Origin of the sequence: Alteromonas aquimaris (genome assembly GCF_026183695.1) — a bacterium.
Classification (GTDB): domain Bacteria; phylum Pseudomonadota; class Gammaproteobacteria; order Enterobacterales; family Alteromonadaceae; genus Alteromonas; species Alteromonas aquimaris.
In genome coordinates, this window is record NZ_JAPFRD010000013.1 from 57,672 (window position 1) to 173,014 (window position 115,343).

Consider the following 115,343-nt stretch of genomic DNA (forward strand, 5'->3'; position numbering starts at 1 on the left):
CACATCAGCCATCGAGGCTTCGCTGTATACTCCTCGTCTGGCGACGGCCAAGGCATCGGTATCTACATCGGTGGCAAAAATCTGATGGTCGCTTTCTGCCAGCCGGTCACTGCCGCCTAACATTTCTGCCAACATAATAGATAAACTATATGCCTCTTCGCCGGTGGCACAACCCACTACCCACAAACGAATTGGTTCGCCTTCCGCTTTCGTTTTACCAATATCTTCGAGCACGGATTCAAGCTGTTTGAAGGTGGCTGGATCGCGAAAAAAATTGGTCACTGAAATTAGAATATCTTTATAGAGCAAACGTACTTCATCATCGTCCTCTTGCAAACGCTCAACATAGACATCAAAGTCCGATATGCCTGTAGCTAACATGCGTCTTTCGATACGTCTTTGCAGCGTCGCTTTCTTATACTGCTTAAAGGAAACTCCACACTTTTTTCTCACTAATGAGAACAGTTCTGACAGCCCGTCCTGGGCCTCTTCATTTTGCAAAGCGGCGCGTATTTTTTGGGGTAGCTGGGAGCTCAAATTAGATAAATGAGCACCTATCTCCTGAGGGGATAAAATGAAATCTACACAGTCAGTATCGGTGGCTGCTCTAGGCATTCCATCATAAGCGGCGCTATCAGCGTCTTGCGCATACGTTATTCCGCCAGAGGCGCGGATCATTTTAATGCCATGAGCACCATCCGTTCCCGTGCCGGACAGGATAACGCCAATCGCGCTTTCTTTTTTCTCTTCAGCCAGTGAGACAAATAAATTATTAACAGAGGGTTTTGGAATCGTGGGATCGTCAGCCGGTGCGAGGCGGATTCTATCCCCCTCAATATACACATCATATTGCGGGGGGGTGATATAAACGATATTAGGTTTAGCCACCGTATTGTCCACGATGGTTTCTACCTTTAACTCGGTATCCCTTTGAATGAGTTCAGTAAGTTTGCTCTCGTGTTTGGGGGATAAATGTTGTGCAACAATGTAAAACATGTTGGCATTTTGCGGTAGACCGCTACAAAAAGTCTTTAAGGCATCTAGTCCGCCAGCGGATGCGCCTATTCCAACCCAGAAATAATGTTGGTCAGCCATGCTAAATGACATCTAATCAATCCAAAATCAATCCCAATTAATGCGCCGGATAGTAAGCTGAAATGCCCTTAAATGCCATATCACTGCACGTTAACTACATTTAATAATATGAGTTAATAATACTTTTTTGCCGATTTAGATCGATTAGGAATACTCTACAGCGCGGATGGAGTTTGTTACACTTAGCGCGACTTTCACCTACAACGTTTTTTGCGAGTATTCCATGGCCGATTTTACGGGCAACCATATTCTTAGCGTTAACCAATTTGACCGTGAGGCGATTGATAAAATCTTTACCGTCGCTGACAGCATGGCACCTTATGCAAAACGCCAAAAGCGTACTGAGGTGTTAAACGGCGCCATTCTTGGCAATCTTTTTTTTGAGCCCAGTACGCGGACCCGGGTAAGTTTTGGGACGGCGTTTAACTTATTAGGTGGGGAAGTTCGCGAGACCACGGGTATGGATAATTCGGCCTTGGCCAAAGGCGAATCGCTTTACGATACTGCAAGGGTGTTAAGCGGGTATTCGGATATTATCGCCATGCGTCACCCGTTTGCCGGCTCGGTTGCCGAGTTCGCTGAAGGAAGCAGGGTACCCGTTATCAATGGGGGTGATGGCGCTAATGAGCATCCGACCCAAGCCTTACTTGACCTGTTTACCATCAAACGCGAATTAGAATATCACGGTAAGGGGATAGATGGATTACATATCGCAATGATTGGTGATTTACGCTACGGGCGCACGGTTCACTCGTTATGCAAATTGTTGTGTTTATATAAAGATATCCATTTTACGCTTATTTCACCGAATGAATTAGGGATGCCCCAACCAATTATCGATACCGTAGCCAATGCTGGCCATAAGCTTACCATCACTGAACAACTGGAAGGCAATATGGATGCGGATATCTGTTATCAGACACGCATTCAGGAGGAGCGCTTTCCTTCTCAGGATGAAGCCAACAAGTATCGCGGAAAATTCCGTTTGAATCAGGATATTTATACTAAACACTTCCAGTCGAAAACGGTCATCATGCATCCGCTGCCACGGGACTCCCGCGTAGAGGCGAATGAACTGGATAACGATCTTAACCTTAATCCTAAACTGGCTATTTTTAGACAAACCGATAATGGCGTACTGGTAAGAATGGCGTTATTTGCCCTTACCCTTGGCGTAGACCATCTGGTCAGTAAATACGAACGTGATGTCATCTGGCACAGTAATAAGAGAAGCTAACATTTATGCATCCAAACAATATTGAAAAATCCGAACAGTTATTTTCTCGTGCACAACGCACCATTCCCGGTGGCGTAAACTCGCCGGTGAGGGCATTTAAAGCCGTCGGCGGCACTCCTCGCTTTATCAGTAAAGCCGATGGCCCGTTTATCTGGGATGCAGATGGTAAACGTTACATTGATTATGTGCAGTCCTGGGGCCCGATGGTATTAGGCCATAATCACAGTGCTATCCGTCAGGCAGTGATCAAGGCCGCAGAAAATGGGCTAAGTTTTGGTGCTCCCACCGAAGCAGAAGTGATCATGGCAGAAAAGGTCAATTCACTGGTGCCTTCCATGGAAATGGTGCGCATGGTGAACTCAGGTACGGAAGCCACCATGTCTGCTATTCGTCTGGCGCGAGGCTATACAGGGCGTAACAAGCTCATCAAATTTGAGGGCTGTTATCACGGTCATGCCGATTCACTGTTGGTAAAAGCGGGTTCTGGCGCACTCACGCTAGGCGTACCGAGTTCGCCAGGGGTACCAGCAGATGTGGCGCAACATACCCTTACCGCTGAGTTTAATAATTTGGATAGTGTCAAACAGATGTTTGCCGAATATCCTGATGACATTGCCTGCATCATTGTGGAGCCAGTAGCAGGTAATATGAATTGCATCCCTCCGGTAGAGGGATTTCTGGAAGGGTTACGCGCCCTATGTGATGATAACGGCAGCGTGTTAATTTTTGACGAAGTGATGACGGGTTTTCGTGTATCCCGTGGCGGTGCACAGGAACGTTACGCGGTGGTTCCCGACTTAACCTGTCTGGGTAAAGTGATCGGCGGCGGCATGCCTGTCGGCGCGTTTGGTGGTAAACGTGAAATTCTCACTCATATAGCGCCCACTGGCCCGGTTTATCAGGCTGGGACATTGTCAGGCAATCCTGTGGCGATGGCGGCAGGTTTGGCGGCGCTGGGAGAGTTAGAAAATGCTTCACTCTATCCGCACATCTTCAATCTGACAGAAAAGTTAGTCAATGGCTTTCAAGCGGCTGCGGATAAGCACGGTATCCCCCTGACCACCAATCATGCGGGTAGTATGTTCGGTATTTTCTTCACCGATCTAATAAAAGTCACCAATTATCAGCAAGCGATTAACTGCAATAATGAACAGTTCAAGCAGTTTTATCATGGCATGTTAGAGGCGGGAATTTATATGGCACCAGCCTCATATGAAGCAGGGTTTATGTCGTATGCGCATACGGATGAATTAATTGATGAGACTGTTCAGGCAGCAGAGCACATATTTCGTAAATTATAGAATAGCGAGACGAATTAAGTTTGGCCTTGCTGTCGGATAAACGTAACTGAGGGCGCGAAGAATGCCGCGCCCGTTTCAGCACTCGTGTAGTCCAGCCACCTGTCATACTCACCTTCTTCCATTCCAAATATCTGACTATGTAGCATTGATTTGAAATATTTGGCGCTGGCAGAACAGCTAACAAAAAACAGTCCCTGTATACTCATATCACCGTAAGGCATACCCTGTTTTAATAGCCCGGGTAAATCCGATTCCGGGTCTTTAGCACTTGCTCGCACACAGTGGGAGGACGCGTTTTGCTCCGGACTCGCCAGATTGTGTTCCCGGGTCATGCCCATAATCTGTTCCTGCTGTCGTTCAGATAAGCTGAACCAGCGGCGCAGATCATGACGATATCGTTGCACATGCACGTAACTGCCCCCCGTAAAATCGGGATCACTGTCATCTACAATAGCGATATCTCGTCTTTTCATGCCTCTGGGATTATCGTAAGCATACATGAAACCATTTAAATCACGTCCGTCCAGATAACGAAATCCTCTGACTTGTTCCACCATTTCAACGTGAATTCGCAATAGCTCGACTATTTCGACGCCAATGGCGTGACAAATATCCAGCCGGTCAGCGCGGATCTGGATAAATAAGTCGCACGGCATCACTGGGGCACTACGATCATCGCACTGCATATCCGGAAACGGCGTTAATTCGGTAGGAATGAGGCCCGGATAGAGCTCTGGCCAGTAATTCGTTCCTACTGCAATCATGCCGGTTACCATTGCTTCGTAGTGCTCGTTTTCATAATGATCGAAAATGTCCAGCACCCGCGAAAGCTTTGCCCGCACGGCCTGACTATCGTCATCGACCACGTTTAATAACAAGTACTGAGCATGCAGATTGGGTTCAGCGCACACGCCCTTTTGAGGTTGAGTCATGCTAGGTCCGCTTGCCTTATGGCTATTATTGTTAGCGCGAATATGTCTAGTGTGGCTCAGAACCCTGCTGCTTGTCCATCTTTTCGGCTTTCTGACGCCCCAATATACAGTTTTCGGCGAGGATCGTAACCAATGGCCTGATATCCCCCATAAGCCCCTGTGACAGGTTGTAATGTGTGACCCCAACGCATGAGTGTGCGTTGGACCTGCTCATCAATACCTGACTCAAGACTGACCACGCCCCCATCGGTCATTAATTCACCTGTAGGGCTGCTGGATCCACTATGCAAGATCCTTGGCGCATCGCCCGCTTCCTGTAGGTTCATACCAAAGTCAATCATGTTAACCAGCACCTGCGCGTGCATTTGCGGTTGTGCGCCCCCGCCCATTACCCCAAAGCTCAACCAAGGCTGGTTATTGCGGGTTACAAACGCGGGGATGATGGTGTGGAACGGACGTTTACCTGGTTCATACTCGTTGAAATGCCCTTCTTGCAAGGTAAACAATTCACCGCGATTTTGCAGAATAAAGCCCAAACCCGTGGGCGTCATGCCTGACCCCATGCCACGGTAATTACTTTGAATGAGCGATACCATATTTCCTTTGGCATCGGCTACGGTCAGGTAAATCGTATCACCTTGGTTAATGCCTGCGTCATAACGTTCGGCCGCTTTTCTGGGTTTTATTAGCTGGCGCCGCTCTTGTGCATATTCTTTTGAAATTAACCAATCTACGGGAATTTCATTAAAAGCAGGATCCGCGTAGTACTTTGCGCGATCCTCAAATGCCAGTTTTTTGGCTTCGACAAATGTATGAATATATTCCGCCGAGCCAAATCCCATGCCTTCTATATCATATTGCTCAAGAATATTAAGTATCTGCAGTGCAGCGATACCCTGACCATTTGGGGGTAGCTCCCACACATCATAACCCCGATAATTAGTGGAAACCGGAGTAACCCATTCAGATTTGTGTGAGGCTAAATCTTCGTAGGTCAAAAAGCCTCCTTGTTCTTTCATATAGGCAGCGATGGTGTGTGCGATATCACCTTTGTAAAAAGCATCACGCCCCCCACTGGCTAACTTTTCGTAGGTTGCTGCCAAAGCTGGATTTTTAAAGATATCCCCTTTACGCGGAGCTTTGCCGTTAGGAAGATATGTTTCAGCGAAACCTTCATACTCACCAATGCGCTTCGCGTTAACTTTCCAGTAATAAGAGATGAGTTCTGACACAGGAAAGCCATTTTTTGCATATCGAATGGCTGGCGTTAGCAACTTGCTCATTGTCAGCTTGCCGTACTTTTTATGTAGCATAAACCAGCCGTCTACTGCACCGGGAACGGAGACAGGAAGTGGGCCATATGCTGGGATCTGGGTTAACCCCTGTTCCGCAAAATGCTCTTTGGTAAGACCTTTAGGTGAACGCCCTGAAGCGTTGAGTCCCACCAGCTTTTTTTCCTCTGCATCCCACACAATGGCAAACAAGTCCCCCCCAATTCCACAACCGGTTGGTTCCACCAAGCCTAACATCGCATTTGCTGCAATGGCAGCATCGACAGCCGAACCGCCTTTTTGCAAAATATCTAAGGCAACCTGCGTCGCTAGCGGCTGGCTGGTTGCCGCCATTCCATGTTGCGCCAACACTTCAGAGCGACTGGCGTGCATCTCACCGGTCACCCTGTCATAGGCCATCGTCGCCGCTGAATTGAGCATAAGAAGAAGAATCAGTAGTAAACGCATAGCACACCTTTTGTTATTTTATTCCGTGACATTATGTCATCGACTGACAAAGATTTTCCAGCCCGTCTATCGCCCAGAATGGTGCAATCATGCCTTATCAGTGGACGTTGGCTTTTATGGAGAAAGTTTAATGAACAGTGTAGTAGCTGATTACGTAAAAAGTCGCTCCTGAGCACAAAAAGTATTCTATGCACCACGCTTATTGCTTTGTCGGCATGAAAATTTGCTTCAATTTTTTGCTAAGCAGCCACTTTTGCGCATTCTGGCACCTTTCTTTCTTAGCAGGATGGAACGAATTGAAATTACCACCATTAGGAAAGGGTGTTTGTATGATGCCAAAGACTATGCGTGTTTTTCTTTCACTTATTCCGTTTGATGCATATCGCACGTATCATTTCAGGAGGACAACACATGCACAATGACTTTAGTATCGTCACCATTGTTAAAGGGCGTTTACGTCAGTTATCCAACCTAATCGGCAGTATTGAGAATGCCCATCTTCATCCCAAAGAACTCATTGTCGTGTGGATGGCCCCTCCTTGCAGTGAATCACTTATGACAAGCGAGCATTTTGCTATTCAGCATAAGTTTGTTGCCAACGAACCCTTACCCATCGCCAAGGCGCGTAATAAAGGTTTTCAGGCTTGTACAACTGACAACATAATCTACATGGATGTTGATTGCATCTGTTCACCAGATTTATTCGACGGCATGCTGTCCTCACTGCAGCGTCAACGCGTCGTCATGCCACAGGTACGTTACCTAAATAGCATCCCCGACAACTGTGATTTTCACGCGTTATCGATGCAGGCTACAGGCGATCCGTCCAATGAGTGGTTGCCGCTCAATCATGATATCGCGTTTGACAAGTTCCGCACTCTTGCCTTTGCGATCACTAAAACTGATTTTGAAACGGTGGGTGGGTTCGACGAAGCCTTTCATGGTTATGGCGTAGGCGATCTGGATTTTGCCAGTCGTTGCGAAACCGCGGGCCTGAGCCTTTTTCTGGTGCCAGGAGAAGTGTTGCATCAATACCATCCCACCTTCGATCCGCCCATTAACCATCTGTTTGATATTGTTAATAATGCCTCTGTATTTAAGCAAAAATGGGGGCGCTATCCCCTTGAGCACTGTCTTCAGAAATTTGCCGATGAAGGGCTTATCAACGCCGACTATCATGAAACCGGGTTACGCGTTAGACGCATGCCTAGTCAGGAAGAGATCCATGCTCACTTATCCGATAAACCTTTTTAAGAAAGAGGGATTATGTCCCTCACCTTTTAATCGCGTATTGCGATGCACTTAAATAGATTTAATCATTAAACTTTTCCTATTTTCTTTATGTAGAACGTTTAGCACTTCTAGGAGTTGGTGCATTAGCCAAACATCTTCAAAGGAAAATATTTATGGCAGAATCATTTAAGTACGGCGGCAATAAAGGCTCTGGCGGGGAATTGCATCAAAAGCCCGAAGCAGACAATCAAGTGATGACCACGGCTCAAGGATGTCCGGTAAGTGATGATCAGAATTCACTTAAAGCGGGCGAACGCGGTCCTACCCTCATTGAAGATCATATCTTACGAGAAAAACTCTTTCATTTCGATCATGAGCGTATTCCCGAAAGAGTGGTGCACGCCAGAGGCTATGGAGCACATGGTCATTTTGAAAGTTATGGTAATGTGTCCGAGGTAACCTGCGCAGATTTATTTCAGAAAAAAGGACAAAAGACCCCTGTGTTTGTGCGCTTTTCCACGGTGGCGGGGAACAAAGGTTCACCTGACCTGGCGCGTGACGTGAGGGGGTTCGCAGTAAAATTTTATACCAATGAAGGCAATTGGGACCTGGTGGGAAATAACATACCGGTGTTCTTCATCCAGGATGCTATTAAGTTTCCCGATCTCATTCACTCCGCTAAACAAGAACCAGATCGTGGTTTTCCTCAGGCACAAACGGCCCATGATAACTTTTGGGACTTCATCAGCCTGACACCTGAATCGATGCATATGGTAATGTGGGCCATGTCGGACAGAGCTATTCCACGATCATTACGCTTCATGGAAGGATTTGGCGTGCATACCTTCAAACTGGTCAACGCTAAGGGAGAAGAAAAGTTCGTTAAGTTCCATTGGAAGCCTAAATTGGGCATGCAATCAGTGGTGTGGAACGAAGCGCTGAAGATAAACGGCGCCGACCCCGATTTCCATCGTAGAGATTTATGGAACGCCATTGAGGCGGGTGACTACCCGGAATGGGAGTTGGGCGTGCAAATATTCGATCGTGAGTTTGCAGATAAGTTTGCGTTTGATGTGTTGGACGCCACTAAGCTTATCCCGGAAGAAGAGGTGCCAGTTAAATTAATAGGAAAAATGGTGTTGGACCGGGTAGTCGATAACTTCTTTGCCGAGACCGAACAGGTGGCATTTTGCACCCAAAATATTGTGCCGGGGATAGACTTCACAGAAGATCCTCTGTTACAGGGCAGAAACTTTTCCTACCTGGATACCCAATTAAAACGTTTAGGTAGCCCTAACTTTACCCACCTCCCTATCAATGCACCAAAATGCCCTTTCAGACACTTGCAACAAGATGGACATATGGCCATGCACAACCCGAAAGGGAGGGTGAATTACGAGCCAAACTCCTGGCAGCAAGACCAATATAATCCCAGGGCGTGTCCTGACACTGGCTTTAAGAGCACGGCCGAACCCATATCTGGGAGTAAGTTGCGCTATCGTTCTGAGACGTTTGCTGACCATTACAGTCAAGCTGCTCAATTTTATCGAAGTCAAACAGAGATTGAACAAATACATATTCAAGATGCATTAACCTTTGAACTCTCCAAGGTGGAAACGTTAGCGATACGCGAACGAATGGTATCGCATTTACTTAATATTGATAAAAAACTGGCCCACACTGTTGCTGAAAAACTGGGTTTACAGGAAATGCCGGCCGCCGCTGAAACTGCGATAAAACCCAACAGCAAACTCAACGTATCCGATGCGCTTAGTATGTTGAAAAATCCACCCAATACGTTTAAAGGACGAAAACTCGGCATTCTTGCCACTGATGATATGGATGAAAGCATCTTCAACACTCTTATCCAGGCCCTCGAAAAAGAAGGCGCCATGTATGAAGTGATTGCGCCAACAGTCAATGGGGTGAAGACAGACCAAGGGACCCATATCAAGGGTGACCAGTTAGTCAACGGCGGCCCGTCGGTACTGTATGATGCGGTTGCCATTGTCGTATCAGAAAAAGGTGCTGAAAAACTAGCGGATATCCCAGAAGCAAAAGATTTTTTAATGGACGCTTTTGCGCATAAAAAGTTTATCGGCTATACCCAGTCTGCTATGCCACTGTTTGCAGAAACCAATCTTAAAGGAAAAATTGATAATGGCTGCATCGAGCTGACCAGCTCCAATGGAAAAGAGTTTACCAAAGAGGTTAGAGCGCTAAGATTTTGGCAGCGATAAACTCCACCAGGGTTAAAAGGTTAAAAGCGCTTCAATGAAGCGCTTTTTTTATTGTTAAGCACGGCCCCCAGTGAAATCAGGATAAGCTTCTAATCCACATTCACTCATATCTACGCCGGCGTATTCCTCTTCTTCACTTACCCTCACCCCAAGCAGCAGTTTAATGGCAAACCAGGTCACCAGACTGACCGCAAAAACCCATATAAAAATGGTAAGTGCGCCAATGATCTGACCGCTCAAACTGACCTCAGTATTGGACACGGGCACGAGCAGTAGCCCTAACAAGCCTACGGTACCGTGTACCGAGATCGCTCCAACAGGGTCATCTATTTTCAATTTATCTAAGTAAACGATACTTAACACCACCAGCACGCCACCGGCAGCACCAAATACGGTAGCCAATAATGGGGTCGGGGTTGATGGTTCAGCCGTAATCGCAACCAACCCAGCCAGGGCTCCGTTTAATGCCATAGTTAAATCGGCTTTGCCAAACATCAGTCTTGCTAAAACCAGAGCGGCTACAGTCCCTCCTGCTGCTGCTGCATTGGTGTTCATAAATACGACAGCCACTGAGTTAGCACTTTCAACGGTGGCGGTAGCCAGTACTGAACCGCCATTAAAACCGAACCAGCCCATCCACAAGATGAACGTACCCAGCGTTGCTAACGGTAAATTGGCGCCAGGAATAGCTACTGCTTTCCCGTCTGCGGTATATTTTCCTTTCCGCGGACCAAGTATAAGTACGCCAGCCAAAGCGGCGGCTGCACCCGCCATATGTACAATGCCGGAACCCGCAAAATCTGAGAACCCTAATTCGGATAAAGTATACAGGCCGAAGACAGCTTCGCCCCCCCAGGTCCAAGACCCTTCAAGCGGGTAAATCAAACCTGTCATCACCACAGCGAAAGTTAAAAAAGCCCACAGTTTCATACGTTCTGCCACCGCGCCCGAGACAATTGACATCGCCGTGGCCACGAACACAACCTGGAAGAAAAAATCTGCTGAAGGCGCGTAAGTAGCTGGTTCCCCCGCCACCCCTGTGACACCGTCGCCCACAATGCCGTTAAGAAATAAACTCCAGTCGCTACCACCATACATGAGGCCGTATCCGCAAATCATATACATGGTGCAGGCAATCGCAAAGAGTGCGATATTTTTGGTTAAAATTTCTGTGGTGTTTTTTGCTCTGACCAAGCCCGCTTCCAGCATCGCGAAACCCGCTGCCATCCACATTACTAAAGCTCCGCATACCAAGAAATAAAAGGTATCCAGCGCATATCCAAGTTCAAATGTTATTTCCATTATTTATTCCCCAACTGATATTTTGCCGAATCTTAAATTGCTTCGTGGTCTGACTCACCGGTACGGATGCGTACCGCATGTTCAAGATCGTAGACAAACACCTTACCGTCTCCGATTTTGCCTGTTTTTGCAGCGGTTACTATCGCTTCAACTAAGCGTTCCACCTGTTCATTTTGAACCGCTATTTCGAGTTTTACTTTGGGCAAAAAATCAACCTGATATTCTGCGCCACGGTAAAGTTCAGTGTGACCTTTCTGGCGTCCGAAACCTTTCACTTCAGTAACGGTTAAACCGTCAATACCGATTTCAGAAATGGCTTCGCGAACATCATCAAGCTTGAATGGCTTAACGATCGCAGTGACTAGTTTCATGGTGTGCTCCGCAATTGACTAATGAATGTTGTTGTTCGTAAAGCAGTCTTTTCAAGAGCTGTACCAAAAAACAAACTTCAGTAGTTACAGATAGTTATTCATTTTTTTCACATATTCAGGCATAATTGACGCACAGGTATGGTGCAGTCGTGCCTATAGGCACCACAATAAGGCATTTAAATAACGGAACTATTTGTCGTGTCTGGCGTCTCTAATTGCACAGAGATAGCAGGTGTTGGTATGGATACGGCAGTTTTTACACCAGATTGGTATACCCCCCAAGCACGACAGCCCAAAAAGAAAGCGCAGCAAAGCTGGTTCTGGTTAGGCTCTTTGCTACTGCACGGTATTTTTCTGGTGCCGGTAATTCTGTTTCAGCGAAGCCATGCTCCTGACCTTCCTACTGCCACAGAGACAATAAAAGCAAGGTTAGTGTTTGCACCAATCAGCAAGAAACAAGCAGAACCTGAATTACTCCCACCCAACGAGACTTCCCTGTTAACCGCACCGGTAAGCCAACCAGCTAACCCACGTCAGGTGAACGCAAATACAGAACAGCAAAGGCCGCACCCAGATACAAGGGAAATCAGGCCATCCACCTTCGATGATCGCCACCCGGATATACCTGAAGCTAAGCTTAATCTGTCGCCAAGCGTTGCGCTGCAAACTCTCCAGTCTAGACGACGCCAAGCCCTGGTAGAAAACGCCGGTCGACAACGCAGGCGCTTGCTTACCTCACCGCAACTTCATGATCCCCACAAAGGAAAGGAAGAAGCTGATTCATCGTTTCAAACTCATAAGATAAATTGTGATAAGGGCGTAAACAATGTAATTGGCTTGCTCAGCGGCCTAACGGGGGGCTCTTTGGAGTGTTCCAATCGTGGCGCGGATATTGAAAGCTTCATCAATAAACACAAGAAGTAGAACGTCAGAGTCAGTATTTAACTTTCAATGTTTATATAAGCTGTTTATGCTAAACAAAATTTTCGAAGGACTTCACTCGTGGCCGCTGCAAACTTACTCACATTATTAGATGATATCGCCGCGCTCTTAGATGATGTGGCAGCTATGTCCAAAGTGGCAGCGAAAAAAACGGCCGGTGTACTTGGGGACGATTTGGCGTTAAATGCCAACCAGGTTAGCGGGGTAAAGCCTGAAAGAGAAATCCCCGTTGTTTGGGCGGTTGCCAAAGGCTCATTTCTAAATAAACTAATTTTAGTGCCCGCTGCGTTGCTGATAAGCGCATTTTTGCCGGTGCTTATCACCGTTTTGTTGGTTATAGGTGGCCTATATTTATGCTATGAAGGCGCAGAAAAAGTCATTCATCGGTTCTTTTTTAAACACGACGACGCCGAACGTGAAAAACGGCTAAAAGCGCTTGCAGATAGTGATATTGATTTGGTCGCGATGGAAAAAGATAAAATTAAAGGTGCAATTCGTACCGACTTTATTCTCTCAGCGGAAATTATTGTGATAGCGTTGGGTGCCGTCCAGCAAGCAGATTTTATAACCCAGGTAGGGGTACTTAGTGCGCTAAGCATTGCTATCACAATCGGTGTTTACGGGTTGGTCGCAGGCATAGTTAAAATGGACGATGCGGGTCTTTATATGCTGCGTAAAGCCGTGAGTGGCGGTTGGAACAGCTTCCAGCGCTTTATTGGCCGTACGTTGTTAATTGCAGCTCCGCTATTAATGAAGTTTCTCGCGATTGTCGGTACCCTTGCTATGTTTTTAGTGGGCGGCGGTATTCTTACTCACAATATCGAATTCGTTCACCATAGCGCACAAATAATGCTTACATGGATGCCGCATTTTAATTTGTTGGTATCTTTAGTGTATGACGCATTGGTCGGATTTATTGCTGGTTGTGGTGTGATGATGCTGGTCGTCTTCATTAAGAAAGTCACAGGTAAATAGCAAGCTAAATCTCATTTTTAAATAGGGTAAAAGTAGCCGCCCTTTTCCTTCTGCCCTACTCTGCTCTGCTCTGCTCTGCTCTGCTCTGCTCTGCATCCATGATGGTCAATTTAGCTAACATACAAAAAATTTTTAACTATTTATTAGCCATCCTCACACAACGCAAAATTCAAAAACTTGCTAATCGAAACAAAAACTCTTACAAAACAACAAATTAATAAATTTTTTCGCTCTGGCACAACTATCGCTATAGATACTGCGACTTAATCAATAACTGCCACGGTGTAATCTTAGTCAGTAAAAGGTTTGAAGCAGTTAATTTATCAATGAAAAAGGAGAAATCAATGAAATCTGTAACCCAAATTCTAACTGCTCTAATGGTTGTTTCTGCCTCTGGTGCCGCGATAGCTAAGCCACAAAGCAACGAAGTACTAAACCAGGTCATCAATTCCGAGCTACAGCAACATGTGGCCTTAACCAGTCAAGAAATCAACACCGATGTGCGTAACGATGTGCTAAATACCAGTTATCAGTTCTCGCCAAAAGTGAGCAAGCAACAAATGGTAGCAAAGGTAACCGTTCGTCAACTTAAAGAAGTTGATTTACGCAAAGATACTGACGCGTAGATTTTAGCATGATTAGCGCAATCGCAATGTTCGGTTTAGTGCTAGCGCCTGTGGCAGCCTATTTGGCCAGTGTAATCATTTTCAACGGCGTACAAGCCATTGTGCGCCGTGTTAATACCAATCCGCATTAGTGTGGTGAAAGTAAGGCTCATGCTAATGCGAATTGGTGTACGTAGTAAATCTCCATCCCGTAGGACCATTACCTTAGGTTAATGGGTAATATTCAGCCCAACCAGTCACGCAGGGCGTAACGTTCTTCACTGAATATTGACCCATTTTCCTGAGGATTTTTTTAGCGTACCTAGCTAACCTCCAAACACTTTTTCCCACCAGGTTTTATTCTTCTTTATAACAGGCTTACCGGCACAATCCTGAGCAGGCGGCGGTAATGCATCCAATATGGCGGGCACACTCATACTGTTTGGGCAGCCTGCCACTGTTACCGCGCCCGAGTGGGCATTAAAGTGAGCAATGCCTAATCCTTTAGGAAGTCGGCGGGACAGGGACTTTGGCTGTTGCATTTTCTGATAATTGATAAATACCGGTAATGCACCACCCGCGCCAGTGAGATTGATAGGCTGGTTGTTATCATTGCCCACCCACACTGTTACGACGTTATTACGATCGAAGCCGGAAAACCAACTGTCACGGAAATCATCGGTGGTACCGGTTTTACCCGCCATATTAATGTTCGGAAACGTTTGCCCTACTCGCTTCGCCGTCCCCTCCTGAGTGACTTTATATAACGCGTAATTCAGCAGATATGTAGCCCCTTCGTCCACCCGCTGCGAGTAGAACTGGGCTTTTTTCCAAAGCATTCGATTATTTGCGCTTACTACTGCGGTGACCGTATGTAAGGGGATGTAACGGCCGGTATTCGATAGCGTCTGATACATCTGATGGGTTTCAAATGGGGTAAGGGCCATGGCGCCCAGGGTCATTGCTGGCACTTTGCGAAATGAGGAAGTCACCCCTAATTGGTTAACCGTGTGCGCAATATTGTTCAATCCCACCTGCATACCTAAATTTACGGTGGGTACATTCAAAGATTGCGTAAGGGCCTGGATTAATGGCACTTGGCCACGAAACTGTTTATCTTCGTTTTGTGGTGACCACATTTTGCCACCCGTACTTTTCAAGGTGATGGGTTTATCTTCCAGCGGTGATGCCAGATTAAACGCAACCGGATCTTCTAACGCAGTTAAATACACAGCCGGCTTGATCAGCGAGCCAATTTGCCTGCGCGCCTCCAGTGCTCGGTTAAACCCTTTAAATTCGGTATCTTTACCCCCAACTATGGCGCGCACTTCGCCACTGCTGATATCTGTTACTAGCATGGCGGCCTGTAAAGCGGCTTTGCGATCCCGTTGTAAACCTTCCAGCGTTTGTTTGACCGCTTTTTCGGCTCGTCGCTGAGCGTAAATATCCAGCGTGGTAAAGACTTTTACACCAGAGTCTCGTAAAGAGGGATCAGCAAGAATATCAGTAAGTTCCCGTCGTACTTTATCCATGAAAGCCGGATGTTTTCCCTTCGCCAGACTATCTCCTGAAGCCAGGCCGATGGGCGAATTAATATAGCGTTTGTAGTCATCCCGATTGAGTTTATTCGCTTCAAAAAGTATCCTCAGGACTAAGTTTCGACGCTCAATCACGCGTTCAGGATAACGACGAGGATTATAATATGAGGGCCCTTTAACCATTGCGACGAGGGTAGCGATTTCAGCGGGATTTAATTCATTGGCTGGGCGATCAAAGTAAAAATAGCTGGCAAGTCCCACTCCATGCACCGCCATTTCCCCATTTTGAGCAAGAAACACCTCATTAAGATAGGCCTGTAAAATATCATCCTTGCTGTAGCGTGCGTCGATTAATAACGCCATTAACGCTTCTTTTGCTTTACGTACCAGAGAACGTTCGCGGGTAAGAAATAAATTTTTAACCAGTTGTTGAGTAAGTGTGCTCCCCCCTTGTACCGTCCGTCCCGCTTTGATGTTGACGATCAGCGCGCGTAAAATGGAAAGGGGAGCTACACCGTGATGCTGGTAAAAGTCTTTATCTTCAACCAGTGTCAACGCGGTAGGCAGTAGGTCAGGCACGGTATCTAAAGTTACCAACATGCGATCTTCCTGGCTGCTACTTACCAGTCGTGTCACCAGCCATGGTTCCAGACGCACGCTACCAACATTCCGTCCGGCGGTAAGATCGGTAATCGAAGTAATACGGTTTTTACGCCAGCTTATTTGCAAATGTCGCAAGCCTTCGTAAGTATCAGCAAAATGAAAGGCGCGACGCTGAATGACCAGGTTATTGCCAGAAAAACGGTACTCGCCACTTGAATCAGGCGAGCTCACATTGCGATAACCGAGCAATTTGAGCTCTTCCAGCACTTCTTTTGGCGTAATTTCCAATTCTTTTTCAAGCACCAGTGGACGGGCAAATATCTGTGCTGGCACTTCCCACTTATTGCCGGAGAAAGTGTGCTTTATCTGTGCATCCAGATAAACCAGGTAGGCGGCGAAAACTACCAGTCCGATAAACAACAATTTGAAAAAAAATCCTCGCCAGCGGCGAGACTTCGATGAGTTTTGCTTTTGCTTTTTAGCCACGCACCCTTCCTAACCTCTAAAGAGGGGGTTGATTCTGCTACCTAAGGAGAAGAATTTCCAGCCCTGATGAATAAAATAATTTGACAAAATAGATTACATGCGTAATCTTTATGCTTACAATTGTAATCTTGTTTGGAGGTAGCGATGGAAATCAGTAATGCAGAGCTTGACGTCATGCAGGTTATCTGGGGGGCACACCCTGCCACATCTGCTGAAGTGGTGGCTCGACTTGATAATAAGCAGTGGCATGAAAAAACCGTTAAAACCTTTTTAAGCAGGCTGGTGAAAAAAGGTGCGCTCACCTATGAAAAGAACGGACGAACTTACCTTTATAGCCCTGCCATTTCTGAACACGATTATCAGCTTAAAGAAAGCCGTTCAATTATCTCCCGTTTGTTTAAGGGCCGTGTTTCACCACTAGTAGCTGGTTTTGCCAAGCAATCAGATCTGACCAAAGAAGACATCGACGATTTGAAGCAAATCATCCAGGATTGGGAGAATAAACATGATTGAATGGCTGTGGCAGCAGGCGCTTGTCAGTTGTTTACTCATCTGCGCTATCTTATTGCTCAAACCCATGATGGTTAAGCACATTGGGGCCGTAGGCTATTATCTGACGTGGGCATTTATTCCTGTCTATTTACTCTTCAGCATTGCTATACCCACCCTTTATTCGCTTGATGCAGACCAGGTAACCTCATACTTAGTCACAGCAAAATCGCAACAACAAATCATTAACTACTCACTTACCCCTCATACGACTTCATTGTTGGTTTGCTGGGGAGGTGGGTTTACTGTGCTTACTGTTTGGATGATACTTTCTCATTGGCGTATGCTTAGGTCGCTTAAATTACCTAATGCTCCTACGGCATCACTCAGTTACAAAAAGAACTCGGTAAACGTTTTCTTATCAAAGAAGGTGTCAGCTCCCTTCATCACGTTAGCCCCACACTACACTATTGTGGTACCACAGCACTTCTCATGTTTAGACCCTCTCGCACGTAAACTGGTCATTCGTCATGAGCTGGTTCATATGGCCAGAGGGGATCTGTGGTGGAACATTTTAGCTATCGGATGCGCATTAGTATTCTGGTTTAATCCGTTAAGCTGGATTGGCTACCGCGAATTCAGGCACGCACAGGAATTATCCTGTGATGCAATCGTGCTTAAATCTCACCGCCCTCAATACCAGGTTCACTACGCAAACACGTTGTTAAAGTTTGCTGCTACACCCTCCCACTCTATGTTAACTAGCTTACCTTACAGCAGTAAGGAGCAACTTAAGGAACGTATTATGAACTTAAAAACCTCGATTAACCGTCCTGGCATCGTAGCAACGATAGCCGTTACCTTACTGTCAATAACTGGTGCGTTACAGGCACTGGAATTGAACAAAGATCATGGCGTCCACAATGAGCCTGTGTATCGAGCCACTCCCGTGTACCCAGCTAAGGCAGTGGAACAAAATATTGAAGGTGCTGTTACCCTGAAGTTCGATATTGAACAAGATGGTTCGGTAAGTGATGTCAAAGTGGTCGGCGCAGAGCCCGCAGGGTTATTTGACCAGGCCGCTCAGGATGCGGTGAATCAATGGCAGTACCAAAAAGGCGCACCAAAGGATGATGTGCTGGTAGAAATTGCATTTGCTCTGGGTGGCGACACGGTAAAGGTGGATGCAGCAAAGCACGAAGTAGTACAAGTGCAAAACAAAAAGTAGGATAAAAAAACATTTTATTTTGTATCACGCTTTGTGACGTCATTGATAATTTGCGGCACAAAGCGCTCTGAAAATCCCGCCACGAAAGACCAGAAAATGAGTTTCGCGATGTCAGCGCCCTGCGCCGGATAGGTAGTGGTTAAAAACGCTACTACGTTCTGAGTGGTAGGCGGAGTATCAAATTCAGGCACATAAAACGCCGGAAATAAGTGCCCCTGTACCAGCCCGGCTAGAAACAAAATATATAACACCAGTGCGAATATGCCGCCGTAAACTGGAATCATTAAAATACTGAACCAGGACTGCGACAAAAGCTGCATCTCCTCAATATCAATGTATTTTAAACGCTGCTGTATGCTGACGAAGCCTCCAATTATACCGCATTCAAACACTAGCCACGACAGCATCAGTCGCTGCTGAAAAACAAATGAAAGTGCAAACAGGATTGTAGTTAAGACAAGCGAAAGAATAGCGAAAATGATGAGTCGCCGTGAGATGACTAACATCATCTTGGTTTCGTTAAGGTCCATCGTTCACGCTCATTTATTAAACGCTATAATTATAGATGGAAAGACCGAGTTTCGGAGTGTAATCGGTTTAATTAATTACCCCATCTCAGCAAATTTAATAATGTCGATTTAATTAGTAAAAATAACAGGAGAACGAGAATGGGCATTGAAAACTATATTGCAACCGCAGAGCCCACCCGCGCAGCTCGTCTCACCGCTATTATACATACAATTCAAACGCTCTATCCCGATGCCGCCGTTACAATGGACTATAAAATGCCCACGTTTAAGAGAGAACAAGGTTGGGTAGCTGTGGCCAATCAAAAAAACTATATTTCTTTTTACACCTGCGCGGCTGAGCATATAGCTAAATTTAAACATCTCTACCCGCAAATTAAGTCAGGTAAAGGCTGCATTAATTTCAAAGATTCTGATGAGATAGATTTGCTCGCACTTGAAGTGGTCATCCACAGTGCACTAAATTAAGTCACTTCACGCTGATATTATATTTGCACCAATTATTATAAATATTTATCGCCACACGTGGCTAAGTTGCGTTAGCATGAAGGCCAGCTAATAACAGGTGGATTTTATGAATCGCATGCTACTGGCAATCAAAGTAGTCGCAATGACTACCGTTGCTTTTTCTTTTTCTTCTTTGGCCACGCCTGAATTCGATGAATGTAAACTAGAACTTCGCGACCAGGCTAAACAGTCTGGGGTCAGCCACGAAGTGGCAGATAAGGTTTTTGATAAGCTCGTTTATCAGCCGCGGGTTATTGAGCTTGATCGCAGCCAGCCTGAATTTGTACAAACCTTTCCAAACTACTTTAGCAAACGTGTGACCGACTGGCGGGTAGAAAAAGGCCGGCAGATGTACGCGGAGCACAAATCTCTACTGGATGCATTGAACAACAAATATGGTGTCCCGCCTCACTACCTAATTGCCTTTTGGGGCCTGGAAACTAATTTTGGCTCGTATAAAGGTAAAATGCCGGTTTTAGATTCATTGGCAACACTAGCCTGTGACCCCAGACGCAGTAAGTTTTTCACGCAGGAGTTGATTACAGCAGTGAAATTACTTGAACGCGAATCACTGGAACAGGACAAAATGGTAGGTTCGTGGGCAGGAGCCATGGGACATACTCAATTTATGCCCTCCGCATACGCACGTTATGCCATCGATGGTGACAATGATGGTCGGGTGGATTTATGGGAGAGTGAGCAAGATGCACTCACTTCTGCAGCAAATTTTCTGGCCGAACTCGGCTGGCAACCCGGCTTTCGGTGGGGCCGGGAAATTCAGCTTCCGGAAAATTTTGATTATGATTTAGCGGGTTATAGCAACCGTCGCACCTTGTCCGAGTGGCAAGAGTTAGGGATCAAGCAGGCCGATGGCAAACCATTGGGTGAAGGTGACGTGCCCGCCTATATTGTGGTGCCGGCGGGTTACAAGGGGCCTGCGTTTATTGCCTATCCCAATTTTCGGGTGATCATGCGCTGGAATAATTCAGAATTTTACGCCATTGCCGTTGGGCATCTGGCAGACCGCATCATCCAGGGCGAAAGGTTAGCGACAGCTTTACCTGAACTGCCGACTTATTCACGTGACGATATTATCGCCTTGCAAACAGCGTTGAATAACGCCGGTTTTGATGTGGGCAAACCTGATGGAATTATCGGCCCGGCAACGCGCAAAGGTATCCGAGCTTTTCAACGTCAACATAAACTCATTGCTGACGGCTTTCCTGGTTTGGAAGTGATGAAAAAAGCCGGCGTCTCCATAGCTAAAAAAGCCAAATCATAACGTAACCAGAGTCACGGTGGTTACGTTGGACAATCTGCAAGCCCTTCCGGCTTACGCCATCGCCGCCTCATTAAGCGAGGCAGTGGAAACCCACAATGCAATTGTGTCTGCGCCTCCGGGCGCGGGCAAATCCACTGTATTGCCACTTGTATTGTTAAACCAGCACTTCCCCGGGCGTATTTTACTGATGCAACCCCGGCGGGTGGTGGTTCGTAGTCTGGCAAATTACTTAGCCTCCTTGTTAAATGAGCCGGTAGGTAAAACAGTGGGCTACCGCATCCGCGGAGAAAGTAAAATCAGCGCGGATACACGCCTGGAAATCATCACCGAGGGGATTCTCGCACGCCGTATACAAAGCGATCCCGAACTGTCGGGCGTTAGCGTCATTATTTTTGACGAATTTCATGAGCGCAGTATTCACAGTGATTTTGGTTTGGCTTTAGCGCTAGAAGTACAGCAGAGCTTAAGAGATGACCTGCGCTTGATTGTAATGTCTGCCACTCTGGATGAACAACGTTTACAGACACTGATGCCCGATGCCGTAAGTTTACGCTCAGAGGGGAAAATGTATCCGGTGGAAGTGCATTATTGCGGACAGACTAAGCCTGAAAACCTTGTTCCCGTTATGGTTGCGACCATCGAACAAGCCTGTGACGAAGTAACCGGCGATGTGCTCGCTTTTTTACCTGGCGCGGGGGCCATCCGCAAAGTAAGACAACAACTGGAAAATAAGCAGATATGTAAAGGTGTAGCAATACACGAGCTGTATGGCGCCCTGGGCAAATCTGCTCAGATGGCAGCGTTAGCGCCTGATCCGACCGGCAAGCAAAAAATTATCCTTGCTACGAATATTGCCGAAACCAGCTTAACGATCGCTAATATAGAAGCGGTGGTGGACTCAGGCTTAGAGAACGTTGCCAGCTATCAACTTGATGGCGGCTTCACGCAGCTTAATCAATACATGATTTCGCAGGCTTCGGCAACCCAGCGTATGGGGCGAGCGGGCCGCTTACGTAAAGGTAAATGTTACCGGCTGTGGGCCAGGGAGCAGCACGATCGTTTGTCAAAACAGGCTACCCCGCAGATTTTACTAGAGGATATCGCGCCATTATTGTTAGAGTCGTTGGCCTGGGGCAGCCAGCTTAACGAAATGGCTCTTTTGGATGTACCCAGTGCTGCGCAGCAAGCGGCAGCGACGGATGTCTTAGACCGTATAGGCGCTATCGACAGCCAGCAGATCACTTCTTACGGCAGGCGTCTTGCGACCTTTCCTTGTCACCCGAGTATCGCGCACATGCTAGTTTGTGCCCGAGACCTCGGCGAGCAAGAGGCTGCCGCCGCAGCGATTATCGCCGCTTTGTATGAAGAGAGCGCTTTGTTCAGGGATCAGATATTGGTATCTGAGATTATTCGCTATCTTGATCCCGCCAGTCGCAGGCGCGTGGAAAAACAGGCGGGACGATATCAGCGGTTGCTATCTGATCGTCCGTTGCCGGCTCCCCATACCTTGCCAGAGGAAAAATATGCTATTGCGATCGCGCTGGCATTTCCGCACCATCTTGCGTTTAAGTCTAGCCAGAACACATTTAAATTGGCTAATGGCAGAGGTGCGCTGATACCTTCAGGTATTATCGAAAACTCCGACTGGTTAGCAGTGCTAAACGCCCAATCGCTCGGAGGCGAGTTGATCATTCGCCAATATCAACCGATATCACAGACGCAAATTAATCAACTTTATCCGGATGCGATTACTATCGAAGAACAGGTATGTTACAACAGTGATAAAAAGCACATGCAGGCAAGGCAGATCCGCCGGTTTGGCGAGATAATACTGGACAGTCAGCCACTTTCAGACATCCCGCGCTCGCAATTTTCCCGAGCGTGGTTATTACATCTGCAAACCTTGCCACCACAACAGTGGCCCTTTGATGAAGCTACATGGCAATGGTGGTATCGCGTAAAGCTGGCCCAGAAGCTGGTATTACGTCAACCCCAGGCCTTTGACACACCTACCCCATGGCCGGTACTGGACAATCCATTTATTGATTTTCCCGAGTCATTTTGGCTGGACAAACTCGCTCCATGTAAAAAATGGGAGCAGGTTGAAAAATTACCCTGGAAGTCTCTTCTCAAGCAGGTGCTGGATTGGCCGCAACAACATGCGCTGGATACCTATCTACCTGAAACCCTCAGTATTCCTTCTAAGCGAGACATTCCTATCAAATACAGTGATACCGGTAGTGCCTGCGTCGCCGTAAAAATGCAGGAAATGTACGGTGAAACACAGCGTATAGTGGTGGCGGACGGAAAATTGCCGGTAACGTTCTCGCTGCTTTCGCCGGCCGGCCGTCCACTTCAGACCACCCAGGACTTAGGCGCATTTTGGCAAGGCAGTTACCGTGACATTCAGAAAGAAATGAAGGGACGTTATCCAAAACATTTCTGGCCTGATGATCCTTCACTAGCCTTGCCCACCACCCGTACAAAAAGGTTCATGAAATAATGGGGTAAACCTGATCAATCCTATTCGCTTCTTCATATAAGATTTCACTAATGCCACGAGGAGAATAGAATGGAAATTCAACGATTCAAAGCCAAGGGGTTAGCCCAACTCTCTTATTTAGTGTCAAGTAAAAATGAAGCTTTTGTGGTCGATCCACAACTGGATTGTGAGCAGTATTTGCAAGCGGCTGCGGAGCAGAATGTCACCATAAAATTTGTAGTAGAAACCCACCGTAACGAAGATTTCATCTCAGGGGCAGCGGTTTTAGGCAGCCAGTTAAATATTCCTGTCTATCATGGTCAACACAGTGATGCACCTATCGAATACGCCGAATCGGTTAAAGACGGTGATACTTTCGATGTGGGCGAACTCAAGCTCACTATTATTGAAACTCCGGGACATACCAAGGACAGCATTTGTATCGCCGTTGCCGATACCAGTATCAGTGACGAAGTAGTGGCTATCTTTACGGGGGATACTCTTTTTGTAAACGATGTCGGTCGAACTGACTTCTATCCCGAAGAAAAAGAGCACATTACCGCCACCCTCTACGAGAGTCTGCAAAAGTTAAATGAACTACCAGGTGAAACCGTGGTGTACCCAGCCCATGGCGCTGGTTCTGTTTGTGGTGGGGGAATGGCTGATAGGGAATTCTCCACACTAGGCTATGAAAAGCGGCATAATCCCAAATGGTCGCTAGCTTCCAAGGAACAATTTGTAAAAGAAAAGCTCGAGGAGACCCATTATTACGCGCCGTATTTTGAAAAAATGGAACGGCTGAATTCAAAAGGTCACTTAGACTGCATCGTACATCGTGATATTCCGGCGCTGAGTGCGCGCGACGTCACTGAGTTTGCCACTCAAATTGAGCAGGGCACGCTACAGGTCATTGATGTAAGAAATAAAGATGCATTTTGTCAAACACATATCCGTGGCAGTTTGTTTTTTGGGGCTGGATTAACCTCAGCTTATGGCGGCTGGTTTTTAGACGATGATACTGAGATTGTTATAGTGGCGCCCGATGCCAACGCCGCCAAACAAAATGCCATCCAGTTAAAACGCATGGGCTATGAGAAAATTCAAGGTTACGTAGTAGACTTGCCCGTACGCACCGGCGATGAAGCGACTGATAAGGGATTAAGTGCGATTGAGGTGATAACCGCGAAGGAGGTGGAACACCGAATAGCACAGGATAGGCAGGCATGGAGTTTATTAGATGTCAGAAAACAGGATGAGCGTGATACCAACGCAATTGAGGGCTCCGACTATATTTATTTAGGCTATTTGCCAGAGAAGTTCGCAGAATTAGATAAAGACCGTCACTATACCTGCTATTGTGGTTCCGGTGTGCGCGCTACCACTGCTGCCAGTTTTCTTGCTCAGCAAGGGGTGAAAGATGTCGATGTTATGGAGGGGTCGATGAAGGCGTGGAAAAAATTGAAAGGATAGAGTCTGATCCGGTATCCTGGAGCAGGCCACGCTTATTCAGGAAACACTATGCGATGCTTTATTGGCTTAGATTTAACTGCTCAACAAAAGCTAGCCCTGCAAAGCTGGCAGCAAAAAGCGCTGCCAGAAATCCGCAGTCGGAATCAGACGCCGTCCGCTAAGCGTCACATTAAAGACGCTATCCGCAATGCGCCTGCTATTCCAGTCGCGGTGCCTGCTGCAAACTACCACATTACCCTGGCGTTTTTAGGCCACCTTTCTTCCAAACAGCAAGAGTCATTGATTATGCGCTTGGACGAGGTGCACGCGCATCCAGTGATGTTACAGCTTAACCGAACAGGCTATTGGCAAAAGCCTAAAATTGTCTTTGTTGCACCTGAGCAGACCCCACCATCTTTAGGCTCATTGCATACCCAAATTAGAAAAGCAGCCAGAGAGGCCGGCATTGAAACCGAAAATCGAGACTACCACCCTCATGTTACGCTAATGAGAAAAGCGCCGCCTTCGTTACCTCCGCCGCTTTTTGCACCCGACATAACTTGTGAGTTCAATGCTTTTCACTTGTTTGAATCGGTCTCTACCCCCAATGGAGTAAGCTATCCCATACGTCGAAGCTGGAAATTGGCGCCGGACCTGAACGTGCGGGAGAAGTTGCGTAGAGGGTTAATTTAACCAGGAAAGATAAGGTAATACCCGTTTACTTGCCTTCCCGTCGATCATTTTGTTGGTGCCGCCTGCCCGAGGTTCTCAATAAATTTAAGGCGGTTTGCCGCTCATTCCTGCACAGTATGGGCTTGATGAAAGCGCGTAGTTTATCAATTTTGAGCTATTCGGCACGATTGCGCGGTAGAAGACGTTTAACTTCTTTGTTGCTTCCCTTAGTATACGTTTCGATATAACGACAATAATGGAAGTACACCATGGGAAAACTTAACACAACACTTACCGCAGCGGCGGTCCTTTTAGCCTTAGGCGCTTGCTCGGAACAAAAACCTGAACAAACTGAGCAAACAGCAGCGGTTGATAAAACAATGAACGAGCAGGCCAAAACATACGACAACATTCTATTAAATGAATACCAAGGCCCGTATGGCGGCGTACCGGCATTCGACAAAATGGAGCTGAAAAATTTAAAGCCTGCCTTAGAAAAAGGCATGGATCTGCAACGTAAAGAGATTGAAGCCATTGCCAACAACCCTGAGCCACCGACTTTCGAAAACACGATTGTCGCTATGGAGCGTGCGGGCAAAGAGCTTGGTAATGTATTTACCTATTACGGCATTTGGAGCGCTAATATGTCCAGCCCTGAATTTCGAGAAATTCAGGCTGAAATGTCGCCGGTATTATCTGCATTTTTTACTGAAATCACTCAAAATGAAAAGCTTTTTGAACGTGTGAAGGCCGTTTATGAAGGGGAAGAATATAAAACTTTGGGTACCGAAGAACAGCGCGTTACCTGGTTAACCTATAATGGTTTTGCCCATAACGGTGCCGCGCTGGATGGCGAGAAAAAACAGCGTTATGCAGAGATTAACAAAGAGTTAGCCTCGCTTTATACGCAGTTTTCTAACAACGTATTGGCAGATGAAGAAGGCTATGTCACCTATATCACTGAAGATCAGCTAGACGGATTGCCTGAAACCTTCATTAAAGGTGCGGCTGCGGCAGCTAAGTCGCGCGGTGAAGAAGGTAAATATGCCATCACCAATACTCGCTCATCCATGGATCCCTTCCTGACTTACTCGACAAACCGTGAGTTACGTGAAAAAGTGTGGCGCACATACTACAACCGTGGTGACAACGGGGATGCGTCAGATAACAATGAAATTATCAAAAAAATCCTTAAACTCCGCCATGAACGGGTGCAGCTTCAGGGTTATGATAATTATGCGCAGTGGCGCTTAGAAGATCGCATGGCAAAGAACCCTGATAATGCCATGGACCTGATGATGAAAGTGTGGCCCGCAGCCATCGCCCGCGTGGAAGAAGAAGTGGCCGACATGCAGAAGATCGCAGACGAAGAAGGCGCTGATATTACTATTAAGCCTTGGGATTATCGCTTTTACGCAGAAAAAGTTCGCCAGGCTAAATACGACCTGGACTCTAACGAAGTAAAACAATACTTACAACTGGACAAATTACGCGAAGCCATGTTTTACGTAGCAGGCCGTTTGTTCAACTTCGAATTCAAAGCGGTAGCGGAAGGTGAAGTGCCGGTCTGGAACGAAGATGTAAAAGTATGGGAAGTGTTAGATAAAGACAGCAAAGAACATGTTGGTCTTTGGTATCTTGACCCGTTCGCCCGTCAGGGGAAACGCTCAGGCGCTTGGGCGACGACATACCGCAGCTACACCACGTTTGATGGTAAGGAGACAGTGCTCTCGTCTAACAACTCAAACTTCGTTAAAGGTGCAGAAGGCGAGCCTACCTTAATCTCTTGGGATGATGCTGAAACCTATTTCCACGAATTTGGTCATGCGCTACATTTCTTATCAGCTGATGTGAAATATCCGACTTCGCATTCCGGTGTACGTGATTACACGGAATTCCAGTCGCAACTGCTAGAACGTTGGTTGACCACCGATGAAGTCATCAACCAATACTTGGTTCATTACGAGACGGGCAAGCCAATTCCACAAGAGCTGGTGAACAAAATCAAAAAAGCGTCAACCTTCAACGAAGGGTTTAAAACCACTGAATACCTGGCGTCAGCCATAATGGATTTGAAATACCATACTACAGATCCTGCCAACATTGATCCTGACAACTTTGAACGCGAAGAGCTAAATAAGCTCAATATGCCAGAAGAAGTTGTCATGCGTCACCGCAGTCCTCACTTCGGTCATGTGTTCTCCGGCGAAGGTTACGCAGCGGCATATTACGGATATATGTGGGCTGAAGTTTTAACCGCAGACGCCTCAGAAGCATTTGCTGAAGCACCCGGTGGATTCTATGATAAAGAAGTCGGCGACAGACTGGTCAAATACTTGTTCTCGGTGCGCAATGCGATGGACCCTGCAGAAGCTTACCGCAAGTTTCGTGGCCGGGATGCCAAGGTCGAGGCGTTAATGCGCGACCGTGGTTTCCCCGTACCAGAAAAAGAAGGCAAATAATCACCTTCACTAAAAAGGCTGCGCTCGCAGCCTTTTTTATTTGTTCATTTTTAGCTAAGCTAATCCCCTTCATACCTTCTCATGACAAAGGCATCAGGCGACCTTTGCGTAATGACACCATTGAGGAACACTGAGTGACAGCAGCATTTAAAGCACTAAGTATAAAGAATAAATTTCTACTTACCTTACTCCTTGCCGTATTGCTATCCTGTTTACTGGTCAGTGTGGTCAGTCAGTTTATAGCCCGAGATTTGGTAAAGAAGGAAGTTGAACAGCAGCTTCTGCCAAGTAAAGTTGGGCAAATTGCTAATCGGGTCGACAAAGAAGTTAGTGTGATGCTTACGGTGGCACACAGCATTGCTACCAACCCCTATATGATTGAATGGTCTGCTGCTGGTGCCGACCGAAATGGCGAACAAAAGCTAGTAAACTATTTAGCCAAGCTAGCCGCTAAAAACCGATTGGCTGCGGCGTCTTTTGTCGATAGAGAGACTTATAACTACTGGAATCAAGACGGTTTTTTAAGAAAACTTAAAAACGATGAATTTGATGGGTGGTTTTTCGCTTATAAAGATAGCGGGAACGTCAGCTCATTAAGTCTGTATAACGAGCCCAACGTAGGTTACCGACTTTATGCCAATTATCAACAACCTGATGGGCGTGGTATGTCTGGTGCCGCCAAGGATGTGGATGAGCTACTGAATATAATGAACAGCGTGCAGCTCGCTGATACGGGCTTCATTTTTCTGATAGATGGTGAAGGCAATATCATTGCGCATCCTGATACCCAGTTACTGGGCACCAGTTCTCTTGCCGATATCAGCGATAACCCCACTCAATCGGCTTTGCTCACCCCGTCTCCTTTTAATCTCACCCAATTAGAAATTGAGGGCGAAAGCCAGCTTATGGCGAGTGCGTATATTCCTTCAGCCAATTGGTATGTAGTCGCCCAAGTGCCAGAAGCTGAATTGTACAGTAAGTTAGCCAAATCAAATTTAATGGTCTTTGTGTGGGCCATCGTTATCGCAATCCTGTTTGCTTTTCTAGGTCGTGTATTAGCTAATAGTATTTCGAGACCAATAGAGGAATTAGCTGATGCCTTTCAAGTGTTAGGCCGCGGAGAGGGAGATTTGAGTACCCGTTTAGCTATTCCTGAACAAAAAGAAACAGCAAGACTGGTGAAGGGGTTTAATAGTTTTATAGGCAGCCTGCATGCCACCATTAATACCGTAGCGATAACGAGCACCCAACTACGCAGTGCGGCACGTGATGTGGCGGAAAAATCTCATCAAACTGAGGAAAATAGTAAGCTTCAGCGGGATCATACGATCCAGGTCGCCACCGCTTTAACGCAAATGGGGTCAACGGTAACACAAGTGGCTCACTCCGCTTCTTCCGCTGCAGACGGAGCAAGCAATGCGACTTCCACTTCTGAACGGGGCCGCGGGCTCACCCACGATGCTGTGAAGTCGATAAGCCGCCTTTCATCGCAAATAGAAGGGGTGGCAAAAGTCATCCAGTCACTCGACGAGCACACCTCCGCGATTGGAGGCATTCTGGATACTATTCGCGGTATTTCTGAGCAGACCAATTTATTAGCGCTTAACGCCGCCATCGAATCGGCCCGCGCAGGTGAACACGGTAGAGGCTTTGCGGTGGTAGCGGATGAAGTGCGCACCCTTGCTCAGCGTGCTGCCAGAGCAACCGATGAAATTCAATTAAAAATCGATATGTTCCAAAAAGACTCCCGTGAAGCGGTTCAGCAAATGACATCGAGTCGAGAGCAGTCAAATCTTGTGGTGCAGTCAGCGAAAGCACTGGATGATATTTTGCAGCAGATAGCTAGCGAAATTGACGGCATTAACGAAATCAATACTCAGGTGGCTACGGCTACCGAACAACAGACGGTGGTAGTTGAAGACATAAATGTCAATATTCATGAAATCAGTGACACTAGCGAAGATACGTTGAAAACAGCTTCTTCGCTGGTTGTGGTTAGTGATAAATTAGATAAATTAGCAAGCGATCTGGCAGCTCAGGTGGATCGCTTTAGGATATAAACCTGATTTACCATCCAGATTTGCTAGTTGGCTTTTATCATGCTGTTTACTAAGCATCGTTTGCCGACAACATACGCAACATTGGAACGCAAAGGCTTTCTGCCATTGGTTTATGTAGCTAAAATTGCCAAAAAAAAACAGCCCTGTTGGGCTGTAAAGAGTGGTTGGGAAACACACTTGATTGGCAAAAAGATCAAAAAACAATTGAGTAATTCATTCGTAGCTGATTGTCATAGGCTTTGTTCCACGACAATCCCAGCGCAGGGTTCTCGGCACTCCATTTTTCTCTTACTGCAGAGAACAGTAAGTGGTGGGTATCGCGAAACCCTTCGGTTCGCATATTGAGTGAAACGGCCTGACTGGTAGGTAAATCGATTGTTTCGGCAAGCGGTATATTAATTTCATGTGCAGAAACTACGCGGTTGCTTATTCCCCAAGCGTAACTGCCCATTTGGTACCATGAAGCTAATTGGTAACCTTTTGAGGATACTTTTTGATTGAGAACACCGTAGTCCTGGCGCCCTTTTTCGTAATGTAAGGTTGCTTCAATTGTCATACGAGGAGAAAGGTGTTGGGCCATCGTTAATTCATATTCGCGCTGCTTATACCCATTAAATCTAAGTTTCTTTTTGGTAAACGTAACCGCAAAGTCATCCGCTCGATTAAGATAGTCAGTGATAGCGTTACCTAAGTCAGAAGAATAAGATGTCGCAGCAAAACATGATGAACCCGCTAGGGCCAGGGCGGTACCACAGATTATTCGATTAACCATTTTCATCTTACCCCCTACTGACCTATTAAGACTTCGCGGCATATCGACAAAAACAGATATGCGATAGCAGATGAACAAATTATATACAGGTAAAGAAGGTTATTGGGTATGTAAAAAGATGCCTATGAATAAGAAGAACGATAAAAAATCACTAAAGTTTTGGCAAGGAGCGCCTTCCACCATGCGTTACTGTCTCGGATCCCTTATGACAATTAGCAATTCGCACTCAGGGCTGATCACTAACCACTTGCCACTGTGCGGACTATCTATTAACGGTTGTAAACTTACTTATAACTGCAGATACACATGGTCATTTGCCGAATCGTTTAGCACCCTCACATTTACAAGGTGATGGGCGCAACTTGAGCAATCGCCTGAAATCGAGGCTAGCGCTATTATTTCGGATATGGCGAACCTAATCTGCTGTGCACTGACATTGATTGGGAGTAAGATGCAGGCAACCGCACAGTGATATGCATGGCGATACTTAGATTTTATCATTTAGATCTGACAGTCATCCAACTTCGGGTTATAAAAGTATGTACCATAAGCAATTTATTTTGCTAAACAATTAACAAACAATAACAGGAACGCACATTGTTTGATCCAATGATCTCTCTGGTTCTAGTGGGCTTATTGTCCATCGCTTGTCAATACTTTGCTTACCGAGTAAGGCTCCCGGCTATTTTGCCTCTTCTTATAATCGGTATCATTGTCGGCCCCGTCTTCGACGTGATCAATGCAGACAGATTATTTGGTGATCTGTTATTCCCTGTGGTCTCACTGTCAGTCGCGATCATTCTATTTGAGGGAGCGTTAACCCTTAAATTTAAGGATATTGCGGGGCATGGCAATATGGTACGCAACCTGTGCTCAGTAGGTGTGGTGGTAACCTGGGGAGTGGCCGCAGTAGCTGCCCATTTAAGTCTGGGAATGTCGTGGCAACTGGCCTTTTTATTCGGTGCAATTGTAACCGTGACCGGCCCCACCGTGATTGTTCCTATGATACGGACCGTGCGCCCCAACACCAATTTAGCCAACATATTACGCTGGGAAGGCATTATCATTGATCCGATAGGCGCATTACTCGCGGTATTGGTATTTGAGTTTATTGTGGCCGCTCAAGGATCAGCGATATCCCATACCTTCTTAATCTTCGGAAAAACTATTGGTATAGGGCTCGTTTTGGGTTGGGCGGGGGGATATTTTCTCGGTATTTCATTACGTAAAAACTGGCTCCCCCATTATTTGCAGAACACCGCGGTATTAACCATTATCTTAGGTGTATTCGCAGCTTCCAACGTAGTGGCGCATGAGTCAGGGCTTCTCGCTGTAACGATCAGCGGTATGGTCTTGGCGAACATGAAAAATGTTAATGTTGAAAGCATACTGGAATTTAAAGAAACCTTAAGTACCTTACTCATTTCCGGCCTGTTTATTTTGTTAGCGACACGCCTGGATTTATCCGCCATAGCAGCCGTGGGAGTGCCAATAATCGTCGTGTTGATTGCGGTAATGTTCGTGGCAAGACCGCTGTCGGTGCTGGCATCCTCCGTAGGAACAGGCTTGAACTGGCGGGAATTGGCGCTAATCAGCTGGATCGCCCCACGCGGAATCGTTGCTGCAGCAGTCAGTGCGTTATTCTCCCTTAAACTTGAAGAAATCGGCTATGAAGGTGCAAGTATTATTGTGCCCATGGTGTTTATGGTGATCATTGCCACTGTCATTATTCAAAGCCTTTCTGCGGCGTATGTGGCAAAATGGCTCAACGTACGCGCTGCGCCGCCCACTGGTTTTTTAATTTTTGGTGGAAGTAAATTTAGTCGCTTACTTGCTAAAGAGATGATGAATCAAAAGATTGGGGTTTGTATAGCTGATACGAACTGGGACGCTATCCGCGAAGCACGAATGATGGATATCCCGGTTTATTTTGGTAATCCTATGTCAGAGCATGCGTCTCGCAATCTGCAAATGGAAACCATCGGTACGGTTCTTATCATGTCGCCCTATAAGCAGCTCAACCCGATGGTTGCTTATCATTTTGAATACACTATCGGAAAGGTAAATGTGTGGGGGCTATCCAATAATGAGCAAGCCGCAAGACCCAGTCATCAGGTGAGTGAACATTACGCTAAGAAGCTTACCTTGTTTGATGAGGGTGTAACCTATGGTTATCTTGCCTCCGCTGTTGCCAGAGGAGCATCCATTAAAACCACCCGCATTACCGATGAGTTTACGTTTACAGATTACATTGAAACCTATGGCGCTCGAGTCACGCCGCTAATCGCGATAGATGACTCCAATCATTATCATACGTTTTTGAATCTTGAAGAAATCGTACCTGAAGCCGGGTGGAAAATAATCAGTCTGATCGAACCTGAACAAGATGACGAAACAGGCCATAAGCATAGCCAGGGGTAAAAATATGAGTCATTTTCTTCGTAGTACACTATTTTTAACGTTGTTTATGGGTGTGGGAGTGGATGCAATGGCATTTGATGTGTACTTAACACGACATTTTGAAAAGCAGTCGCATTCCCAAGATCCAGCTCTAGCGGCTAAAGGACTTAGGCGTGCTAAACAATTGGTTAACCTATTGGAAAATGCGGATATAAAGAAAATCTACAGCACCCAATATCGACGCACTCAGCAAAGCGTAGCGCCCTTGTCACAACAGCTGAAGATTGAGGTAGAGATTTACCCTGCCAATGAATTAGATGCGTTAGCAAAGCGAATCAAAGCAGAGAAAGTGAATGTGTTAGTGGTGGGCCATAGCAACACCATCCCTCCACTGAGGGCTTTACTCGGGGGCAAAGCCAAAGAAATGAGTGAAGAAGAGTTCGGCGAACTATTCAAACTTAAGATCGTCGACGAGCAAGTTACCATGAGTTCGCAGCAAGTGGGTGTAAACGAGTAGCCCCTCTCTAAGAAGGTGCGGTCCTTTTAAAACGCGCGTCAGAGTTCTTTCTGCTGCTGTTTTTTGTTCACTAGATTAAGATGAATGCGTCTTCTTTCGTCATACTGAATACTTTCATTTAATCAGATTAAACGATTGCTCAGTTGGCCTGATTATCTAAAACTCCCTTTATTCCAACCCCACACATCATTTGGCCGATTCCAGGCAAGCGATAGTTGCGTCTACTGCCCCCTGGTTTTTAGTTAATACTGCAAACCCTGCTCGCCCCAACTCATCAGCCTGGGCAGGATGTTCAAGCCAATTCAGGCAATGCCGGCTGATGTCGTTCGCATTATTGACCAGATAGAGGGCACCGTGATCCCGAAGATAATCACAAATTACAGAATTATTATACTGATGCGGCCCCATTAAAATAGGAACAGCGGCTGCGGCAGGTTCGAGTGCATTGTGGCCACCTTTGTCAGCAAGACTTCCCCCTACAAACGCAATCTTGGCAACCTGATATAAATGGTTGAGCTTGCCCATTTCATTGACCAGTAATACCTGCACGTCATCGGTAACATGATGAGCCTCACTGGACAAACGGTATTCAAATGGTGAATCCGCCAATAATTTTTCCACCTCTTTAAACCGCTGTGGGTGTCTGGGTACGATGGCTAATAAGGCGTTGGGATGCGTTTCGATTATTGTGGAAAAGGCGGTTAACAGGACTTTTTCCTCAGGATCATGAGTGCTGCCAGCAACAATAACGGGGCGGTTATTCTGCCGCAATTGCAGAAAGTCAGTCTCGGATAGATTGTCAGAAATAGCCTGATCAAATTTTATATTGTTGGTAAGTGTAAGTTTATCTTCTGGGATCCCTAGTTTCGCATAATGCTCGAAATCACGTTCGCCTTGTGCGCAGACATGCGATAACTTAAACATCATCGGTTCGAATAATGCTGATACTTTTGCATAACGAGAAGCCGAACGCTCCGTCATTCGAGCATTTATGACTACCGCTGAGATACCCTTTTTCCAACAGCAATGAATTAAATTAGGCCATAGCTCCACTTCAGTGATCACCACAAGCTGGGGTTGGAGGCGATTTAACATGGCATTCATCGCAAAAGGTAGGTCCAGAGGCAGATAAAAATGATGAACGCTATCACCAAACAACGTATTGACGCGGGCTGAACCGGTTTCGGTGGTGGTGGTAATGGTAACTGGAATATCAGGGTGCAGTTTTTGCAGCTTTTTTATTACGCACGAGGCAGCCATCACCTCGCCAACGGAGACACAGTGAAACAGATAACCCTGTCGATTCGCTGGAACTGGAACAAATCCTAATCGTTGTAAAAAATTGGAATGATAGGCGTCAATTTGATTCACCCCCCACTTGCGGAACTTCAACCAGAATACGGGAAGCAGCAAGCAAAGTAGCAGAGTATATAGCCAGCGGGCTAACTCTTCGTGCCAGTAGGGCGTATAACGATTGTTCAACTGATGTTCCCTAGGTTGTTTACCTTAACTATAAACCCTCTATTGTAAAGCGATGCGCGCAGCATGCAAAACTAACTGATGCATTGCGCAATCTAATGGGTTTACCCCACTGTGATAAGTAACCAAATTCTTTCACTTAAAAATCACCCTTTTGCTAATGACGCTCCGTATACAGCAACATTAACGTCCAATTCCTGGATTGTCGTATTGTTATGATGAGGTTGCAGCAAATTATATGAAGATCAAAGTGTTGCATGTTGAATTTAATCTGCGACTGTATGGTGGCGGTAAACAAGTATGTTATTTATTACGTAATCTAAATCCGGAATTATTTGAGAACATTTTAGTCTGCCCGGAAGGAAGTGATATCAGCCGCGTTAAATTTATGCACTGTGATACCCACACAATTGAATTTAATGGGAACCTGGATGTGTTTGCTTCAAAGCGCATTCTTGAAGTGATAGAAAAAACCCAGCCAGATATCATTCATATTCATAGTCGCCATGGGGCGGATTGGTGGGGCGGATTTGCTGCCAGTCAATCTCATATCCCCGCTATTTTAACCCGCCGCCTGGAGGAAGCAGAAAACTTGTTGGGACAATTAAAGTATCGGTATTTTGATGCGGTCGTCAGCATTTCTAATGAAGTTTTTCGAAACACAGCGAAGGGCTTAAACGAAGAAACACTGCACCGATTAATCTATCCAGCAGTGGATGTGCAAGAATTTGCCCACCCTGCCGAAGAAGATATGCGTAGCTGGTTGGCACGCGCTTATAAGGTTCCAGCGGCGCATAAAATAATCGCCAGTTTTGCCCAGTTAATTGGTCATAAAGGGCAAGCGGATATCATATTAGCGTTTGAAAAAGTGGTGACAGCCCATGACAATGTCAGCTGTTTACTCTTTGGAGAGGGTAATCAGTACGACTCGTATGAATCACTTATCAAGAAATGTAATTTACAAGACAGAATAAAGCTGTGCGGATTCACATCGGATGTAACGGATTTATTAGCCATTGTTGATATTGTGGTACACCCCGCACATATAGAAGGGCTGGGCTCGATATTGTTGCAGGCAGCCGCCTGTAAAAAGCCTGTAATTGCTTACAATGTGGGTGGCGTATCCGAAATTGTCGAGCACGATAAGACAGGTCTTCTTATTAATATGGCTGACATTGATGGCCTTGCTGATGCGATTATCCTGCTTTTAGATGATGAGAATAAGGCCAGGAAATTAGCTCAAAATGCGTATGGCTGTGTGGTGGAAAAATTTGCAGTTAAGCGGATGATATCAGAATTTGAAGCGTTGTATCGTGATGTTATGGACCGCAAATGCCAGGGTATCCATTCCGAACACACTAAGTAGTGGCGTATGGACGTTAATTAAACAGCGGGATACTAATGTATCCCGCGTAAGTTTGTCTTGAGATAACTAGAACGTTAACTGCAGGCCTGCTTTATAGAAGCGGCCAAGTGGGTCATAGTTGCTAGGGAAGGTATTACCTGAGTTAGAACTGGTATCACCAATATCATTCCCTAATACCGGTGGATCTTTGTCAAACAGATTATCCACACCTAAGGTGAATTTGACATTATCTGTAACCTGATAACTTGCATACAGGTCAAAGTAGTCATAGCTGTCAATCTGTCTAAACTCGGCAAATCTCAAGGCGGCTTCGGTGGGTTCAACATCGACCGAATCTATGTGACGCCATAGTAGCGAAACAGTGAAATCCTCGTAGCTCCAGGTGGTACGTTGAATCCAACGCAGATCAGACAAGGGATCACAGCTTGTTCCGTAGTATCCTTTACAGTCAAGCACGGGCACTGAAGTCGAACTTTGTGATTCTTGAGTCAGATACTTGTTAATGGTAGCTGAAACTTCAAGATTACCCATATCTCCCAGATCGAAGTCCGTATCAATGGTGATTTCCACCCCTTCTGCCTGCAGACTTTTCAGGTTGGTAGTAAACAACTGAACACCAGCAGATGACCCGGTCAAATCCCCCCCAACGCGAATGATTTTGGCACATTCACTGGTATTTCCTTCAACATAACATTGATCAAGGATTTCTTGGGCAGAGAATTCACCGATAATATCCTCAATGAAGATATCATAGTAATCAACTGACAAGGTGAAGTCGTTGGCAAAGGAAACGTCAGGTGTCCACACTAAACCAGCAGTGAAGGTCTCAGCTTTCTCAGGTCCGGGAGGGGTCTGCGGATTGCTTCCTTGGAAAATGTTGATTTGTCCCGAAATAATATCCGGTACGACACCCACTTGGGCATCACGCATGCCAGTGGAAATACATAGTTGACGTAAACTTTCGCTGATGTTGCCAGCGTTGGCGGATGAACAGGGATCCTGGGTAGCATTGTCAAGCCCGGTAGTAACGGGTGAAAACAGCTCACCTATATTAGGAGCTCGGTTTGCTCTTTGCTCCATTACTCGTAACAGTAATGGTTCAATCGGACGCCAGTTAAAGCCCAGTTTCCATGAATCCGTACTACCCACCGTATCATAGTCTGATGTACGATAACCAAACTCAACATCCATTGAATAGGCAAAGGGTTGGCCGTCAAATACAGGTAGCAAACCTTCGAAGAAGAATTCATCGACTTTGTAACTACCACTGATAGGCAACAGATTACCCCCTGCACCGCCCTGACAACTGGCTGGAGCAAGTTTCAGACATTCGTCAGGCTCTAGCAGCCCACTTTCTGTACGATGCTCATAACCTACACTAACGGTAAGTGGCATGCCAGCCCATGGGATCTCCACGAATTCTATTGGACCATCAACAATAAACTGAATAATTTCCTGTTCATATTTTTGTTGCTGCAGCGCAATAGCTTTGGCATAAGCAGCCATGTCATCTGTAATGGTTCCGAAGCCCCCAAACAGGTCAATAGGTACGCAGTTACCACCGACTGCACAGGTCACCCCATCACGGGTATCCAGCGCATTTTGGATGTTGGTGAGGTTAGTATAACCATCTCTAACGGTAGTTCGGTTCGCTTCACCGTACTGGTAAGAAAAATCGTACATCCACTCATCGGTGATCGCTCCCCTCACACCTGTGACAATTTGCCATATATCGGAGTCGTAACGTTCCGAACGCGTACCCAGTTCCAAGGTACGGCGACGAAGTCTGACTTCAAGCGAATCTTCCTCATCCACGATACCGTTACCATTTACATCGTTCCAGCTTCCACCATCAAGCAATGAGCCATCTGCGATCGCCGCATTGGCGCCATCAATGATAAACCCTCTGGCTTGATTTGATATAAGCGGATTGTAAAGAGGTAACGTAAATTGCGCGCCAAATGTGCCAGATGGCGCTACCTGTTGAATGACGGTGGTGTTGGTGTAGTTAAATGACGTATACACTTCTGCATAGTCATTGATTTCATAGTGCGCCAAAGCTGTCGCACTGTAGCGTTCAGCTGGTGTTTGATAATAGTTGAAAGGATTAAAGTTAAATAAACTACAGTTATCACCCAGTGAGCCGTCTTCTCTAAATTGACCTGCCACCCCAGTACCGATTAATTCAAATCGAGTAGGGATTGCGGTAGTAGATCCGGAACCGGAGAGATCCACGACGTTCGGTCCCTGACAGCCTTGTGGGGGTAAGGTCGCTTCCTGGCCAGCACGAAATTCATCCAGACCGGAGCCTGTGTTGGAGTTAATACCGAATTGACCCAAAGGTCTGTCCCCTAACAGGACTGGCTTTCGTTCCATCCATGAAACAGACGCAACCGCATTGCCTCTTCCATCGGCCAGGTCTGAACCCACAGTGAGCGCGATATTACTTTGTTCGCCATCGTCTTCATCACTGCGTTGGTGATTCACATCCACCTGTACGCCTTCAAAGTTGTTTTTCAGCACCACGTTAACCGCACCGGCTATGGCATCAGAACCATACACAGCCGATGCACCGCCCGTTACCACATCGACACGGTCAATTAATGCAGTCGGGATATTCGCTGTATCGACCTGCCCATTAAAGTTAAATGGCACCATTCTTCTACCGTTTAACAATACCAGCGTACGCTCAGCTCCTAAGCCCCTTAAGTCTACGGTGGCAGCGCCGGCAGTACCGTTGTTAACGTTCCCCCCGTCGGCGGGTATAGTAGAGGGTAAAGAACGCACTATTCTCTCAAATTCGGGTTGCTGTAAATAACCTACTTCTTCAGCACCGAGAGAAAAGATTGGACTGGTGGACTCCACACCAGGTGATCGGATACGACTACCTGTTATAGCAATGACTTCTACACTACTGGTATCAGGTGTCGCTTCATCATCAGTTTCCGCGTTTGTATCTTGTGCCAATGCTTGTAATGGCACAGCAACATTAATTACCGCGCCAAATAGCAAAGCACGACGAACAGACGCACTTAGTTTGTTACGTGTAAACATATTTCCCCCTTCGGAACCCATCGACATGGGCAGAAGTATTTTTGCTTTTATAAATGACTAATTAAGCCAAAAACTTCAATGGCCAACCGACAGCACAGGGCTATCTAATATTAAACTAATTGATAGGGGCTATATCACCAGTAGTATTACTCGGATGGGGGGAACCAAGGGATAGAAAGATAATTTTCGTGGTTGAGTGGGTACGCAGGCTTTCACCACTTTAAAGAATGGTGACCATATGTAAAGTATGACAACCTGCAAACCGAAAAAGTTCTCATAAAATCGGTATTTTTTAAGAAACGTTATCTTCTGTGGCATGCCAGTAAAAGAAAAGAAAAGCAACTCCGAGAAGATGGATGAGCCCATCCTACCGTTTACCTCAAATTTATTACCATCTGTCCATTAATTTGGATAATTCGCCCCTTTCAGATATGGTTAATATAAGCACTCTTGCGAAATGTCTAAATAGATGAAAACTAATTTCACACGCTATTTTTGGGCTGTAAATGTCTTTGTATGGTTATCCATACATTTGATCCTCTCGTTGATCCAGCACAACGCTTTAACCTATACATCTAACCCAGTCGAATTTAGCACGGTTTGGTTGAAACTCAGCCCCTGGCTCGGCAACTGGATCTGGATGACCGCGGCCATTTTTCTGATTGTCAGGTACAACGTCTATCCATCAAAGCTTAAGCGCTTAGCTATCCATGCGGCAGGATTTTTGTTATTGCTGCCGTTATATTGGATAACATGTGTCACCATGCGCACGCTGATTGACGGTAAAAGTCTGAGCGTTGTTCCTGAGGCATTTTGGCGAGCTTTTACAAATTCTGCATTTTTGGATGCGAGCATTTATTTTGCAGTATTGGGCTTAGCACTGGGCATCCGATTCTACCAACATGCGCTAAACAAACAGCTGGAACTAAAGCACGTTAACGATCTGTTGATTAAAGAACAGTTGAAAACGCTACGCTCTCAACTTAATCCTCACTTTATCTTCAACACGCTTAATACTATCGTGAGCCTGGTTAGACTCAAGCGCGATGGTGAAGCGGTTATAGCATTAACTGAATTAAGTCAGATGTTGCGTAAAATCTTGGAGAATAAAAATACCTCGGAAGCCAGCGTTAAAGACGAAATGATTTTCATCAATAGCTATCTGGCCATTCAAAAGATGCGGTTTTCAGATAAGTTAAATACTACTGTTGAGGTAGCAGAGAATTGTCTGGACATTGTGATCCCGAATATGTTGCTGCACCCGTTAGTCGAAAACGCGATTCAACATGGCTCCCAACTACAGCGAACGGTCAATGACTTTCACATGTCAGTAGCTAAAAACGACGGCATGCTGGTAGTTACAATGACCAATAACGTAGGTGAATGCGATGAAGCTAAAGGTTTTGGCATTGGGTTGGGTAATACCCGAGAAATTTTGAATAGACTGTACACGCATTTTCAGTTAGAAATAAAAGAGAAGTACAAAGGAACAGTAGAAACGGTTCTAGCGATTCCAATAGGAGGGAACAATGCATAATGTATTGGTCGTAGACGATGAAATTTTAGCCCGCGAAACGGTAAAAGTATTATTAGCCCACGACAAAGACATTGGGATTATCTGGGAAGCTGATGACGCCCAAAGTGCACTAGAGATCTCGCACGCAAAGTCGCCTGACATCGTCATTCTCGACATCGAAATGCCGGGTCTTTCGGGGATAGAGTTGGCGAAAAAGCTGCCTTTACACTGTGTGATCGTGTTTGCGTCTGCATTTAGCGAGTTCGCTTTACCCGCATTTGAAGTTAACGCCATCGACTATTTACTCAAACCGTTTAGCGATGAGCGCTTTTTTGAATCTATAGCCCGCGCAAAAGAGCGACTAGCAGCCCTTCATGAACCGCAGAGTTCAGCTCTTTCAAGCGCAGTTCTCGAGTTTATCGAACAACACCAGAATACGTACAAAAAACGCATCATCATTAAAGATCCGGGCAGAATACGGTTCGTTGATATTGATCAAATAGCCTTCATCACTGGGGCGGGAAATTACGCGGAACTACATATGCTAGACGGCAGTCATTTCCTGCACCGCGAAACACTTTCCAACTTAGAGCATCAACTTAACCCTAAAGATTTTGTGCGCATTCATCGCTCCTCTATTGTCAGACGAGACTGTATTGCCGAGTTACGGCCTAACGAAAAAGGGGACTATGCGGTGATTCTCGATTCGGGTGAAAAGCTGACCATGTCCCGAAGAAATCGCGATAAAATTAACGAGTTGACGCATTAATACCAACTCGCAGACAATAAAAAAGGTCGCTAATGCGACCTTTTTTATTTCTGTACTAAAACGAAGCGAATTAAACGCCTGCTTTAGCTACAACGTCTACTAACGTCCAAGTTTTGTTCTTGGAAAGAGGACGACACTCACGTACGGTTACCGTATCGCCTTCGTTACACACGTTGTTTTCATCATGGGCGTGAAGTTTAGTTGAACGCTTGATGAACTTCCCATAGATAGGGTGTTTTACAAAACGCTCTACAACAACAGTAATGGTTTTATCCATTTTGTTGCTAACCACACGACCTTGTACTGTACGAACTTTTTGCTCAGTCATTACGCATCAGCCTTTTGTGTCAGAATGGTTTTAACACGCGCGATGTTACGACGCACTTTCTTCAACTGGTCGGTTTTTTCAAGCTGACCGGTTGTGTGTTGCATGCGCAAATTGAACTGCTCGCGTAGCAGGTTTAACAACTCTGCGTTCAGCTCTTCTACGCTTTTGTCTTTCAGTTCAGTCGCTTTCATTACATCACCGTCCGAGTTACAAAGGTTGTCTTAAATGGCAGTTTTGCCGCTGCCAATTCAAACGCTTCGCGTGCAAGAGCTTCAGGAACACCTTCCATCTCATAAAGTACACGTCCAGGTTGAATCTGGCATACCCAGTACTCAACGTTACCTTTACCTTTACCTTGACGCACTTCAAGAGGCTTCTCAGTAATTGGCTTGTCAGGGAAAACTCGAATCCAAATTTTACCTTGACGCTTAACGTGACGAGTCATAGCACGACGCGCTGCTTCGATTTGACGCGCTGTCATGCGACCGCGGCCAACTGCTTTCAGGCCATATGTACCGAAGCTTACCTTGCTGCCAGCAATGGCAAGACCACGGTTACGACCTTTATGCTGTTTACGAAATTTCGTACGCTTTGGTTGTAACATGATTAGCCCTCTCGCTTAGCGCTGCGGCCTTTCTTCTTAGGTTGAGCAGGTGGAGCCTGTTCTTGAGTAGTAGGCAAACCGCCTAGTACTTCACCTTTGAAGATCCATACTTTAACGCCGATGATACCGTAGGTAGTTGACGCTTCAGAGGTAGCGTAATCAATGTCTGCACGGAATGTGTGCAGTGGTACGCGACCTTCACGATACCATTCAGTACGGGCAATTTCTGCACCGCCTAAACGACCGCTAACTTCAACTTTGATACCCTTAGCACCAAGACGCATTGCATTTTGTACCGCGCGCTTCATGGCACGACGGAACATGACGCGACGCTCTAGCTGGCTTGAAATGCTGTCAGCTACTAACTGACCATCAAGCTCTGGCTTGCGTACTTCAGCAATGTTGATCTGAGCAGGCACACCGGCCAACTTAGATACATGGTTACGCAGCTTTTCTACGTCTTCACCTTTCTTACCGATAACAACACCTGGGCGAGCAGTGTGAATGGTCACACGGATGCTCTTGGCAGGACGCTCGATCACGATTTTAGAAAGTGAAGCGTTTTTCAATTGTTTAGTCAGATACTGACGTACCTGATGATCGTTATACAGGTTGTCTGCATAATCTGAGGTATTAGCGTACCAGGTAGAAGTCCATGGTTTGCTGATACCCAGGCGTATACCTGTAGGATGTACCTTCTGTCCCATTATCTACTCCTAGTTATCCGCTACAACCACAGTGATGTGACTGCTACGCTTAAAGATACGATCAGCACGGCCTTTGGCACGTGGCTTGATACGCTTCATTGTTGGGCCTTCATCTACAAAGATTTTGGCAACGCGAAGCTCGTCGATGTCAGCACCTTCGTTATGCTCTGCGTTAGCAATAGCAGACTCAAGTACTTTCTTAACTAATGCTGCGCTTTTCTTCGGGCTGTACGTCAAAAGCTCAAGTGCTTTTTCAACGTGCATTCCGCGAACCTGATCCGCAACCAAACGTGCTTTTTGAGCTGACGTACGGGCGAAACGATGTTTAGCTAATGCTTCCATTTTCTTTCCCCTTAACGTTTAGCTTTCTTATCCGCGACATGGCCGCGGTAAGTGCGCGTTGGCGCAAATTCGCCCAACTTATGGCCTACCATTTCGTCACTGACTAATACAGGAACGTGCTGGCGACCGTTATGGACCGCAATGGTCAACCCAATCATATCTGGGATGATCATGGAACGACGAGACCAAGTTTTAATTGGTTTACGATCGTTCTTTTCCACTGCAGCCTCTACCTTCTTCAGCAAGTGAAGGTCAATAAATGGACCCTTCTTGAGAGAACGTGGCATGGTGAATCCTCGCTATTACTTGTTACGACGACGTACGATAAGCTTATCAGTACGCTTGTTGCTTCGGGTCTTCTTACCTTTAGTAGGAGTACCCCAAGGTGATACTGGGTGACGGCCACCAGATGTACGTCCTTCACCACCACCGTGTGGATGGTCTACCGGGTTCATGGCAACACCACGAACGGTAGGACGGACACCGCGCCAACGGGTTGCACCCGCTTTACCCAATGAGCGTAGCATATGCTCTGCATTACCGACTTCACCAATAGTGGCACGACAATCAGACAATACTTTACGCATTTCGCCAGAACGTAGACGTAACGTAACATAGTTACCTTCACGTGCCAGAATCTGAGCGTAGGCACCAGCAGAACGAGCAATTTGCGCGCCCTTACCAGGCTTCATTTCAATCGCGTGTACAGTGGTACCTACAGGCATGTTACGCATTGGCATAGCGTTACCCGCTTTAATTGCCGCGTCAGCACCAGACTGAACTGCATCACCAGCCTGAATACCTTTAGGAGCCAAAATGTAACGACGCTCACCATCTGCATAAAGCACAAGTGCAATATTAGCAGAACGGTTTGGATCGTATTCTAAACGCTCAACTTTGGCAGGAATGCCATCTTTGTTACGTTTAAAATCAATGATACGGTAATGTTGCTTATGACCACCACCGATATGACGTGTTGTAATACGACCATTGTTGTTACGACCGCCAGATTTGCTGTTCTTTTCCAGCAAAGGTGCATAAGGCGCGCCTTTATGTAGATCTGGGTTAACAACCTGAACTACGTGACGACGACCGGCAGAAGTTGGCTTAGCTTTCATTAATGGCATTTCTAATCCCCTTCTTACTCAGCGCCACCGACAAAGTCGATGTCCTGACCTTCTTTAAGCACTACGTAGGCTTTTTTCCAGTCGCTGCGTTTACCGAAAGACATACCGTGACGCTTGGTTTTACCTTTCACGTTCACCGTACGAACACCAGCAACTTCAACTTCAAACAGTTTTTCAACTGCTGCTTTGATTTCTGCTTTGTTCGCGTCTTTAGCTACTTTGAATACAACTGTGTTGTTCGTTTCTGCAGTAAGAGTTGTCTTTTCAGAAACGTGAGGCGCTCTTAGCACCTTCAGTAGACGTTCTTCATTCATGCTAACGCCTCCTCAAGTTGTTTCACTGCGTCAGCAGTGATAAGCACTTTTTCAAATGCAATCAAGCTAACTGGGTCGATGCCTGCTACGTCGCGTACGTCAACCTTATAAAGGTTACGAGCAGACAAGAACAAGTTCTCATCAACGTCAGCAGTTACGATTAACACATCGTTTAACTCAAGGTCGTTTAGCTTAGCAACCAAATCTTTCGTTTTGGGCGCATCAACAGCAAACTTCTCAACTACAACCAAACGCTCCTGACGAACTAATTCAGACAGGATGCTTTTGATCGCACCACGATACATTTTCTTGTTAACTTTTTGTTCGAAGTTACGCGGCTTGGCTGCGAATGCACGGCCACCACCAACCCAGATCGGGCTGCGGATTGTACCAGCACGAGCACGGCCAGTACCTTTTTGACGCCATGGCTTCTTACCACCACCGTTTACTTCTGCGCGCGTTTTTTGCGCTTTAGTACCTTGGCGAGCACCTGCACCGTAAGCAACGACAACTTGGTGTACCAAAGCTTCGTTGAATTCACGTCCAAAGGTCGCTTCGGATACTTCAAGAGCGCTTTGCGCATCTTTCAATGTTAATTCCATCAGTTCACTCCCCAGACGTTAGGCTTTTACAGCTGGCTTAACGATTACGTCGCCGCCTGTTGCGCCAGGTATGGCACCTTTAACCAGGATAAGGCTATTCTCAACGTCAACACGTACCACTTCCAAAGATTGGGTAGTCACTTGCTTGTTACCAAGCTGACCAGCCATTTTCTTACCTTTGAAAACTTTACCTGGTGATTGGTTTTGACCAATTGAACCAGGCGCACGGTGAGAAAGAGAGTTACCGTGAGTCATACGTTGAGAAGAGAAATTCCAACGTTTGATTGCACCGGCAAAACCTTTACCTTTTGACGTACCCGTTACGTCGATTTTTTTAGTGTCGTTAAAAATTTCAACAGTGATTTCACTGCCTACTTTAATATCGCCACCTTCGTTGTCTTCAAGACGGAATTCCCACAGACCACGACCGGCATCAACACCCGCTTTGCTGAAATGACCAGCAGCAGCTTTGTTAACACGGTTCGCTTTCTTGGTTCCAGCAGTAACCTGAAGAGCGCGATAACCGTCAGATTCCTCAGTACGAAGCTGAGTAACACGGTTTGGGGTCGCTTCAATAACAGTCACAGGGATAGACGTACCATCTTCAGTGAAGATGCGAGTCATGCCCACTTTACGACCGACTAGACCAATCGCCATTGTTATAACCCTCTCTTGTTAGCCCAGGCTGATTTGAACATCAACGCCGGCAGCCAAGTCCAAACGCATCAATGCGTCAACTGTTTTATCAGTTGGCTCAATGATGTCTACCAAACGCTTGTGAGTGCGGATTTCATATTGGTCACGCGCGTCTTTGTTAACGTGCGGAGAAATCAGAACTGTGTAGCGTTCTTTGCGAGTAGGCAGAGGAATTGGACCGCTGACCTGAGCACCAGTACGTTTCGCCGTTTCAACGATTTCAGCCGTAGACTGATCGATCAACTTGTGATCAAACGCTTTCAAACGAATACGAATTCTTTGATTTGGCATCGATTAAGCTCCAATCGAAAGAACAAAAAAATTCACCCTTTCCCTCCCGTATATATTGTGGAAGAAAGGATGTGCGTAAACCGATGGTTCCCAATTGGAACCCTGTTCTTTTTCTAGCACGCCGTGAAAGATTCGCGTGAACGCTTGTCTATCACACTGGCAACCACCCTAAAAGCAGTGAGGTCGCGGCTAAAAACCGTGCCCTAATTGGGCAAGTGGGCGCGAATTATACAGACTAGCACTTAATTTGCAAGCCTTAATGTAAATATATGTTTTTGACTAGATGAGCAGTTCGACAGATCTGTAGCATTAAACGATTTTGACGTTATTGTTAAACATGTAGACGAACGTGGCGATTAAAAAGTAGGATAGTCTCAATATGAGTGTTTATTAAATGACTGGCCCCCTTCTAGGTAAACTACTTAAATTAATATACCTTTAGACCAGTTACACTGAGAAAAGAATTATACCTATGTTAGAAAACACAGGCCATCAACAAAGCCTCGATACCATCAATTCGATTCTAGCGAGTCATTCATCTTTGATGGATGCGTACCAGCAGTTAGAGCCTGTTATTCTCAAGTTGTTCGGTGCGCAAAGAATGAGTATTTTTCAGCGCCGTCGCCAGCATCAGGATCTTGTGGCCCGTTTTAAAACGGGTAAAGAGACGCTTGAAATCAAGGTGCCTATCAGTCCGCTTTCTATTGCCGGGTATGTCGCTCTTGCTCAACTGCCGCTGATTATCGCTGATCCCTATGATGCGCAAGAATTAGCTCAAATTCATCCACGCCTTCGCTTTGCCGATAAGTTTGATAAATCCAGCGATTTTAAAACCACAAATATTCTTTGCGTGCCCATTTTAAATGCGGGCGTGATGATGGGTGTGATGCAAATCATTAATAAACAATCCGGATCTTTTGACGATGCAGATCTGGAGCTCGCCAAACAAGTGGCAGAAATCATCGGCAATAAATTTCGCTATGAGCTTGGCGGAACTAACCATCCCTTTGACTTGTTGCTTCATCAGCAGGTGATTAATGAGAAAGCCCTCAAAGATGTGTTAGAAACGTCTCAGGATTATCGCCATGTTATCCAGCGACTCATTTCTGAACATCGAATTCCTGAAGATAAAATTGGCAATTCACTTTCCATACACTACCAGGTGCCGTACGTTCCGTTTGTGCCCGAGAAATTCCACCTATTTGAAAGCAACAGTAAGCTGAACCTTTCTTATTTAAAGCGTAATTTCGTCGCTGTGATTGCTGACGTTAAGGACAAGCCCATAATTTTAATGGCAGAACCGAACAATGCCGCGCTGATTATGGAAATTGAAAGTGCCATGGGTATCGACAGTTACGATATTGCTGTTGGGTTACCTAACCATATCATGCAGTATCTGGGTGAAAATACCGGAGGTGGCGCACCTGGTGAAATGAGCGAAATCTTAGACGAGATTGGCACGTCTGCTGAAGAAGCGGAAGAATCACACGATGAGCTTTCTGATGATGCGCCTGCCGTGGTCAGGTTAGTAAGTAGAATTCTGCACGACGCCAAACGACTTAACGCTTCAGATATCCATATTGACCCAGAAAAGAACGGCCCTACCCGCGTGCGCATGAGAATTGACGGGGTATGCCGCGACATGAACCAGGTACCTAATTCACATCATAGTGCTGTGATTGCGCGCATCAAAATTATGTCAAACCTGAATATTGCTGAAAAACGCGTACCACAAGATGGAAAGCTGGCATTCAGAATGGGCGGCCAGTTAGTTGAAGTGCGGGTGGCGACCATTCCCACCGTAGCCGGCGAAGGGGTGGTAATGCGTATTCTGGCCTCGGGTGGTGCGATGCCAATCGACAAGATGAACCTTGCCGAAAACAATATGGTAAGACTTAAAACCATGATTCAAAAACCGCATGGTATTTTATTAGTTGTTGGGCCGACGGGTTCAGGTAAAACGACTACCCTGCATGCTGTATTAGGTTATTTAAACACACCCGAGAAAAAAATCTGGACCGCAGAAGATCCGGTGGAAATTACCCAGGCAGGGCTACAACAAGTTCAGGTGAGCCCCAAGATTGGCTTCACTTTTGCTAATGCCCTACGGGCGTTCTTACGAGCTGACCCAGACATCATTCTTATTGGTGAAATGCGGGATAAAGAAACGGCTCACGCAGGGATTGAAGCGTCGCTCACAGGTCACTTGGTGCTTTCAACCCTTCACACCAACTCTGCACCAGAAACTATAACCCGTCTGCTTGATCTAGGGCTGGACCCGGTGAACTTTTCAGACGCCTGTGTGGGTATTTTAGCTCAGCGTCTGATTCGTACCTTGTGTAAAAAGTGTAAAGAAAAATACCAGGCAACTGATGATGATATAGCATTCATCGAGCGCCAGTATGGGAAAGCGTATCTTGATGAGCTGGGTCTGAACAGACCATTGGAAATATACCGAGCTAAAGGTTGTGATGAATGCGGGGATACCGGATACAAAGGGCGAACCGGTGTCCATGAATTGCTAGGAATGACGCCTGAACTGCGTTCGTTGGTGTATAAAGAAGCCAGTGTTTCTGAGATGAAAAAACAGGCAATGGATGATGGCATGCGTACGTTAGTGCAAGATGCTATTTATAAAGTCATTAAAGGCGATACGGATTTGGCACAGGTACAGATTGTAGGTGGGGGCGACTAAAAGCCCTCGCCACTTTTCATTAATTTGAGGGTGCCAAACACGGAGGCAGTTTTGTAGCCCAGGTTCTTATCACCCTTAACCGGCCGTATGTCATGCGAACCCATGAAATGTTCGCGGGTTTCACTACCATCGTTGTCGCAATACGCCAACATAAAACCCAGTGTTTTGCCAGCGGCGAGTCTGACAGGCTCGCCTGGCTCCGTAATAGTAAAGGTATCAGGGAACACCTTAATTTTCGCTTCCCATACAAGGTGATAAGGGGGAATGCTGCTTCTTCTCCAGGCAGATTCAATATGCTCATTAAGCATTACCGGTTTTCCATCTTCGCCAATGTCCACCACGCTTCCATCAAGTGCAAGGTGGTAGGCGAACGCATTGTAACTACGAAGATGTTCTCCTCCTGAGGCATCTTCATCAATAAAAATTTCCAAACAGTCATCATCCCAGTAATTTACCAATGGGTCGGGGTGACGGTCATAAACAACATCATCGACAATTTCAGCTATCAGAAACAACGCCTCTTCATTCCAGGCAAGTTTAAAGCGTCCCCAAAAATCATCTTTCGTTGGCACAGTGCCAGTGATGTGGTGATTGAGGGAGTGCCAGGGACTAATTTCCCACACTGCCTCATCTGCCACACCGTCAATAACCACTGAGTCAGCTGTATACTGGTTACCTAATGCTTTGACATACATAGGTAAAAAAATAAATACCAAAAAAGGTGTAAAGTATCTCACTATTTGTCCGATAAAGGTTGTACAGGGTTTGATTGTTTGTTAAGGCAATTAAAACTACGGTGCGTAAAAATTACACAACATCGCGTTTAACAGTCTTTCTACGCGACACACCAACATTTCATATCATAATAAAAGCAAAAAATATTGCTGTATATCTGTCTGACAAGGGAACGCATCCTGTGGACAGATCATTAATTGTTAGGGGAACAAAGCGTAGGGTCTTGGTACAAATTATGCACTAATTTGTATTGAGACAGGTATGAGGCTTAGCAATTAACTCGCAATTGCGGGAGAGGAAGTGATTATGACAATCAATCGTCTACCTTCAAATGCGATTGAGGAAGTACGGGCAATCGCAAATGAGACACGACCACGTCAGGTGGCAGCACAGACTACGTTTACTGAAGACGATGCTGAAGCGGTAAATATTGCTTTGCGCCAACGCTTGGACAGTTTACGTGAACGCCAGTTACAGCGTCAGAGCGAGCTGGAAGCGTTACGTCGCGACCAACAGACAGCGCTTGAGGTACAACAACGTGAAACACGTCAGTTAACACGCTCGCAACAAGGTGAACAACAGCAACAACAATTACAACAGTTGCAAACACAGCGTTCAATCGAGGATCGCATTGCACGCGAAGAACGAGTCGATCAGCAAGTCGCCTTGCGTGAGGCCTTTCAGGCTCGTCAGACTGAACAGTCAGAAAGATTGCAAGAACAGCGCAACGAGCGACTTGAAGAGGCAGTTGAACGCAGAGAACGACTGCAGGCTGAGCGTGAGGAACGAGCTGAGCTGAGAGAGCAACAACTCGAAGAGCGTCTGGAGCGTGAACGTCAGCGTCGCGAAGAAACTCAGGAACGCATAGAAGCGCGCGAAGAACGACAGCGCGAGCGTCGTGAAGAGATTCGACAGGAAGAGCAGCGTCAGGAACGTCGGTTAGAAGAACAGCGTCGTGAAGAAGAACGTTTACAAGAACGAATCTTAGAAGATCAACGCCAAGAAGAACTGCGTTTGGAGGCGTTGCAGCAGGAACAGACTATCCAGCAACAACTACAACAGGATCAGGCACAATTAGAGCAGATAATTGAAGCCCAGCGTCGCGCGTCGCGAGTTCAACAAGAAGCGTTAAACGAAGCGTTATTGGAAGAGCAGCGGTTAGATGAGTTCAGCGAAGAGGAGCAGCTTGAAGCGCAGACCTCGGATGAATTGCTGGAAATTTTGCGTGAAGAAGCATTGGTTTTACAGACTATTTTAGATCGACAAGTGGCTGAAACAGACATTACTGATTTAAATAGCCAGTTAGCTAATGTGCAAACCGATCTGCAACTGGAAGTAGAAGAGAATGCCCGTCGGCGTCAGAACTTCCAACCGGCTTCAGCAAGACTGGGAAACTTTATTGACCAGTTAAGTTAACGCTACTTATATGAATTAGAAGGGCTGCAACGGCAGCCCTTTTTATTGTCTGCTTAAAAATAGTTATTTATAGTCGCCGCAAATATGCTTTAATTCGTCCAAATTAATCGGTTGTTTGTTGTTGTTTATGCGTAGCTTATTATTCGTGTCGTTAATATGTGTGTTGCTCACCGCCTGCAATTCGCTTCCCAATGAAGACCAGCTAGCACAACAAGATTATGGTACCTACCCCAAAAATCATGAACTTATAATAAAAGCGTGGTACAACAAAACCGAATCTCATCCTACCTCGATTTATATCAATTACATCACCAAGCCAAAGCGTTACTGGTTAGCCAACAAATTGGGCGATGCCTGGTTTGGTTATTTGGTGTGTGTGACCATTGACTCTAAGAATCGCCTGGGCGCTTATTCAGGTTTTCGCCGTGATGCCTTTATTATTAAAAATGACCATGTCATTAAATATATTGCGGACGGCTCGTGGTGGGGGGAGAAATTATGCAAAGGCGACGAAACTAACTGATCCTTTGTTTCGAATCCTGTACGTCGGCCTTCAAATCTTCACGAATTATCATTTCATGAGATATATCATGAAATGTACCGAACAAACGTATACATTCATTTTCTACAAATTCAGCAATACCGTTTGCTTTGACCCAAATGGCTCTGTTTTTAGCAGTCACGAGCTCTAGCTCGAGTTGCCATGATTCACCCGAAGTGATAGCGTTTTCTACGGAGTTGGATATTGCATCTCTACTGTACCCTTCCTTGTAAAAATCAATTGCGGTTTCAAGATTTGGCACATAGTCCAAAGGGACCTGGTGAATTAATTTAGTTTGATCACTCCATTTCATTTGCTTGGTGCGCAAATTAACTTCCCACGTGCCAACCTTGGCGATACTTTCAAACCGGTTTAGCATTTCAATATTTTGTTTATATTCCTCATGTTTATACTGATTCACAAACTCATAGCTGTACCACCTGGAAAACAATTCAAGGTAATTTAAATGGCGGTGTGAAAATGGACGGGTTCGCCTCGAAGATGCATAAACAATGACACCTATGGCAGCCGAATGACACAAAATCGGCGCACCTACAAATAAACTTGTGCTCTTATTATCGCTATGTCTGCCTGACGTGGATTGTGCTTTTTCCAGTACCTCTTCACTAAACGCTAAAAGAGGAGGACGTATTTTATTTATTTTTTGTCGCGACAAATCCGTTTCTAATACCGCTACTGTTAGGCCAGACGCTTCCACGTGTGCAACCATACCGGTGTCGACATTAAAAAGATTTTTCCCCAGCTGTAATAGTGATGCAACTTTATTGTCAAAGGTTAGGCTTTGGTCGTAAGCAATGTTGTGAAAAGCGGAGACATATTCCATATAACACTCTGTGATTAAAAATCAGCCTGGTTCCATTCTGCCTTAGCAAATAATTATCATCAATCTGAATATCGCCCCGAACCAACGCTTCGCTGGATATCCGTTCACTTCAAATGTGAAATACTGCAAAGCCGTGTTCAAATAAGGAGTATTGAAGTGATGCAGCAAATCCTTTTGCCGTAGCGCAAACGCATAAATGTAATGGCCTAATGCAGCGGGGAGATGGGCGCGTCAAGGCCAGCGTGATAGAGATCGCCGTTTTCACGGCGATGACGAAAGAAAAATTCGTTTTGGGAGTGTATCCCTCGCGTTTACTGCAGGCTCCCTCCGCGCAACGGCACCGACACGTGGCGGTTTATAGAATCAAAAAAGCCACGCAGGTGTGAGGCTTCTAAGAATGCTGCCCGAAGGCGGGATTGTAACGCGCCGTGCAACGGCACCGACACGTGGCGGTTTATAGAATCAAAAAGCCACGCAGGTGCGAGGCTTCTAAGAATGCTGCCCGAAGGCGGGATTTTAACGCGCCGCGCAACGGCACCGACGCGTGGCGGTTTATAGAATCAAAAAAGCCCCGCGAATGCGAGGCTTCTAAGAATGGTGCCCAGAGGCGGGATCGAACCACCGACACGCGGATTTTCAATCCGCTGCTCTACCGACTGAGCTATCTGGGCAAATCTGGTTGCGCGTTAGGCTTATGCCTGCTGCGTCGTGGGTGCGTATTAAACGGATTTCCGTGGCACAAGTCAACCGTTTTTCTACAAATTTTCACGAAAGGTGAACTGATCGCTTATTTTTTAACTGATTGTCAGGCTTTAGGTGGTACGTAGCCTTCAATTGTTGGTTCTTTCCCTTCAAACAAAAACGCCTCCATTTTTTCTTCTAAGAATTTTCTGGCTTGCGGATCCATCATATTAAGTTTGTTTTCATTAATCAGCATCGTTTGCTTTTTTTGCCATTCGGCCCACGCTGGCTTCGAAATGTTGTCAAAGATGCGTTTACCCAGTTCCCCTGGATAAAGTTGAAAGTCCAAACCTTCTGCTTCTTTATTCAAATGCTGACAAAAAACGGTTCTGCTCATGGTAGTGTGCCTTTTCTAATTGGGTTTAACGTAACGCTTTTATTTCGTTAACGATTTTCTGGGTGGGCGCCGCCAGTCCGACTTCTATAGGTTGCAGTATATCAAACCAGCGAGCGCTGTCTTCTGCAATCCCTTTTAGAGGATAAGCACGGAGTTCTATCAAGAAAGGCTTAATATGCAGTTGGAAATGGCTAAATGTATGTACAAATGGAGTTAGTGACGTCTGTTGATAGTCGCCTAGTTGGTGTGACTTAACCACCTCATCCACACAGTTAGCTTCAATAAAACCAAACAACCCTCCCCATAATCCCGTGGGGGGCCGTTTCTTTAACAGTATCTGATTATGTAGGCTTAATGCCACCATTACCGTTTCCCGCTGGGGTAGCGTTTTTTTCGGTTTTTTGCCCGGATAGGTCGCTTGGGTTCCTTGAGCGTAGGCTAGGCACTCGGCCTGTAAAGGGCATTCATCACAACGTGGTTTGGATCGGGTGCACACCATGGCTCCTAAATCCATCATGGCTTGAGTGTAGTGTGCGCAATTGTTTATCGGGGTATGGCGTGCGGCAATCTCCCACAAGGTCTGCTCTACTTTCTTGGTTCCCGGCCACCCTGCAATGGCGTAACAGCGGGCGAGCACTCGTTTTACATTACCATCTAAAATAGGATGCGCCTGCCCTTCCGCTATGGATAAGATGGCGCCCGCAGTGGATCGCCCGATACCAGGTAATGCGATAACCCTGTCGATATCTGCTGGAAATTTGCCATCGTATTCGGCGACAATAATCTTTGCTGCTTTGTGCAAGTTGCGTGCTCTTGCGTAATAGCCCAGACCGGTCCAGTGGTGAAGCACGTCATCTTCGTCAGCTTTGGCTAACGTGCGCACATCAGGAAAGCTAGCCATAAACCGCTGGAAGTACGGTATCACCGTAGCAACCTGGGTTTGTTGCAGCATGATTTCCGAGACCCATACGCGATAAGCGTTGATATGTTCTTGCCACGGCAAATGCTTCCTACCGTGCTGGTGAAACCAGTTGAGTACTTTTTGTGTGAAAGTATCTGACATAGAGTTAATGCGAGTACGGCTACAACCAATTGAGGGACGCATGATATCATGTTTTATGATTTATTCAGGAGCACTTAAGAGCTATGCAGACACCCGTGTTGTTTTTGCCCGGCACGCTTTGTGATGAGCGGCTTTGGCAGCCTGTTTGGCACCATATGGCGCACATTAATCGGCGTTACGTCCCCCTGCAGTGGGCAAATTCATTATCTGATATGCTACAGCTGACATCTGACCGTGTCCTACCAGACGAAAAAGTGCATTTAGTAGGATTTTCTATGGGAGGCTATATTGCAGCTAAATGGGCGTTACAGCATCCTTCACAGGTCGTTTCACTCACCCTGATTGGCTATTGTTTAAGTGGTTTATCATCTGCAGAAACACAGCGTCGCACCGATATGCTCAGATACCTAAGGTCGAATGCGTTTAAACCGAATTCGGCCTTCTTAGCCAACCTCATGCATCCCAACAGAGTGAATGATCAATCGGTTGCCGACCCTGTGATGGAAATGGCTCACGATTTAGGCAAGGCAACGCTTATTGCCCACACACAAGCGACGACACCGCGAGAAAACCTTCTTAAAGACATTGCTCGGCTTAGCTCAAAAATTTCGTTGATCGGGGCAGATGAAGATAAAATTGCTCCAATCAATGACATGAAAACCGAGCATGGGTCAGTTCGTAATGCCGATTTCTACACATTGAACCAAGCGGGTCATATGATGCCGCTGGAGTATCCGCAGAAAATTGCACAATTGCTATTGCGGTGTATTGCCCCGGCAAAATAATTCACCGAATTGTTGCTATATTATAAGGTTGTTATTGCAAAGCTAGGTAGGGGCTGGATAATGCCGCTGCGAGATTGGAAAAGGTAGTGAATCGAACGATGAGGCAATTTAAAAGTCAGGCAGAAGCTGAAGCAGCGGGTGTTTACGTAAGCAAAGTAAAAAGTTTTGTCAAACGCGAGGGCAGATTAACCAATGCCCAGGCAAGAGCCATTGATGAAAACTGGTCATCGATGGGTATAGATTTCCAAGCCAAGCTTCTTAGTTTTGACCAGTTGTTTACCCAGTCTGGCCCCATAGTGTTAGAAATAGGTTTCGGCATGGGCAAATCACTGGTCCAAATGGCAGCCGATTCTCCCACCACCAATTTTATCGGTATTGAGGTGCATCGTCCTGGAGTAGGTTCATGTTTAAATGACGCTGCCGAGCTTGGCTTAACTAATTTACGGGTAATTGAGCACGATGCCGTCGAAGTTTTCAAACATATGATCCCAGATGGCAGTCTTCAGCGCGTTCAGTTGTACTTTCCTGATCCGTGGCATAAGAAACGTCATCATAAACGCCGCATCGTGCAGCCTGATTTTGTCTCCATGATTAAACAGAAACTGGCTATTGGCGGCGTATTTCACATGGCCACGGACTGGGAAAACTATGCCGAGCATATGCTTGATGTGATGGAACGCGCCTCAGGATTTACCAATACGTCGGCTACCAATGATTATGTTGAACGCCCGGCGTATCGACCCATCACCAAGTTTGAGGTCCGCGGTCAAAAGTTAGGCCATGGTGTGTGGGATCTCGTGTTTGAGAGAACAGAATAATGCTTAGTGCACCCAGCCAGTTATTAGAGCGAAACATTGACTTATTTGATGAGGATGGCTGGTTAGTTATTAATCCTGCCGATGCGTACTTTACCGACCGCTTGAGCAATCTTGCGATTGACGTTCTTCATCAATATTTTGATATTTATGCCGAAAGTGTACGCGTTATTCCTTGCACTATATTAGATAGCAGGGACATTCTTGACACTCAAACAGGCATTTTTAGCGAACAAAAAGTGGGTAAACACCAGCACTTTTTCGCGCCATTCTTAACCACTTCCAGGCGTTATCGCAATATCGTCATTTACCTACCGAAAGCAAAAGCCCATTACGCTATGCTCATTACAATGGCCGCCGCGCTGGTGCAAAAAGGTGGCTGCGTGTATGTGGTCGGCGAAAACAAAGGGGGTATAAAAAGTGCCAGTAAGTTGCTCGCTTCAATCGGGGAGGTAGACAAAGTAGACTCCGCACGACATTGTAGCCTGCTTAAGTGTGAAGTTACACAAAGCCATCCTGATTTCGATATCAAACAGTTTTTGCGGTATTTTGATATCAATATTAACGACCAGGAAGCCACCATCGCCAGCTTGCCAGGCGTCTTCAGCCATGAAGAACTAGATGATGGTACTCAACTGCTATTGGAAAAACTGCCCTCTTCGTTGCGCGGTAGCGTGCTTGATTTTGCTTGCGGCGCAGGGATTATAGGCTGCCTTCTCAAAAAACAGCTTCCCCATCTGGATATTTCCTACTTGGATGTGAGTGCCTTAGCGTTATACAGCACTGCGCAAACACTAACTGAAAATGGCCTGACAGGCACATTAATGGCAGCAAACGGGTTACATGGCGTAGACGAACGGTTTAATTATATTGTCACTAACCCGCCCTTTCACACGGGCATTAAGACTGACTATACAGTCACCAAACGTTTTATTGCGGATGCCGCGCGCCTGCTTCCACCAGGGGGCGATTTACACATGGTGGCCAATCGTTTTTTACCCTATCCAGGCCTTTTAGGGGAGGTATTTGAACGCGTCCAAACGCTTGCGCAAACTACGCGTTTTACAGTATATCAAGCGGTAAAGAGCTAATATAAAAAGAATTATCCATAGCGCGATCGCCTGGCCTTGGATACACTGCTGATAGTGCAGATAAATCCGTTGCATTATTTTTTTGCGTGAGGGGTGACTGTGAACATTGTATTTGCCATATCTGAAGTGGAAGACCTGGTTAAGACGGGGGGCCTAGCTGATGTAGGGAAAGCACTCCCTATTGCGTTAAAAGAAGCCGGCTATAATGTGATTATTGTGCTGCCGTACTATCAGGCAATAGCCAACCAGTTGGAAATGGCACCAGAAAAACTGGCGTCGGCCTGTCCCCAACAAACCTTGTTTACCCAGAGTCAGGTTTATCACTTCGATGTAAAGCAACTCAACTGGAACGGTATCGACGTTTATTTCATTGATTACCCGGAATATTTTTCTCGAGAAGGTTTATATAGTAATGGCTACGATGTTTACAGAGATAATGGAGAACGTTTTAGTTTTTTCTCTGGCGCCGTATTAAATACATTGCCAGCAATTGGCTTTCAACCAGATATTATTCATTGTCACGACTGGCATACCGCTATGCTGCCCTTTTTGATGGAACATGAACATAGCGGTTACTTTGAAAATACCTCTACCGTGTTCACTATTCATAACGCTGCCTTTCAGGGCGTCCATCGATTAGAGAGCATCCCATTTTTACGTCATCATCCTAATATTCTGTCTCAGGTACACGGTGGCTATATCAATATGCTGCAATCAGGAATTGAATTTGCCAGCAAAATAACCACTGTTAGCCCAACTTATGCACAAGAATTGTTAACCAATCTGGGCAGCCACGGCCTACATGATCGGTTAGTGGCAAGGCAACAAGATCTAATCGGCATACTGAATGGGTGTGATTATAGTCAGTGGAATCCTGAGCACGACGACTTTTTACCTGAAAATTATTCCGTCGAAACGTTACAGGCAAAATCAGCCAGTAAAGTGGCCTTGCAACAACTAGCCGCTTTACCGCAACAGCAAAACGCCCCTTTATTCGGCATGGTCTGCCGCTTAACTGAACAAAAAGGTTTCGGTTATTTACTGCCTATACTTAATGAGCTGATGCATCACAAGATTCAAATGGTGATTGTGGGCACTGGCGACCCCGAGGTGTGTATGGACTTAGGCGAATTTGCCCAACTGCATCCCGATAAGTTTGCGTTTATCAGCGGATTCAGCACCAAACATGCCCATCTGGTAGAAGCTGGCGCCGATTTTTTCTTGATGCCCTCCCAATTTGAACCGTGTGGCTTAAACCAGATGTATAGCTTAGCTTACGGCACCATACCGATTGTGCGCGCAGTAGGGGGCCTGAAAGATACGGTAGTAGATATCTCCCAGGATAAGGAACAGGCCACGGGGTTTGTGTTTGAAGAACCCAGCCCGCAAGCATTATTAGGGTGTATTCGCCGAGCTCTACTATATTTTTATGAACATCCCGCAGAGTTCCGACAAATGCAAATAAGGGGTATGCAGACGCGTTTTACCTGGCAAGACGCCGCAGCGAATTACGCGGCACTTTATCGTCAGATTGCTTCATGAAAATAGCAAACTACTACCTACGCCAGGCCGATTCATAAAGATTTGGATTTTGTCTTCTTTTACTTTTCCAGCGTAATAGGCCACTATAAGTGAAATTACTGCATTCAACGTTCTGTTTATTGTAAAAAAATATTAATGACTGAATCCAACGTTAAGTTTTCTATTCGCAGCTTGTTCCTTTGGGTAGTAATGCTCATTATCACCTTCACGCTGGTGTTCTCTTCCAGTCTTTCGATGTATTCACAAATAAAAAATTATCGTCAGGAGCTGGCTAATCAGGTCATCACGCTGGCGGAATTAATAAGCCACAACGCTGGTTATTATTTAAAAACCATGAAGCCTGAAGAAGCTAGTGCACGCTTGAAAACGTTGGAAGCTGCAGATATTTTACAAAACGTGGTTATTTACCAAGGCACACCCTCACCGGATGGAAGTCAACCAAGCCGTTTTGCCGAATTTACCCATTCAAGCGCAGCACCCATCATTCCACCGGCGAGTATCTTCAATCAGGTTCGCCACGCCCGTTTTCATGAAGACTCCATTGATGTAACGATACCGATCCGTGAATCAGGCGGCACCATTGGTTATGTATTTGTTAAAGCCTCGGCAGCCAGTTTTCATGAGATGGTAGGCGATGCTATCTTCTTGAACCTTTCGGTGATGCTGATCATGTTAGTGGTGGGTTTGATATTAACAGTAAAACTTCAGCGCTTTATTACCGAACCCATCGAATATCTTGCGGAATTTCTACAATTAACTTCACGTAAACGAGACTACTCAGCCCGCGCAGACAGCTCACGAATAAAAGAGCTCAACATTCTTTCTAAAGCGGTCAACATTACCTTGCGCCGGATTCAAGAGACCATCCAAAAGCAACAGGCCGCAGAAGAGCAACACCGTGAACTTAATACGCGTCTTGAAGAGATGGTCAATCAGCGAACGTTGGCCCTGAAAGATGCTAATCAGGAACTCATTCAGACTCTGGAAAAGCTACATCAGTTCCAGCGTCAAATTGTGCAGAACGAAAAGATGGCGTCATTAGGCGATATGGTTGCCGGTGTCGCCCACGAAGTAAACACCCCTATTGGATTAGGGGTCACCGCATCGACAATGATGCTTGACCGCATTGATACCATTCAGGAACAGTTTGAAAATAAAACGCTGAAGGCCAGTACAATGGCTAAGTTCCTGAGCGAAAGCCAGGAAAATCTAAATATCATTTACCGTAACCTTAATCGTGCGGCTGAATTGATATCCAGCTTTAAACAGGTGGCGGTTGATCAAACCAGTGAAAACAGCCGTGCGGTGTGTGTAGCTCAACTAATCAACGAAATTTTATTGTCTTTGCGCCCCCGCCTTAAAAAAGTTCATCACCAAATTGACGTTAATGTGAATCCTGACCTGACGGTGAACACGAAAGCCGGCCCGATTAACCAAATTATTATTAATTTAATTATGAATTCGATCATCCACGGCTTTGAAGACGTAGAAAGCGGACAGATAGTAATCAGTGCTCAAATGATGTCTGCGAACAAATTGAAGTTGATCTATCGGGATAATGGCAAAGGTATCCCAGATGATATCCGTAAACGAATTTTCGACCCGTTTGTCACGACAAAACGAGGACAAGGGGGGTCGGGACTTGGGATGCACCTAGTCTATAATTTAGTGACCCAAGCGCTCAATGGCACTATTTCACTTTCCAGTGAGGAAGGTCATGGCGTAGAATTTGTTATTGTCTTCCCAGTTACGGATGCAACAGCAAAAGAGAACCTGAATTTACGTCAATAACCCTTGTTATTTCAGTTCAGGCCCCAATTACTTTCACTTAGTTGCCGAAGAGACTTGCAAACCAGCCCACGGCTATTAAAATTTAATCCATCACCGACTTAAATCATTGTAAAAGAGTGTGAAATAGCATGCAGACGCCTAATATATTAATTGTTGAAGACGAGGTGGTTACTCGTACCACCCTGAAAAGCCTGTTTGAGGCAGAAGGCTATAACGTTTTCGAAGCTGAAAACGGTGACCAGATGCATGACTTTTTCGAAAACAACACGATTAACCTGGTAATTATGGACATTAATTTACCGGGTAAGAATGGGCTCATTCTGGCGCGTGAAGTGCGCGATCGCAAAAACGTTGGTCTGATATTTTTAACTGGCCGCGATAATGACGTTGACCGTATTCTGGGTTTAGAAATAGGCGCGGATGATTATTTAACTAAACCATTTAATCCACGTGAACTTACCATTCGCGCTCGTAACCTGTTGGCCAGAACTACCAACTCGGCTGAGGATGACGATCTCCCTAGTCGCGTAAGTTTCAATGGCTGGACATTAGATGGCGATAGCCGCTCGTTAATCTCTCCAAATGGCAAAGAATTCAGGTTACCGCGAAGTGAGTTTCGTGCGTTGCACTTATTTCTGAATAATCCCGGTAAAATCCTTACCCGCGAGCAATTAATTATGGAGATGACCGGACGAGAACTGCGCCCTAACGACCGTACTGTAGATGTGACAATTCGGCGCATCCGCAAACATTTCGAATCGGATCCGGGTGATCAGGAACTGATTGTGACAATTCACGGAGAAGGGTATCGATTCTGTGGTTCGGTAGACAATTAATACTCCCGTTTCTGCCCTTTCAATGCACATGCAGCATTGTTAAGCGGATTACTAAAAGGCCATATTAAATGGCCTTTTTTTGTTGCCTGCATAACGAATTTAGAAAGTTATCCAACTGCCAGAGTGAATGTGTTCCCTAGCAACAAGCTTGACCGCTTTCGTCGCCCGTATGACTAATTCCCCGCGATCCGCATATTCTCGATTAAGACAGAGCCTGTTTGCACACTGCCCCGAGTCTCGCGTGTGGCGCCAATAGCTTTAATGTTGGCAAACATATCCATCAAGCTCCCGGCGATTGTCACTTCATGCACCGGATACTGGATCACACCGTTTTCTACCCAAAAGCCCGCAGCTCCTCTGGAATAGTCGCCGGTAACAATATTCACTCCCTGCCCCATCAATTCTGTTACCAATAGCCCCGTCCCCATTTCTTTTAGTAACGCGTCGTCGCTGTGTCCTGAGTCCCCTACAATCCAGTTATGAATGCCTCCGGCGTGCCCGTTACTTTGGGTATTGAGTTTACGGGCGGAATAGGTGGTATATAGATAGGTTGCAAGTTTCCCGTTATCAATGATGGTCATATCCTTGGTGGCAACGCCTTCATGATCGAAGTTGGAACTAGCCAGGGCAGACTTTAGATGAGGCTTTTCTTCAATGGTCAGCCATTCTGGAAAGAGTTGCTGGCCCAGTTTATCCAAAAGGAAGCTTGAACGCCGATATAAGCTACCGCCGCTAATGGCACTGACAAGATGACCAAATAAGCTGGACGCTAAATCACGGTGCAAAATAACAGGTACGTTCGCTGTTTTAATTTTTCTCGCGCCCAAACGTTCAATGGTTGCCTGGGCCGCTTCCTCTCCTACTTGCTTTGGAGAATATAGACGGGATGCTTGGCGGTCCACGGAGTAGGCGTAATCGCGCTGCATTTCATTACCTTCGGCGGCAATCATCATGCAACTGATACTGTAACGACTGCTGGGATAGCCCGTATTAATGCCATGGGTATTTCCGTACACACGCATACCCATATTGGCGTTATACGAAGCGCCATCCGAGTTAACAATGCGTTTATCGTAATCTAGGGCTGCCGCTTCGGTTGCTAACGCAATCTCTATCGCTTTTTCTGTATCAAGTGCTTGCGGATGATACAGGTCCAAGTCTGGAAACTCAGTGGCAATTAATTCTTTGTCTGCCAAACCCGCGCACGGATCTTCATTGGTGTAACGCGCAATATCAACGGCTTTTTCCACCGTTAACTCCAGCGCACTTTTACTTAAATCTGCTGTGGATGCGCTGCCTTTGTGCTTACCAACGTAAACGGTGATCCCGAGGCCACCGTCATTAGTAAATTCAACATTTTCAACTTCACGTAAGCGCGTGGAAACTGCAATTCCCTCCACTTTAGACATACTGGCTTCGGCTTGGGTGGCACCTTTCTGCTGAGCCATTTTCAATACATCAGCAACCACTTCCTGGATCTCAGCAATCTGCTGTTCTATTTGCATAGTTTGTTTCGCTATCAATTGGTATGTGTCACAATATTGCTAGGAAGTGTAACACTTATGAGCGACAAATGAGCCACCAGAATGAATATTCTGACTGGGATGATGAGCCATCTCCGTCACATGATGATGAATTGGAACCGTTAAGCAAATCTGAACTTAAGCGGCAGTCTGCTGCGTTACAGAAGCTGGGCCAAGAAATGGTAAATTTAACCCCTGCCCAGCTAGCCACCTTTCCTCTCGATGATGAATTAGCTGATGCGATTGCTGTAGCACAAAAAATTAATCGTAAAAAAGATGGCTATCGACGTCAGCTGCAATTTATTGGCAAACTGTTAAGGCAGCGAGAAACCAACGAGATAGAGCAGGCAATGGCGATGCTGAATCAGCAGCATGTCCAGCAAAATGCGGAATTTCATGCATTAGAAAAAGCCCGTGATGATATCGCAAATCAAGGTGATGCGGCTATTCAAGAAATATTGGCAGAGCACCCTGAGCTGGATCGTCAGAAATTAAGGCAATTTTACCGCCAAATTAACAAAGAAAAAGAAAAGTCTGCGCCGCCTAAAGCCTATCGTGAATTATTTCAGTACTTAAAAAATACGATAGGCAGCTAATAAGTTTCACCGCATGGGCGTAAGGCTGATTGGCAAAGCGGAATAAATGAAAAGGGGCAGCGTTTAAGCCGTCCCTCCTACTGTGAGTTCATCAATTTTGAGGGTGGGTTGACCTACCCCTACTGGCACGCTCTGACCATCTTTTCCGCACACGCCGACACCGCGATCCAGTGCCACATCGTTACCTATCATGGAAATTTTCTGCATCACCTCCGGGCCATTACCAATTAAGGTCGCCCCTTTTATTGGCGCAGTGATTTTTCCATTTTCAATCAGATAAGCTTCGGCGCTTGAGAACACGAATTTGCCCGAGGTGATGTCCACCTGCCCACCCGCAAAATTAGGTGCAAAAATGCCTTTATCAATGGATGCGATGATTTCTTCCTGACTATATTGACCTGCCAACATATAAGTATTTGTCATTCGTGGCATGGGTAGGTGAGCAAACGATTCACGACGGCCGTTACCTGTCGGCTTAACCTTCATTAAACGAGCATTTAACTTATCCTGCATGTACCCTTTTAAGATACCGTCTTCAATCAGTACATTGTGTTGTGTGGGGGTACCTTCATCGTCCACGGACAATGAGCCGCGACGGTCAGCCAGCGTACCGTCGTCAACCACCGTAACGCCTTTAGCAGCGACGCGTTCGCCAATACGACCGCTAAAAGTGGATGCGCCTTTGCGATTGAAGTCGCCTTCCAGGCCGTGACCGACAGCTTCATGCAGTAACACACCTGGCCAGCCATTGCCCAAGACCACCGGCATTGTGCCAGCTGGCGATGCCACCGCCTGCATATTGATACGGGCCATATGCAAAGCTTCTTCGGCTAGCCTTTCATATAGCGGTTGACCATCTTCATCAGCTTGGAAAAAGGCATATGTGTGCCGACCACCCGCACCGGCGCTGCCACGCTCCCGACGATCATTATTCTCAATTAATACTGAACAGTTCAGGCGTACCAGCGGTCGAATATCTGTTGCCAGCGTACCGTCCGTCGCCGCCACTAATACTTCTTCGTACACCCCGCTTAAACTGACTACCACCTGATTTATACCAGGTTCCTGTTTGCGGATATAGGCGTCAACCGCCCGTAAAAGAGCTATTTTTTCCGCATCTTCCATGCCCAAAATTGGATTATCTGAGGAATAACGCGCACTATACCCTTTAGCATGGAGACCGCTGACTTGATGCTTGCCGCCCTGCGCAGATATGGTGCGAGCCGCGCCGCACGCTTTCATTAACGCTTCGCTACTTATTTCGTCTGAATACGCAAACCCCGTTTTTTCACCACTGACAGCGCGCACGCCAACACCCCTTTCCAGGCTGTAGCTGCCATCTTTGATGATACCGTCTTCCAGCACCCAGCTTTCGTGTTGACTCGATTGAAAATAAAGATCTGCAAAATCATTATCGTGTTGATAAATTGCGGCTAAGGCACGTTCTAAATCCTGCAGATCAAGGCCTGAGTCGTCCAGTAAATGTTGTCTTACGTTATTTGCTAGCGTCATTCGACGATGTGGCTCCTAAATCGGTTATGTTGGGCCAGGGGCATACGCTGTTTTAGTGTATCGCGCTCCCTCAGATCGCATTCCGCGATTGCCAGCCCGGGTTCATCTGTACGCTCCACCAGCAGGTCGCCCCAGGGTGAATAAACCAGGCTATGACCATAGGTTTTACGATCATTCGCATGCGTACCGCACTGGTTCGCACCTACCACAAAACATTGGCTCTCAATTGCTCTGGCGCGTAAAAGTGTGTGCCAATGGGCCTTACCTGTGGCGCGAGTAAACGCTGCTGGTAATACTAAAATATCGATATCGCCCATAGCAGAAAACAGGCCGGGAAAGCGCACATCATAACATACTGCCATCCCTATACGCCCAATTTCTGTGTCGACCGTAACGATTTGATCACCTGGCGCGGTGTGTTTTGATTCTTCATAACTGCCGGTGTTATCAACCACGGCGACATCAAATAAATGTATTTTTTGATAATCAGCCAGCCTTTCTCCAGTGGGTGAGAACAGCAATGATGTCGCCGCAAATTTTTCGTCGTCAGCAGTTTTAATCGGAATCGTACCACCTACAAGGTAGCAGCGATATTTTCGCGCCAGCTCAGCCAGACGTTGTTGTATTGGGCCATCGCCGAATGCTTCTGCCTTACCCAACATAGCCCGATCGCTAGCACCGAAATATGCAAAGCACTCTGGCAACACCACCAATGCGTTTTCAATCCCTGACGCTACAGAGAATTGTTCTTCCAACCACGCAAAATTCGCCTCAATATCAGGATTTGACGTCATTTGCACTGCACAAAGATTAACCATTATTCACCTCCAGTTTGACCGGCTCCAGATCTTGCTTGATAGTGTCATTTTCTCCAGTCGGTTCATTCATGGCTGGTAATGGCACGTTTTTGCTATCGCGGCCGACCTCTTCAAACACAGGATTACTGATTGTTCCTGTAACCCGGTAATTAACATTGGATATTACTTTTGCTGATGTAAGCACTTGGTCCAGTGCCAAAGCAGCCAGGGCTGTGGGTGGTGTCGCGAGAAAGTACACTAAAAACGGTAGATTACCGGTCACGTTGGGTGTGAACGAAACGTGATAATTAAGTTTTTCCTGAACCAGATCGGTGTAACCTTTGATGGTTATTTCACCTGCACCACCATCTACTTCCGTATCTTTTGTAACCGCTTTTCCATTTGCAATCTGCATACTGCCTTTAATTTCATCATAAAAGAATCCTTTGGCAAAAACATCTCTAAAATCCAAACTTAATTTTCTTATCAGCGAATTAAAGCTAAATAGGGTAAATAGTCTTGAACCTTTGTCACTTAGTTCACTTAAGTATCCGTCTGACAACTCCCATTTCATCTCCCCGCCTAAATTTGCGACCGAAAAGTCCATAGGCGAATCGCTCCAGTTTAGCGTAAATGTCATGTCTGCTTCCGAGTCTTTGATGCCTGTATCCAATCCAAAGTTACTTAACATTAACCCGATTTCGTCACTGGTCACACGCCCGCTAAGTTGGGTTTCGCTACGTTGGTTATCGTCAAACCAGTTTCCTGTGGCGGTTATCACCCCATGTTTACCTTGCGCTCGAAGTGTACGAATAGACATTCCATCCGGAGTTTTCACCATGTCCAGGGTAACTTCCCCTAGTTGTTTATCCGCATAGCGGCATTGTTGGCAGTAAAAATAGAACGGGGGCAGGGACTCAGCATGCCACTTTACTTTTTCATCGGCAGCGGGCATTTGCCAGCTGTCGATATTGATATAATCTGCATTAATATTGACTCCCTTGATTAACCATTCATTAAACAGATTAACTTGCGCTCGCGCCTGGTTTGAGTGCAAATCAATAAGCCAATCATTGTTCTTTTGTTTGCTCGTAGCTTTAACATTGGTAAGGGTCAGTCCTGCTACCTCCACTGTTTTAGCATCCAGGATAATCCGTTCTGGTAAAGTGAATAGCGGCGCAGAGGAAGAAGTAGCTTGTCCACTTAGGGCGTTGACCAAGTCATACCAATCATCGGCATTGAGCGTATCTACGTTAGCGAAAATACTGAGGCCGACACCTTGACTAACAAAATCATTCTCACCAAGCGAAACATGCGCTCGTGTGAATTGCCTGATTGGATGACTAAGCACACCATCAAACTGAATAGTCGGACCTGCCGTGGCTGTCACTATTGATGACTGTGCGTTACCTTCGCTTACCAGTTGCAGAGACTGCGCTACATTCTGTTTTTTGTTCAGCGGAGCTGGCAAAGCTGAAGCTACTGCTAGCAGGTCTGCGTCAACCTTCGCGGTGTAGGAAAAGCCTTCGTCTGGTAAGGTAAGGTCGATTTGCGCGGTAACGGGTGCCGCCCCTTCCAGGTAGTCAATCAGTGGTGAGTTCACTGCCGAAAGCATCTCATTAATGTTCACCTCCCCTTCTGCGCGAATATCAACCAGATAACGGTCATCATCAAACTTACCGCTGAAATCAAATTGAAATGGTTGGTCAAAAATAGCCGCGTGCAGCCCTGAGGCACTAACCACGTCGTTGTGAAAGGATACTTCTCCTGAAGCATTCGCAAGGGTTAATCCTAATGCATCCACTTTAATATTGTTGCCGGATAGCCTTACCTTTCCGGTGGCAATCACCTCGCCTGATTGACTTAGGGGTATGGATAGATCTAAATCTGCATTTAGTCCGCCATTAATTAACAGTTCATCATTGAAAAGCACTCCTAACGAAGGCTGCATTTCGCTGTTTTGCATCAAAGAGGCCAGGTCCTGCCCTGTGCCCCGGCCTTCTGCATGAATAGTTAAAACAGGATGTGTGCCGAGCATATCAGGTATATGGCCAACTAACTCTTTCACCGTAATCGTTTGTAGTTTTGCAGCAGGTGCAAACATGCTAAGGCCAGCATTTTCAAACAATAAGGTAAGGTTGAGATCGGTCAGCGTCGGCCAGCTTTCAGAAAATAGAAAGTGGCTATTCTGAATTTCGACTGCCGCCTGAAAAATACCGTTATTATCAGCGTAAGGAAACTGATTGAGCTGACCGTGCCACAAGACCTGCGCTGACTGCACTTGTCCCGGCCCCGCCAATGCGTTAGTAAGATAATTAGCGGTTTCTATTCCCATGGTTGCCGCTGGCAGGTATAACCCGACTTTATTTAACGGCACACTACTCAGATCTGCCTGATAGGCTAAGTGCAAGTTATCCAGTTGCAGATTGAACGACTGAATGATCGTGAGGGGTTCACTTGCTATGGTAAATTTTTCACTCGTGGCAAACCAGCTATTATCTTGTTCGTAAACGTATAATTTTCCCTGAAGGTGGTTGATAGGAAGGTTGTGCGCAAAATTGTTATCAGCAACTAACGTTGCGTTTTTCGCCCCAAGCCAAACTACACCGCTATTGCCGTACCAGTTTACATCTATATCCAGCGCATCAATTCCCGGCAACTGGCCTTGCTGGTTCCAACTCACCCCTAATAATTTCGCCGAGACGTAGGGTTGCCTATCTTTCCACTGAAACTGCAACGTCGCAAGCTGGCCTTGGGGATGCAGATTAGAATAGTTGTCGTCCTGCGTATTGGTAGTTAATAACGGTAGCATATCCAAAAATGGATTTACCGCTACAGGCTTGATGGTATTAATAACAATATTGCCATTATGGCTATAGTGACCGACTAAGTCGGTCACTATGCTTTCGTTGTTGGCATTAAATATCAGCCGGTCTATACGAAAATTCCAGCCTGCATCATCGGGCAGTGCCTGAAAGCTTCCACCCATGATACCGGAGTAAAACGGCTGCGCATCGTCTCCGCCCCATTCCAGTAAACTCTCATGGAAATCAATCGCGACGCGATCCAGTTTACTTTGGCGAACTTCAACCCAGGCTTCTACATTGGCTTTACTTTGCGCCAGGGGGCGGGTAACAGCGAGACGAGGTGCAACCCAGGGTGAAATATCCAGATCCACGCCCTTTGCGTAAAGCGTTCCGGATAAGTCATCTTTGTTACCCCGTAAATCGATTAGGAACGTAGCGGTATTACGCGTTAAGGCTTCAACGCTCACCTGCCCTTCACCACGGTGAATCTCATCATCGTTTAACCAGGTGAGATGCTTAATATTGAAGGTTTTGTTACTGGCTGGCCCGGCCAGGGTGATCTTGCCATCGTGTAATGAAAAACTTTTAAGTTGCTCTAAAAATAAACTTTTCAAGGCACTGACGATGGGAAAGTCCGTCTCAGACTGTTGCACTTGCTGCGTGTTAATCGTTAGCTGGAGATCTGACAAATGAAATTGTTCAGAGCTGATTTTTCCCGAAAACAGCGATTGCCAAAGATTGAGCTGAACAAACACGTTCTGAATAGTTAAGGCGACGGGAGACGATTCGTTTTGCTGCAAGGCCACATTGGTAAGCACTATGCTGGGCCCCGCACTTTCCCAGACGGCGTGCACCTCGTCAATAGACAGCTCAACGCCATAAATATTGCGAGCATAATCTTCCAACATATATTTTTTATGTTCAATATGGGGAAGAGCGTAACGTAGAACGCTCAGGAAGACTGCAAACACAACTAGTAAAATGGCCAACGTCACCCATAATTTTCTGAGTATCACCGTAGCCATTTGCGTAACTTTACTCACAGCTGCCTCTACATCATCACGACGTCGTATTTGTCTTGATTATACAAAGGCTCAGTCTGAACTTTGATCTGTTTACTAACAAATACTTCCAGTTCAGCCAGCATATGAGATTCCTCTCCCAACAATGCATCAGCGACCTTTGGCGACGCATACACCACAAATTTATCAGCATCGTACGCGCGATTGACGCGCACAATTTCACGCATAATTTCAAAACATATTGTTTCAATCGTTTTGACTGAGCCTCGTCCTTTACAAACAGGGCACTCACCACATAACACATGCTCAAGACTTTCCCGAGTGCGCTTGCGCGTCATCTCGATAAGCCCAAGTGCGGTAAACCCATGAATATTAATTTTGGCGCGATCTTTACTGGTGGCCACTTCAAGACTGTGAAGCACTCTGCGTTTATGGTCTTCATCGACCATATCGATGAAATCAATTAAGATCATTCCACCTAAATTACGTAAACGTAGCTGACGGGCGATGGCCTGTGTAGCTTCAATATTCGTATTGAAAATGGTTTCTTCTAAATTTCTATGTCCAACAAATGCGCCCGTATTAATATCTATCGTGGTCATTGCTTCGGTCTGGTCGATAATCAGGTAACCACCTGATTTGAGATCGACCCGACGCTCCAGCGCGCGTTGGACTTCATTTTCCACATCATATAAATCAAAGATAGGACGTTCGCCCGGATAATACTCAAGCTTACTGCTTAGTTCAGGAACATATTCTTTAGTGAAGTGAACCAACTCCTGATGAGATAGTTTAGAGTCATTGCGAATGCGATCTAACTCTGTGCCAACAAAGTCTCTTAGCACGCGACGCGCCAGCGGTAAATCCTCGTACAATACATTAGACTTCTTGCGCTGCATACGCTGCTGAATTTTATTCCACAAACGTCTTAAAAATGCTGCATCCTGCGACAATTCTTCATGATTGACCCCTTCTGCGGCAGTTCGCAAAATAAAGCCGCCCTGATCATCACAAAACTCCTGCACCAACAATTTCAATCGTTCACGTTCACTTTCATCTTCAATACGTTGAGAGACCCCAACATGGGTGACGCTGGGCATGAACACTAAATAGCGTGAAGGAATGGTGATATCGGTAGTGAGTCTGGCCCCCTTCGTACCAATGGGATCTTTTACTACTTGGACGACGATATCCTGGCCGTCTTTGACTAAATCACGTATATCCTGTTTGGTAATATCGCTGGTATTCACTTCACCCACGACTTCACTATGTATAACGATATCGGAAGCGTGTAAAAAAGCCGCTTTTTCCAAGCCGATGTCGACGAAGGCAGCCTGCATACCAGGCAACACCCGACTGACTTTCCCGCGATAAATATTGCCCACTAAACCGCGTTTGGTATGACGTTCGACATGCACTTCCTGCAAAATGCCATTCTCGATCAGCGCTACACGCGACTCAGAAGGGGTAACATTTATTAATAGCTCCGCACTCACGGCGTCACTCCAAATTCTTTAAGTAATTGTTTGGTTTCATACAGAGGCAATCCGATAACCGCGCTGACGCTGCCATTCACTGATTTTACGAACTGACCACCAATACCTTGAATTGCATAACTTCCCGCTTTATCAGCAGGTTCACCAGACTGCCAGTATGTGACCATTTCTGTAAGGGTCAAGTGCGCGAATTGTACTTTCGTATTAATACACTGACTTTTTGTAACAGAAGCTGAACAAACGCAGATGGCCGTTAAGACCTGATGCTCTCTTCCGGACAGGGCCGTAAGCATAGCGATACATTCTTCTTGATTGGCAGGCTTGCCAAGACTTACGTTATCCAGCTCAATCAGCGTGTCTGACGCAAGTACAACCGTTTTCGTTTTATCTTCCTCTGACAATAAGTTAAAGGCCGTAGAGGCTTTTTGTTGTGCCAGCCGGACCACTTGCTGTGCTGGTAATTCACTTGCTAGCGGAGATTCATCTATATCCACTGCTTTAATCTGGTGGCGAATACCTATTTGGGTAAGTAAAGCAGTTCGACGAGGAGAAGCGGAAGCCAACAAAAGTTCGGGCGGCATGACGACACACTCCTTTTAGGTAACGCGAAACTGGCGGCGTGATTTACGAAGTAACCAGAAAATCCATGGCCATAGGAGCATTGAGGTGAATGTTGGCCACAAATAATCGAACAAAAAATAGATATCTGTAAGTAAATGCTGCAACCAAAATACCAGCAAGTGATATAACGCACTGAGTAACCCAATCACAATAGCTTGCTGCCACACCGAGTAGTTACGCAAGCGCTGATAATTCGCCACCAGTACCCACACAGACACACTCAATGCGAAGCTATGAATGCCAAGTGCCGTACCGAGTAAAATGTCCATCGCCAAACCGGTAATAAAAGCAATACCCACATTTACTCGATTGGGTAATGCCATCGCCCAGTATGCCAACACTATCAGCACCCAATCGGGTCGATATACGTCGGCTTCTATAGGTAGCGGCATGATCTGCAATACCAGCGCAATAAGCAGACTTACCGGGATAACAAAAAAACGTGATTGCACTCTCACTGATCATTATCCTCTGGCTGCTTAAGTTTTATATCTTCCTGCGCAGGCTGTTCACCGCTTGGCGTTTCAATTGCATTTTGCTCTTCAGGCCAAATCAGTAACAAATATTTAAGGCGATCCAGCCGAGCCAGGGGCTGGGCGGTGACGGTTGCAAACGGACGACTTTCATCCCGTACTACACTGTTAACCCGGGCCACTGGGTATCCTTCTGGAAACACCTGTCCGAGTCCAGAAGATAACAGTAAATCGTCCTTTTTTACATCCACACTATGGGGTACATGTTCAAGAATAAGTTCATCCAGCGAACCACTGCCGCTAGCAATAAAGCGTATATTATTGCGCACCGAGCGAACCGGAATTGCATGAGTCACGTCAGAAATTAATAATACGCGACTGTTGGTGGTCCCTACCTCCATTACCTGTCCGACAATTCCGCGGTCATCCAACACCGATTGCAAAGGAAAAACGCCGTCAATCGCCCCTTTGTTGATGAGGATCTGCTGACTAAAGGGATTGTTATCTACCGCCATCAGTTCTGCTACCATTTTGCGCATTTCCGGTTTTACCGGAGCGTCGAGTAATTTACGCAGCTGGCTATTTTCAGACTGCAGGATATCAAAACGTTGTAAGCGCTCACTCATCATAAGGAGCTTGTTAGTCAGGCGTTCGTTTTCGGACAGCAGCTGTTGATGGGAGGTAAGGCGCTGAGCGCTTGCACTTAGCATGACGCCAGGCAAGTTAGCAATGTATTGTATAGGACTGATCAGCGAGTTGAGGTAAACCCGAGTGGAACTGAAACCATCAAATTTATGATCGATAACAATTAACATAACTGACAGCGCAAGGGTAAGCGCTAGTCGGCTATTTATTGAGGGACCGCGAGTAAAAATACTATCCATTAAACAACGAAGGCAACCTTGCGGTTGCCCAGATTATTGTTCGTAGCTAAATAAATCACCGCCATGCAGGTCAATCATATCAAATGCTTTACCTCCACCGCGTGCAACACAGGTTAGCGGATCGTCCGCCACCACCACTGGAATGCCCGTTTCTTCCATTAACAATCGGTCTAAATCTTTTAGCAATGCGCCACCACCGGTAAGCACCATGCCACGCTCAGAAATATCTGAGGCCAACTCAGGAGGGGACTGCTCCAACGCCACCATTACGGCGGATACAATACCAGTAAGAGGCTCCTGCAACGCTTCCAGTATTTCATTGGAATTCAATGTGAATCCGCGCGGTACACCTTCCGCCAAGTTGCGCCCACGTACTTCAATTTCACGCACTTCTTCACCTGGGTAGGCGGCACCAATTTCATGTTTAATTCGTTCAGCAGTGGCTTCACCAATTAGCGAGCCAAAGTTTCGGCGTATGTAATTGATAATAGCTTCGTCAAACTTGTCACCACCAATACGCACCGACGATGAATACACAACGCCATTTAATGAGATAATTGCAACTTCAGTGGTACCCCCACCAATGTCTACCACCATCGAACCAGTAGCTTCCGAAACCGGCAATCCAGCACCGATTGCCGCAGCCATGGGCTCGTCAATCAGGTAAACTTCACGCGCACCAGCACCCAGCGCCGATTCTTTTATCGCGCGGCGCTCAACCTGGGTGGATCCACACGGCACACACACCAAAACCCGCGGGCTTGGGCGTAAAAAGTTATTGTCGTGAACCTGCTTAATAAAATGCTGCAGCATTTTCTCAGTCACATAGAAGTCGGCTATTACCCCATCTTTCATAGGACGGATCGCACGAATATTGCCAGGCGTTCGACCTAACATACGCTTGGCTTCTGCACCAACGGCGGCAACGCTTTTTGGGCCAGCAGCGCGCTCTTGCCTGATCGCCACAACCGATGGCTCGTTCAGAACAATCCCCTGATCTTTTACATAAATTAGGGTATTGGCTGTCCCGAGATCGATTGATAAATCGTTGGAAAACATGCCCCGAAGCTTTTTAAACATGAAATGCACTTTCCTGTAACTGAGCCAATTAGCTTAATCGCGATAACTACGGCACTAATTAGCATAGAAGATAGTTATCCCCACACTTTACCAACGGGGGCCTTATTGGGCAAGTAATCAGGTGGTTTAACTGCATAAAAAGTAGTAATTTTTTTTCGGCTCTCGGTAAATGTCGCTTTACCAGCAGCTGCCCACCTAATGGCTTGCAAAGTTCACCGTTCCATTATCAATGTGATAATCAAAATATGGCCCACTACTTAACCGAAAACGGCATCGTGCGCTAATTAACTTATCGTTATCAAGTTTACCCGGAAAGAACTCCCCGAATACCTTAAAGCCGTCAATGATCATAGGCACGTTTATTAACATACGCCACAAATCCGCACAGCCTTCACTGCTCGGTTTCACCTTAGGCCATCCATTCCGTGCGATTCGAACAGGACGCCGGTCGGTTTCTCTGCCTTGCGCATTATAATGCACAAACATAATCATTTCCGGCCGGCCTTCAGCTTCCCATTGATAATAAGAACTCACTGCACTACGCTCAAATTTATCAGCCAATTGTTCCAGCCACTGTGCCTTTAAATCGGGTTCAGGTCGATTTAGTATCAAAATAAGTGACATTAGAACTACGGCAAAGCCTATAATAATTGCTACGTTTATAGACGTATTTTGGGGTGCAATATTTTTTATTGTTTTCACACTGTTTTACCCATTGTCTTTTGTCGAATAAATTTACATACGTGCTAAAAGTATTTTGGCTGCTATACCATTAGTCTACTCTACAGCGGGAAATAAAAGCCAATTAGGCCTTTGGCTTGATAACTAAAAAACTCCTCAAAGCTGTTTTCCATCACGGTTTTCCAGGGAAGATGGTCCTACATTACCTATACTTTTATTGTCAGCCCTTAACGCTTGAGTTACCTGCTTACACCTCACTGGGTTGTATTCAGATGCCAATTTATGACGTTTCATCTCATTTAGCGCTTTGATAGTTCCACTTCACTACCCTGCTGGCTATTATATTGTCGGCAGCTAACCAGGTACACTTTAAACTACTTGTATGATGCCGTATTCAATTCGCTCTACCTTTTAGGATGGGGCGCTACATCCATGTGTTCGATATCCCCGGTTTTCTTACTACAAGGCATAGCCTCGGGCTCTTACTTTTTTTGTCTCAACGCTCGCTGGCCTACCATCTCAGTTGAGGATCATTTATTTCCTCGTCATGCTCAGATAGAATCAAATACGCTCCCAGAACGGCGAGCATCCCCAGAATTTCTCTCAATCTAAAGGTGCATCTTGTTCCCAATTGTCAATCCACCGCAAAAGAAAAGTTTTGACCCTACACAACAGCCATTCAGCGCGAACCGGCATCGCGCTGCGCAAATATGTCGACAGTTCAATTTACTATCGCCCCTTGCTGTCCAAGAACGAAAAAAATTACTGTCCACTCTGGTACACGGTGATCTACCCATTTTTATCGAATCCGATTTTTATTGTGAATATGGGGACAATATTCATATCGGCGCGGAAACCTTCATCAACCATAATGTAACAATAAACGATAGTGCGCCGATAGTTATTGGTAAAAATGTGCTTATCGGGCCAAATTGTTTTTTAAATACGGTGTTGCACCAAGCTGCAAACAAGGTCACCTGCGCGGCAATTAAAATTGGTGACCATGTATGGATAGGCGCGAATGTTACCATATGTGGAGGTGTCGAGATTGGTGATCACGCCATTATTGGCGCAGGTTGCATTATTAAAGAATCGGTGGGTGCCGGTGAGGTTGTCAAGGGTATCTAAACTGATTGACGAAGCGGTGACGAGCCCTCCTCCCCCGTTGTCCCCGTGCAGACGGGGACCTCCAAACTGCTAGCGCTGGCCTGAGAGATCGCCACCTGCGTGGCGATGACGATGAAAAGGTTGTGAGACGATCACGTGGGTGAAGTTGGGCGACGACAAAGTGGCGTGCCCCCTCCTTCCGTCGTCCCCGTGAAGACGGGGACCTCCCAACTGTTAGCGCTGGCACGGGAGATCGCCACCTGCGTGGCGATGACGCGGATGAAGTAGCGTGACGATGACGAAGTGGTGACGTGCCCCATCCCCCATCGTCCCCGAGAAGACGGGGACCTCACAACTGTTAGCGCTGGCACGGGAGATCGCCACCTGCGTGGCGATGACGTGGGTGAAGTTGCGCGACGATGACGAAGTTGGATAGCGATGACGATGAAAAGGTTGTGGGACGATCACGTGGGTGATATTGGGTGGTGAGGACGCCGTTGCATGGGGAATGTGTATAACCTAGTTTGTCTTTACCGCCTTAATAGAATGTTTCAACGCGGCATTCAGCGTTTTCAGTTCTTGCTCTGTAACGTTTCGCCACTGCCCTGAACGAAGCTTGCCCAGTTCAAAGTGCATAATGCGAGTTCGTTTCAGCTTGGTCACTTCATAACCCAAAAATTCACACATACGACGGATTTGCCGATTGAGTCCTTGCGTTAAAATAATCGTGAACGAAAATTTTCCGCGGGGACGAACCACGCATGGTTTGGTCACGGTACCAAGGATAGGCACCCCTTTTGCCATTTTTTGTAAGAAACGTTCACTTATTGGCTGATTGACTGTCACTTCATATTCTTTTTCGTGAGCATTTTCTGCACGTAAAATTTTATTCACAATGTCGCCATCACTGGTGAGTAAAATCAATCCTTCAGACGGTTTATCCAGCCGGCCTATGGGAAAAATGCGTTGTTTGTGTCCGATGGCGTCAATTATATTACCTTTTACATGACGTTCGGTGGTGCATGTAATGCCTATAGGTTTGTTATAGACAAGGTATATTCGGTCTGATTTATCCTCTGCAACCGCACCTATCCTTTTACCATCGACGACCACTTTATCCTTGGCAAAAATCTTTGTACCTAGCTCGGGCGCCTTACCGTTGACCGTGACCCTATTTTGTTCGATTAACTTATCGGCTTCTCGCCTGGAACATAAACCAGTGTCACTAATAAACTTATTTAATCGCTTTCCCGAATCTACGCTCATCAAGTTTTCCTTATCAGAAAAATCAACTAAAGAGGTTATCTAATCATCAGCAAAAAACCCTGCAAATGCAGGGCTCTTTCAATTTATATATTTTCCCGTTCGCCAACTGGAACTAGAACGGGATGTCATCATCAAAGTCAAAATCAGGCTCTGGCATTGCTGGTTTGGCATTGCTTTGATTACTTGGCTGTGGGGGACGACCGCCGCCCTGATTTGCTTGAGGAGCGTAGCCACCCTGTTGATTATAGCCTTGATTACCGCTGTTTTGTGGTCGCTGCTGATAACCGCCACCCGCATTTCCAGGATTACCGCCTTCCTGGCGACCGCCTAGCATTTGCATCTGGTCAACGATAATCTCAGTGGTGTAACGGTCCTGCCCTTGCTGGTCTTGCCACTTACGTGTCTGCAGTTTGCCTTCTACGTAAATTTGCGCGCCTTTTTTCAAGTACTCACCGGCAATTTCGGCTAATCGACGATACATGGTCAAACGGTGCCATTCAGTTTTTTCCTGTACCTGTCCCTGCTGATCTTTCCAGCTTTCGCTGGTCGCGAGACTCAAATTAGCCACCGCATTACCGTTGGGCATATAGCGTACTTCCGGATCATTTCCTAAATGTCCTACCAGGATGACTTTGTTAACACCTCTGTTTGCCATCGTTATCTCCTGCAACTTAATTTAACTTACCGCGCTTATCCGTATGAATAATAAAAGGATAAGGAGTTTTCAAGCGGATGAATTACGCGTAGTATACCTCAATTCACCGGCCTGTTTATGTATTTATTCAGGCCAATGAGCATACCCTTTAATTACGTCGCTAACCACTGCCCCTAAGAAGCGGTTTTAAAAGTAAATTGACGATTTAGATTCTCTTCTAAAATTAATTTTAGCATGCTCCTACTTCGACAACTTATGCTTAACCTAGGAAATTTGATGCAACGATTTATCAATGCGATTTTTTTTGCGGGCATAGTCACAATTGTGGCTTTTGCGGGCCCGGTCTCGGCTTTAGAAGAAAAATTACATGCCCAGTTGGACGAACTAAAAAGCGCATCCATTAATTCTTCTTTATCTTATGACATTATTGAATCTCTAACGACTGAAGTCGGCGCGCGCATGGTGGGCACGCCTGCTGAGAGAAAATCAGTGGAATGGGCGGTCGCAAAAATGCAGGCCTTAGGGTTTGATAAAGTATGGATTGAAGAAAGTCAGGCGCCCAACTGGCAGCGGGGCGAGCTTGAAGTCACCCTCACTTCTCCTTTTCTCCATAAATTGGTGGCCTTGTCTCTGGGTAACAGTGTTGGAACAGATACCAAACCCATTGAGACTGAGGTGGTCAAATTTAATAATTTAGATGCATTAAAAGCAGCCGAGCCTAATAGCTTAACGGGTAAAATTGCCTACGTCGCTTATTCGATGGAGCGCAAAAAGGATGGCAGTGGGTATGGCAACGCGGTGGGGGCGCGAGTAAATGGTGCTGCTATTGCGGCTGAAAAAGGGGCCGTTGCCTATGTTATGCGCTCAGTGGGCACAGATTCTCACCGATTTGCCCATACTGGGGTTATGCGGTACAAAGAGGAAGGTAAGCAAATTCCCGCTTTAGCACTTTCCAACCCTGATGCAGATTTGCTTGAAAATGCACTCAAGCGGAATAAACCCGTCACCATGGGGATTGCTTCCTCAGCGAGTGGTCCATTAAACGATACAGTTACCATCGCCAATGTAATTGGAGAATTTACAGGGAGTGAACACCCAGACGAAGTGGTGACCTTGGGCGCACACCTGGACAGCTGGGATGTGGGTACGGGCGCTATTGATGATGGAATAGGCGTGGGCATTACGTTAGCTGCAGTCCACCATATTGCCCGATTAAAGCACCGACCAAAACGCACAATCCGCGTAATTCTATTCGCTGCTGAAGAAATTGGTTTATTGGGCGCGAAAGATTATGTAGCCAGACGCAACGGCAATATGGATAACCATGTTATTGGCGCCGAGTGGGATTTCGGAAACGGAACTATTTATAAATTGGCACCTGGCGTGGGCGAGAACGCTTTGCTCAAAATTAAAGAATTTGCCGAATATTTGGCGCCCCTTGGCGTTGAGATGGCGTCCACCAATAACGCTAAAGGTCAGTCAGATATGAGTGAGCTTGGTAAGGCGGGCCAGCCCGCGGTTAACTTTTATCCTGATGGCTCTGATTATTTTGATTATCATCACACCGAAAATGACACCTTGGATAAGGTCGATACAGAAGCGTTAAAAATTAATACCGCAATTTATACAACGTTCGCCTGGTACGCTGCCAATAGCGGGATAGATTTCAGGAAGTAGCAATACTTATCGGCACAACAAGGGGGCGCTCACTGCTCCCTTATTTTAGGCTTTCGACAAACTCGCGATAGCGTTGAATGGTTGCTTCCTGTTTCATGCCATGAAAATGTGTTTGACCAGGAATGACGTATAGCACTTTATGTTCACTTGGTGCTGCCCGATACACTTGCTCCACAAATGCGACGGGCGTGATCCTGTCTTTCTCACCCACTAAAAAGAGTACTGGCCCGTGGTAGTCTTTAATAGCGTCAACATTGCTCATATTGGCTAAGTCAGGATGGATATCCAGTGTGGTGAAGATTCGGGACCAGCTGGGCATCATATTGGTCACCACGCTTGGTAAATCATTTAACGCACCATCAAGCACTATGGCGTCTACTGGACGTTCAGCGGCGACATATGTCGCCATCAGACTACCCATCGATAAACCGTGCACCAGGGTGGGTAAGCGTTTGGGAAACACCTCTTTGGCATAATCGTAAACCTGAAGCGCATCGGACTTTAAATTTGCTACTTTAAGTTTTTCGGCTTTGCCGCTAGCGCCCATGCCCTGGTAGTCAACCCACAATATATTAGCCGGGATCTGCCCGAACCTATGGATAAGCCCGGAACCAGAATTAATGGTTTGTCCATCGCCGCCAAAAAACACAATATTTGCTTTGGCCTTCGGATAAGAGACCGCCACACCAACTAATTCAAGGCCTTGTGCGTTAGTAAGTTGCACCGTGGTAATTGAAACCTGTGCTTCATCTTTCTGAATGGCTTTTTGCAGCGAGGAGGTATCAAGTTGTAGCGGCTGCTCATCTTGATGGATAAATGCTTTTGGACTGACGTCGATGGCACAGCCTGATCCAAGCACCAAGATACAGAGCGGAATGAGAAGTTTGATAACGCGCATTGATACTTCCTTGTGAAACCTGATTATATTAAAGCGGATGATGCACTTAAGAACAAGCGGTCAATTACTCTTTGGCGACAATTAGTTGTGCCTGGTGCAAATCAAATTCGCGGGTAACTTTCAAATAGATTGCATTGGATTTGGCATTCTGCCTCACTTCAACCACACCAGGTAGCGCTTTAAGCTCTGTTGCAGCTTGTTTCGATGCCCATCCTTTTAATTGAATACGTTTTACCCTGGACACTTCCTTCAGTCCCACCAGCAGCACAAACCAGACAATAACGGCAATTGTACCAACAGTATAGGCCGTCTCGGCGGGCCAATGGTTTACTGTCCAACCTGAAATTACGCCGCCCAGAAAGGCACCAAAAAATTGAAAGCTGGCATAAATCCCCATAGCCGTTCCTTTTTCACCGGCAGGAGCAATACTGGAAACCAAGGCTGGAAAGTTTGCTTCAAGATAGTTAAAGCCGGTGAAGAAAAACACCACGGCCACCAGCACCACCCATTGGTTGTTATCTTGCAATGCCAACATGCTAAACCCTGTACCCATTAATATGAGGGCCACCTGTAACAAGCGTTTTGGCATGCGTCCTCGCGCGACGCCCATCATCACTATCAAGCCGAGGATAGAAGCCAGCAGCACTGGAGCATAAAGTGTCCAGTGACTCTCCAGGGACATATCAAAGTGCAATAAAGTCACCGGGAGTTGCACAAAGAGTAACGTTATAAGCATGTGCAAAAACATTACGCTGATATTTAATCGCCATAGTTGCGAAGAGAAAAACAAGCGTTTTAGCTGACCTATTTGTGGCAGTGTATCCCCACTGGCAAGCAGCGAAACTTTAGGGATACCCCATTGAATCAACGGCAGGCATGCCATTGCCAGAAAACCGGTGATCCAAAAAATGCCTGCCAGCCCAAATTTTTCAGCCAGGATTGGGCCAATCAGCACGGCCATATAGAAGGACATTCCTATGGCAATACCGATAATCGCCATAACCTTTGCGCGCTGTGATTCTCTGCTAACGTCTGCAGCGAGTGCCATAATGGCCCCGGCTATCGCGCCAGCACCCTGTAAAATCCTACCCACAATCATCCATGCCATAGTATCGGCGCTGGCCGCTATAAAACTCCCTAACGCAAAGACCAATAAGCCCAGCAAAATAACAGGCTTGCGGCCCCAGCGATCAGACATCATACCCATCGGTATTTGCAAAGCCGCCTGGGTTAGTCCATAGCCACCAATGGCTAAACCCACCATCATTGGTGAATAATCCGGGTAATCCATGGCCGCCACCGCCAGCACTGGCATAACCATAAAGAGTCCGAGCATGCGCAATACGTAGACCAGTGCCAACGCAATCGCCGCACGTACTTCAAGTGCGTTCAAACTTCACCTGTGTTCGCTTATGTTTCGTTAATGCGGCGCAGTTTACCATAAAATGAATACTAGTCTGCACCGACGTGCGCCCTTCCACACAGCTGAACGGGTAGATCCCTCCAGTGGAGCTAACTGATCTGCCTTTTCCCTTGTGCGTAAACATTTCTTGTTTAATTCACATTGTATTCTGAGCAGCCGGTATATCTTTCACGCCCGGCTATGGCATACTGATCTTTTTGGCAAAATTAGCGCATCTATGGATAAAATCGACGTTCGCGGGGCTCGTACCCACAATCTTAAAAATATCGATTTAACCCTGCCGCGGGACAAACTGGTGGTGATAACGGGTTTGTCGGGTTCTGGGAAATCTTCACTGGCCTTTGACACGCTGTATGCTGAGGGTCAACGACGATATGTTGAATCCCTCTCAGCCTATGCCAGACAATTTTTATCAATGATGGAAAAGCCGGATGTGGACCATATTGAGGGCTTATCGCCTGCCATATCTATTGAGCAAAAATCCACTTCCCATAATCCCCGCTCAACGGTAGGAACCATCACGGAAATTTACGATTATCTTCGTTTGATGTTTGCCAGGGTCGGCACGCCTCGCTGTCCCGATCATGATACTCCCCTTGATGCTCAAACCATCAGTCAAATGGTAGATAAGGTTCTGGCTATGCCAGAAGGCACCAAGCTGATGCTACTGGCGCCTGTTGTGCAAGAACGTAAAGGTGAGCATGTAAAGGTGCTACAGAACCTCGCTGCACAAGGCTATATACGCGCACGTATCGACGGGGAGGTGTGCGATTTATCCGATCCGCCGACGCTGGACTTACATAAGAAGCACACTATTGAGGTAGTGGTCGACCGCTTTAAAGTACGCGACGATTTGCAACTGCGGTTAGCTGAGTCTTTTGAGACCGCACTGGAGTTGGCTCACGGTAACGCCAAAATTGCCAATATGGACGATCCGCAAGCTGAGGAAATCGTTTTCTCTGCTAATTTTGCCTGTCCCCAATGTGGTTACAGTATTAGCGAATTAGAGCCACGATTATTTTCCTTTAACAATCCTGCGGGTGCCTGCCCCACCTGTGATGGTCTGGGCACACGACAGTTTTTCGATCCCGCGCGTGTGGTAGCTAATGATGAATTAAGTTTAACCGGTGGCGCGATTCGTGGCTGGGATAAACGTAGCTATTACTACTATCAGATGTTACAGGCCGTTGCCGAACAATACGGTTTCGATTTGACCAAGCCCTTCGCTTCTTTATCGGACAAAGCACGTGAGGTGGTTTTATATGGCTCCAAAGGCAAGTCCCTGAAATTTAAATATATCAACGACCGCGGCGATGTGATGGAGCGTAAGCATCCCTTTGAAGGGGTGATCCCCAATATGGAACGGCGCTATCGTGAGACCGAATCTAATGCGGTGCGCGAAGAGCTTGCGAAATATTTAAGCCAGCAACCCTGTAGCGCCTGCGATGGCTCGCGTCTTCGCCTGGAGGCGCGACATGTATTTCTACACGATACCAATCTGCCAAAAATCACTGAAATGTCCATCGCAGGGGCGTATGAATTTTTTGAAAACCTCACCTTGGCCGGTCAGAAAGCGCAAATTGCAGAAAAGATTTTAAAAGAAATCCAAGACCGACTGCGGTTCCTGATTAATGTGGGATTAAATTATCTCTCCATGTCCCGTAGTGCCGATACTCTTTCCGGCGGTGAGGCTCAGCGTATTCGGTTGGCCAGCCAAATTGGTGCAGGATTGGTGGGCGTCATGTACGTACTGGACGAGCCCTCCATTGGCTTACACCAGCGCGATAATGAACGTTTACTGAAAACCCTGACTCACCTTAGAGATCTGGGCAATACGGTGTTGGTGGTGGAACATGATGAAGACGCCATTCGGGAAGCAGATCACATTGTAGACATAGGGCCAGGCGCGGGAGTGCATGGTGGTGAAATTATTGCACAAGGCAAACTGGAAGACATACTTAACAGTGAACACTCACTTACTGGAAAATATTTGTCAGGTAGAGAGAAAATTGAAGTTCCTGTTAAAAGAACCCCGTTTGACAAGAAGCACATTGTTACACTGACGGGGGCGACGGGAAATAACCTTAACGAGGTAGAACTGACTATCCCTGTCGGACTGATGACCTGCGTAACAGGCGTCTCCGGGTCGGGTAAATCCACACTGATTAACGATACTTTCTACAAAATCGCCCATCGGGAATTGAATAAGGCGACGACATCTGAACCAGCTCCCCATAAAGAAATAAAGGGTCTGGAACAGCTCGATAAAGTCGTCGACATTGACCAAAGTCCAATTGGTCGTACGCCCCGTTCAAACCCTGCTACTTATGCGGGCATTTTCACTCCCATTAGAGAGTTATTTGCGGGTACGCAGGAAGCGCGCTCACGCGGTTATAAGGTTGGCCGCTTTAGTTTCAACGTGAAAGGGGGACGGTGCGAAGCCTGTCAGGGCGATGGCGTAATCAAAGTTGAAATGCATTTTTTACCTGACGTCTATGTTCCTTGTGATGTGTGTAAAGGGAAACGCTATAATCGTGAGACGCTGGAGATTCAGTACAAGGGCAAAAACATCCATGAAGTTTTAGAAATGACAGTGGAAGATGCCAGAAGTTTCTTCGATGCTATCCCCTCCATTGCTCGTAAGCTCCAAACGCTCATTGATGTGGGCCTTTCTTATATTAAACTGGGCCAGGCGGCGACTACGCTGTCCGGCGGGGAAGCACAACGGGTCAAGCTTGCTCGGGAGCTATCTAAACGGGATACCGGACAAACCTTATACATTTTAGACGAACCTACTACAGGCCTCCACTTTCACGATATCAAGCAATTACTTGCAGTGTTACATCGGTTACGTGATCATGGTAATACCGTAGTGGTTATCGAACACAATTTGGATGTAATCAAAACCGCTGACTGGATCGTGGATTTAGGCCCTGAAGGTGGCTCGGGGGGTGGCAATATTATTGCTACAGGCACGCCCGAAGAAGTAGCAGAATCCAAGGTTTCTCATACAGGCCACTTTCTAAAGCCGCTGTTAACGCGTTAAAAAAGAGTATAACCATGACAAATCATCCTATGGAAACATCGTTTGATGTTCGTTTTTATGAAACGGATGCGCTGGCACATGTAAGCAATACGGTCATCGTTGGCTGGTTTGAAGCTGCCCGTGAGCCTGTGTTTCGTATGTTTACCCCCAGTCTGGATTTAAAAAACTGGCCCCTGATCCTGGCCAGTTATCATGTAGACTTTCATGCACAGATTTTTTATGGCCAGCCGGTAACGGTCAAAACCTATATCAGCCGTATCGGCAATAGCTCGTTTGATGTATTCCAGGAGCTATGGCAAAACGAGGACAAGTGTGCGTCGGGGACGACCACCATGGTGCATTTCGATTATAAAAATCAACAGGCGTGTGCGATACCCGAAGAAGTTCGAAGTGCCTTAGATGTACACTTGTTGGAGCCAAAATCATGAACGAACCACACGGCGATTTTATCGAAGTCATCGACGATGTGTTATCGGCGGACTTATGCCGCAATATTATTTCTGCCTTTGAACAAAGCCCAAATCTGACAGCGGGACGCACCGGTGGCGGTGTAGATACCGATAAAAAGAAAAGCTCGGATGTGTCTTTTAGTGAAAAGCCAGAGTTTAAAGAATTTTTCCCTCAGGTCATGCAGAAAACTGGCGAACAGTTACTGCGTTACATGGAAAAGTATTATTTTGCGTTAGTGGGGCCAATAGGGCTTACCGTGCGTCATCCCACCTCGGGTGAGCCAGTAAAATTGACAGGTGAAAATTTTGCTGAAGTCGGCAAACCTAATTTAGCAAATTTGTTAAATTATCTGTTTCGGATAGGTGAAATCAATGCCCAGCGTTATCGCGCAAATGAGGGTGGCTATCCGTACTGGCATTCAGAGGTATACCCACAGCTACCTCATAATGAGGCGTTACATCGTACTCTTTTATTTATGTTTTATTTAAACGATGTCAATGATGGGGGCGAAACGGATTTTTATTATCAGAATCGTTCGGTAACGCCTAAAACAGGGAGAATGGTAATCGCGCCAGCAGGTTTTACTCATACCCATCGCGGGCAAACTCCTAAAGATCAGGATAAATATATTCTGACTTCCTGGCTATTGTTCAATCGTGCGGAAGCCATTTATACGCCACAGCGATAACAAAATCTCAGCTTATTGAAGGGCGCAAATCAGTATCAGAATTGATTAGCTGGGGACAGGTCTGATGGGCGTACACTACATGTGATTGTTACTTTCAACACGGCGAAAGAACCCCGCCCGAATGAATTGATAAAACCTCTTTATCAAGACTGATATTGGCGTGATGGGACAGCCACCGTCCCAGCACGTCGTACTTTATACCTGGTACTGGCTACCAATGGCCCTGATGTCAATCACTTCCTCCATCCCTGACTGGGCCCTATTTCTTTTACTTAAAGTATCAGTATTTGAATTGCTGCATGATGCGGGCAAAGTCTTTTGCCAGTTGTTCGAGTGACTGGCTGACACTGGCGAGTTTTTCTGCGCTTTCAGCGGTATCATCGGTGCGACGATTTATATCATCTACATTCTCTGAGATGCGTCTGGCGACACTCTGTTGTTCCCCCGTCGCATTGGCAATCTGATCATTCATCTGTGTTATGCGTGAAATAGTGTCGTTAATGACGGTCAAGCTACTTCCCGCTTTATTAGCCTCCTGGACACTTGAGCCGGCTAATTCTGTTCCCCGCCCCATCACCGTCACGGCTGAACGAGCTGCACTCTGCAATTGTTCAATGGTGTGTTGAATTTCTTCGGTTGATTGCTGGGTTCGCGAAGCAAGGGTTCGCACCTCATCTGCAACCACTGCAAACCCTCTGCCTTGCTCACCGGCTCTGGCTGCTTCAATCGCAGCGTTCAACGCCAACAAGTTGGTTTGTTCAGCAATCCCTTTGATCACGTCCAGTACAGCGCCCACCTGATTTGAATCCGACTCCAGTTTACGGATGACTTCTGCGGTTTCTTGCACTGAATTGGCTAGATTCTGAATACTGGTAACGGTGGCGTTTACCACTCGCTGACCCTCTCCCGAGGCACTGGACGCATCTGAAGCTGCCTCTGCCGCATCCGCTGCACTGCCCGCTACTTCGTTAACACTGAGGGTGAGATTTTCCACCGCATGCTTAGCTTCTTCAGCCGAGCGCTGTTGGGCATTGATTGTCTGACGGGTATGCCCTGACACCTGATTTAAATTTTGAGCCAAATCGGACAGCGGCTTTGCCGACTGTCCTATATCTCTGACCACACCCTGTAACTTTGCAACGAACTGATTAAACCAATGCACCAATTCGCCAATTTCATCTTTGCTGGAAGTTTTAATACGTACAGTTAAATCACCATCTTCTTGCGCAATGTCACGCAATGAATTAACTACGTCAATCACGCCACTGCGAAGATTGTGGACAATCGGTATTGCGGTAGCAAACAGTATTATAGTGGTGATTATACCCATTACCACGCCCACCATAATGAGAGAGCGTGCCGCATCATTTGATTCGTCAATGGCATCTTCGAACGCTGCGCTACGCGCCTGACTGAAAGTATCTAAACGGCTGGTCGTAGACTCAAATAATTGATTCATGCTAGCGCTTTGTTCGGCAAGACGGCTGAAATCAGCGGTACCATTCACCATCGACTCGCTTACCGAATAAGCTAATGTAAAATAATCGTTAAAGTTCGATAAAATACTATTTGCTTCTGAACTTAGATCAGGATTGACCTGAGCAATACTTTTTAACTGCTCTCGGGTGTTCTCAGCCAACTCATTCGCTCGCTGCAACGCTTCTTCGTCACCAGTTGTTACAGCGCTGCTAAGTGTATCCCGTACATTCTTCATATCAAAAAGGGCTTCACGGGAGTGATTCAGCGCTGGGAACTGAACCCCTCTGGCATTATCCAACAAGCGGACGTTATCCAAAGCGGTATAAGAAGTAATGGCCAGATAGATTACAAAGGCTATCGTACTAATTATTGGAATAAGATAGAGTTTTTGGGCGATGGATAGTCGGTTAAGAAAGTTCATTAGCTTCCAGTCGGGTTAGTTTTAATTACTGCAAATCAACATATCTAAATTTATTATATATCTGTGTAATATCAAAAAAATTTCACTGCTTTAGAATGGTGCAACGGATTCGCCACTCAACCGATACCCTACAGAAGCAATTTCGCCAGCCCATCCTTCGGTGCTGAGCACGCCCGTTACCCATATGGCATCAGATAAATTATCTATCGGCACACCTTGCTCAAACTTTACATAAACGATTTGATTTGAAGGGGGTGGGGGTACATGAATGCAGGCGCCAAAATAGGGCACTAGTAAAAATTCGGTGGTAAGTTCTGCTGTTCCTTCGAGGGGCACTACGAAGCCAGGGATTTTGACGCGTTGTCCATCATACTTAGACACCACGGGTGCATTGGGTTGAAGTTGTGCCATGCTGCCCTCATGAGAAACCGAAGGAGCCTGCATTGGATTAAATCCCGCAGGCACCAAATCTTCCCAATACACTTCGACTGGTTCATCAGCGGATGTCACTGCACTAGTGAAGCTGCTAATAACTAGCAAAATATAAATAATTGATCTCATGCTTTCTCCAAAAACAAAAAAGGTTCGCGCAAGACGAACCCTTTAAAATCTGGCCTATCTAGAAAATAGATAATTAGCCGTTTTGCTTTTCACGCTCAACACTTGAGGTAATTTCGGCTTTTGCTGCTTCAGCGTTATCCCAACCATCAATCTTAACCCACTTACCAGGCTCAAGATCTTTATAATGAGAGAAGAAATGTTCAATCTGTTTCAGGAGCAATTCTGGCAGATCGTTAACATCGTGAACATCGCGGTAGATAGTTGATAGCTTATCAATCGGCACAGCGATGACTTTCGCGTCTTTACCTGATTCATCGGTCATATTTAATACGCCAACAGGACGACACTTAATTACAGAGCCCGACAGTAAAGGGAACGGGGTTACAACCAGAACGTCTACTGGGTCACCATCTTCCGACAATGTGTTGGGAACATAACCGTAATTAGTGGGATAATGCATACAAGTAGCCATAAAACGGTCCACATACATGGCACCCGTTTCTTTGTCGACTTCGTATTTTACCGGGTCAGCCTGAGCTGGGATTTCAATGATAACATTCACTTCATCAGGCAGCTTTTTACCTGCTGGAACGTTGCTTAAGCTCATTTACAAATTTCCTTTAATTTAGACGTGACAATAAACCGCACAGTATAATACCAATTGCGTTAAGTATCTATGCTATCAAGATGCAGTAAAACGCTGCAAACCGACGGCTCGAACTAGGAGGATTCATGTTTAGCGTAGTAACTCAAACATGCCTCAACTTCTTCTTTAGACCCTAGTAAGGTCGGTACACGCTGGTGAATTTCACTTGGCATCACTTCCATAATGCGACCATGCCCCGTATTAGCCAGCCCACCCGCTTGTTCCATTAAAAATGCCATCGGGTTTGCCTCGTAAAGTAAACGTAACTTACCAGGAATGGAGGGGTTACGCTTATCAAATGGATACATAAAAATGCCGCCTCGACACAGCACGCGATGAATATCACCCACCATTGCTGCCACCCAACGCATATTATAATTTTTCCCCCGCGGGCCTTCTGTGCCGGCCAGCAAGTCACCGATGTATTCCTGAATGGGGGTTTCCCAATGACGCTGATTAGAGGCGTTAATGGCAAATTCTTTAGTTTGCTCGGGAACTTGAATATTGGGATGAGTAAGCAGGAAACCACCATGGGTTTTATCCAAAGTATACAGATGCGTACCACGGCCCGTAGTCATTGCCAACATCGTTGAGGGCCCATACAACACATATCCTGCAGCGACCATCTGGGTTCCCGGCTGTAAAAATGCCGATGGATCGTCAGCGTCCATCCACTGTGGTGCGTGGGTGATAGAAAAAATCGTGCCGATAAGGCTGTTTATCTCTGTGTTGGATGAGCCATCCAGCGGATCAAAACTTACCAGGTACTTACCTTCAGGATTACAAGGAACGACATCATCTTCTTCTTCAGAGGAGATCGCTTTAACATAACCCGACTCGCGTAAGGTATCTTTTAAAATCTGATTTGAAATTACATCGAGTTTTTTCTGGGTTTCACCCTGTACATTTTCACTCAACGTAGAGCCCAAGACACCTGCCAGGGCGCCTTGACTCACTCGAAAAGAAATTTCTTTACAGCCGGCTAAAAGCGTACGAATAAGGAGGATCAGTTCAAGAGGGGCACCATCTTTTTGTAACTGTGAATTAAGTCGTTTCATAGTGTGCTACAGCCTTTATCAATTTTTGTAGGGTAAATCAGCGATCGCGTTGAATAGTATAATTGTTGTTAGTTAACGTAATTGCACTGAAATTCGATTAATCTGTCGTCCTGAGCAATTTCGAACTGCTTGAAATGGCGCGGATTAATTGGACACTAATTGTACCCGCGAAAAAGTTCGAAAGGAAATCTGAGTTGCTTATCAACACATTGGTGCGTATCTGGTAGAGTATATTGAAGAAAAAATTAGCTGAATATCCTATGCATGTACATATTTTAGGCATTTGTGGAAGTTTCATGGGCGGCATCGCCGCTATCGCTAAAGCGCAAGGGCATATCGTGACAGGATCTGACCAAAACGTTTACCCCCCCATGAGCACACAGTTAGAAAGTTTAGGCATCACCCTAACCGAAGGCTTTGACGAAGCTCAGTTTCACCCGCAACCGGATGTGGTGATAATCGGTAACGCGCTGTCGCGAGGCAACGCCGCAGTGGAATACGTGCTAAACCGTAACATTCCTTATATCAGTGGGCCACAATGGTTACTTGAAAATGTACTCCAGGAGCGCTGGGTGATAGGGGTTTCCGGTACGCACGGAAAAACCACTACCAGCAGTATGGTAGCCTGGTTACTCGAATATGCGGGTTTGCAGCCTGGTTTTTTAATTGGCGGTGTACCGCAAAATTTTGGTATTTCTGCGCGTTTGGGTAACAGCCCGTTTTTTGTGATAGAGGCTGACGAATATGACAGTGCCTTTTTCGATAAACGCTCGAAATTTGTTCACTATCATCCTCAAACGCTTGTCATCAATAACTTGGAGTTCGATCACGCGGATATCTTCGCCGATTTAGCTGCTATCCAAACTCAATTTCACCATCTTGTGCGTACTGTCCCTGGGAATGGATTAATTTTATCGCCTAAAAGCAACCAGGCTATTAACGAGACTCTGGGAAGGGGCTGCTGGAGTGCGCAGCAGTATGCAGGAACGGATTGGCAGTATGAGTTAATTAAGTCCGATGGCAGTGCTTTTAAGGTGCGCTACGCTGGCAAGGTTGTCGGCGAAGTTTACTGGGATTTACTGGGCTTGCATAACGTTCAAAACGGTCTAATGGCCATTGCCGCGGCACATCACGCGGGTGTTACCCTTACAGATGCAATAGAGGGACTGGCACAATTTAAAAACGTTAAGCGCCGCTTAGAAGTTCGGGGCAAAGTAAACGATATCACGGTTTATGATGATTTCGCTCACCATCCTACTGCCATTGCATTGACCATTCAGGGTCTACGAGAAAAAGTGGGCAAGCAACGCATCTTTGCAGTGCTCGAACCACGCTCAAATACGATGAAAATGGGCCATCATCAGGAAGAATTGGTCGCGTCCTGGCAAACCGCAGATCAAACCCTGCTGCTTGAACCTAAAGGACTGAGTTGGTCTCTTTCGAAACTTGCATCGACAAGTAACAGCCCGGCCACGTGTTTTAGCGAAGTTAGTCAGATCATTGACTATTTAATTCAACACGTACGCAGCGGCGATAACATTCTTATTATGAGTAATGGCGGATTCGACAATATCCATCAACGCTTACTGGATGCATTAGTGTTAACCATGGAAAAAACCGATGACTAATCCCTCTATCACGTTAGCCATAACTGGCGCTTCCGGGGCACCTTATGCCTTAAGGCTACTTGAATCATTGCTGACCACCCACTGCACAGTACACTTGTTAATTTCATCGGCAGCTAAAGTTGTGCTGGCTACCGAAGAGGAACTTCAGCTTCCCAGCAGACCTGCACAAATAAAATCATTTTTTGTTGAGAAGTTCAGCTGTAACGAAGACCAGTTACACGTATATGGAAAAGAAGAATGGTTTTCCCCCGTCGCTTCCGGCTCAGCCGCCCCTAAAACGATGGTAGTTTGCCCCTGCTCTACCGGCACCCTCTCTTCTATCGCGACCGGGGCCAGTGATAACCTGATTGAACGCGCCGCAGATGTGGTGTTAAAAGAACGCGGTCAATTAATTTTAGTTCCCCGAGAAATGCCGCTATCATCCATTCATCTTGAAAATATGCTTAAATTGTCTCAACTAGGTGCGACCATTATGCCTGCTGCGCCGGGATTTTATCATCAACCGCAATCAATAAACGACTTGGTTGACTTTGTCGTCGCCAGAATTTTAGACCATATTGGAATTGACCAAACTCTTATGCCTCGCTGGGGCTATCAACGTTAAAAGGAAAACGTATGTCAAACTTAGTTCGGGCTGTCATCATCGCATCAATCACGTGTGTTGGTTTGTTTACCTCAACGCTCGCTATGGCGTGGGGTCAAACGGGACATCGAGTAACGGGTGCCATTGCGGAGCACTACTTATCTCCCAACGCTAAAGCGGCATTAAACGACCTGTTACCCAACGAGTCATTAGCAGAAGCTTCTACCTGGGCGGATGAAATGCGCTCGAATCCACATCCTTTTTGGCAGAAAACCGCCTCGCCGTGGCATTACGTGACCATTCCCGGTAACAAGAATTATCAGCAAGCCGGGGCCCCCGCACAGGGCGATGCCTATACAGCGCTTGAGCAATTTAGAACAACGTTGAAGAACCCGCAGAGTACGCGTGAGGAAAAGCAAAAAGCACTGCGCTTTATTGTGCATATTATCGGCGATCTGCACCAACCATTACATGCAGGTGATGGCACGGATCGAGGTGGAAACGATGTCAAAGTGCGCTTTTTCTGGCAGGATTCAAATCTACACCGGGTATGGGATTCTCAACTCATAGCCCAGCGAGAATTGTCTTATTCAGAGTGGAGTGAATGGTTGCTACCTAAAATTACTCAGGCTGAGCGTCGTGACTGGCGTGACACTAATCCCCAAACATGGATAGCGGAGAGCGTAACCATTCGTAAAACCATTTACCCAAAAGATGCGAATAATATGAATTATGACTATCTTTACCAACACATCCCAACGGTGAAGAAACGTCTGCAACAGGCAGGGGTAAGAATCGCTGATTATCTCAATGAAATATACCAACAATAAGCTGAGTTTAAGGAGCCCATTGAGGCTCCTTTTTTGATTAGCTTGATTACTAAAATTTAACTGCACCAGCTTTGGCTAGCCTCAGTATCTATTCCTATCCACTCTGCGAGAGATAAAGTATGAGTAAATCGTATCAGACCAACACCAAGGTAGAATGGGAGTGGGGTCATGGCAAAGGCACTGGCTATGTAAGAGAAGTCTTTCGGGAAAAAGTCACTCGGACCCTAAAAGGCAGTGAAATCACCCGCAATGGTTCTATCGATGATCCGGCCTATTTGATTGAACAGGACGATGGTGACCGTGTTTTAAAACTGCATAGCGAAATAAGAAAACATAATTAATTGAACTAAAAAGAAATAGTCCGGTACCAATCACATAATAAATCTTACACAGTTGTTTGGATAAGGATGTGTGGTTTGAAAAAGTGTTTATTGCTCGCTACATGTTTAATTGCCTCTGCGACCAGTTACGCCAAAATTAACGTTGTCCCCCTTGAACGTTACGGTAAAGGGCATTTCAAACTTAATGTATCAATTAATGGGCGCTCATCAACATTTATGTTTGATGCCGACGCCTCCGGTACTGTCATTGACAGCAGTAAGCTGGACTATTTTGGTATCGAGCCCAGTGCGTCCAATTTTGATGGTATTGCGGTTGGCAATGAGCAACAGAGTAAATCAAAACCACGCAGATATGGGTAGACTCGTTCGCGCTTAATGGTATCGATGTGCCGATTAATGCTGTATTTGCACAACACATTTCACAAGAGGCTATAGCTGGCATCGTCGGTCAGGATGCCGTCGTCTCGCTTAATGCGCTGATTGACCTCTCATCTGCGCAGTTAGTAATTCCTGAGACTGAACACGATACGCACGCATTTTTAACCGAAACACTTTCAACAGACTTTACTTCGGTAGAATTACACGAATCACGAATGGGATTTCACTTCGTCGAGGTGACACTGAATAACCAACCGGCAAGATTGATTATCGACTCTGGTGCTCCCCAGGTTATGTTAGATAAATCAGAGCTTGAACGAATGGCGCTCAAAACTGAACAACACGACACTGCAAAAATGGTGCTTAACGATGGTACCAAGGTGGCAATAGATGTTCTACATGACACATCCATCGCGATTGGCGATACCATAATTGAAGGTGAACTTATGGCAAGCGATCTGTCAGGGCTGATGACCGCAATCAATGAAAAGGCAGAGACTCGAATTATTGGCGTTATTGGTAACCAGCAACTGGTGAAACTTAAAAGTATTATTGATTTATCCCAGAGTACGCTTCACCTAAGTTCTCCTTACTCACGCTGAACCTGGTCATTGAGACGATCACTATGCTGGGTTACCGACCGCTACGATAAATACTGCTTAAGTCCTGCAACGTCATGTTTGCTGACGTAACGAAGGATGTTTTTCAACTGTTCAGCGTCTATTGGTTTAACCAAGTGGTAATCAAACCCTGCTTCTTTCGTACGCTGGAGATCCTCTTCCCGGCCCCACCCTGTTAATGCAATAAGGATGGTATTCGTTCTCCATTCAGCTTGACGCATCAGTTTCGCGGTTTCATACCCATTGAGTTCTGGCATCCCAATGTCCATAAAAATAATATCCGGCGATAACTCAGCTGCTACTTCTAACGCTTCTTTGCCACTATACACAGTATCAACTGAATACCCGAGCATAAGAATAAGCATTCCCAGGATATCTGCCGCCGACTTATTGTCGTCGACAAGCAGCACTTTACAAGATTTCTCTTTGCGCTCTTCACCTGATTTTAGTGAATCGTTTTCTGCTAATTTAAAATTAGTGACGGGTAACTGAACCACAAACTTACTCCCTCTTGCCGGATAACTTGAGCTAACCGTTACCGACCCATCGTGTAATTCTATAAGTCTTTTTACCAGTGACAGCCCCACGCCTAACCCCTGCTCTCCCGATTCAAGTTCATAACCGGATTGCGAAAAGAGCTCGAAAATATGCTCATGGTGTTCTGGCGGAATGCCAATTCCGTTATCCTGGATTGAAACTAAAACGTTTTCATCATGTACATCCATAGCGACTTCGATTCTGCCTTCGCGTGGCGTGTATTTGGTTGCGTTATCTAATAAATTAGAGAAAATTTGAATAAGACGTACCTTGTCGCCCTTCACTACTATCGATTCGAACTTATTTCTATCGTAAACAAATTGATGCTGGGCGGTTTCCATTTTTACCGCTACTGACTCAATTGCACTTGAGATAACATCGTTCAGCTCCACCTCATCAATTTTTAACGTCATGACATTTCTGGTTATGCGCGAAACATCCATTAAGTCATTAACCAGTGAGGTTAATTGCTGGCTTTGTTTTTCCATGGTTGAGCGCAACGATTCGATAGCCTCAAGGTTTCTATTCTCTATAGCTATTTTCATTGCTTCAAGACCACTGGTGATAGGCGCTAATGGATTTCTAAGTTCATGTGCCAGGGTAGCTAAAAAATCATCCTTGCGAGTATTTGCTTCTTTTAACGCTTCGTTAGTGGTTTTTATCTGCTCCATCAGCTGAGTTTCGCGTCGCAATGCGTATAGCTCTTTCTGTAACTGAGAGGACAGTTCACACGCCCCGGCTTCCGGATCATTAAAGATTTTCTCAGCCAGCTTTTCCTGAACGGTAAATAATTGGCGTAAATCGTCTTCTATTTCTAAATCAGGGTGAACCTTTGTCCAATAATGGGCGGTCCGAATGAAGGTCAGCAAGACCAGTAAATACTCTAAGTCGTTAGGTGAGTATGCCAGTTTCAACGCATCCAGGCAGTCAGGCGTACTTTCCGTCTGGAGTAAGATATGCGCCACACAGACAAAAATGGCATACTCGTCCTCGGAGCCTTGTTCAGGGGCTCGCGACATAGATAACTTTTGCCGCTTAACCATTTCAAGGTAGGGAAGCAGGTCATCATTCCGTGGCAATGGCTCGGCCAAAAGGGAAATAATTAAATCAATGGAAGATAAATTACTTGAGGGGTCACCCGATGGGTGGCCCAGCCCCGCTAAAAAGCCGATGTGTCGGGCTATGCAATACCTTACTTCGCAAAAACGCGAAGTGTATACAAACAAACGCTCTTTAAATAATGAAGGGAACGGGTTGTTTAGATACGCAAATTTCGCAAACCCCCAAAGGTTCTGGGTGATATCGGGGGATTCAGAGGCGAGTTTAAAAAAGTTGGGCACAACGCCAAAGCGACTTTCAACCTCGGTCAGCAGACTCTGCTTGTGTTGATTTTCTATTTGAGCTTTCATCTACGCATTAACTTAATTAGATTCAGTGGATTGCCACAATAAGACGCTGTCAATCCATTACCGCATATAAGTTGGCGTATAATGGGAAAAATAAAAAAGAAGCGCTATGATAGCAATAAGAGAATCCGCGTCATCTGGTTCACAATTAGAACACTATTTTTCAAATTCTCAATACTTACGCAATAACGCTTTTTTTAACTGATCCTGTTATTCGATATCTAAAGGCTCAGGTGAGAGGATGACGCCGGTTGAGTCTGCGTAGAGGTGGTCTTCAGGTAAAAATGTCACGCCACCAAAGTTCACTGGAACATCAACGTCACCTATGCTTTCCACCTCAGCATTTACCGGGATGGAAGCAACTGCGAGTACACCAATGTCTAAATCAGCCAGACTATCGACTTCCCGAACACTTCCGTAACACACAATGCCTTCCCACTCATTATCGATGGCAACCTGCGCGGAATTAGCGTCGATTAACGCGCGTCGTGTGGAGCCCCCGCCATCGATGAGTAACACTTTTCCAGCACCATTTTGTGCCAGAACGCGATCAATCAAACCACGATCTTCATAACATTTGATAGTGGTGATCTCACCGCCGAACGAATACCGTCCGCCGTAACTGACAAAAATTGGGTCAACTACATCAACACTGTCGGCAAACAAGTCACATAATTCGGAAGTATTGTAATCCATCGATTTTCCTTACAGGCGCTTAATAACTGCTTTGCCTAGCATAGCATCATTTAGGTTAAATCAAACACATTGGTGATATTTATCAGTAATTCACGCTTTTTAAACATGACCAGCCGGATAATGACTCACCGTCCACAGGTTGCATTTAACTGACTCGTTGGCTGTCATAAATAAATGATTTGTTTTTGAGCAATCTCTATGTGGTTAATGATAAATAAATCGGATAAGGCCCTTAATTTACGCGTTAAGTAGTTCTGTTATTTTTATATGGCACTTATTGGTTAATGGGGGCTTAGCGTGTTCGTCCGGACTCAGTGATATTTCACCTGCCATAACCACGCCGGCGGTGGTCTGCTATAGACCTTGAGTTCAACTTTTAAATAAAGAGCGATTACCGACCACCTCAGGCGCTTTCTTCACTTGCAATTTAATATTGCGATGAGATGATACAGGAATTGTACTTTTCTTAGCTTAATCATCGTGTCGAAAAAGTTCTCGTTTGTCAGTGTTCTTGTAAGTGTTACGTTCATTAGTGCCTGCGGATATCGTGGAGCGCTTTATCTCCCTGAAGAGGAAGATAACCAACCGACACAGAAGGTAGAAACACCCCATAAAGAGGTCCAGTAATATGGACCATTTTCAATACCAGGGTGGCAAACTATTTGCCGAAGATGTTTCAGTGCAGTCCATTGCCCAGGAGCATGGGACCCCTTTGTATATTTATTCACGCGCCACGCTGGAACGTCATTGGCATGCCTTTAATGATGCGGTAGGAACTCACCCCCACCTGATTTGTTACGCCGTGAAAGCCAACTCGAATTTAGGGGTTTTGAGTGTGTTGGCTAAATTGGGTTCAGGGTTTGATATTGTGTCGGGCGGCGAGCTGGCTCGGGTTATTGAAGCGGGTGGCGATCCAGCCAAAGTGGTGTTTTCAGGGGTTGCCAAAAAACCGGAAGAAATTCGATATGCATTAGAGCAAGGTATTATGTGCTTTAATGTTGAATCTGAACCTGAACTGCAACGCATCAATCAGGTTGCACAGGATATGAATCAAACTGCATCTATTTCGTTACGCATTAATCCAGACGTTGATGCGGGTACCCACCCCTATATTTCTACCGGGTTAAAGGCGAATAAATTTGGCATCCCTCGCGAGCGTGCAGTGGCCGCTTACAAGCTTGCTCACTCGCTTCCCCATTTGAATGTTGTGGGTATGGATTGTCACATTGGTTCACAGTTAACGCAGGTTCAGCCCTTTGTCGATGCGTTGGATAGATTACTGCTGTTAGTTGACGAACTTGCCGAGTATGGCATTCACATCTCCCATCTTGATGTGGGCGGCGGGTTAGGTGTGAAGTATCTTAACGAGCGCCCTCCCCATCCCAAAGAATATGCTGCTGCCATGGCGGAAAGAATGACAGGGCGTGAAAATCTTAAACTTATTCTTGAGCCCGGCAGAGCGATTGCGGCCAATGCAGGCATACTGGTTACCCAAGTCGAGTTCGTAAAAGAAGGCGATGAAAAGCATTTCGCCATTGTGGATGCGGCAATGAACGATTTAATTCGCCCCGCTCTGTATGCGGCATGGCAGGATATTATTCGGGTAGAACAAGTTACCAGTGCACCTACACGCACATATGACGTAGTGGGCCCGGTTTGCGAAACCGGTGACTTTTTGGGTAAAGACCGCCAGTTAGCGGTGGCAGAAGGCGATTATTTGGCCGTGCGCGGGGCCGGTGCCTATGGTTTTGTCATGGCATCAAACTATAACAGCCGCTGCCGCCCAGCCGAAATAATGGTCGATCAGCAACGCGTTCATGTGGTACGGGAAAGAGAAAAACAAAAAGATCTCTGGAAAGGTGAGCATAAACTTACGTAAACTAGGAGCACCTTTATTTGTATTTACAAGAATAAGAACCGTTCTCTATGCAGGTGAATTTTTCAAAGATGCACGGCCTTGGCAATGATTTTGTTGTGGTCGACAATGTCACGCAGAACGTTTTCTTTTCGAAAGACCGTATCCAGCAACTCGCCGATCGGCATTTTGGCATTGGCTTTGATCAGCTTTTGATGGTTGAGCCGCCCTATGATCCTGAACAAGATTTCCACTATCGTATTTTTAATGCCGATGGCAGTGAAGTGGGCCAATGCGGCAATGGTGCCCGGTGTTTCGCACGGTTTGTCAAACATAAGGGGTTAATCAACCGCAACCGCATTGTGGTAAGCACCACTAATGGCAAAATGGTGCTTTATCTTGAAAAAGATGGGCAGGTGACGGTAAACATGGGTAAGCCTGATTTTGCACCCGCCAGCATTCCGTTTAAAGCCAATAAGGAAGAGAAAACCTATATCATCCGGGAAAACGAACAAACCTTCTTTTGCGGAGCAGTGTCGATGGGCAATCCCCACTGCGTATTAGAAGTAGAGAACGTGGACGAGGCGGATGTTGCCACTATTGGCCCTCTTTTGGAAACCAGCGAACGATTTCCAGAGGGTGTTAATGTTGGCTTTATGCAGGTATTATCTTCAAGACATATTCGTCTGCGTGTGTTTGAACGCGGAAGTGGCGAAACCCTGGCATGTGGAAGTGGCGCGTGCGCTGCCGTTGCTATAGGCCAGATTCAGGGGAAATTAGATAAAGATGTGCAAGTTGATCTGCCGGGTGGAACATTAAGAGTTCGCTGGCAGGGCGGAGACAGTATGCTAAAAATGACGGGTCCCGCTGAGCATATCTATGACGGACACTTTACTGTATGAATGATTTTACAGGACAGCCCAAGACAACCGTACCGTTAGAGCCCAGGTATGAAGAAGCCGACGGGGTGAACGCCGACGATGTGCGCAGTTATTTGCTGAAGCACCCTGAATTTTTTAGTCACCATCCTGACTTGTTGGAACGATTGCATATACCACATCAGCAAAAGGGCAGTGTTTCTTTAGTTGAATTGCAAAGCGAGCAGTACCGCAAAAAACTTCGTCAACTCAATTACAAGTTAAATCAGTTAATTGGTGTAGCCAAACAAAACGAGAAGATATATCGCGTTTATACTGACTTAAACGTTCAATTACTGTCCTGCAAGTCGCTTGCAGAAATTCAATTCAAGCTGGAAGAAGTGCTGCAGGAGCAGCTTAATCTGTCGGCGGTGGTAATTAGAATGTTTAAGGGTCCCCTGACGCTGCCAGAGCTACAAAAAAAACTCATTACCGAGAAACGTTTCAAACAAAATTCGTTTTTCTTTGGTCGCTTAAGCCAGCACGAAAAGCAGCTGTTATTTGGCGACTTAGCCGCCGAATCGGTGGCATTAATTGCGTTAGGTGAAAAGAATGAGTTGGGCTTAGTGGGCGTAGGCAGTGCCGATGCGACGCACTTCACCCCGGATATGGACACTTTGTTACTTAAACAACTCCAACAAGTGTTGAATATCGTTATTCCAGACCTCCTTGGATATTGATGGCCACCCCGTCTATTGAATCGTTAACCGATGAATGCCGGGTTTGGCTGCAAAAATATTTACTCCATATACAGGTTGTTCGCGGCTTATCCGCTCATACCGTTAGCAACTATCGCCGCCAGCTAATCGTCATTGCAGATATCCTGGCTATTACCGACTGGCGCTCGCTTACTCAGGTGGATGTGAAGCGGGTGCTTGCCTCCTCCAAGCGCGCCGCGCAGCAACCACGAAGTGTCGCTTTACGACTATCCGCTCTGCGCTCGTTTTGCCAGTATTTAATCGAACAAAATTATCTGGATTCGAATCCCGTTGAAGGCGTACAGGCACCTAAAACCGGCAGGCCCCTCCCAAAGCAACTTAATGTTGACGAAATGCAGCAACTATTGGCAAGCGAACAGGAGGCTGACATCGCCTGTCGCGATATGGCGATGTTCGAAGTCATGTACGGTTGCGGTTTGCGGCTAAATGAACTCACATCTCTCAATTTGGCTGATATCAAATCGGACGGTACTCTCTGGGTTACGGGAAAAGGAAATAAACAGCGCGTGCTGCCCTTAGGTCGAGTGGCTGCGAAAGCGCTCCATGCGTGGCTGAAAGTACGCGGGAATTACGCATCCATGTATGAAAGCGCGTTATTTGTGAGCAAGCGAGGTACCCGCATATCTAATCGACAGGTGGGTAACCGTCTTAATGAGCTTGCGGCTCAGCAAGGTATGAACCAATCAGTTAATCCGCATAAATTACGTCATTCATTCGCCACTCATGTTTTGGAATCAAGCGGTGACTTACGCGCCGTACAGGAGTTGCTGGGCCACGCAAACCTTTCTACGACACAGGTTTATACGCACCTGGATTTTCAGCATCTGGCCAAGGTTTACGATAAGGCTCATCCCCGCGCCAGACGACGTTCGCAGGAAAAATAATGAAATTTTATCGCCCGCTAAAACCGGTTAGAGCTTTGACCTTCGATTTGGACGATACCTTGTATGACAATGGTCCCATCATTCGTGCGGCAGAAGCAGCATTAAATTCACACCTGAAAAAACATCACCCGACTGCTGCCAACCTCGCCCCTTCCGACTGGAAAAAAATACAAGCCGACCTCATTAGCGCAAACCCGGCATTGGCATCTGATATGGGGCAACTGCGCATGCAAAGTTTATTAACCGCATTATCCGATGAACTTGCCGAACATGCTTTAGAAGATGCAGCGAAAGCCTGTTTTGATCATTTTTATGACAAAAGAAGCGATTTCGAAATTGAGCAGCAAATTCATTCATGTCTGGCAAAGCTGTCGCAAAAAGTTCCGCTAATAGCCATTACCAATGGCAATGTGAATCCAGAGAAAATTGGTATTGCGGGTTATTTTAAACACTTTTTTCATGCTAACACGGATTTACCGATGAAACCCGCACCCGCCCTATTTAAAGCGGCCATTGATGAATTAGACTGTCAGCCAGAGCAAATTCTGCATGTCGGTGACAACTTGATTAAAGATGTTCAGGGGGCCATTAATGCGGGCATGCAAACAGCATGGTATGCACATGACCGGGGCATGATAATGCGAAAGGAAAAAGCAACCCTATTGCCGCATGTAGAATTGCAATCGCTTGATGATCTGTTGTTGTTGATTTAAAGGTTGGCAAGCACTCACTCTTTTACCTAGGAGCAGTAAATTTCTGTCCTTCGTTCCCGTTGACCTATAAAGCTAATTTTTCTCATTCTTGATTGATTAGCTGGTAACCATTACTAACCAAATATACCGAGTGAACAAAATATACTCACGCTGGCTCAACATGTTATCCATTTACCGAGTAGTTTGTTCTGGTTAGCGCAAGTTTATCTATTCGAGGATTACGTATTATGGAAATAATCTGTTACCGTACGCACTTAGACTCTAACTCATGCTTTGTAAAAAACGAGAAATAAATGAGAACTGCGGTTTTGCTGATAATCAGTTTGCTTATCTGTTTCAAGGGATATAGCGCCCCTGATACACGTATTATCATTATTGATCAGGACAACCAGCCAGTAATCAATGCCGTGGTTTCCATACCCGCCCAATCGGTAACCCCAGACGTGAATGACATAGCGATAATGGATCAGGTCGATAAACAATTCTCTCCTAACGTATTGGTGGTGCACAAAGGTCAAAAGGTGAGCTTCCCTAATAGTGATAACATCCGCCATCACGTGTATAGCTTTTCTGCGATCAAACCGTTTGAGATCCGACTCTACAAAGGATCTAGTGAAGAGCCGATTTTATTTGATAAGTCCGGTCTTGCCGTATTGGGGTGTAACATTCACGACAACATGGTGGGCTACATCTACGTGGCTGATCAGGAACTAGCCAAGGTTACTGATAGTGCTGGCAGTGTGAAAGTGAGTGCGTCCGATATTACGGAAGTCGTGATCTGGCATCCCGATTTGGGTGTCGGTTCAGCGCAGAAGCAACGACTGCAGTTAAAACCAACAAAGGGGACCATGGTAGGTCAGGTGAAATTGAATAAAGTCACGGAGCGGAACCAGAAAAAAACCTTTAAATCCAGAAAATTTGGCCAGTAAGGGTTTAGGTTGGCAGCTAAATCACTTAATCAACAAATATTCAGACTCACCGGTGGGCTGGTACTTTTATCTACCATCGCCATTCTGGTCAATGTCTGGTTTTCTACTGTCGAGCATGCCGAACAGCAACTGGAAACCAATCTTCAAATTGCTGAGTCGGTTTTTAAGCAGATTTTTCGCAATCGTGAAGAGCAACTTTACAATTCTGTGGACATTCTTACTTCAGATTTTGGCTTCAAAGCTGCAGTGGCCAGTGACGATGAAGCCACGATAGAAAGCGCTTTACTCAATCATGGGCGGCGGGTCGAAGCAGATTTGATGGCACAATTATCACTCCAGGGTAGCGTCATCAGTACAACCAACTCCAGCCTGAATGTCGGTGAACCGTTTCCCTACCAAAATCTGATTGAACAAACCAACCAACGTGGTGGTGTCAGCACTATCATGATGCTCAACGATCAGTTATATCAGGCAATTTTGCTTGTGGTGGAAACGCCACGCCCACACGGTATTACGTTGATCGGTTTTAATGTTGATAACCGCCTGTTAGAAAGGTTAAAGGGTATCACGCAGTTGGATGTCACTATCAGCGTTGAACAGTCAAATGACATTTCTTACTCCGTCAGCACGCTGCAACCGGCTATCAAGGAGCAGGCATTAAAGCAGACCAACGCTGATTTATCCTGGCTCGATGTGCTGCTGTTTAGCGATGCATTGTATATTTCTAAACGTTTTCTCTACGTTGATAATGACAATAACCAGATCTGGGTCACGCTGTCAGAAAATGTTACCCGTCTTTACGGAGAGTTTAATCGTTTACAACTTAAAATTTCAGTCATTGCCGGATTACTACTGATATTAACTTTGATGTTTGGGGCTATGCTCGCCAAAAAACTTTCCACGCCGTTATATGGATTATCCCGCTATGCGCGTAAAATTTCCGCTGGCGATTACGACCAGCTTATTGAGGTTGACTCGAAAACAAAAGAAATAGATGCGCTTTCCAACGCTTTCGTTGCAATGCAGGCAAATATCAAAGAGCGGCAATCGGAAATCGTTTTCCAGGCCACGCATGACTTGCTCACCGGCATTTTCAATCGGTATAAAATCGCCAAAATTCTTGATGCCAAATTTAAGGAAAACACTGAATTTATGGTGATAGGCGCTAATATCCACGGTTTCAGGGGTGTTAACGACATTTTTGGTTATCAAAGTGGTGACCGTTGTTTACAGGCAATTGCCGCCCGGTTTGAGCAATTGGATGGTAAATGTGCCCGATTGAGCGGTGGTGAATTTTTGTGGCTGCCTGACAAAGAATTAAATGGCGACATGCTTCGCGTCATCCAGCGTAAGATCGAAATGCCGATCATCGTCGATGATGTAGTGATGAACATAAAAATAGCGCTGGGCGTACTGCATTGTCCGCAAGACTGCGATAATAGCGAAAGCGTGTTTAAGCGGATAAATATCTGTTTAGACGAGGCTCGGGTTACACCGGATCTTATCGTCACCTATGCAGAAGAATTCGAAAAGAACTATATCAGACGATTGGCCATAATCTCTGAACTCAAAAAGGCATTGGCAAGCAAGCACTCGGAACTTAGCATCAGCTATCAACCAAAGCTCAATTTACACACCAATCAAGTCGATCACGCTGAGGCGCTTATTCGCTGGAACAGTGAACGACTCGGGTTTGTGCCGCCGGATGAATTTATCGCGATTGCTGAACAAGCCGGATTGATAAATCAGGTTACAGAGTGGGTTATAAATGCGGTGGTCGATGATGTAGCCATAATGCGCGAGCAAAACATACCGCTTAGCGTGGCCATCAATTTATCAGCAAAAGACATTGTGGACCCTCACCTGCTTACCTATGTTACTGATAAATTAAAAGAATTCAATTTGGCTGCGGATTGCTTATCCTTTGAAATCACCGAAAGTGACATCGTTTCTGAACCCACTAAGGCAATAGTGGAATTGCAACGCTTCAGAGATGCCGGGTTTTCGTTAGCTATAGACGACTTTGGGACGGGTTATTCATCATTAACTTACTTGAAAAGTTTACCTGTGACCGAGCTTAAAATTGACAAGAGCTTTGTGCTTAAATTGAACGAGCAAAATAGCGATCAACAAATCGTACAGACTATTTTGCAACTGGCTAAAAGCTTTAATCTGTCAGTAGTGGCAGAAGGCGTTGAAGATAACGCTTCATTAACCCTGCTGCGGGACTGGGGGTGCAAATGGGCACAAGGCTATTACATATGTAAGCCTGCACCATTGGTACAACTAATAAACTGGTATACCGATAATTTAGCAACAGACTGGATGAAGTAAAAAATTATGATCAGGTTTTTAAAGTGGGCAGCGGTAGCACTTATCAGCATAAGTAGCAGCAACACATTCGCCGCTGAAGGCAAGTTAATAGGTACTGCCGGTCTGATACAGGTAGAAGGCAGTGGCGGCGGCGGTATTGTACCCTGGGCCACGTTGGCAGGTTATGATAGTCGCGACCAAATCTCGGCCACCTCGTCAGCAACGCAGGTCGATGTAGATGACTATCGTCTGACCATGTTAAGTGCCAGTGTTTCCGTATACGATCGGTTGGAGTTTAGTGTGGCACATCAGCGCTTTGATTTAAAAAGCCTGGGTGGCGACATTAAACAAAAAATTTTTGGCATCAAGTATCGACTAAATGGTGACGTGGTGTTTTCTGAGTGGCCACAAATCAGTGTTGGCATGCAGCACAAACAACTCGAGGACAAAGCCATCGCTAATGCCTTAGGCGCAACGTCAGCCTCCAGCGGCAACGATTTTTATATCGCCGCGACAAAGGTGCATTTAGGCGCAATCGGTGGTTTTAATGCCATCTGGAATTTAACCGCACGCGCAACGAAAGCTAATGAAATGGGATTGCTGGGTTTTGGGGGTATTAATAATGACGATTATGAAATCATGCTTGAAGCCAGTGCAGGGATCTTGTTATCACGCCACCTGGCGATTGGGATGGAGTATCGTCAGAAGCCGGATAACCTCGGGCTGCAAGAAGATGACTGGGTAGATTACTTCGTCACCTATATACCCAGCAAGCATTTCAGCCTTACCCTGGCGTGGGCTGAGTTAGGCACTATTGCCGGTGCACAGCGCCAATCCGGCCTTTATTTATCATTAAACGGACAACTCTGGTAACCAACATGAAATCATTCGTACTGTTACTGCTGCTCACCCTGAGTGCCTGCACCGCGACCCATTCATCGCTGTATCAGCAACTCGGTGGCGCGCATAAAATTGCTGAGATTGTTGAAAATTTTGTTTATGAAATCGAATACGACCCGCAAATTTTGCCTTATTTTGAAGGCAGCAATATTGACCGATTTAAACAAAAACTTACCGAACAGATTTGTTTTCTAAGTGGTGGCCCGTGTGAATACACCGGTGACTCAATGACCCAGGTTCACACCGGCATGAATATTACCGAAGCGCATTTCAACCGAACCGTCGACTTGTTAATTAATGCAATGAATAAGGCGAACGTATCCCATCGATTACAGAATCAGCTACTGGCAAAGCTGGCACCCACCAGAAAAGAAATGCTTTATCTATAATCATCACGTGTATGACTGGTGATTAACCCCGTGCAGGGGCACTGCGTGCGGCCCCTAATCGTGAATAAACGGGCGTGAAATTTACTGCTGGTTGGCGTAATTATCTTCCAGCACGTTTTGATTCATTGATTCACAAGGACGCTGGCAACAGGGACGGCCAACCACTTTGGCGGGTACACCCACCACGGTGACGTGTTCAGGTACGTCAGACAACACCACACTGCCCGCCCCTACTTTTGAACCTTCACCTATTTCGATATTGCCTAGAATTTTCGCGCCTGCACCTATCAATACATTTTGGCGTATTTTCGGATGACGATCCCCCGATTCATTACCGGTGCCGCCTAGGGTCACGTTTTGCAGAATGGAGACATTGTCTTCGATGACGGCGGTTTCACCCACCACGATCCCGGTAGCATGGTCAAACATGACGCCGTGTCCAAGCCTTGCAGCAGGATGAATATCCACCCCAAAGGTTTGTGAATTCCGACTTTGTAAAAATAAGGCAAGTTGATTTCTACCTTGTTGCCATAAATAGTGCGCTAGCCGATGCACCTGCACCGCCTGAAAACCTTTAAAATACAGCAGTGGCGTGAGATAGTCAGAGGTCGCTGCGTCGCGTTGAAATACCGCAGTGATATCCGCAATCGCGGCTTCAGCAATTGCGGGTTGTAACAAATAGGCTTCGTCAAATACTTCGCGAATTGCGAGTGCAGGCATTACGTCATCGGCCATTTTATTTGACAGAATAAAGCTTAATGACGATTCAAAATTATGATGAGTAAGAATACACGCATGAATATAGCTGGCTAACAAAGGCTCGTTCTCGGCTACACCTGTGGCGGTGTTCTTCAGCTCGCGCCAAAAGTCGATGGTATTGTTGGGTGCCTGCATCGTCAAACTCTCATAAAAATACTTTGGGGGGCGTTATATATTCGGCATCATACCTAAGCGGTGCTCATTGCCCAAAGCTGTGTTAATGGTATTTTGGATTAAATAAGAACAGAATAATCTAGCGATCAGCAAGCATAGCGGCATAAATTTAGCGGCCTTTGCCACCGCCCGTCAATTCTCACTGTATAAATTACCAGCCTGCTGGCATAATGCATCTCAAATACGTTAAGAGGGGTATATTTATGGATGTGTCACGGCTACTAGATGATTTAAATGATAAACAACGCGAAGCGGTAGCCGCTCCTCTCTCTAACATGTTGGTGCTGGCGGGTGCCGGTAGCGGAAAAACCCGTGTGTTAGTGCATCGTATGGCCTGGCTTATGGAAGTAGAAAATATTGCCCCCTACTCTATTCTGGCGGTTACCTTCACCAATAAAGCCGCCCGTGAGATGCGCGGTCGGGTAGAAAGAGTAATGCAACGCAGCATGCATACCATGTGGATAGGTACTTTTCATGGCCTGGCGCACCGCTTACTTCGCAGTCATTATGCAGAGGCCAAATTACCTGAGAATTTTCAAATTATTGACTCGGACGATCAGTATCGTCTTATTCGACGTGTATTAAAAGCCATGAATTTGGACGAAAAACACTGGGCGCCCCGGCAGATCCAATGGTATATCAATGGCAACAAGGATGAAGGATTACGCCCCCATCACATAGAAACTCATCATGATCATACGCAGAAAAAAATGCAGGAAATTTATGCAGCCTATCAGGATGCGTGTGATCGTTCCGGGCTGGTCGACTTTGCGGAGTTGCTGTTGCGCGCACATGAGCTGTGGGCCAACAACCCTTCCGTTTTAGCTCATTACCAGCAGCGTTTTCAGGCTATCCTGGTTGATGAGTTTCAGGATACCAATAATATTCAATACGCTTGGTTGCGAATGCTTTGCGGCGATAACAACACCATCATGATCGTGGGAGATGATGACCAGTCCATTTACGGATGGCGCGGTGCTAATATTGATAATATTCAACATTTTCTAAAGGACTTTCGCTCTCCCTCCACTATCCGCCTGGAGCAAAATTATCGCTCTACCGCTACCATCCTAAAAGCTGCCAATGCCGTCATTGCAAACAATCAGGGGCGCTTAGGCAAAGAGTTGTGGACACAAGGTAGCGAAGGTGAGCCGGTATCTGTATATGCGGGTTTCAATGAGTTAGATGAGGCCCGTTTCATTGTCTCACAAATTAAAAACTGGCTGGATAAAGGGAATCCATTACAAGACTGTGCCATTTTATATCGCAATAACGCTCAGTCCCGTGTGTTGGAAGAGGCGTTATTGCATGAAAATTTAGCTTATCGTATTTACGGCGGGCTGCGCTTTTTCGAACGTCAAGAAATCAAAGATGCATTGGGCTATTTGCGCATGGTTAGTCATCCCCATGATGACGCAGCGTTTGAACGTGTAGTCAACACGCCCAGCCGCGGTATGGGAGAGAAGACCTTAGGACAAATCAGAGAGTCTGCGCGTACGCAAAACTGCTCGATGTGGCAGGCTAGTCATTTGCTCATCAATGAAGGTGCCCTGAAAGGTCGTGCGGCCAAGGCATTACAGGCGTTTATAGGCTTAATAACAGATCTGGAACAGGAGCTTAGCCAACTTCCCTTAGAAGAACAGGCTGATAAAGCCATTCACCGATCCGGTTTGTACGCCATGTATCAGGCGGAAAAGGGAGAAAAAGCGCAGGCACGTCTGGAAAACTTAGAAGAACTGGTTACCGCCTGTAAACAGTTTATCGTACCGGAAGAAGCCGAAGAAATGACGCCATTAGCCGCCTTTTTGGCGCACGCTTCGCTTGAAGCGGGTGAAGCGCAGGCCGACAGCGATCAGGACGCGGTACAAATGATGACTATTCACACTGCAAAAGGGTTGGAGTTCCCCTTAGTCTTTTTAGCGGGTGTCGAAGAAGGCATGTTCCCCAGTCAAATGACGAACGATGAACCAGGGCGGATGGAAGAAGAACGCCGTCTGGCCTATGTGGGCATGACTCGCGCCATGCAAAAACTGTTTATGACCTATGCTGAAAGCCGTCGCCTGTATGGACAGGATAAGTTCCATACGGCTTCACGTTTTATCCGTGAAATCCCATCTGAATACGTCGAAGAAGTGCGCCTGCGCTCAACCATATCGCGCCCTGTGCATAATCGCTTTAGTCGCGCCACTTCTCATGAGGCATTTGAAAATAGCGGTTTCTCGTTAGGCCAGCGGGTACGACACCGCAAATTTGGTGAGGGCGTGGTACTCAATTATGAAGGCTCGGGGGAACATGCCCGGGTACAGGTGAATTTTGCAGAATTCGGCAGTAAATGGCTGGTGCTTGCATATGCTAAGCTTGAAGAGGCATAATTGAATAAAATTTGGTCAACAGGGACAGTCGACCACCGGCACACTTTAGCAAATGTCAATCGTATCTGGAAAGGCAATTGACCATTCACGCAGGATACAGGATTCATGCAAAAAAAAGTGCTGGTAGTGGAGCAAAGCACACACAGCTTAGCATTAATGTCTAAATTGGTGCGCAACGCGGGTTTAAATCCGGTCGGTGCCAATTCGCTTACCGAAGCTGAATTTAAATTCAGGCAATCTACTCCAGAGGAGTATTTGTGCGCCATCGTTGATTACCGTTTACCGGATGCACGCCACGGTGAAGCGCTGGATTTTACCATTAACGCCTTCCTCCCCACCATTGCGGTTACCGACAGCAATGATGCCAGCACGCGTAATGCTGTACTGGCCCGCCAAGTAGTAGATTACATACCCAAAGAGAATGGCCAGATCTATGATTATTTAAGCCGGCTACTGGTGCGCCTGGAAAAAAACAAAAAGGTCGGCGTGCTTGTGATAGATGCGTTCCGCCACAGCCGCCAGACGATGGTTGCCTTGCTTAAACGACATCACTTTATTATCTATGAAGCGCTGGGGGCAAAAGAAGCGATAGACATACTGGATTTACATGCCCATATACAACTGGTCATTCTCGCTGACAGTATTGAAGATCAGCCTTCCACCGCCTTTATCGCTAATTTACGTAAAGAGTATAGTAAAGAAGAATTAGCGATTATTGGGGTATCTGAACATGAAAGTGGATTGCTGTCGGCACACTACATTAAAAGTGGTGCGAATGATGTACTGCGAAAACCCTATTGCTACGAAGAATTTATGTGTCGCATCACCCAGAATCTGGAGCTGATAGATAACGTTAAAACCATCCGCGAAGCGGCCAATAAGGATTTTCTTACCGGTTTACCCAATCGGCGACATTTTTTCTATTCAGTTAATCACAGTTTTAAAAATTTGCCCGCCAAACAAGCGCTGGCCTTATTGGATTTAGATTATTTTAAAGCAATCAATGATACCTACGGACATGATGCTGGCGACCACGTCTTAAAGCATGTTGCTCAGCTGATTGCCCAAGCTTTTGATGATGTCTATGTAGCGCGCTTTGGCGGAGAAGAATTTTGTGTCTATCTCCCCCAGTTTTCGCCAGAAAAAGCGTTTATACGACTGGAAAAATTCCGCAAGCTGGTAGAAGGCTCTGTCATCGTTTTCGACAATATAGAAATCAACGTGACCACCAGCATCGGGTTAAGTACCCGACCGTCACACAATATCGAAGCGTTGCTTTCTGACGCCGATAAATTGCTTTACGAAGCCAAGGCAAATGGTCGCAATCAGATTGGTGTTAGGGATAATTAACTGACTCAATTCAGTTTATTAAATCACCTATTAAACAACTTGAAGCATAGTAATCATCAGCTGATTTGTAATCGATGAATGCTCAACCTTGGTATTAGTTTGCTGCTTAATATTAAAAATTTATATGAAAAATAGTACCCTTCAGGCAATGAAACTATCCTGATGGGGAGCTCTCTCATTAATCAGTACGAATACGAACAAACCGACGCTTCTGCACTAGGGTGATTAGTCAGGATTGCAGACGAAGTATATACCAAGCGACTATGACGTATTCACTCAACTTCATAGCATATGCAACGCCTGATTATAAATTTAAATTTCGCTACTTTTCATATTTTCTTAGAAATTTTTTTTAATTCCCTTTCTAGTAATGCCGTTGTTTAAAAAGCTTACTTTTTCTTAAAACAAGTAATTTTTTCACCTGAAACAGAATCTTGCGAAATCCAAATTTCATTGGATAATTTCAGCGTCGCATATTTAGAATCTGAATTCTGCTTCAACATATCTTTTAGTTCGTCAATAGAACCTGAAGTTAATATATTGAGTTCATCGGATTTAATCTGAATATCCACATTTTTTACGTTTTTGTATTCAAGTAAATCATTTTGAAAACTGTAGTCACCATCTACAAATGCCAATAACTCAGATTTTTTACTATTCGTATCGACAAAAGAAATGCTCGTGGAAAAACTATACTTCCCGTTTGAGTCAAAATTGATGTGATGGTCTATTACATTTTGAAACTCTCCAACGTCATATGTGGTTTTGCAGTGCCATGCATTTTCTATTGATGGTTCGGTAAAAGCTCTTTCACTGACAGTCATCAAAAGTACGAAAATAGATAATTGAAACATTATGTCTTTCTCATTAAGTTTACATACACTTTGTAGAAGCCTGCGGTCACAAACATTACATATATCGCCAGGATAATAAAATACATATTTGGTGATGAGCTTAAACAATATTCTTGACTGCCCTTTGGACTAACACAACCAGACATAACACCGCTAATAACTAAACAGATGAAAAATATACTACAAATAGTTAAAATTATATTTTCAAAATTTTTATTAATCTTGTCCATAATTCTGCCTTAAATGCATGTTCCATCCCATTGGATTCTTGAGCAGGGAGGAGGTTGCATCTCCAATGTATCTGAGTCTCCGGACGGTCCTCCTTGTATTGCTTCAACAAATGTGGATGTAACTTCTCCAGCTACACTAGAAGCATCCCCATTTAGAACTATATTAGCCAAGTTAATTGCTCTTGATGCAGCTTTCGCTTGTGGAACAGGGATATAGCCAAGAATTTTACCAGCACCTTGAACACCTCCAGATGCAACAAACACACCTGCTAGCTTTTTCGCTTTTTTTAAATCTTTCTTAATCTTTTGCTGAGTAATGCTATGTGACTTCGACCACATTCCAAATGAGCTTATTGGATTTGAGGTCATACCAGTTGACTCCACTATATTTGCGGGATCATTATTTACATGAGCATAAAGATTCATCTGCTCTTCATAACCCACCGGGTCAGTTTGGAGGAATCGGCCTAGCTTTGGATGATAAATCCGTGAAAACGGGGTAGAACCCCTTTACCATTAGAGTCAGGGGTGGTAGTGCTAAGGGTAAAACTGGTGGCGTGGGTCGAAAAAATTAACGACATTGCAAATAAAACTGCAAAAATCCCTTTTTGATACTGCATACAACTGTCCATAGTAGCTTAATTATTTTTAGAGTCTGCTAATTAAAGCGCTTACATTTAAAAAAATTTGTACTTAAATTCAACAAAAAACGTATTTATTTCGCCCAACATTGTTAACAGTCAATGTTTTGTGAACCTAAAAAATCTTGCTTACCTTTCGTTGGACTAGCTTTTTTTAAAATTGAGGCGCAACTTCTTCTGCCGATGATAAAACCTCAGCGAATCCGCACTAAACAAAATTAACCCAGTCCACACAAATCCAAATGTAATCAACCGGGCTTCTTCGAGAGGTTCACCATATAAGAATACCGCCAGCACAAACATCATCGTGGGCCCGATATATTGGAAAAAGCCTAAAGTCGAATACATTATGCGTCTCGCTGCAGCAGTAAAACACAAAAGAGGGGCGGTGGTTACGATGCCGGCGGCAAATAAAATAGCGTTGAATTCAAGCGAGTTTGTCGTCATGTCACTTTGTGGAGAAGCAAACCATAGCCAAAATACCAGTGCAAAGGGCAGCATCATCATGGTTTCGATAAACAAACCAGGCAGTGAATCTACCTCCACTTGTTTACGCAACAATCCATACACACCGAACGTACCAGCCAGCACTAACGCAATCCACGGTAACTGCCCATATGAGACGACCAGTACGGACACCCCGAGGACTGCCAGCACCACTGCAACCTGTTGTAATGGTCTAAGTTTCTCCCCCAGAAATAAGCGACCTAGCAAAATATTAATCAGCGGATTAATGTAGTATCCCAAACTCGCATCCAAGATATGGTTACTGTTTATAGCCCAGATAAACAATAACCAGTTCGCGCCCAATAGTAACCCGGCGATGAGTAAGATGGTCATGACTTTACGCGAACGTAAAGCTTTGATGACTTTTGCCTTTTGTTTAAAACCAAGAATCAACCCTGCCAGTATCAGCGCAGACCAAATTACCCGGTGCATCAGAATTTCGATTGCGGGCATGGCTTGCAGTAATTTGAAATACATAGGCGCTAAGCCCCACATGCTATAAGCAGCGATGGCAAAAAACACACCGGCGCGAGTACGCTTATCAGCGTCAGTTGAAGCAATTGGCTGGGTCAAAAGTCATTCCAGGAATAAGATGAATTAAAAGTGAAAGCTAAGGAGGGCATTGTCTGCAAAATGCCCCCCCGTTCAAGAGATAAGGCGACGAAGCCTCCTTTTTTATCGCTATAACAAAGTTTATAACAAAATAAGCGTGCCTAAACCTAAGAACGCCACGAAGCCGACAACGTCAGTTACTGTGGTTAGAATGACTGAGCCTGATAGTGCTGGGTCGATTCTTAACTTATCCAGGATCACCGGCACCAGGACTCCCGCAATGGCTGCCGCCACGATGTTAAACAGAATGGCAAAACAAATCACAAAACCCAGTGCTGCATTGGTAAACCAAAAATACGCAACGATACCAATAATGATTGCCCAGATGATACCATTCACACCACCCACTTTAAGTTCTTTGACCATTAAGGCTTTAATGTTAGCAGGCGTTACCTGACCCAATGCAAGCCCGCGCACAATCAGAGTTAAGGTCTGACTGCCCGCTATTCCCCCCATACTCGCCACC

Annotated in this window: 105 protein-coding genes and 1 tRNA gene (2 of these 106 cut by a window edge); 55 read left to right on the forward strand and 51 right to left on the reverse strand. The window is 45.9% G+C overall.

What is annotated here, in order from left to right; translation table 11 throughout:
- On the reverse strand, positions 1-1,107 hold the 5' portion of the coding sequence (locus OPS25_RS14780; protein ID WP_265618632.1) for a CheR family methyltransferase. The gene continues 2,565 nt to the left of window position 1, outside the view; 1,107 of the gene's 3,672 nt are visible here — the first part of the coding sequence; its start codon is at positions 1,105-1,107; its stop codon lies beyond the left edge, outside the window.
- 211 nt (positions 1,108-1,318) lie between these two features.
- Between OPS25_RS14780 and OPS25_RS14785 the strand changes: the two genes are divergently transcribed.
- Together OPS25_RS14785 and hemL are read left to right on the forward strand one after the other, a co-directional pair.
- Positions 1,319-2,332: an aspartate carbamoyltransferase gene (locus tag OPS25_RS14785; protein WP_265618633.1), complete on the forward strand. Its 1,014-nt coding sequence runs from the start codon at positions 1,319-1,321 to the stop codon at positions 2,330-2,332.
- 20 nt (positions 2,333-2,352) lie between these two features.
- Positions 2,353-3,633: a glutamate-1-semialdehyde 2,1-aminomutase gene (hemL, locus tag OPS25_RS14790; RefSeq protein ID WP_265618860.1), complete on the forward strand. Its 1,281-nt coding sequence runs from the start codon at positions 2,353-2,355 to the stop codon at positions 3,631-3,633.
- A 14-nt stretch (positions 3,634-3,647) separates the two neighbouring features.
- Here the strand turns inward: hemL and OPS25_RS14795 are convergent, their stop codons facing one another.
- Both OPS25_RS14795 and ggt read right to left on the reverse strand, forming a co-directional pair.
- Positions 3,648-4,565 carry a Dyp-type peroxidase gene (locus tag OPS25_RS14795; RefSeq protein ID WP_265618635.1) on the reverse strand — a complete coding sequence of 306 codons (918 nt, stop codon included), beginning with the start codon at positions 4,563-4,565 and terminating at the stop codon, positions 3,648-3,650.
- 56 nt (positions 4,566-4,621) lie between these two features.
- Positions 4,622-6,304 (reverse strand): gamma-glutamyltransferase, encoded by a 1,683-nt coding sequence (ggt, locus tag OPS25_RS14800; RefSeq protein ID WP_265618636.1) that lies wholly within the window; start codon positions 6,302-6,304, stop codon positions 4,622-4,624.
- 411 nt (positions 6,305-6,715) lie between these two features.
- Here ggt and OPS25_RS14805 point away from each other — a divergent pair, with 411 nt between their 5' ends.
- Together OPS25_RS14805 and OPS25_RS14810 are read left to right on the forward strand one after the other, a co-directional pair.
- The gene (locus tag OPS25_RS14805) at positions 6,716-7,558 is read left to right on the forward strand and encodes a glycosyltransferase family 2 protein (RefSeq protein WP_265618638.1); all 843 of its coding nucleotides are present in this window, start codon (positions 6,716-6,718) and stop codon (positions 7,556-7,558) included.
- A gap of 152 nt (positions 7,559-7,710) precedes the next feature.
- The gene (locus tag OPS25_RS14810) at positions 7,711-9,777 is read left to right on the forward strand and encodes a catalase (protein WP_265618640.1); all 2,067 of its coding nucleotides are present in this window, start codon (positions 7,711-7,713) and stop codon (positions 9,775-9,777) included.
- 54 nt (positions 9,778-9,831) lie between these two features.
- Here the strand turns inward: OPS25_RS14810 and OPS25_RS14815 are convergent, their stop codons facing one another.
- Together OPS25_RS14815 and OPS25_RS14820 are read right to left on the reverse strand one after the other, a co-directional pair.
- Positions 9,832-11,079: an ammonium transporter gene (locus OPS25_RS14815; RefSeq protein ID WP_265618641.1), complete on the reverse strand. Its 1,248-nt coding sequence runs from the start codon at positions 11,077-11,079 to the stop codon at positions 9,832-9,834.
- Positions 11,080-11,111: 32 nt separating this feature from the next.
- The gene (locus OPS25_RS14820) at positions 11,112-11,450 is read right to left on the reverse strand and encodes a P-II family nitrogen regulator (protein WP_265618642.1); all 339 of its coding nucleotides are present in this window, start codon (positions 11,448-11,450) and stop codon (positions 11,112-11,114) included.
- A gap of 240 nt (positions 11,451-11,690) precedes the next feature.
- On the opposite strand from OPS25_RS14820, the gene OPS25_RS14825 reads away from it, so the two are divergent.
- The 4 genes from OPS25_RS14825 (at position 11,691) to OPS25_RS14840 (ending at position 14,124) form a co-directional block, all read left to right on the forward strand.
- Positions 11,691-12,374, forward strand: coding sequence for a hypothetical protein (locus tag OPS25_RS14825; protein WP_265618644.1), 684 nt, complete (start codon positions 11,691-11,693; stop codon positions 12,372-12,374).
- A gap of 78 nt (positions 12,375-12,452) precedes the next feature.
- Positions 12,453-13,367, forward strand: coding sequence for a DUF808 domain-containing protein (locus tag OPS25_RS14830; RefSeq protein WP_265618646.1), 915 nt, complete (start codon positions 12,453-12,455; stop codon positions 13,365-13,367).
- A 344-nt stretch (positions 13,368-13,711) separates the two neighbouring features.
- On the forward strand, positions 13,712-13,993 hold the full coding sequence (locus OPS25_RS14835) for a hypothetical protein (RefSeq protein ID WP_265618647.1): 282 nt from the start codon (positions 13,712-13,714) through the stop codon (positions 13,991-13,993).
- An 8-nt stretch (positions 13,994-14,001) separates the two neighbouring features.
- Entirely contained in the window at positions 14,002-14,124 is a 123-nt protein-coding gene (locus OPS25_RS14840; protein ID WP_265618648.1) for a hypothetical protein, read from the forward strand.
- A gap of 174 nt (positions 14,125-14,298) precedes the next feature.
- Here the strand turns inward: OPS25_RS14840 and mrcB are convergent, their stop codons facing one another.
- The gene (gene mrcB / locus OPS25_RS14845; protein ID WP_265618650.1) at positions 14,299-16,599 is read right to left on the reverse strand and encodes a penicillin-binding protein 1B; all 2,301 of its coding nucleotides are present in this window, start codon (positions 16,597-16,599) and stop codon (positions 14,299-14,301) included.
- A 144-nt stretch (positions 16,600-16,743) separates the two neighbouring features.
- On the opposite strand from mrcB, the gene OPS25_RS14850 reads away from it, so the two are divergent.
- Positions 16,744-17,112, forward strand: coding sequence for a BlaI/MecI/CopY family transcriptional regulator (locus OPS25_RS14850; RefSeq protein ID WP_265618653.1), 369 nt, complete (start codon positions 16,744-16,746; stop codon positions 17,110-17,112).
- Positions 17,105-18,316 (forward strand): M56 family metallopeptidase, encoded by a 1,212-nt coding sequence (locus OPS25_RS14855; RefSeq protein ID WP_265618654.1) that lies wholly within the window; start codon positions 17,105-17,107, stop codon positions 18,314-18,316. Before OPS25_RS14850 ends, OPS25_RS14855 begins: the two co-directional genes overlap by 8 nt.
- 14 nt (positions 18,317-18,330) lie before the next feature.
- On the opposite strand, the gene OPS25_RS14860 is transcribed toward OPS25_RS14855, so the two are convergent.
- Complete coding sequence (locus OPS25_RS14860) at positions 18,331-18,846, reverse strand: hypothetical protein (protein ID WP_265618656.1); 516 nt, start codon at positions 18,844-18,846, stop codon at positions 18,331-18,333.
- A gap of 138 nt (positions 18,847-18,984) precedes the next feature.
- Between OPS25_RS14860 and OPS25_RS14865 the strand changes: the two genes are divergently transcribed.
- From OPS25_RS14865 to OPS25_RS14895, 7 genes are all read left to right on the forward strand, one after another.
- Positions 18,985-19,311, forward strand: a complete 327-nt coding sequence (locus tag OPS25_RS14865) for an iron chaperone (RefSeq protein ID WP_265618657.1) — start codon at positions 18,985-18,987, stop codon at positions 19,309-19,311.
- Positions 19,312-19,417: 106 nt separating this feature from the next.
- On the forward strand, positions 19,418-20,632 hold the full coding sequence (locus OPS25_RS14870) for a lytic murein transglycosylase (RefSeq protein ID WP_265618659.1): 1,215 nt from the start codon (positions 19,418-19,420) through the stop codon (positions 20,630-20,632).
- 25 nt (positions 20,633-20,657) lie between these two features.
- Entirely contained in the window at positions 20,658-23,135 is a 2,478-nt protein-coding gene (gene hrpB, locus OPS25_RS14875; RefSeq protein WP_265618660.1) for an ATP-dependent helicase HrpB, read from the forward strand.
- A 69-nt stretch (positions 23,136-23,204) separates the two neighbouring features.
- Positions 23,205-24,584, forward strand: coding sequence for an MBL fold metallo-hydrolase (locus tag OPS25_RS14880; RefSeq protein ID WP_265618661.1), 1,380 nt, complete (start codon positions 23,205-23,207; stop codon positions 24,582-24,584).
- A gap of 48 nt (positions 24,585-24,632) precedes the next feature.
- Positions 24,633-25,256: an RNA 2',3'-cyclic phosphodiesterase gene (thpR, locus tag OPS25_RS14885; protein WP_265618662.1), complete on the forward strand. Its 624-nt coding sequence runs from the start codon at positions 24,633-24,635 to the stop codon at positions 25,254-25,256.
- Positions 25,257-25,504: 248 nt separating this feature from the next.
- Positions 25,505-27,697: a M3 family metallopeptidase gene (locus OPS25_RS14890; RefSeq protein WP_265618664.1), complete on the forward strand. Its 2,193-nt coding sequence runs from the start codon at positions 25,505-25,507 to the stop codon at positions 27,695-27,697.
- Between the two features lie 134 nt (positions 27,698-27,831).
- Positions 27,832-29,757 carry a methyl-accepting chemotaxis protein gene (locus OPS25_RS14895; RefSeq protein WP_265618665.1) on the forward strand — a complete coding sequence of 642 codons (1,926 nt, stop codon included), beginning with the start codon at positions 27,832-27,834 and terminating at the stop codon, positions 29,755-29,757.
- Between the two features lie 193 nt (positions 29,758-29,950).
- Here the strand turns inward: OPS25_RS14895 and OPS25_RS14900 are convergent, their stop codons facing one another.
- Complete coding sequence (locus OPS25_RS14900; RefSeq protein ID WP_265618666.1) at positions 29,951-30,535, reverse strand: hypothetical protein; 585 nt, start codon at positions 30,533-30,535, stop codon at positions 29,951-29,953.
- A gap of 591 nt (positions 30,536-31,126) precedes the next feature.
- Between OPS25_RS14900 and OPS25_RS14905 the strand changes: the two genes are divergently transcribed.
- Both OPS25_RS14905 and OPS25_RS14910 read left to right on the forward strand, forming a co-directional pair.
- Positions 31,127-32,950, forward strand: coding sequence for a cation:proton antiporter (locus OPS25_RS14905; protein WP_265618667.1), 1,824 nt, complete (start codon positions 31,127-31,129; stop codon positions 32,948-32,950).
- Positions 32,951-32,954: 4 nt separating this feature from the next.
- Positions 32,955-33,446 (forward strand): SixA phosphatase family protein, encoded by a 492-nt coding sequence (locus tag OPS25_RS14910; protein ID WP_265618668.1) that lies wholly within the window; start codon positions 32,955-32,957, stop codon positions 33,444-33,446.
- Between the two features lie 186 nt (positions 33,447-33,632).
- On the opposite strand, the gene waaA is transcribed toward OPS25_RS14910, so the two are convergent.
- Complete coding sequence (gene waaA, locus OPS25_RS14915) at positions 33,633-34,928, reverse strand: lipid IV(A) 3-deoxy-D-manno-octulosonic acid transferase (protein WP_265618669.1); 1,296 nt, start codon at positions 34,926-34,928, stop codon at positions 33,633-33,635.
- A 235-nt stretch (positions 34,929-35,163) separates the two neighbouring features.
- On the opposite strand from waaA, the gene OPS25_RS14920 reads away from it, so the two are divergent.
- The gene (locus OPS25_RS14920) at positions 35,164-36,291 is read left to right on the forward strand and encodes a glycosyltransferase family 4 protein (protein ID WP_265618670.1); all 1,128 of its coding nucleotides are present in this window, start codon (positions 35,164-35,166) and stop codon (positions 36,289-36,291) included.
- A 66-nt stretch (positions 36,292-36,357) separates the two neighbouring features.
- Here the strand turns inward: OPS25_RS14920 and OPS25_RS14925 are convergent, their stop codons facing one another.
- Entirely contained in the window at positions 36,358-39,345 is a 2,988-nt protein-coding gene (locus OPS25_RS14925) for a TonB-dependent receptor domain-containing protein (protein ID WP_265618672.1), read from the reverse strand.
- Between the two features lie 469 nt (positions 39,346-39,814).
- On the opposite strand from OPS25_RS14925, the gene OPS25_RS14930 reads away from it, so the two are divergent.
- Both OPS25_RS14930 and OPS25_RS14935 read left to right on the forward strand, forming a co-directional pair.
- On the forward strand, positions 39,815-40,882 hold the full coding sequence (locus OPS25_RS14930) for a sensor histidine kinase (RefSeq protein ID WP_265618674.1): 1,068 nt from the start codon (positions 39,815-39,817) through the stop codon (positions 40,880-40,882).
- Complete coding sequence (locus OPS25_RS14935; RefSeq protein ID WP_265618675.1) at positions 40,875-41,630, forward strand: LytR/AlgR family response regulator transcription factor; 756 nt, start codon at positions 40,875-40,877, stop codon at positions 41,628-41,630. Before OPS25_RS14930 ends, OPS25_RS14935 begins: the two co-directional genes overlap by 8 nt.
- A 70-nt stretch (positions 41,631-41,700) precedes the next feature.
- Here OPS25_RS14935 and rpsQ read toward each other — a convergent pair whose 3' ends face one another.
- The 11 genes from rpsQ to rpsJ are packed head-to-tail and all read right to left on the reverse strand — an operon-like array spanning position 41,701 to position 46,641.
- The gene (gene rpsQ / locus OPS25_RS14940) at positions 41,701-41,958 is read right to left on the reverse strand and encodes a 30S ribosomal protein S17 (RefSeq protein ID WP_265618676.1); all 258 of its coding nucleotides are present in this window, start codon (positions 41,956-41,958) and stop codon (positions 41,701-41,703) included.
- On the reverse strand, positions 41,958-42,149 hold the full coding sequence (gene rpmC / locus OPS25_RS14945; RefSeq protein ID WP_265618677.1) for a 50S ribosomal protein L29: 192 nt from the start codon (positions 42,147-42,149) through the stop codon (positions 41,958-41,960). Before rpmC ends, rpsQ begins: the two co-directional genes overlap by 1 nt.
- Positions 42,149-42,562 (reverse strand): 50S ribosomal protein L16, encoded by a 414-nt coding sequence (rplP, locus tag OPS25_RS14950; RefSeq protein ID WP_265618678.1) that lies wholly within the window; start codon positions 42,560-42,562, stop codon positions 42,149-42,151. Before rplP ends, rpmC begins: the two co-directional genes overlap by 1 nt.
- Before the next feature lie 2 nt (positions 42,563-42,564).
- Positions 42,565-43,269, reverse strand: a complete 705-nt coding sequence (gene rpsC / locus OPS25_RS14955; RefSeq protein WP_265618679.1) for a 30S ribosomal protein S3 — start codon at positions 43,267-43,269, stop codon at positions 42,565-42,567.
- 9 nt (positions 43,270-43,278) lie between these two features.
- Positions 43,279-43,611 carry a 50S ribosomal protein L22 gene (gene rplV / locus OPS25_RS14960; RefSeq protein WP_137168352.1) on the reverse strand — a complete coding sequence of 111 codons (333 nt, stop codon included), beginning with the start codon at positions 43,609-43,611 and terminating at the stop codon, positions 43,279-43,281.
- A gap of 11 nt (positions 43,612-43,622) precedes the next feature.
- Positions 43,623-43,898, reverse strand: coding sequence for a 30S ribosomal protein S19 (rpsS, locus tag OPS25_RS14965; protein WP_169210546.1), 276 nt, complete (start codon positions 43,896-43,898; stop codon positions 43,623-43,625).
- 15 nt (positions 43,899-43,913) lie between these two features.
- Complete coding sequence (rplB, locus tag OPS25_RS14970) at positions 43,914-44,738, reverse strand: 50S ribosomal protein L2 (protein WP_265618680.1); 825 nt, start codon at positions 44,736-44,738, stop codon at positions 43,914-43,916.
- Positions 44,739-44,752: 14 nt separating this feature from the next.
- The gene (rplW, locus tag OPS25_RS14975) at positions 44,753-45,052 is read right to left on the reverse strand and encodes a 50S ribosomal protein L23 (RefSeq protein WP_265618681.1); all 300 of its coding nucleotides are present in this window, start codon (positions 45,050-45,052) and stop codon (positions 44,753-44,755) included.
- Entirely contained in the window at positions 45,049-45,654 is a 606-nt protein-coding gene (gene rplD, locus OPS25_RS14980; protein WP_265618682.1) for a 50S ribosomal protein L4, read from the reverse strand. Before rplD ends, rplW begins: the two co-directional genes overlap by 4 nt.
- An 18-nt stretch (positions 45,655-45,672) precedes the next feature.
- Entirely contained in the window at positions 45,673-46,311 is a 639-nt protein-coding gene (gene rplC, locus OPS25_RS14985; RefSeq protein ID WP_265618683.1) for a 50S ribosomal protein L3, read from the reverse strand.
- Positions 46,312-46,329: 18 nt separating this feature from the next.
- A complete protein-coding gene (gene rpsJ, locus OPS25_RS14990) occupies positions 46,330-46,641 on the reverse strand; it encodes a 30S ribosomal protein S10 (RefSeq protein WP_010179497.1) in 312 nt (103 codons plus the stop codon).
- Between the two features lie 472 nt (positions 46,642-47,113).
- Here rpsJ and OPS25_RS14995 point away from each other — a divergent pair, with 472 nt between their 5' ends.
- A complete protein-coding gene (locus tag OPS25_RS14995; protein WP_265618684.1) occupies positions 47,114-49,336 on the forward strand; it encodes a GspE/PulE family protein in 2,223 nt (740 codons plus the stop codon).
- On the opposite strand, the gene OPS25_RS15000 is transcribed toward OPS25_RS14995, so the two are convergent.
- On the reverse strand, positions 49,333-50,073 hold the full coding sequence (locus OPS25_RS15000) for a sugar-binding protein (RefSeq protein WP_265618685.1): 741 nt from the start codon (positions 50,071-50,073) through the stop codon (positions 49,333-49,335). The two genes, OPS25_RS14995 and OPS25_RS15000, sit on opposite strands and share 4 nt — an antisense overlap.
- A gap of 304 nt (positions 50,074-50,377) precedes the next feature.
- Here OPS25_RS15000 and OPS25_RS15005 point away from each other — a divergent pair, with 304 nt between their 5' ends.
- Both OPS25_RS15005 and OPS25_RS15010 read left to right on the forward strand, forming a co-directional pair.
- Positions 50,378-51,487 (forward strand): coiled-coil domain-containing protein, encoded by a 1,110-nt coding sequence (locus OPS25_RS15005; RefSeq protein ID WP_265618686.1) that lies wholly within the window; start codon positions 50,378-50,380, stop codon positions 51,485-51,487.
- A 127-nt stretch (positions 51,488-51,614) separates the two neighbouring features.
- A complete protein-coding gene (locus OPS25_RS15010) occupies positions 51,615-52,010 on the forward strand; it encodes a hypothetical protein (RefSeq protein WP_265618687.1) in 396 nt (131 codons plus the stop codon).
- Here OPS25_RS15010 and OPS25_RS15015 read toward each other — a convergent pair.
- The 4 genes from OPS25_RS15015 to mutY form a co-directional block, all read right to left on the reverse strand.
- Positions 52,003-52,872 (reverse strand): hypothetical protein, encoded by an 870-nt coding sequence (locus OPS25_RS15015; RefSeq protein ID WP_265618688.1) that lies wholly within the window; start codon positions 52,870-52,872, stop codon positions 52,003-52,005. The genes OPS25_RS15010 and OPS25_RS15015 overlap by 8 nt on opposite strands.
- A 595-nt stretch (positions 52,873-53,467) precedes the next feature.
- Positions 53,468-53,543 (reverse strand) — tRNA-Phe (locus OPS25_RS15020).
- A gap of 134 nt (positions 53,544-53,677) precedes the next feature.
- Positions 53,678-53,950 (reverse strand): oxidative damage protection protein, encoded by a 273-nt coding sequence (locus OPS25_RS15025; protein ID WP_265618689.1) that lies wholly within the window; start codon positions 53,948-53,950, stop codon positions 53,678-53,680.
- A 25-nt stretch (positions 53,951-53,975) separates the two neighbouring features.
- Positions 53,976-55,013, reverse strand: coding sequence for an A/G-specific adenine glycosylase (gene mutY, locus OPS25_RS15030; protein WP_265618690.1), 1,038 nt, complete (start codon positions 55,011-55,013; stop codon positions 53,976-53,978).
- Positions 55,014-55,096: 83 nt separating this feature from the next.
- On the opposite strand from mutY, the gene OPS25_RS15035 reads away from it, so the two are divergent.
- From OPS25_RS15035 to arcA, 6 genes are all read left to right on the forward strand, one after another.
- A complete protein-coding gene (locus OPS25_RS15035; RefSeq protein ID WP_265618691.1) occupies positions 55,097-55,798 on the forward strand; it encodes an alpha/beta fold hydrolase in 702 nt (233 codons plus the stop codon).
- Between the two features lie 98 nt (positions 55,799-55,896).
- Entirely contained in the window at positions 55,897-56,616 is a 720-nt protein-coding gene (gene trmB / locus OPS25_RS15040) for a tRNA (guanosine(46)-N7)-methyltransferase TrmB (protein WP_265618693.1), read from the forward strand.
- The gene (locus tag OPS25_RS15045; protein WP_265618695.1) at positions 56,616-57,704 is read left to right on the forward strand and encodes a methyltransferase; all 1,089 of its coding nucleotides are present in this window, start codon (positions 56,616-56,618) and stop codon (positions 57,702-57,704) included. The genes trmB and OPS25_RS15045 overlap by 1 nt, the downstream gene beginning before the upstream one ends.
- Positions 57,705-57,803: 99 nt before the next feature.
- Positions 57,804-59,246, forward strand: coding sequence for a glycogen synthase GlgA (gene glgA, locus OPS25_RS15050; RefSeq protein ID WP_265618696.1), 1,443 nt, complete (start codon positions 57,804-57,806; stop codon positions 59,244-59,246).
- A gap of 135 nt (positions 59,247-59,381) precedes the next feature.
- The gene (locus OPS25_RS15055; RefSeq protein ID WP_265618698.1) at positions 59,382-61,037 is read left to right on the forward strand and encodes a sensor histidine kinase; all 1,656 of its coding nucleotides are present in this window, start codon (positions 59,382-59,384) and stop codon (positions 61,035-61,037) included.
- 128 nt (positions 61,038-61,165) lie between these two features.
- Positions 61,166-61,873, forward strand: a complete 708-nt coding sequence (gene arcA, locus OPS25_RS15060; RefSeq protein WP_265618699.1) for a two-component system response regulator ArcA — start codon at positions 61,166-61,168, stop codon at positions 61,871-61,873.
- A gap of 173 nt (positions 61,874-62,046) precedes the next feature.
- Here arcA and pmbA read toward each other — a convergent pair whose 3' ends face one another.
- The gene (gene pmbA / locus OPS25_RS15065) at positions 62,047-63,378 is read right to left on the reverse strand and encodes a metalloprotease PmbA (RefSeq protein ID WP_265618701.1); all 1,332 of its coding nucleotides are present in this window, start codon (positions 63,376-63,378) and stop codon (positions 62,047-62,049) included.
- 68 nt (positions 63,379-63,446) lie between these two features.
- Here pmbA and yjgA point away from each other — a divergent pair, with 68 nt between their 5' ends.
- Positions 63,447-63,992, forward strand: a complete 546-nt coding sequence (gene yjgA / locus OPS25_RS15070; RefSeq protein ID WP_265618703.1) for a ribosome biogenesis factor YjgA — start codon at positions 63,447-63,449, stop codon at positions 63,990-63,992.
- A gap of 63 nt (positions 63,993-64,055) precedes the next feature.
- Here the strand turns inward: yjgA and tldD are convergent, their stop codons facing one another.
- The 9 genes from tldD to OPS25_RS15115 all read right to left on the reverse strand — a co-directional run bounded on the left by tldD (position 64,056) and on the right by OPS25_RS15115 (position 75,386).
- The gene (tldD, locus tag OPS25_RS15075) at positions 64,056-65,504 is read right to left on the reverse strand and encodes a metalloprotease TldD (RefSeq protein ID WP_265618704.1); all 1,449 of its coding nucleotides are present in this window, start codon (positions 65,502-65,504) and stop codon (positions 64,056-64,058) included.
- Positions 65,501-66,322, reverse strand: a complete 822-nt coding sequence (locus OPS25_RS15080) for a carbon-nitrogen hydrolase family protein (RefSeq protein ID WP_265618705.1) — start codon at positions 66,320-66,322, stop codon at positions 65,501-65,503. The genes tldD and OPS25_RS15080 overlap by 4 nt, the downstream gene beginning before the upstream one ends.
- Positions 66,315-70,151, reverse strand: a complete 3,837-nt coding sequence (locus OPS25_RS15085) for a YhdP family protein (protein WP_265618706.1) — start codon at positions 70,149-70,151, stop codon at positions 66,315-66,317. The genes OPS25_RS15080 and OPS25_RS15085 overlap by 8 nt, the downstream gene beginning before the upstream one ends.
- Positions 70,152-70,159: 8 nt before the next feature.
- Positions 70,160-71,626, reverse strand: a complete 1,467-nt coding sequence (rng, locus tag OPS25_RS15090; protein WP_265618707.1) for a ribonuclease G — start codon at positions 71,624-71,626, stop codon at positions 70,160-70,162.
- Positions 71,623-72,207 (reverse strand): Maf family protein, encoded by a 585-nt coding sequence (locus OPS25_RS15095; RefSeq protein ID WP_265618709.1) that lies wholly within the window; start codon positions 72,205-72,207, stop codon positions 71,623-71,625. Before OPS25_RS15095 ends, rng begins: the two co-directional genes overlap by 4 nt.
- Positions 72,208-72,222: 15 nt before the next feature.
- A complete protein-coding gene (gene mreD / locus OPS25_RS15100) occupies positions 72,223-72,699 on the reverse strand; it encodes a rod shape-determining protein MreD (RefSeq protein WP_265618711.1) in 477 nt (158 codons plus the stop codon).
- A gap of 2 nt (positions 72,700-72,701) precedes the next feature.
- Complete coding sequence (gene mreC, locus OPS25_RS15105; RefSeq protein ID WP_265618713.1) at positions 72,702-73,604, reverse strand: rod shape-determining protein MreC; 903 nt, start codon at positions 73,602-73,604, stop codon at positions 72,702-72,704.
- A 33-nt stretch (positions 73,605-73,637) separates the two neighbouring features.
- Entirely contained in the window at positions 73,638-74,684 is a 1,047-nt protein-coding gene (locus tag OPS25_RS15110; protein WP_265608223.1) for a rod shape-determining protein, read from the reverse strand.
- Positions 74,685-74,879: 195 nt separating this feature from the next.
- The gene (locus tag OPS25_RS15115; RefSeq protein ID WP_265618714.1) at positions 74,880-75,386 is read right to left on the reverse strand and encodes a hypothetical protein; all 507 of its coding nucleotides are present in this window, start codon (positions 75,384-75,386) and stop codon (positions 74,880-74,882) included.
- A gap of 600 nt (positions 75,387-75,986) precedes the next feature.
- On the opposite strand from OPS25_RS15115, the gene OPS25_RS15120 reads away from it, so the two are divergent.
- Positions 75,987-76,493, forward strand: coding sequence for a DapH/DapD/GlmU-related protein (locus OPS25_RS15120; protein ID WP_265618715.1), 507 nt, complete (start codon positions 75,987-75,989; stop codon positions 76,491-76,493).
- A 498-nt stretch (positions 76,494-76,991) separates the two neighbouring features.
- Here OPS25_RS15120 and OPS25_RS15125 read toward each other — a convergent pair whose 3' ends face one another.
- Complete coding sequence (locus OPS25_RS15125; RefSeq protein ID WP_265618716.1) at positions 76,992-77,738, reverse strand: pseudouridine synthase; 747 nt, start codon at positions 77,736-77,738, stop codon at positions 76,992-76,994.
- A gap of 112 nt (positions 77,739-77,850) precedes the next feature.
- Positions 77,851-78,393 (reverse strand): single-stranded DNA-binding protein, encoded by a 543-nt coding sequence (locus OPS25_RS15130; protein WP_265618717.1) that lies wholly within the window; start codon positions 78,391-78,393, stop codon positions 77,851-77,853.
- A gap of 276 nt (positions 78,394-78,669) precedes the next feature.
- On the opposite strand from OPS25_RS15130, the gene OPS25_RS15135 reads away from it, so the two are divergent.
- On the forward strand, positions 78,670-80,070 hold the full coding sequence (locus OPS25_RS15135) for a M20/M25/M40 family metallo-hydrolase (protein ID WP_265618718.1): 1,401 nt from the start codon (positions 78,670-78,672) through the stop codon (positions 80,068-80,070).
- A gap of 40 nt (positions 80,071-80,110) precedes the next feature.
- Here OPS25_RS15135 and OPS25_RS15140 read toward each other — a convergent pair whose 3' ends face one another.
- Both OPS25_RS15140 and OPS25_RS15145 read right to left on the reverse strand, forming a co-directional pair.
- The gene (locus OPS25_RS15140; protein ID WP_265618719.1) at positions 80,111-80,968 is read right to left on the reverse strand and encodes an alpha/beta hydrolase; all 858 of its coding nucleotides are present in this window, start codon (positions 80,966-80,968) and stop codon (positions 80,111-80,113) included.
- A 64-nt stretch (positions 80,969-81,032) separates the two neighbouring features.
- The gene (locus tag OPS25_RS15145; protein ID WP_265618720.1) at positions 81,033-82,361 is read right to left on the reverse strand and encodes an MFS transporter; all 1,329 of its coding nucleotides are present in this window, start codon (positions 82,359-82,361) and stop codon (positions 81,033-81,035) included.
- 247 nt (positions 82,362-82,608) lie between these two features.
- Here OPS25_RS15145 and uvrA point away from each other — a divergent pair, with 247 nt between their 5' ends.
- The 3 genes from uvrA to OPS25_RS15160 are packed head-to-tail and all read left to right on the forward strand — an operon-like array spanning position 82,609 to position 86,575.
- Positions 82,609-85,437 carry an excinuclease ABC subunit UvrA gene (gene uvrA / locus OPS25_RS15150; protein ID WP_265618721.1) on the forward strand — a complete coding sequence of 943 codons (2,829 nt, stop codon included), beginning with the start codon at positions 82,609-82,611 and terminating at the stop codon, positions 85,435-85,437.
- A 14-nt stretch (positions 85,438-85,451) separates the two neighbouring features.
- Positions 85,452-85,865, forward strand: a complete 414-nt coding sequence (locus OPS25_RS15155) for an acyl-CoA thioesterase (protein ID WP_265618723.1) — start codon at positions 85,452-85,454, stop codon at positions 85,863-85,865.
- On the forward strand, positions 85,862-86,575 hold the full coding sequence (locus tag OPS25_RS15160; RefSeq protein ID WP_265618724.1) for a 2OG-Fe(II) oxygenase: 714 nt from the start codon (positions 85,862-85,864) through the stop codon (positions 86,573-86,575). Before OPS25_RS15155 ends, OPS25_RS15160 begins: the two co-directional genes overlap by 4 nt.
- Before the next feature lie 280 nt (positions 86,576-86,855).
- Here OPS25_RS15160 and OPS25_RS15165 read toward each other — a convergent pair whose 3' ends face one another.
- From OPS25_RS15165 to OPS25_RS15180, 4 genes are all read right to left on the reverse strand, one after another.
- Positions 86,856-88,475, reverse strand: coding sequence for a methyl-accepting chemotaxis protein (locus tag OPS25_RS15165; RefSeq protein ID WP_265618725.1), 1,620 nt, complete (start codon positions 88,473-88,475; stop codon positions 86,856-86,858).
- 90 nt (positions 88,476-88,565) lie between these two features.
- Entirely contained in the window at positions 88,566-89,036 is a 471-nt protein-coding gene (locus tag OPS25_RS15170; RefSeq protein WP_265618727.1) for a DUF3299 domain-containing protein, read from the reverse strand.
- A gap of 73 nt (positions 89,037-89,109) precedes the next feature.
- The gene (gene ppa, locus OPS25_RS15175) at positions 89,110-89,643 is read right to left on the reverse strand and encodes an inorganic diphosphatase (protein ID WP_265618728.1); all 534 of its coding nucleotides are present in this window, start codon (positions 89,641-89,643) and stop codon (positions 89,110-89,112) included.
- A 113-nt stretch (positions 89,644-89,756) separates the two neighbouring features.
- A complete protein-coding gene (locus tag OPS25_RS15180) occupies positions 89,757-90,740 on the reverse strand; it encodes a class 1 fructose-bisphosphatase (RefSeq protein WP_265618729.1) in 984 nt (327 codons plus the stop codon).
- 260 nt (positions 90,741-91,000) lie between these two features.
- Between OPS25_RS15180 and mpl the strand changes: the two genes are divergently transcribed.
- From mpl to OPS25_RS15210, 6 genes are all read left to right on the forward strand, one after another.
- Positions 91,001-92,368, forward strand: a complete 1,368-nt coding sequence (gene mpl, locus OPS25_RS15185) for a UDP-N-acetylmuramate:L-alanyl-gamma-D-glutamyl-meso-diaminopimelate ligase (RefSeq protein WP_265618861.1) — start codon at positions 91,001-91,003, stop codon at positions 92,366-92,368.
- Positions 92,361-92,972, forward strand: coding sequence for a flavin prenyltransferase UbiX (locus tag OPS25_RS15190; protein WP_265618731.1), 612 nt, complete (start codon positions 92,361-92,363; stop codon positions 92,970-92,972). The genes mpl and OPS25_RS15190 overlap by 8 nt, the downstream gene beginning before the upstream one ends.
- Positions 92,973-92,983: 11 nt before the next feature.
- Positions 92,984-93,781: a S1/P1 nuclease gene (locus OPS25_RS15195; protein ID WP_407080248.1), complete on the forward strand. Its 798-nt coding sequence runs from the start codon at positions 92,984-92,986 to the stop codon at positions 93,779-93,781.
- A gap of 119 nt (positions 93,782-93,900) precedes the next feature.
- Positions 93,901-94,122: a hypervirulence associated TUDOR domain-containing protein gene (locus OPS25_RS15200; RefSeq protein WP_265618732.1), complete on the forward strand. Its 222-nt coding sequence runs from the start codon at positions 93,901-93,903 to the stop codon at positions 94,120-94,122.
- Between the two features lie 75 nt (positions 94,123-94,197).
- The gene (locus OPS25_RS15205; protein WP_265618733.1) at positions 94,198-94,482 is read left to right on the forward strand and encodes a pepsin/retropepsin-like aspartic protease family protein; all 285 of its coding nucleotides are present in this window, start codon (positions 94,198-94,200) and stop codon (positions 94,480-94,482) included.
- Between the two features lie 26 nt (positions 94,483-94,508).
- A complete protein-coding gene (locus OPS25_RS15210; protein WP_265618734.1) occupies positions 94,509-95,102 on the forward strand; it encodes a retropepsin-like aspartic protease in 594 nt (197 codons plus the stop codon).
- 41 nt (positions 95,103-95,143) lie between these two features.
- Here the strand turns inward: OPS25_RS15210 and OPS25_RS15215 are convergent, their stop codons facing one another.
- Both OPS25_RS15215 and rraA read right to left on the reverse strand, forming a co-directional pair.
- A complete protein-coding gene (locus OPS25_RS15215; protein ID WP_265618735.1) occupies positions 95,144-97,066 on the reverse strand; it encodes a hybrid sensor histidine kinase/response regulator in 1,923 nt (640 codons plus the stop codon).
- 207 nt (positions 97,067-97,273) lie between these two features.
- The gene (rraA, locus tag OPS25_RS15220) at positions 97,274-97,759 is read right to left on the reverse strand and encodes a ribonuclease E activity regulator RraA (protein ID WP_265618736.1); all 486 of its coding nucleotides are present in this window, start codon (positions 97,757-97,759) and stop codon (positions 97,274-97,276) included.
- Positions 97,760-98,239: 480 nt separating this feature from the next.
- Between rraA and lptM the strand changes: the two genes are divergently transcribed.
- The 10 genes from lptM (at position 98,240) to OPS25_RS15265 (ending at position 107,378) form a co-directional block, all read left to right on the forward strand.
- Positions 98,240-98,386: an LPS translocon maturation chaperone LptM gene (gene lptM / locus OPS25_RS16005; RefSeq protein WP_407080249.1), complete on the forward strand. Its 147-nt coding sequence runs from the start codon at positions 98,240-98,242 to the stop codon at positions 98,384-98,386.
- Position 98,387: 1 nt separating this feature from the next.
- Positions 98,388-99,638 carry a diaminopimelate decarboxylase gene (lysA, locus tag OPS25_RS15225; RefSeq protein ID WP_265618737.1) on the forward strand — a complete coding sequence of 417 codons (1,251 nt, stop codon included), beginning with the start codon at positions 98,388-98,390 and terminating at the stop codon, positions 99,636-99,638.
- 47 nt (positions 99,639-99,685) lie between these two features.
- Positions 99,686-100,516, forward strand: a complete 831-nt coding sequence (dapF, locus tag OPS25_RS15230; protein WP_265618738.1) for a diaminopimelate epimerase — start codon at positions 99,686-99,688, stop codon at positions 100,514-100,516.
- Positions 100,513-101,211 (forward strand): DUF484 family protein, encoded by a 699-nt coding sequence (locus tag OPS25_RS15235; protein ID WP_265618739.1) that lies wholly within the window; start codon positions 100,513-100,515, stop codon positions 101,209-101,211. Before dapF ends, OPS25_RS15235 begins: the two co-directional genes overlap by 4 nt.
- Entirely contained in the window at positions 101,211-102,134 is a 924-nt protein-coding gene (xerC, locus tag OPS25_RS15240; RefSeq protein WP_265618741.1) for a tyrosine recombinase XerC, read from the forward strand. Before OPS25_RS15235 ends, xerC begins: the two co-directional genes overlap by 1 nt.
- The gene (locus tag OPS25_RS15245) at positions 102,134-102,847 is read left to right on the forward strand and encodes an HAD-IA family hydrolase (RefSeq protein WP_265618742.1); all 714 of its coding nucleotides are present in this window, start codon (positions 102,134-102,136) and stop codon (positions 102,845-102,847) included. Before xerC ends, OPS25_RS15245 begins: the two co-directional genes overlap by 1 nt.
- Positions 102,848-103,140: 293 nt before the next feature.
- The gene (locus tag OPS25_RS15250; protein WP_265618743.1) at positions 103,141-103,776 is read left to right on the forward strand and encodes a methylamine utilization protein; all 636 of its coding nucleotides are present in this window, start codon (positions 103,141-103,143) and stop codon (positions 103,774-103,776) included.
- Positions 103,777-103,785: 9 nt separating this feature from the next.
- Entirely contained in the window at positions 103,786-106,110 is a 2,325-nt protein-coding gene (locus OPS25_RS15255; protein WP_265618744.1) for an EAL domain-containing protein, read from the forward strand.
- Positions 106,111-106,116: 6 nt separating this feature from the next.
- Positions 106,117-106,962, forward strand: a complete 846-nt coding sequence (locus tag OPS25_RS15260; protein WP_265618745.1) for a DUF3034 family protein — start codon at positions 106,117-106,119, stop codon at positions 106,960-106,962.
- A 5-nt stretch (positions 106,963-106,967) separates the two neighbouring features.
- The gene (locus OPS25_RS15265; protein ID WP_265618746.1) at positions 106,968-107,378 is read left to right on the forward strand and encodes a group I truncated hemoglobin; all 411 of its coding nucleotides are present in this window, start codon (positions 106,968-106,970) and stop codon (positions 107,376-107,378) included.
- A gap of 81 nt (positions 107,379-107,459) precedes the next feature.
- On the opposite strand, the gene cysE is transcribed toward OPS25_RS15265, so the two are convergent.
- The gene (gene cysE / locus OPS25_RS15270; protein ID WP_265618748.1) at positions 107,460-108,272 is read right to left on the reverse strand and encodes a serine O-acetyltransferase; all 813 of its coding nucleotides are present in this window, start codon (positions 108,270-108,272) and stop codon (positions 107,460-107,462) included.
- A gap of 242 nt (positions 108,273-108,514) precedes the next feature.
- Between cysE and uvrD the strand changes: the two genes are divergently transcribed.
- Entirely contained in the window at positions 108,515-110,683 is a 2,169-nt protein-coding gene (gene uvrD, locus OPS25_RS15275; RefSeq protein WP_265618749.1) for a DNA helicase II, read from the forward strand.
- Between the two features lie 105 nt (positions 110,684-110,788).
- Positions 110,789-112,033, forward strand: a complete 1,245-nt coding sequence (locus OPS25_RS15280) for a diguanylate cyclase (protein WP_265618750.1) — start codon at positions 110,789-110,791, stop codon at positions 112,031-112,033.
- Between the two features lie 389 nt (positions 112,034-112,422).
- Here OPS25_RS15280 and OPS25_RS15285 read toward each other — a convergent pair whose 3' ends face one another.
- The 4 genes from OPS25_RS15285 to OPS25_RS15300 form a co-directional block, all read right to left on the reverse strand.
- Entirely contained in the window at positions 112,423-112,887 is a 465-nt protein-coding gene (locus OPS25_RS15285) for a hypothetical protein (protein WP_265618751.1), read from the reverse strand.
- A 239-nt stretch (positions 112,888-113,126) separates the two neighbouring features.
- Entirely contained in the window at positions 113,127-113,603 is a 477-nt protein-coding gene (locus OPS25_RS15290) for an RHS repeat-associated core domain-containing protein (protein ID WP_265618863.1), read from the reverse strand.
- 299 nt (positions 113,604-113,902) lie between these two features.
- Entirely contained in the window at positions 113,903-114,838 is a 936-nt protein-coding gene (gene rarD, locus OPS25_RS15295) for an EamA family transporter RarD (protein ID WP_265618752.1), read from the reverse strand.
- A 120-nt stretch (positions 114,839-114,958) separates the two neighbouring features.
- Positions 114,959-115,343, reverse strand: partial view of a magnesium transporter gene (locus OPS25_RS15300; protein WP_265618753.1) — the end only. It continues 953 nt past the right edge of the window; only the last 385 of its 1,338 coding nucleotides appear in the window; its start codon lies off the right edge, out of view — the gene reads right to left on this strand; the stop codon is at positions 114,959-114,961.

What these genes read in the sequence shown, in the direction of transcription:
- OPS25_RS15095 (WP_265618709.1), bottom strand. Translation starts at nt 72,207, where the DNA reads ATGCCGCCCGAACTTTTGTTGGCTTCCGCTTCTCCTCGTCGAACTGCT.
- rplW (WP_265618681.1), bottom strand. Translation starts at nt 45,052, where the DNA reads ATGAATGAAGAACGTCTACTGAAGGTGCTAAGAGCGCCTCACGTTTCT.
- cysE (WP_265618748.1), bottom strand. Translation starts at nt 108,272, where the DNA reads ATGCAGGCACCCAACAATACCATCGACTTTTGGCGCGAGCTGAAGAAC.
- OPS25_RS15180 (WP_265618729.1), bottom strand. Translation starts at nt 90,740, where the DNA reads ATGAAACGACTTAATTCACAGTTACAAAAAGATGGTGCCCCTCTTGAA.
- OPS25_RS15200 (WP_265618732.1), top strand. Translation starts at nt 93,901, where the DNA reads ATGAGTAAATCGTATCAGACCAACACCAAGGTAGAATGGGAGTGGGGT.
- OPS25_RS15025 (WP_265618689.1), bottom strand. Translation starts at nt 53,950, where the DNA reads ATGAGCAGAACCGTTTTTTGTCAGCATTTGAATAAAGAAGCAGAAGGT.
- OPS25_RS14910 (WP_265618668.1), top strand. Translation starts at nt 32,955, where the DNA reads ATGAGTCATTTTCTTCGTAGTACACTATTTTTAACGTTGTTTATGGGT.
- rraA (WP_265618736.1), bottom strand. Translation starts at nt 97,759, where the DNA reads ATGGATTACAATACTTCCGAATTATGTGACTTGTTTGCCGACAGTGTT.
- OPS25_RS14795 (WP_265618635.1), bottom strand. Translation starts at nt 4,565, where the DNA reads ATGACTCAACCTCAAAAGGGCGTGTGCGCTGAACCCAATCTGCATGCT.
- OPS25_RS14815 (WP_265618641.1), bottom strand. Translation starts at nt 11,079, where the DNA reads ATGGAAATAACATTTGAACTTGGATATGCGCTGGATACCTTTTATTTC.
- ggt (WP_265618636.1), bottom strand. Translation starts at nt 6,304, where the DNA reads ATGCGTTTACTACTGATTCTTCTTCTTATGCTCAATTCAGCGGCGACG.
- OPS25_RS15140 (WP_265618719.1), bottom strand. Translation starts at nt 80,968, where the DNA reads ATGCGCGTTATCAAACTTCTCATTCCGCTCTGTATCTTGGTGCTTGGA.
- pmbA (WP_265618701.1), bottom strand. Translation starts at nt 63,378, where the DNA reads ATGCAAATAGAACAGCAGATTGCTGAGATCCAGGAAGTGGTTGCTGAT.
- OPS25_RS14855 (WP_265618654.1), top strand. Translation starts at nt 17,105, where the DNA reads ATGATTGAATGGCTGTGGCAGCAGGCGCTTGTCAGTTGTTTACTCATC.
- tldD (WP_265618704.1), bottom strand. Translation starts at nt 65,504, where the DNA reads ATGACGCTAGCAAATAACGTAAGACAACATTTACTGGACGACTCAGGC.
- OPS25_RS14850 (WP_265618653.1), top strand. Translation starts at nt 16,744, where the DNA reads ATGGAAATCAGTAATGCAGAGCTTGACGTCATGCAGGTTATCTGGGGG.
- mpl (WP_265618861.1), top strand. Translation starts at nt 91,001, where the DNA reads ATGCATGTACATATTTTAGGCATTTGTGGAAGTTTCATGGGCGGCATC.
- OPS25_RS15005 (WP_265618686.1), top strand. Translation starts at nt 50,378, where the DNA reads ATGACAATCAATCGTCTACCTTCAAATGCGATTGAGGAAGTACGGGCA.
- OPS25_RS15125 (WP_265618716.1), bottom strand. Translation starts at nt 77,738, where the DNA reads ATGAGCGTAGATTCGGGAAAGCGATTAAATAAGTTTATTAGTGACACT.
- OPS25_RS14920 (WP_265618670.1), top strand. Translation starts at nt 35,164, where the DNA reads ATGAAGATCAAAGTGTTGCATGTTGAATTTAATCTGCGACTGTATGGT.
- dapF (WP_265618738.1), top strand. Translation starts at nt 99,686, where the DNA reads ATGCAGGTGAATTTTTCAAAGATGCACGGCCTTGGCAATGATTTTGTT.
- OPS25_RS14860 (WP_265618656.1), bottom strand. Translation starts at nt 18,846, where the DNA reads ATGGACCTTAACGAAACCAAGATGATGTTAGTCATCTCACGGCGACTC.
- OPS25_RS15285 (WP_265618751.1), bottom strand. Translation starts at nt 112,887, where the DNA reads ATGTTTCAATTATCTATTTTCGTACTTTTGATGACTGTCAGTGAAAGA.
- OPS25_RS15280 (WP_265618750.1), top strand. Translation starts at nt 110,789, where the DNA reads ATGCAAAAAAAAGTGCTGGTAGTGGAGCAAAGCACACACAGCTTAGCA.
- OPS25_RS15170 (WP_265618727.1), bottom strand. Translation starts at nt 89,036, where the DNA reads ATGAGATCAATTATTTATATTTTGCTAGTTATTAGCAGCTTCACTAGT.
- OPS25_RS15160 (WP_265618724.1), top strand. Translation starts at nt 85,862, where the DNA reads ATGAACGAACCACACGGCGATTTTATCGAAGTCATCGACGATGTGTTA.
- OPS25_RS15235 (WP_265618739.1), top strand. Translation starts at nt 100,513, where the DNA reads ATGAATGATTTTACAGGACAGCCCAAGACAACCGTACCGTTAGAGCCC.
- OPS25_RS15195 (WP_407080248.1), top strand. Translation starts at nt 92,984, where the DNA reads ATGTCAAACTTAGTTCGGGCTGTCATCATCGCATCAATCACGTGTGTT.
- OPS25_RS14890 (WP_265618664.1), top strand. Translation starts at nt 25,505, where the DNA reads ATGGGAAAACTTAACACAACACTTACCGCAGCGGCGGTCCTTTTAGCC.
- uvrA (WP_265618721.1), top strand. Translation starts at nt 82,609, where the DNA reads ATGGATAAAATCGACGTTCGCGGGGCTCGTACCCACAATCTTAAAAAT.
- rpsJ (WP_010179497.1), bottom strand. Translation starts at nt 46,641, where the DNA reads ATGCCAAATCAAAGAATTCGTATTCGTTTGAAAGCGTTTGATCACAAG.
- OPS25_RS14835 (WP_265618647.1), top strand. Translation starts at nt 13,712, where the DNA reads ATGAAATCTGTAACCCAAATTCTAACTGCTCTAATGGTTGTTTCTGCC.
- OPS25_RS14870 (WP_265618659.1), top strand. Translation starts at nt 19,418, where the DNA reads ATGAATCGCATGCTACTGGCAATCAAAGTAGTCGCAATGACTACCGTT.
- rplP (WP_265618678.1), bottom strand. Translation starts at nt 42,562, where the DNA reads ATGTTACAACCAAAGCGTACGAAATTTCGTAAACAGCATAAAGGTCGT.
- OPS25_RS15055 (WP_265618698.1), top strand. Translation starts at nt 59,382, where the DNA reads ATGACTGAATCCAACGTTAAGTTTTCTATTCGCAGCTTGTTCCTTTGG.
- OPS25_RS15245 (WP_265618742.1), top strand. Translation starts at nt 102,134, where the DNA reads ATGAAATTTTATCGCCCGCTAAAACCGGTTAGAGCTTTGACCTTCGAT.
- OPS25_RS15045 (WP_265618695.1), top strand. Translation starts at nt 56,616, where the DNA reads ATGCTTAGTGCACCCAGCCAGTTATTAGAGCGAAACATTGACTTATTT.
- OPS25_RS14880 (WP_265618661.1), top strand. Translation starts at nt 23,205, where the DNA reads ATGGAAATTCAACGATTCAAAGCCAAGGGGTTAGCCCAACTCTCTTAT.
- OPS25_RS15015 (WP_265618688.1), bottom strand. Translation starts at nt 52,872, where the DNA reads ATGGAATATGTCTCCGCTTTTCACAACATTGCTTACGACCAAAGCCTA.
- rpsS (WP_169210546.1), bottom strand. Translation starts at nt 43,898, where the DNA reads ATGCCACGTTCTCTCAAGAAGGGTCCATTTATTGACCTTCACTTGCTG.
- OPS25_RS14810 (WP_265618640.1), top strand. Translation starts at nt 7,711, where the DNA reads ATGGCAGAATCATTTAAGTACGGCGGCAATAAAGGCTCTGGCGGGGAA.
- xerC (WP_265618741.1), top strand. Translation starts at nt 101,211, where the DNA reads ATGGCCACCCCGTCTATTGAATCGTTAACCGATGAATGCCGGGTTTGG.
- rplD (WP_265618682.1), bottom strand. Translation starts at nt 45,654, where the DNA reads ATGGAATTAACATTGAAAGATGCGCAAAGCGCTCTTGAAGTATCCGAA.
- OPS25_RS14785 (WP_265618633.1), top strand. Translation starts at nt 1,319, where the DNA reads ATGGCCGATTTTACGGGCAACCATATTCTTAGCGTTAACCAATTTGAC.
- OPS25_RS15165 (WP_265618725.1), bottom strand. Translation starts at nt 88,475, where the DNA reads ATGAACTTTCTTAACCGACTATCCATCGCCCAAAAACTCTATCTTATT.
- ppa (WP_265618728.1), bottom strand. Translation starts at nt 89,643, where the DNA reads ATGAGCTTAAGCAACGTTCCAGCAGGTAAAAAGCTGCCTGATGAAGTG.
- mutY (WP_265618690.1), bottom strand. Translation starts at nt 55,013, where the DNA reads ATGTCAGATACTTTCACACAAAAAGTACTCAACTGGTTTCACCAGCAC.
- OPS25_RS14930 (WP_265618674.1), top strand. Translation starts at nt 39,815, where the DNA reads ATGAAAACTAATTTCACACGCTATTTTTGGGCTGTAAATGTCTTTGTA.
- OPS25_RS14825 (WP_265618644.1), top strand. Translation starts at nt 11,691, where the DNA reads ATGGATACGGCAGTTTTTACACCAGATTGGTATACCCCCCAAGCACGA.
- OPS25_RS15130 (WP_265618717.1), bottom strand. Translation starts at nt 78,393, where the DNA reads ATGGCAAACAGAGGTGTTAACAAAGTCATCCTGGTAGGACATTTAGGA.
- rplC (WP_265618683.1), bottom strand. Translation starts at nt 46,311, where the DNA reads ATGGCGATTGGTCTAGTCGGTCGTAAAGTGGGCATGACTCGCATCTTC.
- OPS25_RS14840 (WP_265618648.1), top strand. Translation starts at nt 14,002, where the DNA reads ATGATTAGCGCAATCGCAATGTTCGGTTTAGTGCTAGCGCCTGTGGCA.
- rpsQ (WP_265618676.1), bottom strand. Translation starts at nt 41,958, where the DNA reads ATGACTGAGCAAAAAGTTCGTACAGTACAAGGTCGTGTGGTTAGCAAC.
- lysA (WP_265618737.1), top strand. Translation starts at nt 98,388, where the DNA reads ATGGACCATTTTCAATACCAGGGTGGCAAACTATTTGCCGAAGATGTT.
- mreC (WP_265618713.1), bottom strand. Translation starts at nt 73,604, where the DNA reads ATGGATAGTATTTTTACTCGCGGTCCCTCAATAAATAGCCGACTAGCG.
- OPS25_RS15010 (WP_265618687.1), top strand. Translation starts at nt 51,615, where the DNA reads ATGCGTAGCTTATTATTCGTGTCGTTAATATGTGTGTTGCTCACCGCC.
- OPS25_RS14925 (WP_265618672.1), bottom strand. Translation starts at nt 39,345, where the DNA reads ATGTTTACACGTAACAAACTAAGTGCGTCTGTTCGTCGTGCTTTGCTA.
- OPS25_RS15035 (WP_265618691.1), top strand. Translation starts at nt 55,097, where the DNA reads ATGCAGACACCCGTGTTGTTTTTGCCCGGCACGCTTTGTGATGAGCGG.
- rpsC (WP_265618679.1), bottom strand. Translation starts at nt 43,269, where the DNA reads ATGGGACAGAAGGTACATCCTACAGGTATACGCCTGGGTATCAGCAAA.
- uvrD (WP_265618749.1), top strand. Translation starts at nt 108,515, where the DNA reads ATGGATGTGTCACGGCTACTAGATGATTTAAATGATAAACAACGCGAA.
- rplB (WP_265618680.1), bottom strand. Translation starts at nt 44,738, where the DNA reads ATGCCATTAATGAAAGCTAAGCCAACTTCTGCCGGTCGTCGTCACGTA.
- OPS25_RS14805 (WP_265618638.1), top strand. Translation starts at nt 6,716, where the DNA reads ATGCACAATGACTTTAGTATCGTCACCATTGTTAAAGGGCGTTTACGT.
- rpmC (WP_265618677.1), bottom strand. Translation starts at nt 42,149, where the DNA reads ATGAAAGCGACTGAACTGAAAGACAAAAGCGTAGAAGAGCTGAACGCA.
- OPS25_RS15250 (WP_265618743.1), top strand. Translation starts at nt 103,141, where the DNA reads ATGAGAACTGCGGTTTTGCTGATAATCAGTTTGCTTATCTGTTTCAAG.
- OPS25_RS15190 (WP_265618731.1), top strand. Translation starts at nt 92,361, where the DNA reads ATGACTAATCCCTCTATCACGTTAGCCATAACTGGCGCTTCCGGGGCA.
- OPS25_RS15215 (WP_265618735.1), bottom strand. Translation starts at nt 97,066, where the DNA reads ATGAAAGCTCAAATAGAAAATCAACACAAGCAGAGTCTGCTGACCGAG.
- OPS25_RS15110 (WP_265608223.1), bottom strand. Translation starts at nt 74,684, where the DNA reads ATGTTTAAAAAGCTTCGGGGCATGTTTTCCAACGATTTATCAATCGAT.
- OPS25_RS14820 (WP_265618642.1), bottom strand. Translation starts at nt 11,450, where the DNA reads ATGAAACTAGTCACTGCGATCGTTAAGCCATTCAAGCTTGATGATGTT.
- OPS25_RS15135 (WP_265618718.1), top strand. Translation starts at nt 78,670, where the DNA reads ATGCAACGATTTATCAATGCGATTTTTTTTGCGGGCATAGTCACAATT.
- rplV (WP_137168352.1), bottom strand. Translation starts at nt 43,611, where the DNA reads ATGGAAGCATTAGCTAAACATCGTTTCGCCCGTACGTCAGCTCAAAAA.
- OPS25_RS14900 (WP_265618666.1), bottom strand. Translation starts at nt 30,535, where the DNA reads ATGAAAATGGTTAATCGAATAATCTGTGGTACCGCCCTGGCCCTAGCG.
- OPS25_RS15260 (WP_265618745.1), top strand. Translation starts at nt 106,117, where the DNA reads ATGATCAGGTTTTTAAAGTGGGCAGCGGTAGCACTTATCAGCATAAGT.
- arcA (WP_265618699.1), top strand. Translation starts at nt 61,166, where the DNA reads ATGCAGACGCCTAATATATTAATTGTTGAAGACGAGGTGGTTACTCGT.
- trmB (WP_265618693.1), top strand. Translation starts at nt 55,897, where the DNA reads ATGAGGCAATTTAAAAGTCAGGCAGAAGCTGAAGCAGCGGGTGTTTAC.
- OPS25_RS14995 (WP_265618684.1), top strand. Translation starts at nt 47,114, where the DNA reads ATGTTAGAAAACACAGGCCATCAACAAAGCCTCGATACCATCAATTCG.
- OPS25_RS15265 (WP_265618746.1), top strand. Translation starts at nt 106,968, where the DNA reads ATGAAATCATTCGTACTGTTACTGCTGCTCACCCTGAGTGCCTGCACC.
- OPS25_RS15155 (WP_265618723.1), top strand. Translation starts at nt 85,452, where the DNA reads ATGACAAATCATCCTATGGAAACATCGTTTGATGTTCGTTTTTATGAA.
- yjgA (WP_265618703.1), top strand. Translation starts at nt 63,447, where the DNA reads ATGAGCCACCAGAATGAATATTCTGACTGGGATGATGAGCCATCTCCG.
- OPS25_RS14935 (WP_265618675.1), top strand. Translation starts at nt 40,875, where the DNA reads ATGCATAATGTATTGGTCGTAGACGATGAAATTTTAGCCCGCGAAACG.
- OPS25_RS14865 (WP_265618657.1), top strand. Translation starts at nt 18,985, where the DNA reads ATGGGCATTGAAAACTATATTGCAACCGCAGAGCCCACCCGCGCAGCT.
- OPS25_RS15080 (WP_265618705.1), bottom strand. Translation starts at nt 66,322, where the DNA reads ATGGTTAATCTTTGTGCAGTGCAAATGACGTCAAATCCTGATATTGAG.
- thpR (WP_265618662.1), top strand. Translation starts at nt 24,633, where the DNA reads ATGCGATGCTTTATTGGCTTAGATTTAACTGCTCAACAAAAGCTAGCC.